Below are 88,807 nucleotides of genomic sequence, written 5' to 3'. Positions count from 1 at the left end.
CGGGGCATTTGGGGGAGGTGGATCGGGCGCGGATGGCGCGGGTGGGTATCGCGTCGATGTCCGACGAGACCGGTCTCGCCCTCTTCGACACCGCTGTCACCAGGCCCGAACCGCTGCTGGTCACCGCACCGATCGACCTGCCGGCCCTGCGGGCCGCCGCCAAGTCCGGCACCGTCCCCCCGCTGCTGCGCGGGCTCGCGCCCAGGGTGCGGCGCCGCGCCGGTGCCCAGGGCTCGCTGTCCGATGGTTCCTTTGCCGAGCGGTTGGTGGGGTTGTCGGTGGCGGAGCAGGAGGGGCTGCTGCTGGAGTTGGTGGTGGGTCAGGTGGCGGTGGTGCTCGGTCATGCGGATGGTTCGCGGTTGGACGCGGGTCGGGCGTTCAAGGATCTGGGTTTTGATTCGCTGACTGCGGTGGAGTTGCGCAACCGCTTGCAGGCGGCGGTGGGGGTGCGGTTGCCGGCGACGGTGGTGTTCGACCACCCGAGTCCGTTGGCGCTGGCGGTGCGGTTGCGTGAGGAGGTGCTGGGTTCGGCGCCGTCGGCCCCTGCGCTCCCGGCGGTTGTGTCGGTTCCGGTGGATGAGCCGGTGGCGATTGTGGGGATGGCGTGCCGGTTCCCGGGTGGGGTGCGTTCGCCGGAGGATCTGTGGCGGCTGGTCGCGGAGGGCACTGATGCGATCGGTGGTTTCCCGGAGGACCGGGGGTGGGATCTGGAGGGGTTGTTCGATCCGGATCCGGAGGCGCGGGGCAAGTCGTACACGCGTCATGGCGGGTTCTTGTACGACGCGGCGGAGTTCGATGCGGAGTTCTTCGAGATCTCGCCGCGTGAGGCGTTGGCGACGGATCCGCAGCAGCGGTTGTTGCTGGAGCTGGCGTGGGAGGTGGTGGAGCGGGCCGGGATCGATCCGGTGACGTTGCGCGAATCGCAGACCGGCGTGTTCACGGGCGTCATGTACAACGACTACAGCTCCCGACTGGACCGGACCCCCGACGGCATGGAGGGGTACCTGGCGATCGGAAACTCGTCGAGCGTCGCCTCCGGCCGGGTGGCTTATCAGCTGGGTCTGCAGGGTCCGGCGGTCACCGTCGATACGGCTTGCTCGTCCTCGCTGGTCGCGCTGCACCTGGCGGCCCAGTCCCTGCGCCGCGGCGAGTGCGATCTCGCCCTCGCGGGTGGGGTGACCTTGATGTCCACCCCGTCGATGTTCGTGGAGTTCAGTCGGCAGCGGGGGTTGGCGGCGGATGGTCGGTGCAAGCCGTTCGCGCAGGCGGCGGACGGGACGGGGTGGAGTGAGGGTGCGGGGCTGCTGCTGGTGGAGCGGTTGTCGGACGCGCGGCGGCTGGGGCACCGGGTGCTGGCGGTGGTGCGTGGTTCGGCGGTCAATCAGGACGGGGCGAGCAATGGTCTGACCGCGCCGAACGGTCCGGCTCAGCAGCGGGTGATCGCTGCCGCGCTGGCGGCGGGCGGGCTGGTGCCGGCGGAGGTCGATGCGGTGGAGGCGCACGGCACCGGAACCAGGCTGGGTGACCCGATCGAGGCACAGGCGCTGATCGCGGCCTACGGGCGGGGCCGGGAGGAGGGTCGGCCGCTGTGGTTGGGGTCGGTGAAGTCGAACATCGGTCACACGCAGGCGGCGGCGGGTGTCGCGGGTGTGATCAAGATGGTGAAGGCGATGGAGCACGGGGTGCTGCCGCAGTCGCTGCACGTGGAGGCGCCGAGCGGGCATGTGCAGTGGGAGGGCGGCGGGGTCGAGCTGCTGGCCGAGCAGGTGGTGTGGCCGGAGGTCCGGCGTCCGCGCCGGTCCGCGGTGTCGGCGTTCGGGATCAGCGGGACCAACGCGCATGTCGTCCTCGAACAGCCCGAGGCCCAGCCCACCACCGTGGAGACGCTCCCGGTGGGTCCGGTGCCGTGGATCCTGTCCGCGCGGAACGAGGCCGCCCTGCGTGCGCAGGCCGTCAACCTCGCGGCCGCCGTCCGGGACGGCGGGAGCATCGACGCGGTGGACGTGGCCCGGGCCCTGGCCACCACCCGCACCCGCTGGAACCACCGCGCGGCGGTGGTCGGCGGCGACCTGGACGGCTACCTCGCGGGCCTGGACGTGCTGGCCGAGGGCGGCGTCGCGCCGGAGGCGGTCAGCGCCGTCGCGGGCACCGGCGCGGTGGCGTTCATGTTCACCGGGCAGGGCAGCCAACGGCTAGGAATGGGGCGGGAGTTGTACGCGTCCCAGCCGGTGTTCGCGGCTGCCCTGGACGAGCTGTTCGCCGCCCTCGACCCGCACCTGGACCGGCCGCTCGCCGAGGTGGTGTTCGCCGAACCGGGCAGCCCCGAGGCGGCGCTGCTGGACAGCACCGGGTACACGCAGCCGGCCCTGTTCGCGCTCGAGGTGGCGCTGTTCCGGCTGCTCGAACACTGGGGAGTGCGTCCGGACGTGCTGCTCGGGCACTCGGTCGGCGAGATCGCGGCGGCGCACGTGGCGGGCGTGTTCGGGCTCGGGGACGCGGCGAAGCTGGTCGCCGCGCGGGGCCGGCTGATGCAGGCGCTGCCGCCGGGCGGGGCGATGCTCGCGGTGGAGGCCGGCGAGGAGCAGGTGCGGGCATTGATCGAGCAGCGGGGATCCGGGGTGGACCTGGCCGCGGTGAACGGACCGATGGCGGTGGTGGTCGCCGGCGACGAGGACGCCGTCACCGCGCTCGCCGGGGAGCTCGCCGAGGCGGGCCGGCGGACCAAGCGCCTGACGGTCAGCCACGCCTTCCACTCGGCGCACATGGACGCGATGCTGACCGAGTTCCGTGCCGTTGCCGAGACACTCGACTACCGTCCGGCCACCGTCCCGGTGATCTCGGCGCTGACCGGCCGCCCGGCCGGGGACACCGAGCTGGGCTCGGCCGAGTACTGGGTGCGGCACGCCCGTGGCACGGTCCGGTTCGCCGACGCGGTGCTGCGGGCCCAGGAGGCGGGCGTCGAGGTGCTGGTGGAGCTCGGCCCCGGCGCGGTGCTGGCGCCGATGGCGCTGGACAGCTGGCCGGTCGACGCCGAACGGCCCGCCGCGGTGCCGGTGCTGCGGGCCGACCGCCCGGAAGGGCTGGGCGTCGCCACCGCGCTGGCCCGGCTGCACGTGCACGGGGTGGGGATCGACTGGCCCGCGCTGCTCGGCGCCGGGAGCGGCGGGTTCGCCGTGCCGAGCTACCCGTTCCAGCGCCGCCGTTACTGGCTGGAGCCGGCCCCCGGGCCGCAGCCGGTCGCGGCGGCCGGGCTCGGCGAGGCGGGCCACCCGCTGCTCGGCGCGGTGATCGACGACCCCGAGTCGGCGGCGCTCGCTCTCACCGGCCGGATCGCGGCGGCCACCCATCCGTGGCTGGCCGACCACACCGTCGCCGGGGCCGTGCTGCTGCCCGGCACCGCGGTGGTGGATCTGCTGCTGCACGCCGCCGACCGGGTCGGCGCGGACGGGGTCCGCGACCTGCTGCTGGAGTCCCCGGTGGTCCTGCCCACGGGCCGGGCGCTCCAGCTGCGGCTGGTCCTCGGCGCGCCCGCCGAGGACGGCGAGCGCACCGCGGTGCTGTACGCCAGGCCCGAGGACGAGGACCCGGCCACGGGCTGGACCAAGCACGCCACCGCCCGGCTCGGCGGCGTCGCCCCCGGGCCGGACGGCGCCGACCAGGACGGCGGCCAGTGGCCGCCCGCCGGAGCCGTCGCGCTGCCCGTCGACGACCTCTACCCGGACCTCGCCGAGCGCGGCCTCGGCTACGGACCGCTGTTCCGCGGCCTGCGCGCCGCCTGGCGCGACGGCGACACCGTCCTGGTGGAGGCCGAGCTGCCGCAGGGCACCGCCACCGACGGTTTCGTGCTGCACCCCGCGCTGCTCGACTCCGCGCTGCACGGTTTCCTGCTGCTGCGCGACGACCCGGCGCCCGTGCTGCCGTTCGCCTGGAGCGGGATCCGCGCGGCCGCCCGCCCCGTCACCGCGCTGCGGGCCCGGATCACCCCGCTCGCGGCCGACCGGCTGCGCTTCGAGGCCCGGGACCTGGACGGGCGGCTCCTCGTCCGGATCGACTCGCTCACCACCCGCCCGCTGCCCGCCGGGACCCTCGGCGGGGACCGGGGCGGACTGTACGCGACCGAGTGGGTGCAGGCGCCGCTGCCGCCCGTCCCCGCCGCAGGGTGGGCACTGCTCGGCGGCACGGACGCCGCGACGGCCGCTCTCGCCCTGCCCGCCGGAACGCGGCGCCACCTTGACGTCGCCGCGCTCGCCGCGGCGGAAGGCGGGGTGCCCGGCGTGGTGGTGGCGCCCTGCCCGGCCTTCGCCCCCGCCGCGGCCGACCCGGCCGAGGCGGTCCGGGCGGAGACCGCGGGCTTCCTCGCCCTGCTGCGGTCCTGGCTGGCCGAGGAACGGCTGTCCGGCAGCCGCCTGGTGGTCCTCACCCGTGGCGACGGCCTCGCCGCCGCCGCGGTGCGCGGACTCCTGCGGGCCGCGCAGCGCGAGCACCCCGGCCGGTTCGCCCTGATCGACACCGACGAGCGGAGCACCGCCGACCTGCTGCTCGCCGCCTGCGCCGGTGACGAGCCCGAACTGGTCCTGCGGGACGGCACCGCCCTGGCCCCTCGGCTGGCCGCCGTGCCCGAGGAGGCGACCACCGCGGAGCCGGTGCTGGACCCCGACGGCACCGTGCTGATCACCGGCGCCACCGGCGCGCTCGGCCGACAGCTCGCCCGGCACCTGGTCCGGCGGCACGGCGTGCGCCGGCTGCTGCTGGTCAGCCGCGGCGGCCCGGACGCCGAACTCGCGGCCGAACTCGCCGCAGCCGGAGCGGACGCCGGCTTCGCCGCCTGCGACGTCGCCGACCGGGCCGCGCTGGCCGAGGTCCTGGCCGCGGTGCCGGCCGCGCATCCGCTCACCGGGGTGTTCCACGCCGCCGGCGTGGTCGCCGACGGGGTGCTGGAGTCACTGACCGCCGCCGACCTGGACACCGTGCTGCGGCCCAAGACCGACGCCGCCCTGCACCTGCACGAACTGACCCTGGACGCCGACCTCGGCGCGTTCGTCCTGTTCTCCTCGGTCGCCGGGGTGCTCGGCTCCGCCGGGCAGGCGAACTACGCCGCCGCCAACGCCGCCCTGGACGCCCTCGCCGGGCAGCGCCGCGCCCGCGGCCTGCCGGCCGTCTCGCTGGCCTGGGGCAGTTGGGGGGCCGAAGGGGACGGCCGTGGCATGACCGGGGCCCTCGACGGCGCCGAACGGGCCCGGCTGCGCCGCACCGGCGTGGTGCCGCTGACCGCGCAGGACGGACTCGCCCTGCTCGACCGGGGTCTGACGGCGGACCGGCCCGCCCTGGTGGCCGCCCGGTTCGACCCGGGGGCGCTGCTCGCGCAGGACACCGAGGGCACCCTCCCGGCGGTGCTGCGCGGCCTGCTGCCCGCCCGGCGCCGGCCCGCGCCGACCGCGGCGCCCACCCGGCCGGACCCGCTGCGGACCCGGCTGGCGGCGCTGGCCGGGCCGGAACGCGGCCGGCTGCTGCTGGACACCGTGCGTCAGCGGGCCGCCGCGGCGCTCGGACACCCCGGCGCGGACGCCGTTCCGGCCGGCCGCGGCTTCCTCGACCTCGGGTTCAACTCGCTCACCGCGGTCGAGTTCCGCAACGACCTGGAGCGGCTCACCGGACTGCGCCTGGCCGCCACCGTGATGTTCGACCACCCCACCCCGGACGCGCTGGCCCGGCACCTGCTGGAGCTGGCCGGGCCGACCGACCCGGCGCCGGCCGCCGCCCCCGCGTTCACCGGACTGGAGGAGTTCGCCGGCACCCTCGCCGGACTCGAAGCCGATGCCCGGGCCAGGGCGGCCGTGCGGCTGCGCGAACTGCTGCAGGAACTCGACGGAACGGCCGCCGCGGCCACGGACGGCTTCGACGACGTCAGCGACGACGACATCTTCGACTTCATCGACCGGGAACTCGGGGCCTCCTGATGGGCCGCCAACCGTCCCCGCAGACCCCGAGAGGACAGCTGAACGTGACGACCGAACAGAAACTGCGCGACTACCTCAAGCGGGTCACCGGCCAGCTCGCGCAGGCCAACCGCCGCCTGCGCGAGGCCGACGAGGCCCGGACCGAACCGATCGCGATCGTCGCGATGAGCTGCCGCTACCCGGGCGGGGTCCACACCCCCGAGGACCTGTGGCAGCTGGTCGCCGACGGCCGCGACGCCACCGGCGAGTTCCCCGCCGACCGGGGCTGGGACACCGCAGGGCTGTACGACCCCGACCCGGAGTCCACCGGCCGCACCTGCACCACCCGCGGCGGCTTCCTCTACGACGCCGACCGCTTCGACCCCGAGTTCTTCGGAATCAACCCGCGCGAGGCCCTCGCCACCGACCCGCAGCAGCGGCTGCTGCTGGAACTCGCCTGGGAGGTCTTCGAACGGGCCGGCATCCGTCCGCAGGACGTCCGCGGCAGCGCCACCGGGGTGTTCACCGGAGTCATGTACAACGACTACGGGGCGCGGCTGCGGCCGATGCCCGGCGCCTTCGAGGGCTACCTGGGCAGCGGCAGCGCGGGCAGCGTCGCCTCCGGCCGGGTCTCCCACACCTTCGACCTCGGCGGCCCCGCGATCACCGTGGACACCGCCTGCTCGTCCTCGCTGGTCGCCATCCACCTCGCCGCCGAGTCGCTGCGCCGCGGCGAGTCCGTGCTCGCGCTGGCCGGCGGCGTCACCGTGATGGCGACCCCCGACACCTTCGTGGAGTTCAGCCGCCAGCGCGGCCTCGCCCCCGACGGCCGCTGCAAGCCGTTCTCCGCGCACGCCGACGGCACCGGCTGGGGCGAGGGCGGCGGGCTGCTGCTGCTGGAACGGCTCTCCGACGCCCGGCGCAACGGCCATCCGGTGCTCGCCCTGGTCCGCTCCAGCGCCGTCAACCAGGACGGCACCAGCAGCCAGCTCACCGCCCCCAACGGCCCCGCGCAGCAGCGCGTCCTGCGGCAGGCGCTGGCCAACGGCGGACTCCTGCCCGGTGACGTGGACGCCGTCGAGGCGCACGGCACCGGCACCACCCTGGGCGACCCGATCGAGGCGGGCGCGCTGATCGGGGTCTACGGCGCCGACCGGTCCCCGGACGCGCCGCTGCGACTCGGCTCGGTCAAGTCCAACCTCGGCCACACCCAGGCCGCGGCCGGCGTGGCCGGCGTGATCAAGATGGTGATGGCGCTGCGCCACCGGACGCTGCCCCGCACCCTGCACGCCGAACAGCCCTCGCCGCACGTCGACTGGGCGGGCGGCCACCTCGCCCTGCTCACCCAGCCGGTGGCCTGGCCGCCCCGCGAGCGGCCCCGCCGGGCCGGTGTCTCCTCGTTCGGCATCAGCGGCACCAACGCCCACGTGATCATCGAGGAGGAGCCGGCCGCCGAACCCGCCGAACCCGCCGAGCCCGCTGCCGAGCCCGCCGCCGAACCCGTCGTCAGCGCGCCGACCCCGCCCTGGGTGCTGTCCGCCCGCACCGACGGGGCGCTGCGCGCCCAGGCGGGCCGGCTCCGGAGCTGGCTCGGCGACGCCCGCACCGGCGACGCCGAACTCGCCGCCGCGCTGGCCGGGCACCGCACCCTGTTCGAGCACCGTGCGGTACTGCTCGGCGGCGACCGCGACCGGCAGCTCGCCGCCCTCGACGCGCTCGCCGCCGGCCGCCCGTCCCTCGACCTGGTCGAGGGACGGGCCGAGACGGCCGGCCGCACCGTCCTGGTCTTCCCCGGGCAGGGCACCCAGTGGGCCGGCATGGCCGGCGACCTGCTCGAACGCTCCCCCGTCTTCCGGCGCGCCCTGGAGGACTGCGCCGACGCGCTCCGCCCGCACACCGACTGGTCACTGCTGGACGTGGTGCGCGCCGGCGGCGACGGCGACCTGCTGGCCCGCGTCGACGTGGTGCAGCCCGCGCTGTTCGCCATGATGGTGTCGCTGGCCCGGCTGTGGCGCTCCGTCGGTGTGGTCCCCGACGCCGTCGTCGGCCACTCCCAGGGCGAGATCGCCGCCGCCCACGTGGCCGGCGCCCTCGACCTCGACGACGCCGCCCGCGCGGTCGCCCTGCGCAGCCGCGCCCTGACCCGGCTGGCCGGCAGCGGCGCGATGGCCTCGGTCGCGCTCGGCGCCGAACAGGTCGCCCGGACCCTCGCCGACGGCCGGCCCGGCGTGCACATCGCCGCCGTCAACGGGCCCGGCGCCACCGTCGTCGCGGGCGACCCCGACGCCGTCCGGGTGCTGCTCGACGAGTACCGGGCCGCCGGAGTGAAGGTCCGGCTGCTCCCGGTCGACTACGCCTCGCACTCCCCGCACGTCGAAGCCATCGAAACCGAGATCCTCGACGCGCTGGCCGGCCTGAAGCCGCGCACCGCCGACACCGCCTTCTACTCGACCGTCACCGCCGGCCCGATCGACACCGCCACCCTCGACGCCGCCTACTGGTACCGCAACCTGCGCCGACCGGTCCGCTTCGACGAAGCCACCCGGCGGCTCGCGGCCGACGGCCACCGGCTGTTCGTCGAGGCCAGCCCGCACCCCGTGCTGACCGCCGCCGTCGAGGAGACCGTCGAACAGGCCGGCGCCACCGTCACCGCGATCGGGACCCTGCGCCGCGCCGAACCCGCCGCCGACCGCTTCCTGCGCTCCGCCGCCGAACTGCACACCCAGGCCGCCGACCTCGACTGGACCGCTCTGCGCAGCGCCGCACCGTCCCGCGACGCCGTCCCGCCGACCTACGCCTTCCAGCGCCGCCGGCTGTGGATCGACACCCCCGCCGGGGCCGCCGACGCCGCCGGCCTCGGCCTCGACCCGGCCGGACACCCGCTGCTCGACGCGGCACTCGCCACCGCCGAACCCGGCACCCTGCTGCTGACCGGCCGGATCTCCCGGCGCACCCACCCCTGGCTGACCGGCCACGCCGTCGCCGGCAGCGTGCTGGTCCCCGGCACCGCGCTGCTCGAACTCGCCCTGCACGCCGCAGGCCGGGCCGGCGCCGGCGCGGTCGAGGAACTCACCCTGGAAGCACCGCTGCCACTGCCCGAGGACGAGCCGGTGCAGCTCCAGGTCGCCGTCGTCGCCGACGGGCCGGGCCGGCACCGGGTCACCGTGCACTCCCGGACCGCCGCCACCCCCGGCGAGTGGACCCGGCACGCCGCCGGCACCCTCGCCGCACCGTCACCCGCCGCACCCGCGCCCGACACCGACACCGCCGCGGCCTGGCCGCCGCCCGGCGCCCGGCCCGTCCCGCTCGACGGCGCGTACGAACGGCTCGCCGCCCTCGGCTACCACTACACCGGCGCGTTCCGCGGCCTGCGGGCCCTCTGGCAGGACGGCACGGACCTGTACGCCGAAGTGGAACTGCCTGCCTCCGACACCGACAGCACCGGCCACGCCGTCCACCCGGCGCTGCTCGACGCCTGCCTGCACGGCCTGCTCGCCGCCGACCCGCCCACGGACGAACTCCTCCTGCCCTTCCACTGGAGCGGCGTGCGCCTGCACGCCACCGGCGCCCGCACCCTACGGGTCCGGCTGCGCCGCACCGGCGAGCAGACCCTGGCACTCGCCGCGGCCGACCCCCACGGCCGTCCCGTGCTCGACGCGGACGCCCTCACCCTGCGCCCGATCGACCCGGCCCGCCTCGCCGCAGGCGGCCGCAACGCCCGCGACGCCCTGTACCACCTCGGCTGGCGGCCGCAGGCCCCGGCCACCGGGACCGTCCCCGCGACCGGTCCGCTGACGCTGCTCGCCGCACCCGTCCCCGGCGGTCCGGAGATCGCCGAGGACGCCGCCCGCCGGCTGGCCGACCGCCACGGCCGGCCCGCCTGCCACCCGGACCTCGGCGCGCTGCGGGCCGCGGGCGCCCCCCGGCCCGCCGAGGTGCTGGTCCTCGTACCACCGCAGGGCGGCGCGGACGTCCCCGGCGACACCCACCGGCTGACCGCCGGACTGCTCGGCCTGCTCCAGGACTGGCTCGCGGACGAGGCGTTCGCCGACACCCGGCTCGTCCTGGTCACCCGCCGGGCCGTCGTCACCGCCGCCGACGAACCCGGGCCCGACCTGGCCGGTGCGGCCGTGTGGGGCCTGGTCGGCGCGGCGATGGCCGAGAGCCCAGACCGGTTCGGCCTCGCCGACCTCGACGAACACTCCCTCGACTCGCTGCCCGCCGCCCTCGCCACCGGCGAATCCAGGCTCGCGGTGCGGGCCGGGACGGTGCTGCTGCCCCGGCTCGCCCGCTCCGGCGGACCGCACCCCGACCTGGCGGTCCCCGACCGACCGGCCTGGCGGCTCGACCTCACCGAGCGCGGCAGCCTGGAGAACGTCGTCCTCGCCGACTGCCCGGAACTCGCCGCCGCACTCGAACCCGGCCAGGTCCGGGTGGCACTGCGGGCGGCCGGCCTGAACTTCCGGGACGTGCTGATCGGCCTCGGCATGTACCCGGGCGACGGCCGGATGGGCGGCGAGGGCGCGGGCGTGGTCCTGGAGACCGGGCCGGGCGTCACCACGCTGCGCCCCGGCGACCGCGTCATGGGCCTGATCACCCACGGCACCGGGCCCGTCGCGGTCACCGACCACCGGATGCTGACGGCGATCCCGGACGGCTGGTCCTACGCCCAGGCCGCCACCGTCCCGATCGTCTTCCTCACCGCCTACTACGGGCTGCAGGACCTGGCCGGCGCCCGCCGCGGCGAACGCCTGCTGCTGCACGCCGCCACCGGCGGCGTCGGCATGGCCACCCTGCAACTGGCCCGCCACTGGGGCCTGGAGGTGCTCGCGACCGCCAGCCCCGCCAAGTGGCCGGTGCTGCGCGCCCTCGGCGTGCCCGCCGAACGCATCGCCTCCTCGCGCGAACTCGGCTTCGAGGCGATGGTCGCCGAGCAGACCGGCGGGGCAGGCGCCGACATCGTGCTCAACTCGCTCGCCAAGGAGTTCGTCGACGCCTCGCTGCGGGCGCTGCGACCCGGCGGACGGTTCGTCGAAATGGGCAAGACCGACATTCGCGACGCCGACACGATCGCCCGCGAGCACCACGGCGTCCGCTACCGGGCGTTCGACCTGCTCGACGCCGGGCCCGAACGGATCGCCGAGATGCTCGCCGACCTGGCCCGGCTGTTCGCCGAGGGCACGCTCGCACCCCTGCCCGTGCACAGCCGGGACGTCCGGCAGGCCAAGGAGGCGCTGCGGTTCCTCTCCCAGGCCCGCCACACCGGCAAGCTGGCGCTCACCCTGCCCGTTCCGCGCGACCCCGACGGCACCGTGCTGCTCACCGGCGGCACCGGCACCCTCGGCGCGATGGTCGCCCGCCACCTGGTCCGTGATCGCGGTGCCACCCGCCTGCTGCTGATCGGCCGGCGCGGCCCCGAGGCGCCCGGGGCGGAAGAACTCGCCAAGGAACTGACCGCGCTCGGCGCGCACGTCGACATCGTCGCCTGCGACGCCGCCGACCGGCAGCAGCTCGCCGACCTGCTGGCCGAGGTCCCCGCCGAGCACCCGCTGACCGCGGTGCTGCACCTCGCCGGGGTGCTCGACGACGCCACCGTCCCCAACCTCACCGCAGAACAGCTGCACACCGTGCTGCGGGCCAAGGTCGACGCCGCCTGGAACCTGCACCGGCTCACCCTGGACCTCGACCTGTCCGACTTCGTGCTGTTCTCCTCACTGGCCTCCACCGTCGGCGCCCCCGGCCAGGCCAACTACGCCGCCGCCAACGCCTTCCTGGACGCCCTCGCCCGGCACCGGCAGGCCCACGGCCTGCCCGCCACCTCGCTCGCCTGGGGACTGTGGGCGCAGGCCAGCGGCATGACCGACCACCTCGACCGCGACGACCTGGCCCGGCTGCGCCGCAGCGGCGTGCTGCCGATGGACGAGGAACTCGCCCTCGGGCTGCTCGACCTCGCCCTGGACAGCAGCCACCCGGCCGTGGTGCCCGCCCTGTTCGACCCGGCGGCGCTGCGCCGGCAGGCCGAGGCCGACCTGCTGCACCCCGTCCTGCACGACCTGGCGCGCCGCCCCGCCGGACGGGACGACCCCGCCGCGCCCGCGCAGCCCGCCGTCCTGCAACTGGCCGACCGGGACCCGGAGGAGCGGGCCCGGGCCGTGCGGGAACTGGTCCGCAGCAACGCCGCCCTGGTGCTCGGCCACGACTCGCCCGACGGCGTCCCGCTGGACCGGCCGTTCAAGGACATCGGCTTCGATTCGCTCACCGCCGTCGAACTGCGCAACCGCCTCAACCGGGCCACCGGCCTCCGGCTGCCCGCCACCGTGATCTTCGCCCACCCCACTGCCGGGCAACTCGCCGAGCACCTGCTCACCGCCCTCGCCCCGGCCGGACCCACCCTGCTCGCCGAACTCGGCGAACTGGAGGCCCGGCTCACCGCCGAGGCCCCCGATGACGCCCTGCGCGAGGAACTGCTGACCCGCCTGGAGGCGATGGCGCGGCGCCTGCGGCCCGCCGAACCGGAGCCCGGGGCGCCCTCCGAGGCCGGCATCGACGCCGCCAGCACCGAGGAGATCTTCGCACTCATCGACCGGGAGCTGGGCCGATGAGCGGCGCACCGGCGCCCCGCACCGCCGCCCACCCCCATCGACCGCACCCCACCGGAGAGGCCGGGCCAGCCGTGACCGAGGAAGCCAAACTCGCCGACTACCTGAAACGGGTCACCGCCGACCTGCTGAAGACCCGCCGCCGCCTGCAGGAGGTGGAGGCCGAGCAGACCGAGCCGATCGCCGTGGTCGGCATGGCCTGCCGCTACCCGGGCGGCGTGCGGAGCCCCGAGGACCTGTGGGACCTGGTCGCCACCGGCACCGACGCGATCACCCGGTTCCCCGACGACCGCGGCTGGGACCTCGACGCCATCCACCACCCCGACCCCGAGCACCGCGGCACCAGCTACGTCGACCGCGGCGGATTCCTGCCCGAGGCGGGCTGGTTCGACGCCGCGTTCTTCGGGATGAGCCCCCGCGAGGCCCAGGCCACCGACCCGCAGCAGCGGCTGCTGCTGGAGATCGTCTGGGAGGCCGTCGAACGGGCCGGCATCGACCCGGCCTCACTGCGCGGCAGCGACACCGGCGTCTACGCGGGCGTCATCGCACAGGACTACGGCCCGGTCGGCGCGCACGGCGTCCCCGCCGACATCGAGGGCTTCGCGATCGGCAACCAGACCAGCGTCGCCTCCGGCCGGGTCTCCTACACGCTCGGCCTGAACGGGCCCGCGATCACCCTGGACACCGCCTGCTCCTCCTCGCTGGTGGCGATCCACCTGGCCGCCCGCGCACTGCGCGACGGCAGCTGCTCGCTGGCCCTGGCCGGCGGCGTCACCGTGCTGCCCAGCCCGCGCGGCTTCATCGAGTTCAGCCGCCAGCGCGGCCTGGCCCCCGACGGCCGGTGCAAGCCGTTCGCCGCCGCCGCCGACGGCACCGCCTGGGCGGAGGGCGCCGGGGTACTGCTGCTCGAACGGCTCTCCGACGCCCGCCGGGCCGGCCGCCGGGTGCACGCGGTGATCACCGGCACCGCCGTCAACCAGGACGGTGCCAGCAACGGACTGACCGCGCCCAGCGGCCCCGCCCAGGAACGGGTGGTCCGCCGGGCGCTCGACGCGGCCCGCCTGCTCGCCGCCGACATCGACGCCGTCGAGGCGCACGGCACCGGAACCCCGCTCGGTGACCCGATCGAAGCGCAGGCCCTGATCGCCACCTACGGGCAGGGCCGACCCGCCGACCGGCCGCTGTGGCTCGGCTCGGTCAAGTCGAACCTCGGCCACACCCAGGCCGCCGCCGGGGTGTGCGGGGTGATCAAGACGATCGAGGCGATCCGGCACGGGCGGCTGCCGCGCACCCTGCACGTCGACGCGCCGTCGCCGCACGTCGACTGGTCGGCGGGCGCCGTCCGGCTGCTCACCGAGGACATACCGTGGCCCGCCGTGGACCGGCCGCGGCGCGCCGCGGTCTCCTCGTTCGGGATCAGCGGCACCAACGCCCATGTCATCGTCGAACAGTGCCCCGAGCCACAGCCGCAGCCGGAGCCCGACGCCGCGCCGCCGGCCGAGGCCGGGTCGTCCGACCCCGCCCCGTCCGACCCCGCCCCGGCCGGCCCGCGCCCCTGGGTGCTCACCGCCCGCACCCCGACCGCGCTGGCCGCGACCGCCCGCCGCCTGCTGCACCGGCTGCGCACCTCGCCCGACACCGACGAGGCGGTCGGCCGGGCACTGGCCACCACCCGCACCCGGTTCGAGCACCGAGCCGTGCTGCTGGGCGGCGACCGCGACGGGTTCGCCGAGACCCTGCACGCGCTGGGGGAGGGACGCACCTCGCCGCGGCTGCTGACCGGCCGGGCGGCGGCCCCGCTCCGGGTGGCGTTCATGTTCTCCGGCCAGGGCAGCCAGCGGCCCGGCATGGGCACCGGCCTGTACCGTGCCCACCCGGCCTTCGCCGCCGCGTACGACGCCGCCTGCGCGGCCCTCGACCCGCACCTGCCGAGGCCGCTGCGCGAGATCGTCAACGCCGCGCCCGGCAGCCCCGAGGCCGCGCTGCTGGACCGCACCGAATACGCGCAGCCCGCCCTGTTCGCCCTCCAGGTGGCGCAGTTCCGGCTGGTCGAGGCGTTCGGCGTCCGGCCCGACGCGCTGATCGGACACTCGGTCGGCGAGTTCGCCGTCGCGCACTGCGCGGGCATGCTGTCGCTCGCCGACGCGGCCGGCCTGGTGGCGGCCCGCGGCCGGCTGATGGGCGAGCTCCCCGGCGGTGGCGCGATGATCGCCGTCGAAGCCACCGAGACCGAACTCCGCGACGCCCTGGACGGCCTGCACGAGCGGCTCGGCATCGCCGCCGTCAACGGCCCCCGGGCGGTGGTGCTGTCCGGCGCGGCCGAGGAGGCGGAGCAGGTTGCCGAAGCGTTCCGCCGGCAGGGCCGCCGGGTCCGCCGGCTCACCGTCAGCCACGCCTTCCACTCGCCGCTGATGGAACCGATGCTCGGCGCCCTCGGCGAAGCGGCCGCCGCAGTCCGCTTCGCGCCGCCCCGCGTCCGGGTGGTCTGCGGCGCCACCGGCGACAGCGCCGACCAGTGGCTCACCACCCCCGACTACTGGGTCCAGCAGGCCCGCGGCACGGTCCGTTTCCACGACGGGCTGCGCAGCCTGCAGGACTCCGGGATCAACGCCTACCTCGAACTCGGACCGGACAGCGTGCTGGCCGCGCTCGCCCAGCGCCCCCCGGCCGCCGGGGACGGCGCCGAGCCCGCCGCGCCCCGCGTGGTCGTCCCGCTGCTTCGGCGCGACCGCCCCGAACCCGAGTCGGTGCTCGCCGCCCTCGGCGAGCTCTACGTCGAGGGCGGCGCGGTGGACTGGCACGCCGCCTACCCGCCCTCGCCCACCACCGCCGCGGCACAGCTGCCCACCTACCCCTTCGAACGCGACCACCACTGGCTGACCCCCAGCACGCCGCCCCGCGCCGGAACCGAACGGCTCCGGGCCGCCCTCGACCGCGCCGACACCGCTGAACTCGCCCGGCTGACCGGCCTGCCCGACGACCGCCCCACCACCCTCGCCGACCTGGTCGCCGCCCTCGGTACCCCGGCCGGCCCCGGCCAGGACCGGTCCGAGGACGGCACCGCCCACCGCGCCGTCTGGCGACGCGTCCCCGCCCCGGACGTCCCGCTGCTCTCCGGCCGCTGGCTCGCCGTCCTCCCGGCCGACGGCGCCGGCGACCCGTTCTCCGACGCGGTCCTCGCCGCCCTGAGGGCCGGCGGCGCCGAGGCCGTCCCCGTCCTTGCGGGCCCCGGCCTCCCCGCCGCCCTCCGCACCGTGGCCGCCGGCCCGCCGCCGGTCGGCGTCCTGTCGCTGCCGGCCCGCCGCACCCCGTCCGGGGGCGTGGACGGGGACGCCGAACCGGCCGCCACCGAACGCCTCTCCGCCGCCCTGCTGGAGGCCGGGCTGGACGCGCCGCTGTGGTGCCTGACCCGGGCCGCCGTCGATCCCGACGCGGCGGAGAGCGGGACGGCCGCCGGGCGGCTGTGGTCGCTCGCCGACGCCCGCCGGACCGCCCCCGTCCCGTGGTACGGGCTGGTGGACCTGCCCGAGGAGCCCACCGCGCGCACCCTGTCCTGGCTGGTCGCGCTGCTCGCCGACCCGGCCGGACCCGAGCACGCCGCCATCCGGCCGGCCGGCGTGCAGGTGCGCCGACTGGAGCGGAGCGGGCCCGGCCCGGAACCGACGGGCCGCCCGGGCGGCACGGTCCTGATCACCGCCGGTCCGGCCGCCCTGACCGACGCCGCGCTCCGCTGGGCCGCCGAACGGGGCGCCGCGCACGTCCTGCTGCTGACCGGCCCGGAACAGCCCGCCGGGCAGCTCGGCCGGCAGCCCGGCCAGGAGCCCGGCCAGGAGCCGACGGCCGGGGGAGCGGCCGTTCCGTCCCCCGGCGGTGGGCGCCCCTGCGAGGTGACGGTGCGGCCGTGCGACCCGGCCGACCGGGCCGCGCTGGCCGCAGTGCTCGGCGCCGTCCCGGCCGACCACCCGCTGACCGACGTGCTGCACCTGTCCGCCCTTGCCGACGCCGACGTCGATGCCGACGGCGCGGCCGCGTCGGCGCTGCACGAGGCGACCGCCGGGCTGCCGCTGGCCCGGTTCGCGCTGTTCGCCCCGCTCGCCGCGCCGCTGACCGGGGACGCCCCGGACGGCTCGGCGGCGCTGCGGGCCGGACACGCCGCGGTGGCGGGTGCGCGGCGGGCGGCCGGAGCGTCCGGCCGGAGCGTGGCGTGGGCCGGGCCCGCCGACGCGGTGGCCGGGATCCGGGAGGCGCTGAGCGGCCCGGACGCGGACCTGCTGGTCGCCGACCTGCCGCTGACCGGTCTGCTCACCGCGTTCGCCGGCCATCCGGTACCGCCCCCGCTGCGCGACCTGCTCGGCCGGACCCGGACCACCGACGACCCCGCGGCCCCCGACGGGTCCGGCACCCGGCTGGCCGCGCACCTCGCCGGTCTGCCCGCGGCGGAGCGGCGGGAGGCGCTGCTGTCGCTGGTGCGCCGGAGCACGGCGTTCGTGCTCGGGCACTCCGCGCACGACGCGGTGCCGGTGGACACCGCGTTCGCCGAACTCGGCCTCACCTCGTTCACGGCGTTCGAGCTGCGCCGCCGCGTGGTGGACGCCACCGGCGTCGACCTGCCGCTGGCGCGGATATTCGAGCACCCCACCCCGTCCGCGCTGGCCGAGCACCTGCACACGGTGCTGCCGGCCGCCGCCCGCTGAGGAAGGAAGTGCAGTCGTGAACGCCGATGTCTGTTCCGAGGCGGACGTGGTCGTGGTCGGGGGCGGCCCGGTCGGCCTGTTCCTGGCGGCCGAGCTCGGCCTGGCCGGCGCGTCCGTGCTGGTGGTCGAGCGGCTCGACCGGGCGGCCCGCACCGACAGCCCCGCGCTGCGCGGGGTCACCACCCGGACGATGCGCACGCTGGCGCTGCGCGGACTGGACGGGCCGGTCGTGGCGGCCGCCGAGCAGGCGCTGCGCACCCTGATCGGCACCGCCGCCACGCTCGCCCCGGCCGGTCCGCGGCCGGTCGCGGCGGGCGGTCAGGTCGCCTCCACCCAGCTCGGCAGCGGCGGCGCGACCAAGGGGCACATCGGGATGGTGCCGCTGACCGACCCACTCGGGGAACACACCGACGTGTCGCTGCTCCCGGTGCCGTACACCGTCCTGCGCGAGGTGTTCGCGGCCCGGGCCCGGCAGCACGGCGCCGGGCTGCTGCACGGGCGTTCGGTGGTGGCGGTCGAACCGGGGCCGGACGGGGTGGTGGCCCGGCTGGACGACGGCCGGACCATCCGGGCGGGCTACCTGGTGGGCGCGGACGGGGGCCGGAGCGCGGTGCGCCGGCTCGCCGGGTTCGACTTCCCGGGCACCGGTCCGACCCTGTTCGCGGTCGGCGGGGAGGACGTCGCGCTGCTCGACGCGGAGAAGCTGCCGCGTGGCTTCACCCGCACCCCGGCCGGCGCGCTGATGGTCGACGTGGTGCCGGGCCAGGTGGTGGCGCTGGAGTTCGACCGCCCGCCGGCCGACCGGCGCGCCCCCGTGACCGCGGCGGAACTGCAGGCGGCGCTGCGCCGGGTGGGCGGGGCCGACGTGACGGTCGCCCGGGTGGGTTCCCCGTTCCGGTACAACGACAACGCCCGGCAGGCCACGAGCTACCGCTTCGGCCGCGTCCTGCTGGCCGGCGACGCGGCCCACGTCCACTCGCCGTTCGGCGGGCAGGGCGTCAACCTCGGCATCCAGGACGCCGCCAACCTCGGCTGGAAGCTGGCCCGGGTGGTGCGCGGCTCGGCCCCCGAGGACCTCCTCGACAGCTACACGGCCGAACGGCACGCCCCCGCCGCCCGCGTCCTGCGCAACTCCCGGGCCCAGGCCGCGCTGCTGCGCCACGGCCCTCAGGTGGACGCGGTGCGGGACTTGATCGCCGACCTGGTCGAAGTGCCCCAGGCCAAACGGATGCTGATCGAGATGCTGCACGCGCTGGACGTCACCTACGACCACCCCGACCGCAGCGCCGGCCACCCGCTGGTGGGACGGTTCGCTCCCGACCTGCTGCCGGTGGACGGCCTCGACGACGGGCTGGCGGTGCTGCTCGACGCCACACCCGCCGGCGAGCACCGCGCGGCCGTCGCCGGCCGTCCCGGTCTGCGCTGGAGCCGGGCGGAGTTCCCCGGTCACCCCGGCCTCGGCGCGGTGCTGGTCCGGCCGGACGGCTACCTGGCCTGGGCCTGCGACCGCGTGGACCCCCGTCCTGGACCGGCCGGGGCGCTGAACCGCTGGTTCGGCCCGGCCACCGCCTGACATGCGGTGGCACCTGGCGGCCCGGACCGCGGCGATCTCGCTGTGCTGCCGCCTCGGCCGGGCACTGATCGGCTTCGGCACCTGCTGGTTCCCCGGCCCGCCCGCGCCGGTGCCGCACGAGCAGGACCCCGGCCCGGGGCACCCCGAGCGGCTCTGCCCCGAACTGCCGCCCAGCGCCACCGAACTGGCGCTGTGGCGCCAGCTCGGACACCGGGGCCGGGCCTGACCGGCCGGCCTGCCGCTCCGGCCCGGCACTGCTGGCGTTGGGGTCGGCAGCGGCCTCGTCACCACCATCCGGCACTCGCCCCGGGCGCCCCTGCTCGGGGTGGCGGGACGGTAACAGACTTTAGGCCAGGCCCCGATCGTGCCCCGGAACCCGGGGTCTTGACGGTACATGCAACCCTTGCGGGGGCAGAGGCCCGGCGGAACCCGGGCCGGTCGACGTGAACAGGAATGAGGCAGCCGTGCGACTCACCGACGAATTCGGCGTGGTGCTCGAGGTGACGATCCCCGCCCCGCCGCAGCGGGTCTGGGAGCTGGTGGCGGACATCTCCACCTCCCCCCGCTTCAGCCCGGAACTCCAGCGCACCGAATGGCTCCAGGACGCGGAGGGGCCCGCCGTGGGCGCCCACTTCGCGGGCCACAACGCCCGGCCGGACGGGCAGCAGTGGCAGACCGTCAACCGGATCACCGAACTCACCCCGAACGAGCGCTTCGGCTGGTCGGTCCTGCCGGACATCGCCACCGCCCAGGGCGACGCCTTCGCCAACTGGTACTACGAGTTGACCCCCGAGGGCACCGGCACCCGCCTGCGCCACGGCATGCGCCTGGGCAACCTGCGTACTCCCCTGCACAAGTACGTCGAAGCCAACCCGGACCAGGAGGAGATGCTCGTGGACGCCCGCCTCGCCAGCCTCCACGACGGCATCGAGGCGGTCCTGAAGGGCATCGCCACCGAGGCCACCCGCTCCTGACCGGGCGGTCAGCGGGGGTTGTCCTCGCCGGCCGCGCGGAGGTGGTGGACGACGTCGGGGCTCCAGTGCGGGATTTCGGGCCAGTCACCGTTGTCGTCCTCCACCGGGAGGGACTTGAGGACGGCCGCCAGGCGCGGAGGCAGGCGCGGGGACATGCCCTGCTTGCAGCGGGCGAGTATCTCGGCACGGACGCTGCGAGGCACCAGCGGGCGGTCCTGGGAAGTCAACTGCCAGGCCGGTTGCGGGAGTTCGGCCAGGGATTCGGCCTGGAGGCGCCAGAAGTTCGCGTCCCTGGGCTCGCCGCGCGACTGGTGCAGGAACCACAGGCAGGAGGCGGCGAGGTGGCTGCCGCCGCCGGCCGCGAACTCCCACCAGAAGCGGGCGCCCTCCTCGTAGTCGGCGAGGTTCAGCAGTACGCCCAGGACCAGGGCGCCGTCCGGACGTTCGACCTCGCTGTCGACGAGCTTGGCCAGCGAGCTCGCCGCCGCCGGGTTGGCGAGGATCAGCGAGCACAGCATGGCCAGTTCGTGCCGGGCCTGACGGTGTGCCAGGCGCAGCGGCGCCGGCGCGGCTCCCCGGCTGCGCTCCAGCATCACTTCGGTTGCCGTGGATCTGCCACTCACGCGTTCCTCCGGGCGAGCTTCTCCTTGAGGCGGTCCTCGGCGTGGCGGGCGTTGGAGCGCACCGTCCCCACGGTCGAGCCCAGGTACTCGGCGACCGTCTCGTCCCGCAGGTCGAGAGCGTAGCGGAGGATGATCACGTCCTGCTGGCGTTCGGGCAGGGAGAGGATCGCCTCGTAGGTGCCGTTCAGGTCCGGGGTGAACTCCATCCGCATGCGGTGCATGGCAGTTCGGATCGCCACCCGCCACTGGTCGTGGGGCCAGTGCTCGCCGTCGGTGTCCGCCGCCGTCAGGCCCGCCTTGGCGATCTCGTCCTTCAGCACCTTCCAGGCGGAGGCCGCGGGGGCCGGCTCGCGCAGCAGCATCTGCCAGTCGCCCCACAGCCAGTCGCGCACCGCGTCGACCACCGCGTGGGCCTGTTCGTCGGACAGCCGGCAGGCCCGGGCGGCGCCGAGCCAGGCCTGCTCGTGGGTCTCGCAGAACGCGTCGAAGGTCAGCTGATCGCGCCGCTGCGGTACCGCCAATCCGAACTCCGGGTCCACTGTCACCCCTCCCAGCGGGAGAGCCTCTCCCGCGCCGATCGGATCGCGGCCCGCGCCCCCTCCGCGCCGGACGCCGATGCCTTGACGAGGGGATTGTCACCCCCCTCACACCACCATTTCAGCGTATCGGGATCCCTGTGGTGAAAACGGAACTCCGCGAACATCCGGGGCACAGAAGTGAAAGCCGGACGGCCAGTTGGGGCTTGAGAGGGGTTGGACCCGGTCGATGGGCCCCGGCGGGGGTTGGCCCGGGCCGGGGCGGGCATGCAGTCGGCAGGGCGCGACCCGGCCGGTTGCCCGGCTGTTCCGCGGGCATGATCTCATGAGTTCCGCGCAAGGGGGTGCGCCATGCCGCGCGCCACCGAAGCGTTGACGAGGACTCAGCGACCAGGGGGGACGCGCGATGGCTGACGACACCGCTCAGCAGACGCCGGAGATCGGCATCAACCTGAACATCCACCAGGCCCATTCGGCCCGGATGTACGACTACTACCTCGGCGGCGTGACCAACTTCCCCGCCGACCGGGAGGCCGCCGGCCGCGCGCTGGACGCCTTCCCCAACGCCCGGCTCGCCGCGCACGCCAACCGGGCGTTCATGCGCCGTGCCACCAGGACCATCGCCGAACTCGGCATCGACCAGTTCCTGGACATCGGCACCGGCATTCCCACCTCGCCCAACCTGCACGAGGTCGCCCAGGGCGTCAACGCGGCCGCGCGCGTGGTCTATGCGGACAACGACCCGATCGTCCTGACGCACGCCGAGGCGCTGCTGGAGGGCACCCCCGAGGGGCGCACCTCGTACGTGCAGGGCGACGTCCGCGATGCCGAGGCGATCCTCGACGCCGCCGCAGGCACGCTGGACCTGGAGCGCCCCGTCGCGCTCAGCATGGTCGCGCTGCTGCACTTCGTCGCCGACCGCCCCGGCGAGAGCGCGGCCGATGTCGTCGAGGCGTTCATCTCGCGTCTCGCGCGGGGGAGTTACCTGGTCATCAGCCACTTCACCGCCGACTTCGACCCCGAGGCCACCGCCCGGATGGAGCAGGTCTACCGCAGCTCCGGCACCGACCTCCAGGCGCGCACCCGGGCGGAGATCACCGGGCTCTTCCAGGACTGGCGCCTGCTCACGCCCGGCGTCGTCGCCAGCCCCCGGTGGCGGCCCGACACCGGGGTTGCCCCCGTCACTGACGCGCAGGCGGGCTGCTACGGCGGGGTCGCGCAACTCGGGTGACGCGGGCGGCAGTTGAGGTGGGCGGCCGGTGGGTGCGGCGTCGTCGTTGTGGCCGCCCCCCGGCACGGCTCCCGGTACCGGAGGCGGCCCGGCCGGCGCCTTCGTGGCCCTGCTGGTGGCCCTGACCGGCACCGTCCTGTGCGCACCGGAGTCGAACCGCTCCCGCCGGGCGGGCCGAATCCCGTCGACGGACCGTCAGGGCTCGGGCAGACTGGGCACGATGACTGAGCGAACCGATACGCCTCCCAGCTGGGACGAGCGCACGCAGCTGACCACCTTCCTCGACTACGCCCGGGCCACCGCGAAGGCCAAGTGCGAGGGCATCTCCGCGGAGGACGCCCGGCGTTCGCCGCTTCCCGGCTCCCCGTTGATGACGGTGTGCGGGCTGATCAGCCACCTGCGATGGGTGGAGTACTGGTGGCTCCACGCGGTGTTCCTCGGCGAGGAGGACACGGGGCCGCTGGCCGGGGCCACCGCGGAGGACCCCGACCCCGAGATGCGGACGGCGGTCGACGTGCCGCTGGAGCAGCTGCTCGCGGAGTACGAGGAACAGTCCGTCCGGTTCCGGAAGCTGGTCGCCGAGCACGACCTGGACGAGAGGGCCGTCCGCCCGATGCGCGGCGGGGTGCACATGGACCTGCGGTGGATCCTGCTGCACCTGATCGAGGAGATCGCCCGGCACAACGGGCACCTCGACATCGTCCGCGAACTGCTGGACGGCCGGACCGGAATCTAGGGCCTGCCTTCCGGGCCGGCGCCGCGGTCGGAGGCCGTCCACGGGTGGAGCTTCTCCGGGTTGCGGACGCCCCAGATGTGGGTGATCCGGTCGTCGACGATCCGGAACGCGAACACCGTCACGGTGACACCGTCGAGTTGGGCGATCAGGCCCGGCTGGCCGTTGACGGTGCGTTCCAGGAAGGTCATGGCGGGGATCAGGTGGGCCATCCTGAGGTAGCCGCGGACGATGTTGTCCCGGCCGGTGAGCGGCTCCAGCAGGGCGCCGACCAGGCCGCCGCCGTCGGCGATCACCGTGGCGTCCGGGTCGAGCAGATCCATCAGCGACCTGACGTCCTGGCTCTCCCAGGCCCGCTTGAAGTTCCGCACGATGCCCGCCTGCGCGCCGGCCGGGGTGGCGGGCACCGGTGCGGAGCGGATACGGCGGCGGGCCGAGGTGGCCAACTGGCGGCAGGCGGCCGGGGAACGCCCGAGGACCTCCGCCACCTCGGTGAACGGGTACTGGAACACGTCGTGCAGCACGAACGCGACCCGCTCCGCCGGGGTCATGGACTCCAACACGACCAGGAACGCCATGTGGACCGACTCGTCGAGGGTGATCCGGTCCGCCGGGTCGGCCGCCGCCCCGCCCGCCCCCTCCCGGTGGGCGGGCAGCGGCTCGGGGATCCACTGGCCCACGTAGCGCTCCCGGCGGGCCCGCGCCGAGCCCAGCAGATTGAGACAGATCCGGCCCGCCACCGTCGTCAACCACCCGCCGGGTGACTCGATCGCGGCCCGCTGCCGCTCCGACTGCGCGTACCAGCGGGCGTACGTCTCCTGCACGACATCCTCGGCGTCGGCCAGCGAACCGAGCAGCCGGTACGCCAGATTGGTCAGCCGGCGGCGCTCGCCCATGATCGCGTCCAGCTCGTCGTCCGGTCGCTGGTCCACGGTGTTCGGCACGGGTCCGTCTCCTTGTCGGTGGTGGTCATCCCTTCCCAGTAGGACCGGACAGGGCGCCGGAATGTGACGTCGCGCCGCCCCGTCACATTCCGGGCGGTTGCTTTGTCGTACTGGGCAGGAAGACGAACGGAGAATCCGATGACCACCTTTCAGGCGATCGCCGATCGCGTCGAGATCCAGGCGCTGCAGGCCGAGTTCACCGACGCGGTGACGATGCGCGACCGTGCCCGCCTCGCCGCGCTGTTCACCGCGGACGGCGTGCTGCGGATGCCCAACATCCCGATCGAGCTCACCGGCCCCGAGGAGATCCGCCTCGGCGGCGAGAAGCTCCAGGAACAGTGGGTGTTCTTCGTGCAGAACACCCACCCCGGCGCGATCACCATCGACGGCGACACCGCCACCGGCCGCGCCCACATGCACGAGATCGCCCGCACCCGCAACGGCCTGGAGGGCCTCAACTACGCCATCTACCACGACCGTTACCGGCGCACCCCGAACGGCTGGCGATTCACCGAACGGGTCTACGAACTTCGCTACCTGGACACCAGCCCGCTCACCGGATCCGCCCCCGAGCAGGCCACCGAGGCACCTGCGGCCCGCTGGACCGAACCGGTCGGCGCGGACCGCCTGGAGCGGGCGGCCGACGCACTCGCCGCGCGCGGCTTCGCCGTCGAGATCCTGCCGGACGCCGAAGCCGCCCGCGCCCGGGTCCGGGAACTCGTCCCGGAGAAGTCCGGCGTGTTCACCACGGCCAGCGAGACGCTCCGGCTGTCCGGCATCGACGAGGACCTCAACAGCGACCGGTACCCCCGGGCCGTCAAGCCGCGCGTCCTGACCATGGACCGGGAGAGCGAGGCCGAGGAGATCCGGCACCTGCTCGCCACCCCCGACGTGGTCATCGGCAGCGTCGCCGCGCTCACCGAGACCGGCTCCCTGGTCGTCGCCTCCGGCAGCGGCAGCCAACTGCCCGCCTACACCGGCGGCGCCGGCCGCGCCATCTGGATCATCGGCGCCCAGAAGATCGTCCCCGACCTGCCCACCGCGCTGCGCCGCCTGGAGGAGCACGCCCTCCCGTTGGAGAGCGCCCGTACCGAGGCCGCCTACGGGATGCCCAGCGCCGTCAACCAGCTGGTGGTGTTCAACGCCCCGACCCGGTTCACCGAGGGCATCGTGCTGCTGGTCCAGGAGGCCATCGGCTACTGATCGCCGGCCGGTCGGGGGCGGCGGGTGGCCAGCAGGGTGGCGAGGTCCGGGGCGAGCCGGACCTCGGTGGTGAGCAGGGACGGGTGGCCGTACCAGGCGGTGCGGCCGGTGTCCGGGCGGCCCTGGTGGGTCGGCGGCCAGGCGGTGAGCGGCGTCAGGTCGTCGACCACCAGGGTGCCCGCCGGGGTCAGCAGGAGATCCGGGTCGGCGGGCTGGGACTGCTTGCCGTTGCCGCCCCCGTCCAGGACCAGCAGGTCGAACGGGCCGTGCGGCGCGATGGCCGTCCAATCACCGTGCACGATCTCCAGGTCGGGCACGCCGGCGAACAACTCCCGTACCGCCACCACGCGTTCGGCCTCCCGCTCCACGCTCACCACCCGCACCCCCGGCCGCCGCCCGGCCAGCAGCCAGCCCAGACCGACACCGCAGCCGGTCCCCGTCTCGCCGATCCGGCCCGCCGCACCGGCGGCCAGCGCCTGGAGCAGCCGCCCCTGCTCCGGGCGGCAGGACTGTGCGAAGCCCAGCCGCTCGGCCAACTCGACGGCCCGGAGCACAGGTTCGGGGAGAGCGGCGCGGTCGGTGTACGCGGTCGTTCCGAGAGGTGACATGGCGTCAGCCTAGGACTCGCGGTGGGGCTGCCTCAGGTCGTCGCAGCGACGTGCTGCTGTTGGGCCCGGCAACTCCCGGACGTGGCTGCATCGTTGGCGTGCCCGGCGCCTTCTCGCAGACCGGCGGCGCGGCGACCCGCCGGGACTCCGCGCGCGGCTGCGGTACCAGCGTGGCTGCGGTACCTACGTGGCTGCGGCACCCGCGTGGCTGTGGTACCCGCGTGGCCGCGCACGTCGGCGTGCCGTCAGCCCGCGCGGCGCAGCAGGATGCCGCGACTGCCCGGGGCCGGGCGGCGGGTGGCGGCGCGCGGGGCCGCGAGATCGATCTCCTCGACCAGCAGCCAGCCCTGCTGGGCGGAGATCCAGGGGCGCAAGCAGACATCGAGGGCCGACGGGGCGAGCGCGACGAACAGCAGGTCGGTGGGCAGGGCGTGCAGCAACTCCAGGTCCTCGCCTGCCTGTAAGGCCTCGATCAGCAGCACGGCCCCGAAACGGCGGCGCACCGGCGGCGGGGCGGCGAGATCGGCTGCGCTCAGGCGCAGGCGGGTGCGGCGACCGAACGCGGACAGCAGGCGCTGGCGCAGTGCCGGGTCGGGTTCGGCGGCGTGCACGGTGTAGCCCGCCCTGAGCAGGCGGCCGGTCAGCGCGCCGTCGCGGGCGCCGAGTTCGGCCAGCGCCCCGCTGCCGGGCGGGCGGTGCCGGGCGACCCAGGCGGCGGTCGCGTCGAGCCGGTCGGCTTCGTAGCGGGCGCCGTCGGCGTCGGGTGCCGCCAGAGTGTCGGTCACGGACATGTCCCGTCGCAGGTCTGAGGGTGCGGGCCGGAATCGACCCTAGCCACCGGCTTCGTTCGTGGTCCACACCACCAAGGGGAAAAGTTTACCGTTCACGGTCAATTCAAGGGAAGTGGCACGGAGGAAACACCAGGGGAGGGGAAGTGGAAGCGGAGGGGTGCTTGGGGTGGGGGTGGCGCGGGGGAAGTGCGGGGGGCGTGGGGAGCGGAGGGGCGCTTGGGGTGGGGGTGGCGCGGGCGAGAGGCGTGGGGCGGTGGGGCCTGGCCGGGCGTCAATGGCCGTTGGCGGCATGCCGAAGGCCCCGGCGCGGGCGGTGGCCCGGGCCGGGGCCCTTGGGGTGGTGCGGGGTTAGACGGGGTCGCTGAACTCGGTGAAGTCCGGGAGGTCGGAGAGGTCGGCGTCGAAGTCGTCGTCGTAGCGGTCGTCGCGCTCGGCGCGTTCCTCGGTGGGCTCCTTGCGGACCGGGGCGACGCGGCCGAGTTGCAGGGAGGAGTGCATGCCCGCAGCGGCCGCGCTCGGGTCGGCGATGACGCCGTCGGCGGGGTTCTCGCCGTTCGCGCCGCCACCGCCGGCGCTGTCGCTGCTGACCTGGCCGGTGCGGCGCTGGGCGCCGCGAATGCCGCTGCCGCCGCCGACCGGGCCGTAGCCGCCGGCCATGGGCATGCCCATCATGCCGCCGGCCATCGGGCGGCCGGCCAGGCCTGCGGTGCTGGTGCCGGTGCCGCCGCTGCCGCCCGAGCCGCTGCCGCTGACGTGGGACGGGCCGTCGTGGCCGTTGTCCAGGCCTGTGCCCAGGCGCATGTTGCCGTTCTTGGAGCCGGAGGCGCCGGGGATGTTGAGCCGGGTGGCGAAGCCGCCCGCCACGCCCCCGGAGGAACCCGCGGAGCCGGCACCGCCGGCGCCGCCGCCCGCTCCGCCCGCACCGCCACCGTGGCCGCCGGAGCCGATGGCGCCCAGGTTCGGCCCCTTCAGGCCCAGCATGTCGAGCCCGCTGCCGCCGCTGCCGCCGCGCGAGCTCCCGCTGCCGACCGGGCCGAGCTTGGGCATCAGCGAGGTGAACGCGGCGAGCCCGGCGTCGGACGAGCCGCCGCCCCCGCCGATCCGCGAGCCGCCGACCGAGTTGATCCCGGTGCCGACCGCGGAGTTGGGGCTGAGCGGGTTCGCCACCAGGGAGGCGATGCTGTTCAGCGAGGTCTGGTTGCTCTCCTCGTTCTCACTGAGGTTGCCCGCCAGCTTGTCCATCTTGCCCGCGGTGTCGCGGAACGAGGCGAGGATCCGCTTGAGCACGTCCTCGGCGATGGTCTGCAGGATCTTCTCGGCGACCTGGATCACGAGCCGGCCGAACGGGTCGCCGGACTCGCCCATCTTCAGGCCCGAGACGATCCGCTTGAAGTCCAGGCCGTGCGACTCGATGTCGTCCGCGCCGCGGCGCAGATCGGCCGCGCAGGTGGCGACCTGGGCCAGGTCGATGTTGAAGCCCTGGCCGTTGGAGTTGTGGGCCGGGGTCGGAACGATCTGCTGCCCCGCCTTGACGATCATGTCCTCGATCGGGCGCAGCAGGGTCTGGCCGAGCCGGGCGACCGCCTCGGACAGCAGCCGGTTCATCAGTTCGCGGCCGAGCCGCAGGATCGCCGCGGTGCTCCACGGCCCGGTCGAGGAGGCCGCGGCCAAGCTCGCCTGGATGGAGAAGAGTTGGACGATCGACTGGGTCTTCGCCACCTCGATCACCACGGCGGCCGCATGCAGCACCTTGGCTATCGTCTGGCAGGCCTCGACGATGACCTTCGAGTACTTGGTGATGGTGCTCCACAGTTCCGACAGCTTGTCGGCGGAGGCGCCCTTGTACACCTCGTGAAGCATTGTCAGCGCCTTGTCGGCCGCCATCTGGGCGGAGTCCAGAGCACTGGCGAACTTCTCCAACTGGTTCGCCAGTCGGTTGAGTTCGTCTTCATTGGCACCTGGGAAACGCACGCCCAGCATGCCGACTACGGCGTTGAGTCCCGGTGGTAGTTGCACAGCCATTGCCCGCCCCCAGCTGCTGCCCGCGTATGTCCCTGATAGCGCATTGCGACGATACACATACCGCACGCCTCGGACCACCTGCCAAACCCCGGTGTTTCCCGCATTGTCGGCGAACCGGTACCTGGCCGCGATGCGCGCCCCGGGCGGCGATCATGGTGGCGCGGCCGGTCGGGGACCCTTCCGGATGCGGCGGGGGGAAGTGGTGAACGGCCTTTGCCGCAGGTCGGGTTGGGTATGACGGTGGACGAACTGTCGCCGCCGCGCGGCAAGATGGGATCGGCCGAGGGCGGGAAACGAGCCCGGGCCCCGCCGTTCGGGAGGCCCGGCGCCGGGGCTCGGAAAGCCGTACCATGCGCATGCACACCATACGTACCCGCACCATCTCGGCCGGGTGGACTTCGACTTGGGAGAGCCCCCACCGGCCCGGAGGCCGCCGGGGCTCCACTCGGTCCGCCGTGCGCTGCGGCCGGGGCGACAGGTTCAGGGTTGCCGCGCCGGTCCGGTTTCGCTCACACCCGGGTGGATGCGACCTGCTCCGGAGCCGGACCGGAGCGGCCGTTCAGGGCGTCGGCGATGTCCTCGGCCATCCGGGCGGCCAGGGCCGCCGGATGGTCGAACAGGTAGAAGTGGCCGCCCGGCCACCGGTGCAGGCGCAGCGCAGCGTCGGTGAACGCCTCCCACCCGCGCAGCTCCGCCACCGGGGCGGTGGCGTCCTCCGCACCGCCGAACACGCTGATCGGGGAGGCGAGTTGGGCGGCCGGGGCGGTGCAGTCGGCCAGCGTGAGGAGGTCGGCGTGGAGCAGCGTCACCGCGTACTCCAGCAGCTCGCGGTTCTCGAACACGGCCTCCGGCGTACCGCCGAGCTGCCGGAGCAGGCCGATGATCCGCCCACGGTCGAGGTGCGGGGAGGCGGGACGGTCGGGGGCGGCGCTCGCGCGGCGCGGCCCGGCACCCGACAGGCCGAGCCACACCGGCCGCTGCCCGGCAGGCGTTCCCGCGGCGACACCGTGGGCGATCGCCGCACCCATGCTGTGGCCGAAGAAGACCCGGGGGCCGTCGGTCACCGAGACCACCCGGGGGACCAACTGCGCCACCACCTCGGCCATTCGGGTCAGCGGCTTCGCCCGGCCGTTGTGACCGCGGCCGGGGAGATCGACGAACACCACGTCCCACTCGGCCGGCAGCCGATCGGTGATCGGGCGGTAGGGGGCCGACGACCCGCCCGCGTGGTGGAAGACGAAGACCGTGGCGGCGGGGTCGTCCGACTTCTTCTGGAGCCTCAGCCAGTCGTCGATACGGATCGTGGGGCGCATGGTCAGGAGGTCCTCACGTTACCGGGGCCGATGACATGTCTTTTATGACCGGGCGCCGTGCCCGGCGACGCCGCCCGCCGCCGCGTAGCGCCAAGTGCCGCCCGGGGCCGGGTGGTTGGGCAGCCAGGCAACCAGCACCTGGGCGGACGGGTAGAACATCGGCTCGGGGAGCGCGTCCACCGGGAAGCGCTCCCAACCGGCGCACGCGTGCGGCTCGGTGACCAGCGCCTCCGCGAGGCTCGGCGGGGCCAGCACCGCCGCCGTCACCCGGGTGCGGCCCAGCTCGTGGTCGAGCAGCACCGCCAGCACCCGCATCTGCTCGGCGGGCAGCACAATGCCGGTCTCCTCGGCCAACTCCCGTGCCGCGGCCTGCTCGAACGACTCGCCGGGATGGTCGACCTTGCCGCCCGGCAGGCTCCAGGTCGGCGGCTCGCCGGCCGTGGTGCGCCGCCCGATCAGCACCCGCCCGTCCCCGGTCGGCACGATCACGCCCGCGCCCACCAGCGGCGGCAACGGGTGCGGGCCGAGGGGGAGTTCGACGCCGGGCAGCTGAACGTCCGTCACCACTTGCCCTTCTGGTAGTCCTTCAGGAAGCAACCGTACAGGTCCTCGCCCAGCTCGCCGCGGACGATCGGGTCGTACACCCGGGCCGCGCCGTCCACCAGGTCGAGCGGGGCGTGGAAGCCCTCCTCGTGCAGGCGCATCTTGTCCGGGTGCGGGCGCTCGTCGGTGATCCAGCCGGTGTCCACCGCGGTCATCAGGATGCCGTCGGTCTCGAACATCTCCTGCGCGCTGGTGCGGGTCAGCATGTTCAGCGCGGCCTTCGCCATGTTGGTGTGCGGGTGACCGGCACCCTTGTAACCGCGGTCGAACACGCCCTCCATCGCGGACACGTTCACCACGTACTTGCGGCGCGCCTTGGACGCGGCCATCGCCGGGCGCAGCTGGCTGATCAGGATGAACGGGGCGGTGGAGTTGCACAGTTGCACCTCCAGCAGCTCGATCGGGCCGACCTCGGAGACGGTCTGCACCCAGCTGTTGGTGTCCGCCAGGTCCGGCACCAGGCCGCCCGCGTCGATCGCGGTGCCCGCCGCGATCCGCTCCGGCGAGGCCGAACCCGTCACCAGCGCCAGCGAGGTGACCTCCTCGGCGCTCACCGCGGGCTGCTCGGTGCGGCTCTGCCCGGGCAGCGCCGGCACGTCCACCGCGCCCGAACCGTACCGGCCGATCACCGTGGAAGCGGGCAGCGCACCGGCGGGGAGCGGCGCCGACTCCGCGGCGATCAGCTCCCGGTACGCGGCGGGGGAGCGGCGCACGGTCTGCGCGGCGTTGTTGATCAGGATGTCCAGCGGGCCGTCCGCGGCGACCTCGTCGGCCAGCGCCATCACCTGCGCCGGGTCGCGCAGGTCGATGCCGATCACCTTCAGGCGGTGGATCCACTCGGCGCTGTCCGGCATCGCCGAGAAGCGGCGGATCGCGTCGTTCGGGAAGCGGGTGGTGATGGTGGTGTGCGCGCCGTCGCGCAGCAGGCACAGCGCGATGTACATGCCGATCTTGGCGCGGCCGCCGGTGAGCAGCGCGCGCTTGCCGGTCAGGTCGGCGCGCGCCGTCCGCCGCTGCCGGCTGAGGGCGGCGCAGTTGCGGCACAGCTGGTGGTAGAAGGCGTCCACCTCGGTGTACCGCTGCTTGCACATGTAGCAGGAGCGGGCCCGCTCCAGGATGCCCGCCAGCTCGGTGGTGGTCTCGGTGCTCAGACCGAACACGCCCGCCGTCTCGTCGTCGATCCGGCCGGGCGCGCCGGTCGCGGTCCTGGACGTCACCGCACGGTCGTTGGCGGTCTTGCGGGCCCGGGTCTCCTGGCGGCGGCGCTGCTTCAGGGTGCGGAAGATCCCGCCGACGGCCATCCGGACCCGGATCGCGTCCGGGTGGTCCACGTGGATCTCGTCCAGCTCGGCGATCACGCTCAGGCACAGCTCAAGGCGCTCAGGGTCGATGCCCTTGCCGTAGTCGATGTCGTCCTCGACCGGGGTGCTGCCCGGCTCGGTCTGCGCGTTCGTCACTGCGGATGCTTCCTCAATCTCCCCATGGGTACCGGCGAACTCTACGTGAGCGGGCCCGGCCGGGGCGAAGCCTGTGACCTGCCGCACAGCCGGCCGAACCTCAACGCCCGCCCAGCGCCCAGGCGATGCCCGACAGCGTGAACATCGACAGCACCGTGGACACCAGTACAGAGGAACGCGCCAGCACCGGCGCCGCCCCGTACAGCCGCGCGTACACGTACACGTTCTGCGCGGTCGGCAGCGCCGACAGCAGCACCACCGCCAGCAGCTGCGGCCCCGACAGGTGCAGCAGCAGCGCGCCCACCGCCAGCGCGGCCAGCGGCTGGCCGACAGTCTTCAGCAGCACCGTGACGGCCAGCTCGGCGCGGTCCGGGCGCTGCGCCGCCGCGCCGGGCGGGGTGTACAGGGACAGGCCGAGGGTGACCAGCGCCGCAGGGACGGCCGCGCCGCCCAGCAGCTCCGCCGAGTGCGCCAGCGGGCCCGGCAGCCGCCAGTGGGCCGCCGAGAACACCGCGCCCAGCCCCGCACCGAGGATCACCGGGTTGCGCAGCGGCAGCAGCGCCAGGCGCCGCAGCCGCTCGGCCAGGTGGGCGGCGGATCCGGTGGCGGAGTCCAGCAGGGCCAGCATGACGGGCGTCACCAGCAGCACCTGGAACAGCAGCACCGGTGCGACGAAGGACGCGTCGCCGAGCACCTGCGCGGCCACCGGGATGCCGAGGTTGCCGGAGTTCACGTAGCCCGCCGCCATCACCGCCACGGTCCGCTCGGCGGGCGTGCGCTCGAACAGCCGGCGGCCCGCGAGCAGGCCGAGCAGCGAGGCGGCCAGCGTTCCGGCGGCGAACGCCAGCATCGAGGTGTTGGCGAACCCCGCCAGATCGGTGCGGGCGACCACGGTGAACAGCGCGGCCGGCATCGCCACGTGGAACACGAACCGGCCGAGCACCGCCTCGGCGTCCGCGCCCAGCAGCCCGGTCCGTCCGGCCAGCCAGCCGACCGCCGTCAGCACCCAGATCGGCGCGAACGCCGCGACCAACGCCTCCACTCGACCTCCCGCCGCAGTCAACCAGGCATGCCCGAACGGTCGTTCGCCGGGGTCGGCGGTGGCCCCCGTCACAGCCGGCGGCGGGGGTTCGGCGGGGCTGGGGGGTCTGGGCCACAGTCCGGCGGCGGGGGTTCGCCGGGGTCGGCGGTGGCCCCCGTCACAGCCGGCGGCGGGGGTTCGGTGGGGTCGGGGGGTCTGGGCCACAGTCCGGCGGCGGGGGTTCGGTGGGGTCGGCGGTGGCCCCCGTCACAGCCGGCGGCGGGGGTTCGGTGGGGTCGGGTGGTCTGGGCCACAGTCAGGCGCGGGAGTTGGGCGGGGTCGGGTGGTCTGGGCCACAGTCAGGCGCGGGGGTTCGGTGGGGTCGGGTGGTCTGGGCCACAGTCAGGCGCGGGTGTTGGGCGGGGCTGTCGGTGGCCCGCGTCACAGCCCGGGCGCGCCGGGTGGCGGGGCGGCTGCGGTGGGTGTGCGGGGAGAGAGCCGGGTCACAGCGGACGGGCGGTGGCCGGGGTCACAGGGGCCGGCCGGTCCGGGCGGGTGAGGGGTGGCCCAGCGGTGGCGCGGAGCCCTTGGCGCGACTGGGCTCCGGCCCAAATTCCGTGGCGCGGGGCGGGGTTGGCGCTTCCTGGGAGCCGCCTGTGAGGCTCCTCATAGGAAGCTGGGAAAACCGGCCTCGACAGGGTGCCAATTCCCTTGGCGCACAAGGGAAGCAGGCCGGTCGGCAGGCCAGGGATGTCCCATTTCGGCCTGTTTGCCGCCGGGTTGGGCGCTCGGGCAAGGTCGTGGTTGTGCCCCGAGCCGATCCGACGCTCACGGGGCTTCATGGCGCAGCAGACCGCGATCCACGCGGCGCAGCGTCCCCGGTGAGCACGAGCCGCCGGGCCGGCCGTCCCGGGCCGAGGAACCCCGCAGTGCTGCGGAGGTCCCCCCTTGTCCGAACCGGGTGCGGCGTGACCTGGAACACGACTCTCGGAGGTACTCGACATGCGACGCATCAAGAACAACCTGGGCCGACTCCCGCAGATCCGCCAGATCCGGATGGGCCACCACCGGATGCCCGACGCCTTCCTCGGCGTTGGCCTGGCCGGCGCCATCGCCGTCGGCGCCCTGCTGCCCGCGACCCAGGCGTTCGCCGACCCGTCGCCCGCCCGCGCCGAGACCGCCGCGGTCGCCACCGACGGCCAGAACGCCCAGCAGCAGCCGCAGGACCAGCAGCCGCAGCAGCAGCCCGCCGAGCAGCAGCAGCCGGCCGCGCAGCCGCAGCCGCAGCCGCAGGATCAGCAGCAGCCGGCCGCTCAGCCGCAGGACCAGCAGCCGGCCGCGCAGCCGCAGCCCGAGCCCGCCCCCGCGCCGCAGCCCGAGCCCGCCCCGGCCCCGGCTCCCGCCCCGGCCCCGGCTCCCGCCCCGGCCCCGGCCCCCGCGCCGGAGCCCGCGCCCGCCCCCGCGCCGGCCAAGCCGACCTACGCGAACAACCTGGACGGCTGGATCGCCGAGGCCCGCGACGTGCTGGCCGCCGCCGGCAAGCCCGTCCCGTCCGCGAAGGCGATGCACGCCGCGGCGATCGCCGAGTCCTCCGGCAACCCGAACGCCGTCAACAACTGGGACATCAACGCCAAGAAGGGCACCCCTTCGATCGGCCTGACCCAGATGATCGAGCCGACCTTCCGTGCCTACGCACTGCCCGGCCACACCGACATCCGGAACCCCGTCGACAACCTGATCGCCAGCTCGCGCTACTGCGACGCCCGCTACGGCAGCATGGACAACATGGCCGCCGCCCGTGGCTACGGCGCCTACTGGCGGGGCTACTAATTCAGCCTCCCTTTTGCTCTTCGGCCCCCTGTGGATTCGTTCCGCAGGGGGCCGCGGCATGTCCGGGGCATTTCGGGGGTTTCCGGGTGCGGAAACCCGTAACCGGAGTGGGTGGGAAACCGCGTACCGCCGCTGAGCTGCGGATTCCAGGATGAGTGGCGATCCCGGGCGAACGGCCCGTGGACCCACTCGCCCCTGAGGAGAACCCGGCCATGCAGCTCATATCCCTGGCGACCGCCTCCTTGGCGACCGCCTCCCTGGCGACCGCTTCCCCGGCGACCGAGCAGGCACCCACCGAGGGCGTCGCGGGCTGGGCGGCCGGTCTGGTCGACACGCTCGGCGGGCCCGGCGCCGGACTCGCCATCGCCCTGGAGAACCTGTTCCCGCCACTGCCCAGCGAGGTGATCCTCCCGCTCACCGGCTTCGCGGCCGGTCGCGGCACCCTCAGCCTGCTGTCCGCCCTCGGCTGGACCACGGCCGGTTCGGTGGCCGGCGCGCTCGCCCTGTACCTGCTGGGCGCGGTCTTCGGCCGTGACCGGATGCACGCCATCTGGGCCCGGCTGCCCCTGGTCAAGGTCTCCGACCTGGAGCGCACCGAGGCCTGGTTCGCCCGGCACGGCACCAAGGCGGTGCTGTTCGGCCGGATGGTCCCGATCTTCCGCAGCCTGATCTCGGTGCCCGCCGGTGTCGAACGGATGGCCCTGGCCCGCTTCACCGCTCTCACCGCCATCGGCAGCCTCGCCTGGAACAGTGTGCTGATCCTGGCCGGCTACCTGCTCGGCGACCGCTGGGACGTGGTCGAGGGCTACGTCGGCATCTTCTCCAAGGTCGTGCTGGTGCTCGCCCTGATCGCGACAGCCGGCTACCTGGGCCTGCGCCTGCGCGGCCGCGACGCCCGCCACCGCCGGGCCCGCTGACGCCTGCGGCGGTCGGCGGGGCATGGGGCCCATGGGGGCCTGTCGGGATGGGGTGATCATGGTGGACAGTAGGCTCTCGTCCATGGGGGAGGGACCGATCGTGGCGGGGGACACCACCGCGCCGCCCTGGCCGCGCCGCGCTCTCGGTGGGCTGCTGGGTGCGCTGACCGCGCCGCCCGCCGCGTTGTACCTGGTGCTGGCGGGTGCGCTGCTGGGTCCGCTGCTGCCCTGGCCGGGCACCGGGCCGCGGGCGCGGGCCGCGTTGCAGGCGGGGGCTGCCCGGCTGGCGGCCGTCGAACGGGCTCGCCGGGCCGTCTGGTTCGGTGACCGGTTCCCCGCTCACTACCGGGCCGGCGACCGCGAACTGCTGCGGTACCTGGCCCGTCGCACCGGTGTCGGGCTGGTCGCGGGGCTGGTGCTCGGGCTGATCGGGTTCGGCGCCGTCCTGGTGGTGCTGCTCGCGGCGGGCGCGCTGCGCGGCACCCTGAGCGTGGCCGACCTGCTGGGCCAGGTGCTGCTCGGTGGCGTCCTGCTGTTCCTCGCCGTTCAGGGCCTGGCCTCGCTGGCCGACCTGGACGCCCGGCTGGCCCGGGACTGCTTCGGCCCGTCCGAGGCCGAGCTGCTGCGCCACCGGATCGCCGAACTCGCCGACAGCCGGGCCGCCGTGCTGCACGCCGTGGACGCCGAGCGCCGCAGGATCGAACGCGACCTGCACGACGGCGTCCAGCAGCGGCTGGTCGCGCTGCGGCTGCTGCTCGGCCGGGCCCGGCGCGGAGCCGACCCGCAGCGCACCGACGAACTGCTGCGCCAGGCGCACCGGGAGGCCGCCGAGGTGCTCACCGAACTGCGCGAGGTCGCCTGGCGGGTCTACCCGTCCGCGCTGGACAGCCTCGGCCTGGACGAGGCGCTGGCCGGCCTCGCCGAGCGCTGCCCGATCCCGCTGCGGGTGCACTGCCTGGCGGCCGGCGCGCTGCCCCAACCGGTGCTCACCGCCGCGTACTTCGTGGTCAGCGAGTGCGTCACCAACGCCGCCAAGCACTCCGCCGCCGACACCGTCGAGGTTCTGGTCGAGCGGGACGGCGCGCGGCTCACCGTCCGGGTCGAGGACGACGGGCGGGGCGGCGCGGACCCGGCGGGCGGCGGCCTGTCGGGGCTGCGCGGCCGGCTCGCCGCGCTCGACGGGACCCTGTCCGTCCACAGCCCCGCCGGGGGCCCCACCGTCGTCACTGCGGAGCTGCCATGCGGGTGATCGTCGCCGAGGATTCGACCCTGCTGCGGGAGGGCCTGGTCCGCCTGCTCGCCGAGGAGGGCCATCGGGTGCTGGCCGCCGTCGGCGACGCCGAGGCCCTGCTCGCCGCGGTGGACGCGGACCCGCCGGACGTCGTGGTGGTCGACATCCGGATGCCGCCCACCCACACCGACGAAGGGGTGCGGGCCGCGGTGCGGATCCGCGAGAGCCGGCCCGAGGTCGGTGTGCTGGTGCTCTCCCAGCACATCGAACGCGGTTACGCCGCCCAGCTGTTGGCGTCCGGCGCGGAACGGGTCGGCTACCTGCTCAAGGACCGGGTGGCCGAGGTGGACGAGTTCCTCGACGCCCTCACCCGGGTCGGCTCGGGCGGCACGGTGATCGACCCCGAGGTGGTGCGCCGCCTGGTGGTCCGCACCGAACACGCCGACCCCCTGGCCCGCCTCACCCCCCGTGAACGCACCGTTCTGGAGGCCCTCGCCGAGGGCCACACCAACACCGCGATCGCCGCCCGCCTGCATCTCTCGCTGAGCGCCGTCGAGAAGCACCTGAACGCCCTCTTCGACAAGCTCGACCTCCCCCGCACCGCCGGTTACAGCCGCCGCGTCCTGGCCGTCCTGCGCTATCTGGGAGCCTGAGCGGCACCTGCCGCCGTCGCCACCGGGGCCGGCAGCGCCTGCCGTCGTCGCCCCTGGCCCCGGTCGGGCTCGAGCGCGAGGATGGCGGTATGGACGCGCAGCGGTTCGCCGAGGCCCGCACCGCACTGCACGCGGTGGCCGAGCACCTGCTGGCCGGCCCGCAGTACCGGGCCGCGGGGACGGTGCGCCTGCGTGCCTATCCGGGCGGGTTCGCCACCCGGTTCGAGCCCAGGTTGCGGGTCAGTGGTGCTCAACTGCTCAGTGCCGGGCGGGCGTTGGACATTCCCGGGCGGAGCTGCGCGGAGCTCGGGGCGGCCGTCGGGATTGTGCCGGGCCGTCCGGAGGGCCTGTACCGGGACGGCTCGGGGGTGGCCCTCGACCAGCGGCTGGAGTTGGACGCGGCGGGTGCGGAGGCCGTCGCCGCCTGCTTCGCGCACGGCGACGCCGCGTTGCGGGCGCTGTTCGCGCAGGCCGACCCGGTGTTGTGGCCGGAGCACTTCGATCTGGCGGTGACGGTGGACGAGGTGAACTACGGCCTCTCGCCCGGAGACGATTTCCTGGCCGAGCCGTACGCGTACGTCGGCCTGCCGACGCCCCGCAGCGGCGCGTTCTGGAACGCCCCGTTCGGTGCCGCCCGCACCCTCGCCGACCTGGGCGATCTGTCGGCGACCACGGCTTTCCTGGCGGAGGGCCGCCGGCTCGCCGCCACGCTCTTGTAGCTTCCTCCAAGCCGCTTGTGGAACGGTGGCCGTCCGCTTGTGCCGATCTTCAGGATTCCCGTGTGAGCTGGCCCCCGACCGGGGAATCAGTGAGGATTGAACGCTGGGTGCGGCGCGCCCGGTGCGTTTGACGGCACAGCTCCATCGCGCCCCTGCTGAAACGTTCCTCCCCAGCCAGAGAGCCCCTTCATGCGCTTCCTGAATGACCTCAAGCCCGCGTACGACCTGACGTACGACGACGTCTTCATGGTCCCCAGCCGTTCCGCCGTGGGCTCCCGGCAGGGTGTCGACCTCTCCTCCCACGACGGCACCGGCACCACCATCCCGCTGGTGGTCGCCAACATGACCGCGATCGCCGGACGCCGGATGGCCGAGACCGTCGCCCGCCGCGGCGGACTGGTCGCCATCCCGCAGGACGTCCCGATCGAGGTCGTCGCCGAGGTGATCGGCTGGGTCAAGCAGCGTCACCTGGTGCACGACACCGCGCTCGCCCTCGCCCCCGGCGACACCGTCGCCGACGCCCTGGCGCTGATGCCCAAGCGCGCGCACGGCGCGGTGGTCGTGGTCGAGGGCGGCCGGCCCGTCGGCGTGGTCACCGAGGGCGACTGCCAGGGCGTGGACCGGTTCACCAGCCTGTCCGAGGTGATGTCCCGCGACCTGCTGCTGCTCGACCGGGACATCGACCCGCGTGCCGCCTTCGACCACCTCAACGAGGCGCACCGCAAGCTCGCCCCCGTGGTCGCCCCCGACGGCACCCTGGTCGGCATACTCACCCGCAAGAACGCGCTGCGCGCCACCCTCTACACCCCCGCCGTGGACGCCTCCGGCCGCCTGCGGATCGCCGCCACCGTCGGCATCAACGGCGACGTCGCCGGCCGCGCCAAGGCCCTGCTGGAAGCCGGCGCCGACGTGCTGGTGGTGGACACCGCGCACGGGCACCAGGAATCGATGATCAACGCGCTGCGCGCCGTGCGGGCACTCGACCCGCAGGTCCCGATCGTGGCCGGCAACGTGGTCTCCGCGGCCGGCGTGCGCGACCTGGTCGAGGCCGGCGCGGACATCCTCAAGGTCGGTGTCGGCCCCGGCGCGATGTGCACCACCCGGATGATGACCGGCGTCGGCCGGCCGCAGTTCTCCGCCGTCCTGGAGTGCGCCGAGGAGGCGCGCCGGCTCGGCAAGCACGTCTGGGCCGACGGCGGCGTCCGGCACCCGCGCGACGTGGCGATGGCGCTGGCCGCCGGCGCGTCCAATGTGATGATCGGCTCCTGGTTCGCGGGCACCATGGAGTCCCCCGGCGACCTGCAGACCACCCCCGACGGCCGCCAGTACAAGGAGAGCTTCGGCATGGCCTCGGCCCGCGCCGTGCGCAACCGCACCGCCGACGACTCCGCCTACGACCGCGCCCGCAAGGCGCTCTTCGAGGAGGGCATCTCGCACTCCCGGATGTTCATCGACCCCACCCGCCCCGGCGTCGAGGACCTCATCGACGCGATCGTGTCCGGCGTCCGCTCCTCCTGCACCTACGCCGGCGCGGCCGACCTCGAGGAGTTCCACCGGAACGCGATCGTCGGCGTGCAGAGCGCTGCGGGCTACGCCGAGGGCAAGCCGCTGCACTCCAGCTGGGCCTGACACTCCGCCGCTTCCGGGCGGGCTCCCTTTTACGGGGGGTCCGCCCGGTTTTCGCGTCGGGGGAGCTTCAGTCGTGGGAGATTCAGCCGTGGGAGCGTCAGTCGTGGGAGCGTCAGTTGGGCGACAGCGGGGTGAGCAGCGCCCGGCCGACCATGCCGACCGACCCCGACAGCGCGTCGGCGACCAGCCGGTACGCGGGCGGCAGCCGGTGCAGCTCCCAGAGCGCCAGCACGGACGCCCAGGCGGCGTCGCGGGCCCGGTCGATGCTCCACACGCCGAGGACGTGCAGCAGCGGGTCACCGGCCGGGAGCGGCAGCAGCGTGGCGCGGACCTGGGCCTCCACCTCGGCGAGCAGGGTGTTGATCCGCAGGTAGTCGGCGTGCAGCTGCTCCGGCCGGTGCCCGGTCGTTCGGCAGGTGTCGAGGACGGCGAGCGGCAGGTCGTTCTCGATGTGGGCGTTCATCCCGGCCAGCGCGAACTGCAGCGGGTGAACGTTCGGCGCCGCGCGCAGCTCGAACAACGGCCGCCAGCAGGCCGCCGGCCGCCGCCCCGCCCGGTCGTCATCGACCGCGGCCAGGTAGCGGGCGGCGAACACGGCGTCGAGCTCCGCCATGGTGGACGGGTCGTCGAAGTACGCGACAGCGAGACGGTCACGGACCAGGCGGGTCACGGTCAGGTACATCGCGTTGAACACCGCGACCCCGTCCGCGGCGGGCAGTTCTGCCGAGATCTCCGTCATCCGGCCGACCACCTGGTCCACCGTCAGCACCGGTGCAGTCATGGGCATCCATCCTTCGGTGACGAACCGACAAGCAGATGATGCGCCCACGATGGCAGGGGTCCGGGAGCCTGCCAAGACACGACGCGCGGCGGGCGGGAGACGGCCTCAGGCGGGGCATTCCGTGGGGGTGGTGATCCGGAGGCGGCGGGTGACCAGGGAAAAAGGAGGTGCGGGCGGGGGTGCGGATAGGGCAGGATGGGGGCTGCGGTGGAGCCGAGGGGCTGCTGCCGCTTCCTGTTCCCGGAGGTTTCGCGTGGTGAAGCGATATTAGAGGCGGTCCCCACCGCCCTCCGGCCTGCCTGAAGTGACGGCGGCCGGGCCTCCGGATTTCTTGGACGACCTGTAGCGAATGCCTGCCCGGCTGCCTGCGTGTGCGCGTGTGTGCGCTTGTGCGTGGGTGCGGGTGCTTTCGCGGTCGTCGTTTGGTGGTGCCGTGTGTGCGGGGCGGGTGTGTCCGTCTGTTGTTCCTGTACCCCGAGAGGATGGCCATGGCCGCCACCGCATTCGACCGCAGCGTTGCGCTGATGAGTGAACTGATCGAGAAGGCAGAGGAGTTGAGGGAGGGCCCGGCGCTCGGGCAGCTGCTGGAGGTGTTGGCGGAGCGGCAGCGGGCGGACCTCTCGCAGCTGGAGTCGCAGCGGCAGGCCATGCTGCTGGGCGCGCGGGCGGCCGCGGTACTGCCGGGGGCGCAGCAGTTGGCCGAACTGCTCGGTCAGGGGCGGGTGTTGACGGTGAAGTACGGCATCGACCCGACCGGCGCGGAGGTGCATCTCGGGCACGCGGTGCCGATGATCCTGGCCAGCCGGTTGCAGCGGATGGGGCACCGGGTGGTGTTCCTGGTGGGGGACATCACGGCCCGGATCGGCGACCCGTCCGGCCGGAGTGCGGAGCGGCCGCCGTTGACCGCCGAGGACGTGACGCGCAATGTCGCGACCTACCGTCAGCAGGTCGGTCCGTTCTTCGATTTCGAGCAGGCCGAATTCCGGTTCAACAGCGAGTGGTTGGGGCCGCTGACGCTGCCGGACTTCCTCTCGGTGCTGTCCCGGCTGCCCGCCTCGGCGGCGTTGCAGCGGGAGGACTTCCGGACCAGGCTCGCCGAGGGCAGCGGGCTGACGCTGGCCGAGCTGGTGTACTCCGTGGTGATGGCGCTGGACTCGGTGGAACTCGTCGCCGACATCGAACTCGGCGGCCTGGACCAGCTGTTGAACCTCCAGATGTGCCGCCGGGTGCAGACCTCGGCCGGTCAGCAGCCGGAGGTGGTGCTGGCGACCGGACTGATCGAGGGCACCGACGGCACCGGCGCCAAGATGAGCAAGTCGAAGAACAACTACGTCGGACTCGCCTTCCCCGCCGGGGAGATGTTCGGCCGCCTGATGGCCTGCGCGGACCGGCTGCTGCCGGACTACCTCCGGCTTCTCACCGAACTCGTGGACGAGGAAGTCGAGTTGCTGCTCGCCCAGGCCACCGACGGCCGCCGCCACCCGATGGCGGTGAAGACCCTGCTGGCCGCCGCCGTCACCGCCACCGTGCACGGGGTCCCGGCCGCACTCGCCGCCCGCGACGCCTTCCGGGCCCGCTTCTCCCAGCGCCGCTTCTCCGACGCCGGCCCGCTGCCCGCCGTGGACGCGGCCCGGCACGGCGCGGCGACCCTCGGCGAACTCCTGGTGAAGGTCAGCGGCGAACTCCCGAGCCTCAACCAGGTCCGCCGCGTCGCCGAGGCGGGCGGCCTGCGCCTGGTGATCGAGAGCCCCGACGGCGGCCGGCGGACGGTACCGCTCTCCCGCGCCGACACCGACGAGCGCCTGCTGGTGATCCTCGGCACCCACGACCTGACGCGAGCGAGCGCACAGCGCCGGGTGTTCCTGCGCTGCGGGCGGAAGGTGCTGGAGCTGAGCTGAGCTGAGCTGACAGAGTCAGGGCTCGCGTCAGCCGTATCAGGTGCGACCAGCTCAACGGACAGCCGGTGGGGCTCTGCTGATTACCTCGCAATGTCGGAATCGGCAATGTCGGAATCGGTAAGAACCTTCCCGCCAAGCGTGAGCCCTGACTCCTCGATCGCCAACTTGGCCGCAGCTACGTCACCAGCGAACACGACGACTGCCAGGGACTCGACCGCGCGTGACACGCACACATGGAGGAGCTGCCCAATGGCGGCGACTGTGATCCCCTCCTGCGGGCACATCGGCCGGGCTGTGCACGACGCTCACTGCTCGTAGGCCCAGGCCTGACCGGTCTGGCGGTATTGCTCGACAGGGATGGGGGTGAGACCGGCAGCCATGCGTGCGGTGTAGAGCAGGCCGTCGAGGTGGTCGATCTCATGCTGGATCAGGCGGGCGAGTCCGCGTTCGTATGCGGTGGTCACCAGTTCGCCGTTCAGGGTGGTGGTCTCCACGGTGATCCGCAGCGGTCGGGGGACCACGCCGCGTACGTCGAAGAAGGACAGGCAGCCTTCGAACTGCTCGTCCGTCTCGGTGGAGCGGTCGGTGATGCGGGGGTTCAGTAGGACGATTGCCGGCGCTCCGGGCTCGGCCGGCTGGACGATGGCGGCGGCCCGGCCGATGCCGATCTGGGGTGCCGCGATGCCCATGCCTTTGGCGAAGGGGTGGACCTGGCCGATGCGCTCCATCGCGGTGAACAGCTTCCCGATGACCTGCTCGGCGGTGTCGCGCTCGCTGGGCAGGTCGAAGGGACGGGCGGGCTCGGCGAGGATCGGGGCGCCCTCCTGGACGACTCCGAGGTCACGCATCTGCTCGCTGGGCCGCACCTGGGTCACCTGAACTCCCCTTGGGTCGTGTGGCGTTCGGGCCGGGCCCGGAATCGCCATTCCAGACGGTACCGGGCGTGGAGCGCGGGCGTGGACGTGCTCCAGGAGAAGACGCGCATTCCGCCCTCCTCGCGCCGGATCGGGGCGGTCCGCAGCGGTGCCGCCTCGGCGGTCATCGACGTCTCGGTGCCCCAGACCGCCGGGTCGAGCTCAGCGGGGAAGGCGAGTTCGACTTCCAGGTACTCGGTGGGGAGTCGGACGGCGCGCTGGAACCAACGGCCCCACTTCTCTTCGCCGACCGAGTAGGCGTACTCGATCCACACCGACTCGCCGGGGTACAGCGGGAAGCGGCCGTGCCCGTTCTCGAACAGCAGCCACACTTCCTTGAACGCGTCGCGGTCGTGCTTGGCCTGCCAGCGCATCTCCTCGCCTCGGCAGGTGGCGGTGAGCGCGAGTTCACCCCAGGTCAGCGGGTGCCCGCGGTAGTGCGCGTTGGAGCGTTCCGGTTCGCCGGGGTAGCGGTCGACGCTGATGCGGATCAGGTAGCGGGTGATCGGCTCGCTGCCGGTGTTTCGCAGTAACCGACGCATCGTCAGCCGGTACTGGTCACCGTCGTAGTCCAGGCGGGCGGCATCGTGCTCGACGACGATCGCTGAGCCCGTCGCGTACGGCTGCTCGGCCCTGCGCGGGGCAGGCGGGGCCGCCGCCGGGGCGGTGCGGTTCTTGGCCGCCTCGTAGTCCAGCCAGCGCTTCCAGATGCCTTTGCCCGCGTTCAAGGTCTCCTCGGAACGACGGGCGAAGTCCTCGGTCGGCTTGTGCCGGCCGGACTCGACATGGCTCACGTACGACGGGTCGAAGCCCATCCTGCGGGCCAGGTCCCGCTTGGAGAGTCCGCGCACCTCGCGCCAGTAGGCGACCTCCGCCGCGAACGCCTCGGCGGCCTGCTCGACCGTTGAGGCGTCGCCTCGCGTGTTCATCAGAGCCCCCGCCCTGGCCGCTGGATGAGAATGAGTGAACCGTGAGTGATCTCGGTTCATCATTCTGTCACGTCTCGGGGAACCAGTTTCCTTCTTTCACCGGCCCAGGGCGACCCCGGGCCCCAAGAAGGAAGGCCCTGGCGATGCGCCTGCTGTACTTGCTCAACGTCTCCAACTCCAGCCGCCTGACCGCTGACTCCGGCTTCACCTTCGCCGACCTGCTCGCCCCCGCCCTGGCGGATGCCGGAGTGGAGGTGACCGTGGCCTCCCCGGTCCCGACCGGCGACGAGCGCGTGCACTTCACTCGGACCACGTCGCCGTCCACCAAGTACCGGGCCCGCTTCAACCCGGGCATGGGCACCCTGGTGCGGCTGTTCCGCCGTCACCAGCCCGAGGTCGTGGTAGCCAACCAGATCGAGGCCGCACCCGCGATCCGCGCCGCGCTCCTGGAAGCCGGTGTGGACGCGCTGATCGCCGGCTACTGCCATTACCTGCCGTTCTCCTTCACCGAAACCGGCCAGTTGGAGTTGGACCCGGCAATGAACGGCGGCGGGCTCGGCCGCAGTGTGCTGCTGGCCTTCGCCGCCGGCCTGGCGGCCTGCGACCGCGTCCTGGTCCACTCCGGCACCGCCGCGTCGTGGACCGCCGCTGTCGCCGCCCGCACGGGAGTTGAGCTCGCCGAGAAACTGCACGTGGTCCCCGCACCGAGGGACGAGCGCCTGGTGCGCGACCCGGCCGAGATCGTCCCGCCTCAGGGCCGCGCCACCGGTGTCTACAACCACCGCCTGTACGCCCACTACGGCACCGCCCGCTTCACTCAGCTCGCCCGCCGCCTCGTCGCCGAGGCTCCGGTGCGGCTCACTGTGATGGACCTGTTCGGCACACGCAGCCCCGAGCGGATCCGCCTGGACCCCAGCCCCGAGCGGCACTTGGAGGAGCTCGCTTCCGTGGACGGCGTCGCGATCGCCTCCGACCGCGGTGACCGCATCCGCTACCGCAACCTGCTGGCCGGCGCCGACTTCGGCATGGCGCCCTTCCGGCCCGGATGCCCCTGGTCCATGTCGGTGATCGACTGCCAGGCGATGGGCCTGCCCGTCATCGGCCCGCGTAGCGGCCGGCTGGCCGAGCACATCGACCCTGAGCTGCATTTCGACACCGATGACCAGGCCGTCCGGATCGCCGAACGCCTCGTCACCGACCCCGAGTTCTATCTGGTACACGCCGGGCGCGCGCACGCCTCCACCACCGAGCTCACGCCCGCCGCAGTGGCCGCCGACTACCTGGAGGCGATCAAGTGACCGGCTTCGACGCCGTCCAACTGTCCTACGACGAGCCACTGGCCGACTTCCTTCACACCCGCCTCACCGGGGTACTCGGTGGCAATGTCAAGCGCCTGCATGGCGTGCGCGGGATGCGACGCGCCTACCGGCTCACCGCCGAACTGGTCGACACCGACCAGTTCTTCCTGGCCGACGGCGACTTCGCCATCGACCCCGAGTTTCCCACCGCCACGGTGGAGCCGCTGACCGACGGAGTGTCGATGCGGGTCTGGCAGGCCGTCAACCCGGTCAATGGCCTCACCTACGGCTACGGTGGACTCAAGCTCATCCGCACCAGCGCGCTGCGGGAGATGGGTCAGGCCGTCGATGTGCTGGCCGCGTTGCCCGGACGCGTCGAGTTCAGCCGGGTCACCGCCGGGACCACGCTGTTCAACCAGACCCCGTTCCACGCCTGGAAGGCGGGCTTTCGCGAGTGCGCGATGCTCGCCCGCGGCAGCGAGTACGGCATGACCGGCGCCTCCGCCCGCGAGCGCATCGACGCCTGGGCGGCCAGCACGGACGGCGACTTCGCCGACTTCGCGGCGGCCGGCGCCCGCGACGGCCTCGACTTCGCCCACATGGCGGCCCGCGACCCGAAGCAGTTCGAGACGCTCAACGACCCGCCCTGGCTGTACCAGCACTTCATCGCGCTGCACGGCGCGCAGGCGGTCGCCGGGTGAGCGCCCGTTCCGGGCCGTTGGTCCTGATCGAGCCGTACGCCCACCGAGGCGGTGGGCACCACCAGCGCTCGCTGACCGCGCTCGCCGCCGCTTACCCGGGTGCCCTGGTCATCGCCCTGGAGGGGATCGCTGGCGGCCCGGGTCCGCTGGTGCGGGCCGGCGCGTGCGTTGCTGCCGGGCCGACTGGTTCGGCGGCGAAGGCCTTGCTGGCCGCGGCGCGAGCGGCGGCTCGCTTCTCGGTCACCGGTCAGCAGGTCTTCGACTCACGAAGCTGGTCGGTGAAGGTCCGTCGGCTTCCGCACCAGTTCACTCTGATCGCCCGGTGCCTGACCGAAGCCGCCTGCCTTCGAACCGCTCGCCGCTTCGCCCCGCGCCCGGCAGCGGTGGTGATCCTCAGCGCGAGCGAGGCCCTGCACGGTGCCGCCGCCCTGCTCGGCGGCACCCCGCACCTGCGGTTCATCCACGAGCTGGTCACCGCCGAGGACCTGCCCGTCCGGCTGCTCGGCCGGCTCGCCCGCCGATGGGAGAGGCGCACGGTCGCGCTGTACCCGACCGCCGCTGTCCGCGACCAGCTCGCGTCGGCCTTCCCCCGTCTGCGCGGCCAGGTGCGGAGCTTCGCGGTCGATGACGGCCGACGGCTGACCGAGGCCGAACGCGAGGGTGCCCGCGCCGCCTTCGCCATTTCCGCCGACGCGACGGCGGTGTGCCTGGTCGGTGGCTGGTGGCCGTACAAGGACATCGCCACCATCGACGGTGCCCTCGCCCGCCTCACCCGGCCGCTGCACGTCCTGGTGTGCGGCACCCCGCTGGACGAGAACCTGCTTGCCCGGTGGCGCCAACTGCGCCAGGTGACCCTCCACATCGTGCCTGGCCCGGTTGACGAGCAGGTGCTGCGGCTGGTGTACGCCGCTGCCAACGCCGCTGTGGTGGATCGGTGCCCCGGCGTGGGCAAGGAGTCCGGACTGGTCATGGACGCTGCCCGGCTCGGGGTCCCGTTGATCCTCTCCGACCACGACCCGGACCTGACCGAGCAGTTGGCCGACCAGCGGTGGGCCCGGCTCTTCCCGGTCAGCGACCCGGAAGCCCTCGCCGATGTGTTGGACCGGCTTGTCACCGAGGCTCTCGACCGGCCAGGACCGCAGGCATCCGGAGCGCTGGACATGCCTACGGCCGCCGAGCAGACCGCCTACCGCACCGACACCTACGACCACCTGACGAAGGAGTGCCGATGACGCCCGCCCTGGTCGCGGTGATCGGAGCGGTCGAACCGGCCCTCCTGACCGCCTGGACCGCCCACTACCGCCGGCTCGGCATCGAGAGCTTCCACCTCGCCTTCCACTTCCCCGACCACGTCCCCGACGCTTGGCGCCGCCAACTGCTGGCCACCGCTCGGGAACTCGACCTCCCCAGCCCTCAGGTCAGCACGGGCCCGTGGCACGAGCACACCAACACCGAACTGCGCGACGCGCTGCGCGAACAGGCCGGCCCCGGCTGGCACCTGATCGCCGACTCCGACGAGTTCCACACCTACCCGGCCCCGCTCAGCGAGGTGACCACGATGGCGGAGGAGAACGGTCGAGCGGTGGTGGGCGGGCTGATGCTCGACCGCGTGAGTGCCGATGGCCGCCTCGGCCTCTGGCGCCCTGAGATCGGGCTCGACCGTGCCTTCCCGATCGGCGGACACCTCACCCACCGCCTCCTGCGCGGAGACCCCCGCAAGATCGTCCTTGCCCTCTCGGACGTCGCCCTCGCCTCAGGCAACCACCGCGCCCCCGGCCGCAGGCCCGACCCGCACGCACTCGCGTGTGTGCACCACTTCAAGTGGCGCGCCGGTGTCCTGGATGACCTGCGCCGTCGCGTCGAGCGATTCACCTCCGGCATCTGGACCGAGCACACCCCAGCCGTACGGACCGAGGCCGCCCGGCTGCTACAGCACATCGACCGGCACCACGGCCGCATCGACGTCTCCGACCCCCGCCTTGCCTTCCGGCATGCCACCCTCGACCGCCTGCCGGACGGCTGGGCCGCCGAAGCCGCTCGGATCACCACCACCTGGCGCCCGCCGGGTCAGAGCCGGCCCGGCTTGACGATCTCCTCGCCCTCGCCGTGAGGCGCCTCGAAGCGGGCGAAGAAGTCGTCGAGGGCCTGCGGCGTCACGATCAGCGCGTTCGCGTCGCCTCGTTGGTTGCGCTCGGCCAGCCTGCGCAGCAGCTCCTCTCGCGCGACCGGGAAGTACAGTAGCCGCCACCGCCCGCCGGCCGACTCCACCAACTGCTTCATCGCGTCGCGGTCCTTGCGCGGCCACAGTCCGTGGTCCCACACCACGTCCCGGCCCTCGCCGACCAGCTCGACCAGCCGGTCGTGCAGCTCGGCGACGACTGGGGCTTCCTTGTCGAAGTAGGCGTGCTCCGGGTAGTCGACACCGTACCGACCGTGCCGCTCGTGGACGACCTCGTCCACCGACAGACGCACCGCTCCCCGCGGCTCCAGCTCCCGCTGGGCATAGGTGGTCTTCCCCGAACCGGTGAGCCCCACCAGCAGGAACACCACCGGACCGCGCTCGCTCACTGTCAACTCTCCTCACCACCACCAGCGTTCACCGGCCAGTCTGCCACCACCGGCCCGCCCGTGACCGCCGCCAGCCAAGGAGTCCCGGCACGCCGGCCCTGTACCTGGAGGACCCCACCAACCTCGGCCACACCACTGCCGTCCGCCCCCGCCACGTCCACGCCGCCTTCCAAACGCCGACCGCGCCGCTGGCCGGGCTGGTGAGCCAGACCGAACTCGCCACCACCCGGGTCAGAGAAACAGCTACTGAGCCGTGCCGTGCTGACGCGGGGCGCGGCAGGCGTGATGGCCTTTGTGTGGTCAGGCCCGGCTCTGCGCTGCTTCGTGGAGCCGGGTCGGCAGAGCAATCAGTCGGGTTCGCTCGTTCGGAGGTTGGGTGCGGTGCGTCAAGAGATGTGCAGCACAATCGGGTTGGTGAGTGCTGCCATCGGCCCCCAGGGCAGGTCGGGGCCCAGGGAGTTGCCCTTGCCCGGGGTGCCGTCGGGTTTGGGGTGGCGGACTTCGGCGCGGACGTAGGTGGCCAGGGAGGCGGTGGTACGCCAGGTGACGGTGCCGGTGCCGGTGGTGGGGAGGGATTCCTGGTGGAGCTGGCCCTCGTCGGTGATCAGGCGGACGGTGCCGTTGGGGACGCCGGTGACGGTGAGGCGGATGTCCACGGGGGCGTCGGCGGGGACGGTGAGGCGTTCGCCGATGGTGGCCTGGCGGCCGTGGCCGGTGGCGGTGAACTCCAGGGTGACGGCGGCGGATTCGGCGAGCCAGCTGTGGCCGGCGCGGAGGGCGGCGAGGACGGCGGTGCGGTGGAGGTCGTCGGCGAGGACGACGTTGTGCGGGGTGCCGATGGGTTGTGGGGCGCTGTGGGCGTCGCTGTTGCCGAGGGCGGGTAGCCAGTCGCGGCCTTGGCGCAGGGCGGTGGCGAGGTTGGCGTCCCAGGTGTCGAGGGCGGATTCGTCGTCGTACGTCCAGGGGCCGTTCCACACCTCGACGGCGTCGGTGTCCTGGTAGCCGAACTTCCACTGGCAGGCGACGTAGGGGCAGTAAGGGTGGGCGGCGACGACGAGGCCGCCGGAGCGGTGGACCTGGCGGGCGAAGCGGGGGAACTGGTCGTCGCGGGCCCGGTAGCGCCAGTCGACGAACTGGCCGGGTGCCAGGCCGAGGGCCAGCCAGTGGCCGTTGCGGGTGGTGACCTCCTCGCCGGGGAGGATCAGCAGGTCGGGGCCGGCCAGTGGGCCCCAACTTCCGTGTGAGGAGGAGGTGTTGTGGTCGGTGGAGACGATGAAGTCGAGGCCGGCGACGCGCGCCCCGGCGGCGACCTCGGCGGGCAGTCGGCGGCCGTCGGAGTGCACCGTGTGCAGGTGGCAGTCGCCCCGGTACCAGGCCCGGCCGCGGCCGCGGGCCCGCTCCGGCGGGTAGGCGGGGACGAAGGCCGGGCCGGGGGTGCCGAACCGGAGGGTGACCTGCACGGTGCAGGTCAGTCCGGCGGGGGCGATCTGGTAGGGGCCGAGCACGATGTGCCAGGTGCCGGGATTGATCGGCCCGGGCAGGTAGCCGGGGGTGGCGGTCTCGCGGGACAGACTGAACTCGGTGCGGAAGCCGCCCGACCATCCCCGGAAGCCCTCGCCGCCGAGGGAGGTGCCGCGTTCGTCGAAGATGCCGATGTCGCAGGAGTTGCCGGGCGTGCCGGGCGGGACGGGGGGCCGGTCGTAGCGGTAGGAGACCTTGATCTCCCGTACTCCACGCGGGACTTCGAACGGCAGGTGGACGAAGTCCGGTGATCCGGTGGGTAGTTGGGCGGTCAGGGTGATCACCTGGTCCGGGGCGGCGGCCGAGGCCTCGACGGCCTGACCGATGGTTCCCGGAAGCGGGGCCGCGGTGGCCAGGCCGGCGCGCAGCAGCGTGCGACGGGCCGTCAATTGGTGCTTACTGGGCGGTACATGAGGCACGATGATCTCCGCTGGGCAGGACGATCGAGGGTCGCCCGGCTGCCTACCCCGCGGGGTGAACGGGCGGTGAGGTGCGGCCCGCCGGCAGGTGAGTGTGCGGCATGAATATGACGAACTGATCATCCGTCAGTAATATGGCGATCACGGCTCGTTCCTCCTCGACGGGGGTGCGGGCCGCGTCGTTGTCACCGCCGAGCGCGGCCCTAGCAGCATCCGGGGCGTGGCGGTGAAGGATCGCCGCGACTGCCGCTCGTCCGGGTGAATCCGGGGTGGGAGGCTGCCGCGGGGTGCCTGGTGCGACAAGCCTAAGAGCCCCGGCGAGGGGCGCACGAACCGTTCCGCGGGGTGTGCGACACCCGCCGCCAGCAGGACAACTCTGCTGGTGGAAAGGGATGCTGACGAACCATCAGCACGGTCGGACACCGGCTATGCTGCTTCGCGCCCGGGCCCCGCCGCACCGCCCGGACTCGCGTTTCCATCCCTTTGACCGTATGAGGACACCGATGCTTCGACCCGGATCGTCGCCAGGAAACCGGCTGCCCGCAGCCGTACTCGTCGGCCTGCTGCCCGCGGTCGTGATCGGCGCGACGGCGGCTCTCGCCGCGACCGCCGGGCCCGGGCAGGCGATCTCGGGGATCCTGCTGTGCGGTCTGGTGGGCGCCGCGGCCGTGGCGGCGGCCGGCCTCGAAGCGGTGCGCCGGGGACGGGCGTTGGAGCAGGCCCGCGCGGACAGCGCCCGGCAGGAGGAGGAGGTGCTCCAGCGGCTGGCCCGCCAGCAGGCCGGCATGATCCACCTGGCCAAACACGAGCTGCCCGAGGCGATCGACCGGCTCCAGCGCGGCGAGTTCATCACCGACGTGCTCCGCTCCTACGAGCAGCGCCACCTGGCCAACGTCGGCGAGGACTTCCACGAGGCCCGGCACGCCGTGGTGCGCTCCGTCCTCAACGCCGTCGACAACGAGGAGGCGATGCGCGAGTCCGCCCAGCGCGCGTTCGTGAACATCGCCCGCCGCGTGCAGGCGATCGTCCACCGGCAGGCCGTCGACATGCGGGAGATGGAGATGCGGCACGGCGACCTGCCCGCCGTCTTCAACGACCTGCTGGTCCTCGACCACGGCAACGCGCTGATCGGCCGCCTCGCCGACTCGATCGCCGTGCTCGGCGGCGCCCGCCCCGGCCGCCAGTGGAGCCGGCCCGTCCCGCTGTACAGCGTGCTGCGCGGCGGCATGTCCCGGATCCTCGACTTCCGCCGGGTCGAACTGCACCCGGTCTCCGAGGTCGCCATCGTCGGCCCCGCCGTCGAACCGCTGATCCACGCGCTGGCCGAACTGCTCGACAACGCCACCCGCTACTCGCCGCCGCAGACCAACGTCCACCTCACCGCGGTCGAGGTGCAGACCGGCATCGCGATCGAGATCGAGGACGGCGGCCTCAGCCTCGGCGAGGAGGGCCGCGCCCGGGCCGAACGGATGCTGGAGAAGGCCCAGTCCGGCATCGACCTCAACGACCTCGGCGAGACCCCGCGACTCGGCCTCGCGGTGGTCGGCCGACTCTCCCGCGCCTACGGCTTCCAGGTCTCGCTGCGCCCGTCCGCGTACGGCGGCGTGCGCGCCGTGCTGATCGTCCCGCAGCGCTACATCACCACCGCGCCCGCGCCCAGCCGCGCCCACGGCATCGGCCGGATGGCCACCGGTCACCCGATGGCGGACCGCAGGGCCGCCAGGCAATCGGAGAACCCGGTGTGGAGCCCGCCCGCCGAGGAGCCGGCCGCCGGTCACAGCCCGGCAGCGGCCCCCGTCCCGTCCGCCCCGACCCACACCCCGTCCGGCGGATTCGCCGCCGCCTCGGCCTTCCCGTCCGCCGGAAGCCGGCCGTGGATGTCCGCGCCGTCCCCGGGCGAGGACGACTACCCGGTGGTGACCGAGCGCACCGCCAACGGTCTGCCGCAGCGCCGCCGCCACCCCACGCAGCTGCGCGGCCCGGGCGCCCGCCGGCTGCGGCAGGCCCCCGTGCCCGCACCCGCACCCGCACCCGCACCCGCCGCCGAGCCGGTCCAGCCCGGCCTGTGGCTGGCCGCGTTCACCGAAGGGATCAACGGCACCACGACCGGCGGCCCGGCGGACGGCCAGCACGCCAGTGAACAGTCAGCAGGGAAAGGCGAGAAGTGATTCAGCAACGGACCAACATGGACTGGATGCTCAGGGACCTCGCGGAGAGTGTCCCGTACGCGCGGCACGCCATCGTCCTGTCGGCCGACGGCCTGCGGCTGGCCCAGTACGGCACCGACCCGGACACCGCCGACCGGCTGGCCGCGGCCTGCGCCGGACTGCAGAGCCTGGCGCACGCGGTGGGCAACGAGTTCCCGCACGGCGACGGGCGGATGCGGCTGGTGGTGATCGAGGTCGGCGGCGGATTCTTCTACCTGATGGCGGCCGGATCCCGGGCGTTCCTCGCGGTGCTCGCCGACGAGGGCGTGGACGCCGGACTGGTCGGCCAGCGCATGCGCGACCTGGTCGCGCGGATCGGCGAGCACCTCACCACACCGGCCCGCACCGGCGAACAGCTCGCGTGAGTCGGGGCCCCCGATGAGCAACCAGGACTGGGAACAGAGCGGCCCCGAGCGGTTCTTCGTGATCAGCGGGGGCCTCGACGGTCAGCACAGCACGGACTTCGACCTGGTCACGCTGATCATCGCCCGTTCCCGGCCCGAGCCCACCATGCAGCCCGAGCACGCGGCGATCCTGCGGATCTGCGGCTCGCCGCTCTCGGTGGCCGAGGTCTCCGCGTACCTGCGGCTGCCGAACAGCCTGGTCATCGTCATGCTGGCCGACCTGTTCGCCGCGCACCGGATCGAGGCCCGTGCCCCCATCCCGCCGGCCGCCCTTCCCGACCTTTCCCTGTTGGAGGCAGTGATCCATGGACTTCAGCGGCTCTGAGCCGGTGCGCGGGCCGCGCGAGGCCGAACTGCTCCCGGCCACCGTGGCCACCGCCGTCAAGATCGTCATCGTCGGCGGCTTCGGAGTCGGCAAGACCACCCTGGTCGGTTCGGTCAGCGAGATCCGCCCGCTGACCACCGAGGAGACCATGACCGAGGCCGGCGTCGGCATCGACGACCTGGCCGGGGTGGAACGCAAGAGCTCCACCACCGTGGCGATGGACTTCGGCCGGATCACCATCAGCGACCAACTGGTGCTGTACGTCTTCGGCACCCCCGGCCAGGAACGCTTCTGGTTCCTGTGGAACGGCCTGTTCGAAGGCGCGCTCGGCGCGGTCGTGCTGGTCGACACCCGACGCCTGGAGGTCAGCTTCGACGTCCTGGGCCGGCTGGAGGACCGCGGCGTGCCGTTCGTCGTCGCCGTCAACTCCTTCCCCGAATCCCCGGCCTACCCGCTCGACGAACTGCGCGGCGCGCTCGACCTGCCGCCGCACGTGCCGATCGTCGAGTGCGACGCCCGCTCCCGGGAGTCCAGCCGCGATGTGCTGATGGCGCTGATGCGCTACCTGTACGAACTCGCCGCCCAGCCCGTCGGCTGACGCCCCCCACGCCGGCCGCCGTCCAGCCCGTCGGCCGACGCCCCCGCACGCCCCGATCTCCTGGAGAGCTCCCGTGATCCCCGAAGAGCGCACGTACAACGGCGCCGTCCCCCCGCCCGGCTGCCCGGCCCACGGCGCCACGCCGCTCCACCAGGACGAGCTGCGGCGGCTGTTCGGGCCGGAGGCCGAGGCCGACCCGTCCGGCCTGTACGAGAAGCTGCGCGCCGAGCACGGCGACGTCGCGCCCGTCCTGCTGCACGGCGACCTGCCGGCCTGGCTGGTGCTCGGCTACTCCGCCAACCTCACCGCGATGCGCACCCCGTCCCGGTTCTCCCGCGACTCCCGCCGCTGGACCGAGTTCCAGGAGGGTCGGGTCGCCCCCGACTCGCCGGTGCTGCCGGTCATCGCCTGGCAGCCGACCTGCTCGTTCGTGGACGGCGAGGAGCACCGCCGGCTGCGCACCGCCGTCACCGACGGCCTCAACGGCTTCGACCGGCGCGGCATGCGGCGCTACGTCACCCGCTTCGCCGATCAGCTGATCGCCGACTTCGGCACCGGCGGGCAGGCCGAATTGGTCTCCCAGTTCGCCGAGCACCTGCCGATGCTGGTGATGACCCAACTCGTCGGCATGCCCGAGGAGTACGGCCCGCGGCTGGTCGAGGCCGCCCGCGACCTGGTGCGCGGCACCGAGACGGCCGTCGCCTCCAACGAGTACGTGGTCGAATGCCTGCGCCGCACCATGGACCGCAAGCGCTCCGACCCCGGGGCCGACCTGGTCACCCGGCTGATGCGGCACGAGTCCGCGCTGAGCGAGGACGAGGTGCTTCAGCACCTGCGTTCGGTGCTGCTGGCCGCCAACGAGACCACCATCAACCTGATCGCCGAGACGCTGAAGATGGTCCTCACCGACGGCCGCTTCCGCGCCCACCTGTCCGGCGGCCAGATGACCCTGCCGGACGCGCTCGACCAAGTCCTGTGGGACGCCCCGCCGTTCATGCTGGTCCCGGGCCGCTGGGCGACCGGCGACACCGAGCTCGGCGGCCGCAGGATCAAGGCGGGGGACATGCTGCTGATCGGCCTGGCCGCCGGAAACGCCGACCCGGCGGTGCGGCCCGACCTGAACAAGCCGCTGTTCGGCAACCGTTCGCACCTGGCGTTCGGCAGCGGACCGCACGAGTGCCCCGGCCAGGAGATCGGCCGGGCGATCGCCGAGACCGGCATCGACATCCTGCTCACCCGGCTGCCCGATCTCCAACTCGCGGTCGAGGAGGATGAGTTGGTGTGGCGCGGCAACTGGATGTCGCGGCACCTGACCACGCTGCCGGTCAGCTTCACCCCGCGCACCGCGCTCCAGCCGCAGGACCCGACCACCACCGCCAGCGCCCCGGTGATCTCCACCCCCGCGCCCGCTCCGCACACCCCGCCCGCCGGGTACGCCCCGCTTGCCGAACCCGTGCGCGCCGTGCCGGAGCAGCGCCAGGGCTGGTGGGCCAAGCTGGCGGCCAAGCTACGGGGCTGATCGCTCGGACGGCCGCCCGGAGACCCTCCCCCACAGGGGGTCGCCGGGCGGCCGTGTCGTTCCGGGGAGGCTACTTGCAGGCCCCGAGATCCTCCCAGACACCCCACTGGCCGGTGGAGCCGGGCTGTTCGCCCTGGGTCCACCACTTGGCACGCCAGGTGTGGTTGCCGTAGGAGACGCTGTCGCCGCCGTTGTAGACCCGGGCCGGATCCCAGCCGGCGGCGGTGCAACTTCCGTTGCCGCCACCGGGGTTGCCGCCGCCGGTGCCGCCGATGTTGACGTCGATGCAGGAGTAGAACGCGTTGGCGGTGTCCGAGACGTTCCACACCGCGAGGACCTTCTGCCGGCCGGTGCGGCCGCCGAAGTTCACCTGGTGGCTGACGTCCGCCGGGGGCTGGGCGTTGTTGCCGGAGAACTGGGCGATCAGTTGGCTGCCGATGAAGTACTGCCAGTTCGCGGTGGCGTGACGGGCCGTCAGGTGCCAGCTGAAGGTCTGGGTGGAGGACACGTTGGTGACCTGCCAGCCCTTGGAGTCGTCGTCCAGCTCGGCGTACTCGGAGTGGCCGCCGCTGCAGCTGAACAGGCCCTTCGGGCCCTCGACGCTCTGCGGTTCGTACTTGATCTGCCCGCAGACCACGACCTCGTTGGCGCACTGCGCCTGCCGACTGGCCGGGTCGGTGACCCAGCCGTGGGCGTTGGCGGTGCCGGCCGACATGGTCAGCCCGAGCAGCGGGGCGACCAGCGCACCGATCGCGGCGGTCACCTTCCTGTTTGCCTTCATCTCCGTACCTTCCTGATGTGGGGTCAGGGCGCTTCTTCCGGAGGCCGGTCGGGGCGGGGCCGGGAGAGCGGTCATTGGTCTGGACCGGATGCGCCGAGGGAGACGATAGCGGCGCCCGGCGCGAGGTCAAGAGCTTGCGCCGGACGGGCCTTCCGGACGCCCGGGGAGGTGCAGCTGCCAGACCCGGGCCGGAGGGAGGTTCGCCAGCACCGTACGGCTGCCGGTCGCCCCCGCCCGCAGATGGACGGCCACGGCGCGTTCCACCGCCGCGTGCCGGTGGGCCTCGGCGCGCGTGGCGAACAGTGCCCGGGCGCGACGGGTGCCGAGGTAGGCGAACCAGGTCAACGTCCCGCCAGGGTGCAGCAGTTCGAGGTAGCGGGCCATGATGCGGTCGGCCTGCGCGGGCGTGAAGTTGGTCAGCGGCAGGCCGGAGACGATCACGTCGTAGCGCCGGTCGGTGGCCAGTTCCTCCACGTACGCCTGGTGCACCGCCACCCGGGCGGCGCTCTGCCCGGCCACCAGCTCGCGCAGCCGGGCGGCGAACCGCGGATTGGCCTCCACCACGTCCAGCCGTGCGCCGCGCGGCAGTTGGGGCAGCAGTACGCGGGTGACGGCGCCGGTGCCCGCGCCGGCCTCCAGGACGTCGATCGGGTGCGGGGCGCGGGCCCGCACCGGGGCGGACAGGGCCCGGGCGAGAGCCCGGCTGCTGGGGGCGACCGCGCCGGTGGTGCGCAGGTCGCGAACGGCTTCGCGGAGGAACGCCCAGCCGTCGGCCCGGGGCCGCGGCGGCGGAGTGGTCTGCTCGGTCATGGCTTCGACGCTAGGAACGCGCCGCGCCCCGCCGATCCGCCGTCGGGCGGCCGTCCCTATCGACGAAAGTCGGTGGTGCGCACGGCCGTTCGGCGATCCCACCGACCGGGAACACTGCCTAGCATGGACGCCGTGACGTGGTGGAGAAGCCCACTGTGGGCGACCGCCGGACGGGCGGCGGTGCTGGCATTCCTGGTGGTGACGATCAACCACAACAGCGCCCAACTCGGCGACGAGAGCGAGCGGTTGACGATCACCGTGGCCGCGGCGAGCTGCGCCGCGATTCTGACGGTTCCTCAATTACGCCTGTCAGCCGCTCCGTTGGTGTCCGTGGTGATGACGGCGCGCTGGGGCTGGCTGGTCGATCTGCTGCTCGCCGTGGTGATGTTCGACCTGGCGGTGGCCCGGCGCACCAGGCTCGCGCTGCTCTGCGCGGCGATCGCGCCGGCGGGAAACCTGGCCGGGCTCCGGGCCGCCTCGGTGTGGGTCGGGCAGCGGTGGCTGTCCACGCTGACGGTGCTGCTGTTCGGGCTGGTGCTCGGCCTGTGGCAGGGCAACCGGCGCCGCCTGGTGCAGACCCTGGCCGGGCAGGTCGAACAGCTGCGGGTGGAGACCCGGCTGCGCGAGGACGCGGCGCGCGCCGCCGAACGGTCCCGGATCGCCGCCGAGATGCACGACGTCCTCGCCCACCGGCTCAGCCTGATCGCCCTGCACACCGGCGTCCTCGCCACCCGCGGCGCCGCGCTGCCCGGCCCGGTCGCCGACCGGCTGGCCGTCCTGCGCACCGCCTCCGTCGAAGCACTCACCGACCTGCGCGAGGTGCTCGGCGCGCTCCACGACCCGCACGCCGCACCCGCCGACGCACCCGCCGTCCGTGAGGTCGCCGCGCTGGTCGAGGACGCCCGCGCCGCCGGGCAGCAGATCGCGCTGACCGTCACCGGACGGGCGCCGGACGCGCCGACCACGCACCGGCTGGCCGCCTACCGGATCGTCCAGGAGGCGCTGACCAACGCCCGCAAGCACGCCGACGGGGCGCGGGTGGAGGTCCGGGTCGACTACCGGCCGCCCGCCACCCTGGTCGAGGTCAGCAACGGCGCGGGCACCGCCGCGTCCACCGCCGTGGACTCCGGCTACGGCCTGGTGGGCCTGCGCGAACGCGTCACCGCGCTCGGCGGCCGGCTCGACGCCGGCCCGGCCGGCACCGGCTCCTGGCGGCTGTCCGCCCGCCTCCCGCACCCCGCTCCGAAGGACGGCCCCGCATGATCCGCACGCTGGTCGTCGACGACGACGCACTGGTCCGTCTCGGCCTGACCGATCTGCTCGACGGCGACCCCGGCATCGAGGTGGCCGCGCAGGCCGCCGACGGCCTCCAGGCGCTGGAGCGGGCCACCGCCCACCGGATCGACGTCGCGCTGGTCGACATCCGGATGCCCCGGATGGACGGCATCACCGCCACCGCCCGGCTGCGCGCCCTGCCGGCCGCGCCGAGGGTGATCGTGCTGACCACCTTCGACCTCGACCGGTACGTCTACGACGCGCTGGCCGCCGGCGCGGACGGGTTCCTGCTGAAGGACACCGACCCCGCCGAGATCCTGCGCGCCGTCCACCTGGTCGCGGCGGGCTCCGCGATGCTCCACCCGGCCGCGGCGCGCCGCGTCATCGACCGCTACCACGCGAGCGGCCGCACCGCCGCGACCGCCGCCCGGGCCCGCCTGGAGCGGCTCACCCCGCGCGAGCGCGAGGTGCTGGCGCTGCTCGCCGAGGGCCTCGCCAACGCCGACATCGCCGGGCGCCTCGCGATGCGCGAGAGCACCGTCAAGGCACACGTCAGCCGGATCCTCACCGCGCTCGGTGTCAGCAACCGCGTCCAGGCGGCGCTGCTGGCCCGGGACGCAGGCGGTTGACGGACCGCGGGTCGGGATGCGGGCGGTTGACGGACCGCCGGCCGGGATGCGGGCGGTTGACGGACCGCCGGCCGGGATGCGGGCGGTTGACGGACCGCCGGCCGGGACGCCGAACCCCGCCGACCGGCATGGTGCGGTCGGCGGGGTTCAACGGGCCCGGGCGCTCCGGCAGTTGCGCGGAGGATCAGCTCTCCGGGCGGTTGTCGTCGTCGTAGGCGCTGGTGCCCTCGTCGAGCAGCGGGCCGTTGGCCGGCGTCGGGTGCTTGAGGTGGGCCGGGGCCATCGCGCGCAGGACGTGGTAGCCGGTCAGGACGATCAGGGTGCCCAGGGCGATGCCGCCGAGCTCGAAGTTGTTGGTGATCTTCAGGTTGACGTTGCCGATGCCGACGATCACGCCCGCCGCGATCGGGACCAGGTTCAGCGGGTTGGTCAGGTCCACCTTGTTGTGGATCCAGATCTGCGCGCCGAGCAGGCCGATCATGCCGTACAGCACCACCGTGATGCCGCCGAGCACACCGCCCGGGATCGCCGCGATCACCGCGCCGAACTTCGGGCACAGGCCGAACAGGATCGCGAAGCCGGCCGCGCACCAGTACGCCGCCGTCGAGTACACCCGGGTCGCCGCCATCACGCCGATGTTCTCCGCGTACGTGGTGGTCGCCGGGCCGCCGACCGCCGTGGACAGCACGGTGGCCGCGCCGTCCGCCATGATCGCGGTGCCCATCTTGTCGTCCAGCGGGTCACCGGTCATCTCGGAGACCGCCTTCACATGGCCGGCGTTCTCGGCGATCAGCGCGACCACCACGGGCAGCGCCACCAGGATCGCGGACAGCGAGAAGCTCGGGGCGTGCAGCGAGGGCAGGCCGATCCAGTCCGCCTTGCCGACACCGGAGAAGTCGAGGCGCCAGTGGTCGACGGCCGCGCCGCCACCGACCGCGGAGTGGATCTGCCCGAAGATCCGGTCGAACAGCCAGGACACCACGTAGCCGAACACCAGACCCAGGAAGATCGCGATCCGCGACCAGAACCCCCGCAGCACCACCAGGGCAAGCCCCGTGAAGAACATCGTCAGCAGCGCCACCCACTGGTCCTGCGGCCAGTACACGCCCGCCGCGACCGGCGCCAGGTTGAAACCGATCAGCATGACCACCGCACCGGTCACGATCGGCGGCAGCACCGTGTGGATCACCTTCGCGCCGAAGCCCTGCACCACCGCGCCGCACGCCGCCAGCACCGCACCGACCACCAGCAGCGAACCGGTCAGCGTCGCCGCATCCCCGCCCTGCGCCTTGATCACGGCCGCCACACCCACGAACGACAGGCTGGAGCCCAGGTAGGACGGGATCCGGCCGCTCGTCACCAGCAGGAAGAAGATCGTCGCGACACCGGAGACCATCACCGCCAGGTTCGGGTCCAGCCCCATCAGCACCGGGGCGACGAAGGTGGCGCCGAACATCGCCACCACATGCTGCGCGCCCAGCCCGATCGTGCGCCCCCACGACAGCCGCTCGTCCGGCTTCACCACCGCCCCGGGCTGCGGGGCGCGGCCATCCCCGTGCAGCTTCCACCCGAACGCGACCTTCATGTCCCTGCCTCGTCTCTGTGCTCTACCGTGCGAAACCCTGGTGGGCGACCATGCAACCGGTCGCGACATGATCTCCTATCGCTCCCACCGCCCTGACCTCGGGGGATCACCCGACCGGCGGTATCGCAGAACTCGCCATCCCCGGTTACCCACCGTCGCTGAAGGCGGCAGGAAGAGTGGGGGTCGGCATCGACGACGAATACGACCGTGTCGACTGAACCGCGCGGTACACGCGTGGAACTTGACGTGGGTGCAGTCGCTCGCGGACGAGTGCCAGCGTTGCGACGTGGCGTCCCTGGCCGGCCTGGACTCGTCCGTCTTTCACCGCGACTACCACCAGCGCATGGTCCAGGAGATGCAAGAAGCCCTGCGGAAGGTCTCGCGCCAACGAGGCCATCCAGCTGCGGCTGGACTGCATCGGCCGTTACGGCGGGCTGCCTGTGCTCTGGCACGACCAGACCAAGGTCGGAAACCTGAACGCGGCCATCCGCATCCCCGACCGGCTCATGGAGCGGCTTGAGGCACGCCGCCGCAAGACCCTGGCCCACTTCGCCGTCCGCCACACCGGCCGCGCGCCCGCCCCCGCCGAGCGTGCTCACCTGGCCCTGTTCCCCACCGACATGCTCAACCCAGACGGCCGTCGCGCCCTCCTACACCTGGTTCCATACCGGCCTGCGTAACTGGATCACCGACCTGGGCGGCCACTACGTCGCCCACCAAGCCCGGCACACGCTGGCGACCCGGCTGCTGAGGGCCGGGGCGAGTCTGACCCACATCCGCCGCTATATGGGGCAGGTCAGCGATCGAATGGCGGAGCATTATGTCCACCCTGACCCAGTCCGACCTCGACGACGTCCTCCAACGCGTCTGGGTCGCCGGCCCCGGCACCGCCAACCCCGGCAAACTCCTCACCGAGACCGCCACCCCACTCACCCGAGAGCAGGCCCAGGCCCTCGCGATCGACCTGTCCCGACGCAGCACCCCGGCCGAGGGCGGGTTCTGCACCTTCCAGCCCGTCGTCGACGGTGGCGCCTGCCTCTGGAACCTGGACTGCCACAACTGCGACAAGTTCGTCCTGTCCGGTGCCGACCTCATCTACTGGCGGCGCAAACGTGAGCAGTGGCGGCTGCTGGTCGAAGGCGCCCCCGACGACGCCACCGCCGACTACCTTCACCGCTACTTCGAACACACCGCCCGCGCCATTCACGGCCTGGAGAGCGCGCTGGTCGGACTCGGCCTCCTCGACGACGCCCTCGCCCTCGACCTGCGTAAACCCCAGGACTACTTCCACGGCGTCTTGTCCACCGCCTTCCGTGCCGCCGACCTCGCCGAGCAGGACCAGGCCGGCGATACCTCCGACGAACAGGAGCGATGCGCGTGACCACCACCGTCCCCGATCCGCGCACGGCGCCCCTTTGCCGCCCGCCACCGCACCACCGACGCCGCCCTCGGACGGGTCCGCGACGCCATCACCCGGCTCCGCGCGCGAGAAGACCCAGGTCAGCGTTGCTGCCGTCGCCCGCCGCGCGAACGTGTCCCGAACCTTCCTCTACGATCACCCCGACGCCAGAGCCGCTGTCGCCACAGCGATGGCCGAAGCCGACGAACGCCGGACCCAGATGGTCGCCGATCAGGACGAGGAGCGCGAGGCGACCTGGCGCGAGCGGGCTCTGAACGCCGAGGACGCCCTCAAATCCGCCCACGCCGAGATCCTTACCCAGCGCTCCCGCATTGGCGAACTTCATGGCCAAGTCCGCGACTTGGAAGCTGAATGGACTCAGGAGGCGCTCCGAAGGATCACTGCCGAGAACACCATCCTCAAGCAACGCGTCCGCGTGGCGCGCACTCGGCCCTGTATGACGCTCAGCCCCTTGGCGCTCCGGGCAGCGCTGGCGTCTCGGGATGCGCCCTGCGAACGAACGATGCAGGGTCGAGTAGGGGGATGGTGTCCATCGAGAGGAAGCAGCCAGAGCAGCACCACGTTCGGATTGCATGTCGACCTAGAGGCGCCGTGGGAACGCAATGTCAGACGTGTTGAAGAAGAGTGCTGCGAATGCCGCGATGAGTGCGGTGAGCGCCAGGCCGGCCGAGAGATGGCTTGGATGTCTTGCGAACAAGTAGTAGGCCGCGAGTGTGGAAACGGCGATGGCAGCAATTGCGAGCAGGCTGATGAAGCGGTTGTTCACCAGTCCGACGGATGCCGCCGCGACCATGGTGATGCCCGCGCTCAGCCCGGAGATCTTCAGGTCGCTAGTGTTTGCCGCCATCAGCCCCAGCAGAACCATGAGTGCGATGAACCCGATCAGCTTTAGCACTTCCGTCAGATCGAGGTCAAGGTCAAGGTCGACCTTGGATAGCGATACCGAAAACATGGGCTTGTTCTGAGGAGATGCCATGATTAACATGTTCGCCATGGGTAAAGATTTCCGCAAGACGGATTAGGCCAAGCGCATGAGTAATGACCAGTGGTGCCCTACGGTGCCGCCCACTCCTGCGGACTTAACGCTTGATGAGGCGGCCGTCGCGCTTCTCGGCAACCCGAAGGCCTGGCGGCTTCGCGCTGTTGAAAGGATCGAGCTTTCCAGTGCGCTCTGGTCGGAGCGCACCCGGGAAATTCATGTCAAACCTCTCAGAGAGGCCATCTCCGGGAGTTTCGGTGCGATCGACGGCTGCAGGCAGGGCTGCGAGGAAGATCCGGTCCGGCATCTGAGAAGCATCCTCAGCTTCCCCTTGGATCGTAGATTTCGGCCAACTCCCGACAGTGCTTCTATAATTCTTCCGATTGCTGACATGCCGTCGATCCCGCTCCTCGATCTCCATATCAGCATCGACGGAAAGGAGCAGTACAGGATCCCGCTTGATGAGAGCGCGAGAATCCAGGCCAAATACGTTGCCCATTTGGCATGCAAGGCCGGTCTCTGCGAGAGAAAAGAATTTGACGGGAATGAATCCAACCCAGGACTCCTCGATCTCCTGACTGCCATCTTCTATTTCCCGACAAGCTCCTACGAGGAGCTTTGGAACAGGCGACGCCACCCTTCGCCCAGAAGTTTGATCTTCTGGGACCGGCAGGAGGAGTCTGATGTGACGAGGGAGTACCTCCTCTCCAGTTTCGAAGAACCCTCAATTTCCGAAGAGCCGACGTCGGACGTCGTAGAGTCATACAAAGAACTGACGTCGTACATCATGGAGTCCTACGACGACTGGCGGACCGTGGCGAATAAGATTGCGGACCTCTCCAAGGGTTATGTAATTTCCGAATATGTCAGCGGTGCCGAACACCCTTTGATCTCGCTCCCCTATCTCTTCCGGGAGCTCCCATGCCGCTACAATTATCTCCAAAACTACAAGCTACCCACGGGTAAGGAGATCTGCGGAATACTTATTAGGCTGCACAAAATCTTGAAGCGCGCACAGCGCAAAGGCGACAAGAATTCCAGAGCCTTCATTTCTGCCTACTTCGGCTACGGGCTTCGCTGGACGGCTTTTGCTCGCTGTACCGTTCCGACGGACAGGCCGTTCATCATCAAAATGAGCCAAAAGCGGGCCGTTTATTTCACGAAGGCTCGGGACGAGGCGGCCGTTCCTTTGCGTGACGGTCTACGTAAGACGGCCTACACAATGATTGCTTTTGCGGACGCGGAGACGAACCATGTCAGCGTGCGCGTCGGCGACACTGCTGTCCGCCTGCATCGGCCGGAGGCCAGGGACATCCTGGGTCAGCGGATCGAAGGCCCTAAGGTCGATGAAGAGGTGAGGACGTCCGAGCTCTACCTGAGGCAGGACTCGATGCGTGAGCGCGATGATCGCATCTGGATCAAGCTTCCTCTGCGGCTGACCAGGCTTCACTCTTTCATGCTCTGGTTCACCATGCTGATCACCGCATTTGCCATATCCTTGCTCTGTTTCCGTGGCATTGCCGAGCTGAATTCAGTGACGGCCAAAGGACCCGACGGCTCAAACCAGCAGGGACTCAGTGCGAAAGATGCCGCGGTGATTCTTGTTCCAGTGGCCTTCGCCGCCACTCTCCTGTTGAGTAGGGACAGTTCAACGTTGAGCGCGCGGTTGCGGCGGATTCGCCAATTCATTCTCACGGTCGAGCTCTTCACCCTGCTTGGCCTGGCCTTCACCCTGTTCGTGGCCCACTTCATTCGCCTTGGCTGAGCCCCATCACAGAGAACCGCTGCGGCGGCCGCTGAAATCCGTCCTTTACCACTGAACTTGATTGAGCGATTTCGGAGTCGTTCGCCTGACAGCGGTTGGCGGGCTCCAGTAGTCCTTGATTCGTGAGATACGCGCAGGGCGGCGGGCTGACCGACGCCGAGAGGGCCGCGCGGGAGCGGATCCGGCTGCAGGCCGTGGAACGCTTCGAGGGCGGGGAGAAGAACAGGGAGATCGCTGTCGCGCTCCGAGTGAGCGAGCGGTCGGTCGAGCGGTGGCGCAGGGCCTGGCGCGAGAGCGGAGAGGCCGGCGTCCAGTCGAAGGGATCACCGGGTCGCCCGAGACTCGGTGAGGCCCAGATCGCCAGGCTGGAACGAGAGTTGGAACGCGGACCGCTCGCCCACGGCTGGGCGGACCAGCGGTGGACGCTCGCGCGGATCAAGACGCTGATCGGCCGGCTGTTCCACGTCTCCTACACGGTCGAGGGCACATGGTAGCTGCTCAAGCGGCACGGCTGGTCGTGGCAGCAGCCCGCCCGCCGGGCGATCGAGCGCGACGACGCGGCGGTCGAGGTCCGGAAGAAGGAGACCTGGCTGCGGGTAAGCGCACCGCGGCGGCGTGCAACAGCTGGGTTGTCTTTGAGGACGAAGCCGGGCAGTCGATGACGCCGCCGCGCGCGAGGAGCTGGGGCAAGCGATCGACGGCCTGCTGGCCATACCGGCCTTCGCCGACGAGGTGCCCCGCCCGTGGGCCCGGGCGGGGACCGCGTTGCGGCGGTGCAGACGTGGAAGGACAGCGGCCCCGCCGTCAAGCGCGCAGCCGAGGCCGCCCTGGCAGGCTCCGACTCGGATGTGGCCGCGTTCCTCGCCTCAAGCCGGACAGTCGCGTCCGAGGCGGACCTGCGCGCCAGCTATTTTTCTGACTGCCTATCGGTTCGGTTGTTTGGGAAAAGCGGGTGGCCTGCACCTCGAGGTTCAGGACACCCGCCTCAAATTCGATCATCGAAAGGGCCGGTCAAGCGATATTCTCCCGAAATGGAAGGTTTTGACTACACTTTGTAAAGTGATTCTGGATGGCGTTTTCCGTCATAGTCCCCGGTCACCCGGCCGATGCACGTAGGGCGTTCGCCGGTGCCGGATGTGCAGTATTCCTCGACTGCGGCTCTGACCTGCGTCAGGGGCAGGGCGAGAACGTGCCCACATGACGCTCGTACTCAGGCGGCGAAGAGCCCGACCACCGTCACCTCGTTCGCGACCACCGGCGCGCACCTGACGTCGAGGTGGAAGCCGCTGGTCGTCCCGAGCTTCAAGTGGCTGACCGGGATCATCTCAGTCCGCTGACCCGGGGCACGGCGCACCATCGCCTCCCGCCGGCCTCCCGCCCCGCCGGCGGGCGGGACGCCGGTTGGCATCCGAATAGGCGTACACGCGCAGCCGCCTGCACCGCGCCGTGGTGATGATGGGCCTTGTGACGCCGCCGACGTGCGGGTCCCAGCGGGCCGCCCCGGTCGAACCGGTCGTACGGGCCCTTCCCCCTCATCCCACGGAGGTCATCATGACCATGCTGCTGATCCAGGGCTCCTTCGACGAGGCGTGAGGGAGCCCGCCATGAGCGACGCCACCGACTTCCTGGCGCTGTCCGAGTTGCTGACCGGCGAGGCCTCCTTGGACGCCACGCGCTCCGACGAGTACCTCCAACGGCTCACCGCCGCCTTCCCAGCGGACGTGCCGCGCCTGCTCGACGCCTACCGCACCGCCGCCGACCAGCCCGACCCGGCCACCGCCTTGGTCGACGCCGTCAACGCCGACCCCGCTCTCGCCCGGATCACCCGGGAGACCGTCACCGTCTGGTACCTCGCCCAGTTCAGCCGGCCGGACGGCAAGCTCGACGCCCCCGCCACGGCCGCGCAGTACCAGGACGGCTTGCTCTGGCGGGTGATCAAGGCCAGGGCGCCAGGCACCACGCCCCAGCCGCCCAGCCCGGACGGCTACGGCTATTGGACCAAGCAACCGTGAGGCGAGGAGCCCGTCCGTCATGAACCCCCAGTACGACGTCGTGATCGTCGGCGGCGGAGTGGCCGGAGCCCTCGCCGCCTGCCGGATCAAGACCACCAAGCCGAACACCCGGATCCTGATCATCGACGCCGGGAAGAACGGCGTGGCCGGGCCCGACCGGGACGCCTTCGTCGACGCCTACCGGACCGCCGGGAACAAGAACGTCCCTTCCCCCTATGCCAAGCTTGACAACAACCGGCTCGGCTACGCCCCCTCCTCTGACGGCACCCCGGACCCGGTGGCGATGAACCGCTACTACGTCGAGACCGGCCCGGACCTGTACGAGAGCGGCTTCCAGCGGATGCTCGGCGGCAGCACCTGGGCCTGGCGCGGCAACAACACACCCCGCTTCCTGCAGAACGACTTCAAGCTCAACACCCTGTACAAGGTCGGCGTCGACTGGCCTATCACCTACGAGGACATCGAGCCGTACTACGTCCAGGCCGAACGGGAGCTCGGGGTCTCCGGCAACGACGCCGAGTGGACGGACCTCACCCCGCGTAGCGCCCCCTACCCGATGCCCGGCATGGCGCCCAGCTACGGCGACGAGCTGGTCCGCGCCGCCCTGTCGACCATCAGGCCGATCGACGACGTCCCGGTCACCGTGCTCACCACCCCGCAGGCCCGGCTCTCCCAGGACTACGACGGCCGTCCGGCCTGCCAGGGCAACAGCAGCTGCCTGCCCATCTGCCCCTCCGGGGCCAAGTACGACGGCGGGGTCCACATCGCCAAGGCCCTCGGCCTCGGGGTCGAGATCCGCACCGCCTGCGTCGTCACCCGGCTCGCCAAGCGGCCCGGCGACCTCGCACCGACGGTGGTCTTCAAGGACTGGAGCACCGCCGACAAGGCCGAGCAGCAGGTCGACGCCCAGCACGTCGTGCTGGCCGTCAACGGCATCGAGACGCCGAAGCTGTGGCTGCTGTCCAACCTCGACAACACCAGCGACCAGGTCGGCCGCAATCTGATGGACCACCTGGCCAATGAGGTCGTCGGCCTGTTCGGCCAGCCCCTCTACCCCTTCCGCGGCCCGCAGTCCGCCCTCGGCATCGACACCTTCCGCGACGGCAAGTTCCGCGGCAACAACGGCGCCTTCCGGATGACCATCGGCAACGACGGCTGGGGCCGCAGCGAGCCGGTGGGCCTCGCACTCGACCACGCGCTGTGGGACTCGGACAACAAGAAGATCAAGAACATCGGCCAGCCCCTCCAGCAGGCCGTCCAGGACCGCATCACCCACCAGCTGCGGTTCAGCTACTCCACCGAGCAGCTGCCGGACCCGAACAACCGCGTCACCCTTTCCGACGAGCGCGACGCCCTGGACGTCCCCCGCCCCAAGATCACCTACCGGATCGACGACTACTCCAAGCGGGCCCTCGCCTACGGCCACAGCGTCGCCCGCCGGATGTGGCAGCACCTGCAGGACACCGCCCTTGCCACCGCAGTCGAGCCCCTGCAGGCCGACCTGCGCTTCCTCGGCGCCGGCCACCTCATGGGCACCATGCGCATGGGCGCCGACAAGAGCACCTCGGTGGTGGACGCCACCGGCCGGTCCCACGACCACCCGGGCGTCTGGGTCGTCGGCTCCTCCGTCTTCCCGACGGCCGGGACCGCCAACCCCACCCTCACCCTCGCCGCCCTCACCCTCCGCACCGCGGACGCCCTCGCCAACACCCTGTGACCGGGAGGTACACATGTCCATGCTGCTCATCACCGGCACCTACCGGATCACCGGTGACTCCCCCGACGGCGACACCGTCCGCTTCTACCCGGACGACGCGGCGTTCTGGTGCGACGTCCCCGGCATGCACAAGGTCAAGCGGAACGAGCACGGCGGGGTCTCGATCCGGCTGGACGGGATCGACGCCCTCGAAACCCATTACCCGGGCGTCGGCGACTTCGTGCACCAGCCGCTCGGGCTCGGTGCGCACGCCGCCCGGAACGAACTGCTGACGTGGCTGGGCTTCACCGAGGTCGTGCGCGACGACAAGAAGGAGGAGGAGCGAGTCGACTCCTCGAAGCCCGGGGCCGTGCCGGGCTACATCCTCACCAGCGGCGCCGACGTCTACAACCGCTGCATCGCACTGGTCGGCCGGGGCGACGCGCCCAAGATCGGCACCGACCCGGATCCCGCGCGCAGCGGCACCCACCTCGACGTCACGGTCGACATGCTGCGCGCCACCGCCAACCACCACCTGCTCTCCCTCGGGTTGGTCTACCCGACCTTCTACAAGAACCTCCCCGCCGACCTGCGGCTGGACATGACCGCCACCGCGCAGCAGGCCCGGAAGGACAAGGCCCCCGACAGCGTCTGGCTGAACGACAAGACCACCAGCGGCGCGAAGATCGAGAACCTCGAATCGCTCACCGACGACCTGGTCATGCTGCCCAAGCTCTTCCGCCACCTCGTCGACTACGTCCGCGTCTTCGGCCCGGACCTGGGCGGCGTACCCGCCTTCCTGGCGGGCAAAGCGGACGAGTACACCCTCCCCGAGGACCGCAGCAAGAGGATCTTCGGCCTCCAGCACGTGGTCCAAGTGACCGACGGCACCCTCTACATGACCCACCCCATCGAGGACCTCATCTTCGCCGAGAAGTAGCACCGGCAAACACCCGGCGTCCGCGAGCCACCCCGGCCCGCGGACGCGCCGGCCGCCTCCGTGGCGGCGGTAGGGGCACGGCGCGGGCTCGCGGACTGCCGCGCCAGCCGCCGCCCGCACCCGTCGGCCAGCGCGGCCCTGCTGCCGCGGCTGCTCCAGCCATCGGGGGAGCGGCGCGCTGACCACCGTGCGTCCGGTCACTTGATCCGCTGCCAAGTGTCCTCGCCGATGATCTTCCGGGCGATGCCCAGGAGCATCGCACGCACTCCGTTGACCAGGTTTGCTCCCGAACCTCTTCAGCTACGTGTACGACTGCTTCGGAAGGTGATGTAGGGCGGCGGCAGCCTGATCGGCCTTCTCCGGGGTGTCGGACGCGTGGCAGCCTCGCATCCCACCCACTCGACGCCACAGCGGACGTACGGGCCGTCCTTACCGGCGTAGGGAGCAGCCCCAGGCAGTTGGCACCCAGATGCCCATGTCGGGACCATCCCTGAGGCGAATCTCGGCCCAGTCCTCCACGCGGATCACCCTCTCTTTCTCCTGACCTCCAAGCGTCGAAGCCAGGATGATCAAGAGATCGCCAAGCGGCCCGCGTTTGATCCGCCGTCCGTGGCCGTCGTTTTATTGCTGACATGGTGCGGATCGCCTGCTTCCCGCGCCCGCGGGGATGATCCCACGCCGGACGGAGAACGGCCCGAGGGGGCACCCTGCTTCCCGCGCCCGCAGGTTTGCAGCGTCGTCGCACCTGACCCGATCTGCGTTAAGTGCCTGGTCATCATCAGCTCTGGGGCTCGCAATTGATCGGGTGCCGCACTGGGCGCCTCGTTCGCCGACGTCTACTTCACCGACAGCCTTCTCGACCTTGCCCGCGCCACCGCTCTCGCGTCGCTGTTGAACCGCGCCGACCGCGAACGGGCCGCGACGCCGTCGGTCGGTACGGCGGGCGAAGCGCGTGCGGCGTTCGTCGCCCGCACCACCGGGGCCACCGGACCCGCTGGCCCCTGCCGGAGCGTCAGCGGGCTCCGCAGATCACCAGCGATCCGTGAGGGCGGAGAAGCTGTTCGCGGCCTTGCCGGGCGCGGCCCGCGACCTCTCGCGCCGCCTGGGAACGGTAAGGCGGCGAGTTACTGTCGGACTTCGGTCTCATCATGTTTTGGCTGGGGCGACGAAGGTGGCGCCGAACATCGCCACCACGTGCTGCGCGCCCAGCCCGATCGTGCGCCCCCACGACAGCCGCTCGTATCTCCTATCGCGTCCACCGCCCTGACCTCGGGGGATCCACCCGGCCGGCCGTGTCGCACAGCGTGCCCGGAGCACTCCGCAGGGGAGCGCTCCGGGGCGTTGCCGAGGCTGTTCGGTTATCGCGCGGGGTGGCTCTTCCGGGGCTTCCAGTCCTCCGCGAGGAGGCCCAGGACGGCCTGGTCCGCGTAGGCGCCGTACGCCCAGGCGGCGCGGCGCAGCGTTCCTTCCAGGGTGAACCCGGCGCGGGCGGCGGCGGCGAGCATGGGGGTGTTGTCGGTGAGGGTTTCGAGTTGCAGGCGCTGGAACCCGCGGACGAGGAAGCCGTACTCGCACAGGGCGTGCACGACGTCGACGGCGAGGCCGCGGCCGCGGAACGCGGGACGCAGGGCGAGGCCGAGATGAGCGGTGCGGCTGTGCGGGTCGATGCCCCAGAGCAGGGCCTCGCCGACCAGTTCCTCCGACTCCAGTTCCACGACGGAGAAACAGGCTGCCTCGTCCGACGGCCCGGCCACCACGAACGGCGAGTGGCCGGACCCTGCGGCGATGGGCTGCCACGGGCGGGAGTCGGCGCGTGAGCGGGTGGCCACGTCGTCGTAGAGCTCGGAGTGGAGAACCGGGATGTCGCAGTCGTGTCGGGCTCGCAGCCCGATCAATTCGCCATGAATCACGGGGTATTGCTACCGGCAGCGGCGGCAGTCGATCAACCGGATTTCCGCCGCTGCTATGGCGGCCATGCGACCGGGCTCGCGGTCAGCGCTCGCTGTCGAGCTGGGCCATGAACGGGGCGGCGTAGCGGCTGCCGGCGGCGGAGTCGGCGGGGACGGCCTGTTCGACGGCGGCGAGGTCGGCGGCGGTCAGGTCGAGGTTTCCGGCGGCGAGGGCCTCGGCGAGGCGGTCGCGCCGGCGGGCGCCGACCAGCGGGACGACGTCCTTGCCCTGGGCGGCGACCCAGGCGATGGCGACCTGGGCGACGGTGGCGCCCCTGGAGTCGGCGACGGCGCGCAGGGCCTCCACCAGGGCCAGGTTGTGGTCGAGGTTCTCGCCCTGGAAACGCGGGCTGAAGCCGCGGAAGTCGCGCTTGCCGAGCTCGCGCTGCCTACTCCAGTGGCCGGAGAGCAGGCTGCGGGAGAGCACGCCGTAGGCGGTGATGCCGATGCCGAGCTCGCGGGCGGTCGGCAGGATCTCGGCCTCGATGCCGCGGGACAGCAGCGAGTACTCGATCTGCAGGTCGGCGATCGGGTGCACGGCGTGGGCGCGGCGCAGTGTCTCGGCGCCGACCTCGGACAGGCCGATGTGCCGGACCAGGGCCGCCGACCCCCGCGAGCGCATCCTCGCCGCCGCCGCCGAACTCCTCGCCGAGGGCGGCAGCGAGGCCATGTCCACCCGCGCCGTCGGGGCGGCCGCCGGGGTGCAGGCGCCCACGCTCTACCGGCTGTTCGGCGACAAGCAGGGCCTGATCGACGCCGTGGTGAACTACGGCTTCGAGCGCTACCTCGCCGAGAAGACCTCCCGCACGCCCGGCCCGGACCCGGTCGAGGACCTGCGCCGCGGCTGGGACCTGCACGTCGGGTTCGGTCTGAGCCACCCGTCCTTCTACGCCCTGATGTACAGCGCCGCCCGCCCGGGCGAGGCCGTCGCGGCCGCCGAACGGGCCGGCCGGGTGCTCACCACGATGCTGGAGCGCGTCGCCCGCGAGGGCCGGCTGCGCCTGCCGGTGCCGATGGCCGCGCAGATGATCCGGGCCGCCGCCCTCGGCGTCACCCTCACCCTGATCGCCGAACCGCCCGCCACCCGCGACCTCGCGCTGTCCGTCCGCACCCGCGAGACCGTCCTCGCCGCCATCACCTGCGCCCCGGCCCCCGCCCCCGAGAACCTCACCCCGGCCGCGCTCGCCATCGCCCTGGACGCCACCCTGCCCGATCGGCCGCACCGCTTCACCGCCGCCGAGACGGCCCTGCTGCGCGAGTGGCTGCGCCGCCTGATGGACGAACCGAACTGACCGGACTTCAGCCTGGCGGGCCGGGGTTGAGGGCCAGCATGATCAGGGCGGTGAGTTCCTGGCGGCGGCTCACCCCGGTCTTGGTGAAGACCGACTTGAGGTGGTCCTGGACGGTGTACGGCGTCATGGCCAGCCGCTGGGCGACCTCCCGGGTGTCGGCGCCGCGGATCAGCAGCAGGGCCACCTCCTGCTCGCGCGCGGTGAGGCCGTATGCGGCCAGGTGCAGCGGGATGACGTGCGCGGGGGAGGCGGGGGTGGCGACCACGGTGACTTCGTCGGCTTCACCGGCGGCCGGGCCGCCGGACCGGGCGTCGCGCGCCGGTGCGGCGTGCAGCAGGTACCAGTGGCCGTCGTGGGTGCGGATCCGGACCGGGATGTGCGGCGTGGGCAGGCCGTGTGCGGCGCGGCGCGCGTGCTCGGCGGCCATCGCGATCGCGGTCGGCACGTCGAGCGAGGTGGGCGAGGGGTCGGCGACGCGGGAGAGCAGCTCCTCCGCCGGGCCGGACAGCGTGCGCGGGCGGTTGTGCCGGTCGAGCAGCAGCACGGCGGGGGTGGGGTCGGCGTCCGCCGGGTCGGTCGGCGGGAGGTGGCTGGCCCGTAACATCCGGCCGAGCAACTTGGCTGCGGTGTCGGCGAGTTCACGCTGGCGCGCCGGGAAGGGCCCGCGGTCGGCGGCCCGCATGAACGCGGCGCAGCCCCACATCCCGCCCGCCGCGTCGAACACGGCCCGCAGCTCGTCGCCGAAGCCGTGCCGGGAGATCTGCTCCCGGAAGCGGATGCTGTTCTGCGGGGCGCCCCGGCTGGCCCGGCTGAGCGTCTCGGCCTGCACCCCGCTGTGCCGGATCTTCGGGAAGGTGGCCAGGTCGTCCGCCCACACCTCCAGGTGCACCGCGTCCTGGAACCGGCCGAGGTTGAGGTCGTCGCTCTGCACCGAGTTGACCAGCCCCGTGGCCGGGTCGTTGGTGTGCCAGCAGACCGCGTCGAACTCCAGTGCGGGGCGCAGGAGTTCATCGGCGCGGCGGAACAGCTGACTGGTGGTGAGGCGCTGTGCGGAGAGCTCCCGCAGGCCTTCGATCGCTGCGCGCGCGGCGGCGCGCTGGGGTCCGCGTAATCCCATGGGCGGACGCTAGCACCTGTGTTCGCCCGGTGGCGACGGTGTGTGCGCGGCCGGTCACCGCGCGACGGCGACGAGCAGGGAGCCGGCGGTGAACAGCGCGCCGGCGGTGGAGGGCGGTCTGCCCCCGCCGGTGCGCCCTCGGGCCGCGGGCCGCCGGCTCACCCCACCGGTGCGCCCCGGGCCGCGGGCCGCCGGCTCACCCCGCCGGGGCGTCGAGGGTGAACAGCAGGTCGGCGCGGGGTGCGAGGACCTGATCGAGCGCCAGCAGGACACCGGCCGAGCCGCTCCACAGCTCGGTGCTGTACCGCAGCAGGCCCGTCCCGAGGAAGCGCACCGAACCGCCGTGCGGCACCGCGTGCTGGTACAGCCTGCGGGCGGCCCGGACGGCTCCGGCGCGGGAGGACTCCTTGCCGGTGAGCAGGGCGTGCTCGGCGAGGACGAACGCGAACCCGGCGGCGCCGCTGAAGAGCGCGGGCAGCGCGGTGTGGCTGCCGTGCAGCGGCGCGAGCAGGCGCGGCACGGCGGCGGCCAGCCGTTCGTCGGCGACGGTCCGCAGGTACCGGGTGGCGACGTGGACCAGGCCCGCCGAGCCGCAGTACAGGTGGGGCATGGCGCGCCGGTCCCCGGTGGAGACTGGGAACAGCAGGCCCGGCGCGTCCGGCTCGGTGGCCCGGTCGAGTTCGGCGTGCAGCAGTGCCACGCCCCTGGGCAGCAGCGAGGTGTCGCCGGTGACCTGGGCGAACTGCTGGTGGGCGAGGGCCAGTCCGGCGCGCCCGTGCAGCAGGCCGGTGGCGTCGTCGCGGCCGAGCCGGGGCACCAGGTCCGCGCCGTCCGGCTGGGCGGCCAGCAGGGTGTGCGCGCGCTCGGCGTGGTGGGCGTCGCCGGTGCGGCGGTACAGCGCGAGGTGACCCATCGCCAGGCCTGCCGCCCCGCCGAACAGGGTGGCGCTCCGCCCGGTCAGCGGGTGCGCGTCGGCGGTGTCCAGCAGGCTGCGGGCCTCCTCCGGCAGGCCGTGCTCGGCCAGCACCCAGGCGATCCCGGCCAGGCCGACGTGCAGGCCGGGCGCGAGCTCCCCGGCGGCGGCCAGGGCGTCGCGGCGCAGCCGCTCCAGCGCGCCCTCGGGCGCTGCGATGCCGCAGCGGTGCAGCGCGTGCAGCACCCCGGCCGCGCCCCAGGCCACGCACAGGGTGTTGCTGGTGTACCCCTGCGGGACGGTCGGGAAGGTCCGCAGCGGGTGCTCCGGGTCGGCCGCGCCGAGCAGCCCCGCCGCCACGGCCCCGCGCAACTCGGCGAGGTGACGCAGCGGATCGGCGGCGACCTCCTGCGGCGACGGCAGCACCGGGTGCTCGCTCGGCGGGTGGTAGCGGGTGGCGCGCTTCCACAGCACCTCGCCGATCGGGGCGTGCTCGGTCAGCGAGTGGTGGAAGTGGGTGAGCGAGTCCGGCGTGCGGCCGGGGGTGTGCGGCAGACAGCCCGCCAGCGTCAGTGCCAGGGCGCTGACGCCGAAGTCGTCGTGGGCGGTGCGGCCGTCACGGTCCACGACCTGCGGCGGGGGAGCGTACCCGGGTGTGCCCATCCGGCCGGGGGTGTCGTCGGGGCCGCAGGCGGTCTCGAAGTCGATCAGCCTGATGCCGTCGCCGGGCGTCACCAGCACGTTGGACGGGCTGACGTCCACGAACGTCCAGCCGAGGGCGTGCAGACGCTCCATGGCGGCCTCGATCGCGGCGAGAACGCGCTCGCAGCGCGCGTAGTAGGCGGCGAAGTCGTCGGGAGTGCTGTCGGTCCTCAGCAGCGGATGGCCGGCCGGGGGGATCCGGTGCAGCGCCCTGCCCTCGACGAACTCGGTGACCATGAACTCGTGGCCGCCCGCCCGGAATTGAGCGATCGGCTCCGGGGCCAGGCCCGGCGCGAGCTGGTGCAGGGTGGTCAGCGTCCGCCACTCCCGGTGCAGCCGGGAGACCGCGTCCTGCTCGCCGTCGCCCAGGCCGTGGAACGGGCGGGCCTCCTTGATGAACACCTTCCGGCCGGTGGCGGCCTCCAGCCCCTGGTAGGTGCCGCCGCCGCTGGAGTGGGCGATCGCGCCCCCGACCGAGAAGCCGCGCAGCACGACCGGCCCCTCGGGACGCGCCGCGAGCGGGGCCGGCGCGAACGGGTCGGTGAGGCCCTCCGGCAACCGGAACGAGGCGCCCCGCAGGTCCGGTACCGCCAGGCCGTCGGCACCGCGGGTCAGCAGGGTGCGGGTGCCGTCCGCGTCCAGCCGCTCGCGCGTCCGGTACGCCCCGTACCGGTACTGGACGCACTCGCTGCCCGGGAACCGGCGGTCGGTCAGGATCAGCGGGCCCCGCTCGCCGTCCAGCGCCTCCCGCAGCGCCTCCATCAGGCGGCGGGAGGCGTCGGCGTCCGCCGGGTACGCGGCGAGGAACTTGCCGCTCTGCGGCCGGGACGCGTGCTTGCGGTGCACCCACCAGTACCAGTGGTCGGTGGCGAGGTGCTTGAACGCGACGTCCTGCGCGAAGCAGACCTCCGCCACGGCATCCAGCACAGCGGCCGCGCGCGAGCGGCGCGCGGAGACGTGCACCTTCCAGCCGTCCTCGGGCAGCGCGGGCATCCCCTCCCGGTGCCACATCGTCCAGAGCCCGCTCGCCACCCCGAGCCAGCCCTCGGCGGGCCGGCCCGGCGCGAACGGGTCGCCCTTCGGCGCGGCGGTGTCCAGCGGCTCGTAGTACTCCCGGTCCGCGACGGTGAACTCCGCCGGCCCCTCGGCCATGAACGTCTCCTGTCGGGTGGTGGTGGGGGAAGCGGGCCAGGGCCTAGAACACCATCTCGGTGGTCGGCGGCCAGCAGTTGTGGCAGGCGGTGTCGTGGGCCTCGACGTCGTCGTCGGTGTCGGCGGTGGTGGTCTCCTGGAGGGAGAGGACGCTCTCGGTCTCGGCGGCTTCGTTGTCCGGGCTGCGGTCGGTGCTCATCGCGGTCTCCTGGGTGCGGATCGGGGCGGTCAGCCGGTGGCCTCGGTGACGATGATGGTGTTGCAGGCCGCGCTGAGGACGCTGAAGACGTGGCCCTCGACGTCGTCGGCCTCGGCGGCAGGCGCCTGCTGGAGGGAACGGACGGCTTCGGCCTCGGCGGCGTCGTCCTCGGGGGTGCGGTCGGTGCTCATGCCGGTCTCCGGGGCTAGGCGACCGTGATGGTCATGGTCTCGGGGGAGCAGAAGACGCTCTGCTGGTCCATGCCGTGGGCCTGGACATCGTCACCGCCCCCGGCTTCCTGGAGGGAGAGGACGGCCTCGGACTCGGTGGCGCTGTCCTCGGGGATCCGGTCGGTGCTCATCGCGGTCTCCTTGTCTCGACGGCTCAACTACCGTGCACATCAAGCTAGTTGATGCCGCTTCAAGGGCGGTTCAGGGCCGGTACAGGCCGGCGGCCGTCACCACTCGCCGTGGTCGCCGATCAGCCGCTGCACCTCGGCGAGCAGCCGCACCGCCCGGTCGCGGTCGCCCGGGGCGAGCCCGGGACCCGAGCCGTCGACGGCGACCCGCAGGGCCACCGCGGCCTGACGGGCGAACAGGGCCAGCAGGTCGAGTTCCGGGAGGCAGGCCCGGCTCGGGCCGGGGGCCGGGTCCAGGACCTCCAGAACCCCCAGGACGCGATCACCGTGAATGAGCGGGGCGGCCATCAGGGCGTTGGGCACGAAGCCCGTGGACTCGGCGGTCTCCTGGTCGAAGGACGCGCTGCGGCGCAGGTCGTCCACGATCATCGGCTCGCCCGAGCCGGCCACCCAGCCCGCGATGCCCTGCCCGGCGGGGAAGCGGCGGCCGATCAGGAACTCCTGCCCCTGGCCGGACACCGCCTGGAAGACCAGCTCGAAGGACTGGTGGTCGAGCAGCATGATCGAACCGGCCTGGGCGCCGAAGATGGCGCGGGCCACATCGACCACCGACTGCAGGAGCTCCGCCACCACCGGATCGGTCGACGGCGCGGCGGGGGCGGTTGACTGGGTCATCTCGACCACGGTCCCTTTCTCACGACGTGCGGCCCGGCGCTCACCGGGTGCCGCCGACATGGACGTTCGCTGCGGACAGGTACAGGGCGTGCTTCAGCTGGAACGGCGTCAGCCGGGGCCGCTCGGACAGGATCCGGGCGCACAGGCCCGCGACGAACGGCGTCGCGAAACTGTTGCCGCTGCTGCGCAAGGTGGCGCCGCCGAGCCAGGCCACCTCGACGTTGACGCCGGGGCCGAAGAACTCCACCGGCGGCTCGGGGTTGTACAGGTGCAGACCGGGATCGTCCTCCCGGTGGCTGCCCACCGAGATCACCGACGAGAACCGCCACGGGAAGCTCTCCACCCGGGCGTTGTGCGCCGAGGCGACGATCGTGCTGCGCCCGAAGTACGCCTCGTCGGCCAGCACGTGCAGGTCCTCCAGGTACCGGGTACGGGTGGTCGACAGGCTCAGGTTGATCACGTCGAAGCCCTGCCGGATCGCCCAGCGCAGCCCCGCCAGCAGCACCTCGCCGCTGCCGGTGAACCGCTCGCCGAGCACCCGGACGCTGTGGATCTCGCAGTCCGGCGCGGCCCGCCGGACGATGCTCGCGCAGGCCGTGCCGTGACCGGAGACGTCGCCCGGGTCGTCCGCGCCGAGCTCCTCGACCCGGATCGTCCCGTCCTCGTCCTTGCGCACCACGTGCGCGCCCGCCACCCGCCCGACCAGCGGATGGGTCCCGTCCACGCCGGAATCGACCACGCAGACCCGCACCCCCCGCCCGGAACCCCCGACGAGTGCGCCCGGCGCGGGCCGCTCGGGCAGCGTGTCCGCCTCCGTCCGGACGTCCTCGGGGGTCCGGTCGAGCAGGCGCCAGGTCAGGCCGCGCGGGGGCACGGCACGGGGCACGGTCGTCATCACGAAACTGCCTCTCTGCGGGGATGGTGGCCGGCCAGGGTCTCGGCGAGCCGCGCGCCCGGACCGTGGCCCTTGGCCGCGAATCGGCCGCCGGCCGCGGTGGCGGCCGACCGGCGCTCCTGCTCCAGGCCGAGCAGCGCGGCGGTGCGGGCCAGGTCGGCGGCGGCCAGGCCCTGCAGGATCGGCGAGTCCGTCCGGCCGGCCTCCGCGACCGCGCCGCGGGCCAGACGCAGCGCAGCCACCCGCTCGCCGTCGGCGGCGGCCAGCCGGGCCCGCAGGCCGTCGCGTTCCACCAGCGTCGCGAACGACAGCCGGCCGCCGGTGCGGGCCCGCTCCTCCTCCAGCGCGGCCAGCGCGGCCGCGGCGGCCGGGCGCTCGCCCAGGTCCAGCCGCAGGCGCGCCGTGTCGAGCAGCGCACCGCTCAGCAGGGCGCCCCCGCCCAGCTCCCGGGCCGCCCCGGCCGCCGCCGCCAGCAGCTCCAGCGCCTCCCGGGACCGCCCGCCGAGCGCCGCCACCGTCGCGCCGAACAGCGGCAGGAACGCCGCCGCCTCCGCGTACCCCAGGCGCTCGGCGTGCTGCCCGGCCTCCGCCAGGCAGGCCGCCGCCCCGTCCTGGTCGTCGCCGAGCGCCAGCAGCACCGCCAGCGGACAGTTCAGCGTCACCCGCACCGCGCGCCGCCCCCGGCCCTGCACGGCCAGCAACTCCCGGCAGCGCCCCACCGCGGCGGCCACCGGAACCGGACCGCGCCACAGCGACACACCGATCGCGCCCAGCGCCGACGCCCGCTCCTGCTCGCCGTCCGAACGCCCGGCGTGCCGCAGCGCCCGCGCCAGCAGCCGCACCGCCGCCGCGTGCCGCCCGTCGGTCTGCTCCTGCTGGGCCAGCCGCAGGCACGCCCGGGCCTGGCCCAACTGGTCGCCCGCCCGCTCGAACACCGGCAGGGTCTCCCGGGCCACCGGAGCGGGCGCCTGCTGCTGGCCGACGGCGGCCAGGCTGAGCCGGGCGTGCGCCGCCTCGACCGGGTCGGCCGCGCCCGCGCCGACCTCGGCGAGCAGCGCCCGGCCCGGCTCGATCCGGCCCAGCGCGAGCAGCGCCTCGCCGAGCCGCCGGGCCGCCGGGAGCCGGCCGTCCTCGCCCGGGTGCAGCAGCGCGGTGGCCCTGGTCAGCAGCTCCACCGCCCAACCGGGGTCGGTCCGGGCCGCCGCCCGGGCACCCGCCTCGGCCAGCGAGGCCGCGGCGGACCGCCGCAGCGCGTCGGTGCGCTCGCCGTGCAGACCCAGCTCGGCCCGGTAACGGTGGGCGCGCTCCAGGTGGCCGCCGACCGCCGCCGGGCCGCCCGCGCGCACCGAACGCAGCGCCGCGGCCCGTTCGTGCCGCTCGGCCCGGCCCTGCTTGGACAGACACTCGTACGCGACCTCCTGCACCACGCCGCTGGCGAACCGGAACGACGCCCCGTCCGCCACCACCAGCCGGAGCCGGCCGAGCCGCCGCAGCGCCGCCGACAGGTCAGGACCGGCCGTGTCCAGGGCCGCCAGCTCGTCGGCCGCGAACTCGCGGCCCAGCACGCACGCCAGATCGACCGCCCGCCGCTCGGCCGGGTCCAGCGCGTCCAGCCGGGCCCCGATCAGCGTCTGCAAGGTCAGCGGCACCCCGTCGCCGCCCGCGCCCGCCGGGGCCGCGAGCAACTGCTCCAGATGCAGCGGATTGCCGCCGGCCCGCTCCAGCAGATGCGCGGGCGCCGCCCCGCCCAGCGCCCCGGCCAAGCGGCGCGCCTCCCGGTCGGACAGCGCGCCGAGCGGCAGCACCCGGTGCGGGCCGGCCGGGCCGGCCTCCAGCAGCTCGGGCCGGCCCAGCACCACCACCAGCACGGGCGCGTCGGCCAGCGCCGCCACCACCCGGTCCAGCAGGTCGAGCAGCAGCGCGGCCGCCCAGTGCGCGTCGTCGATCACCAGCACCAGCGGCGCCGCACCGGCCAGCGCGCCCAGCACCTCGACCAGCGCCGCGCAGGTGTCCTCCGGCGACGGCGTCGGCGTGCCGTCCGCGAGCAGACCCTGCGCCAGCACCTCCAGACCGGGCAGGGCCGGCCGGTCCGGGGCCTTGACCAGCAGCGCGGTGACGGCGTCCGCCAACGGCTGAAGACCCGCCTGCTCGCCGGGCGGGCGGCACCGGCCCGCGCCGAACCGGCCGCCGCGGCCCGGGAGTTCGAGCCAGTGCCGGAGCAACCTGGTCTTGCCCTGCCCCGGCTCACCGCCCAGCACCAGCAGACGGGCCGAACATTGCCTGGCGGCGCGCCCGAACTCCGCGTCGAGCACCGCCAGTTCGGCTTCACGGCCGACGAACGGCAGGTCGGTGCGGCCTGCGGGCGGGCCGCTGTGCAGACCGAGCAACCGGTGCGCGGTCACCTCCTGCGCCTTGCCCTTGAGCCGGAGCGGCCCGACCTCCACCGCCCGCACGCCCGCACCGGCGGCCCGCAGGGTGTCCGGGCCGATCAGCACCTCGCCCGGGCCGGCGTTCTGCTCCAGCCGGGCCGCGACGTTCACCACCTCGCCGGAGACCAGCGCCTGCCGCACCGAGGCGTCCGAACCGGTCACCACCCGGCCCGTGTTGACGCCGATCCTGACCGTCAGCCGAAGGCCCAACCCGGCGTGCAACTCCTCGTTGAGCGCCCGCAGCGCCGCCAGCATGCCGAGCGCCGCCGCCAAGGCTCGCCGGGCATCGTCCTCGCGGACCGACGGCACCCCGAACACCGCCATCACGGCATCCCCGATGAACTTCTCCACCGTGCCGCCGTGCTCCTCGATCGCCCCCCGCATCGCGTCGAAGTACCGCAGGGTCACCCCGCGCAGCGCCTCCGGATCGAGCGACCCCGACAGCGCCGTCGAGCCGACCAGGTCGCAGAACAGCACCGTGACGATCTTCCGGCCCGCGGTGGCCGGACCCCGGGGGTCGGCGCGCGGGGTGCCGCAGGACGCGCAGAACCGGGCGTCCTGCGGCAGCGGACGGTGACAGCCCGGGCAGCGCCCACCCGCCGGATCCGGGCCGAACACGTCAGAAGAGAGCACCGCCCGCCACCTCCGCATGCCCTTGGACCTCCGGCCCCGCCTCCTCCAGCCGCCCCCTCAGGTCGGTCAGCAGAGCCAGCTCCTGATCGGTCAGCGCACGCAGCACGGCATGCTGCTCCTCGGTGAGAGCGCTCAGGTCGAACCCGGCGGCGGCCAGGGCGTCCAGGGCGGGATCGGGGCCGTTGCCGGGGCGGGTGCGGCCGGTGTGGTCGCTGCGGCCGGTGTGGCCGGTGTGGCCGGTGCGGTCGGTGTGGCCGGTGCGGCCGGTGTGGTCGGTCATGGCTGTTCTCCTGGGTCCGCGGCAAGCTGGTGGAAGAGCCGGGCGAGGATGCCCGCGGTGTGCAGGGCGCTGACGGCGACCTCGGTCTGCTGAGGGCCCGTCAACGGAAGCCGGTCGAGCTGACGCCGGACCTCGGCGAGATGCCCCGCGTCCAGGTCCGCGTGCTCACGCACCGTGCGGAACGCGGCCTCCGGCAGCCCCGTGCGGGCGGCGAGCACCCCCGCCAGGGCGGGCGACGGGGCGTGGCCCTCCAGCACGGCGAGGTAGCCGAGCAGCGCGGCCGGATGACGGTGTTCGATCCGGTAGTACTGCGCGCCCGCCAACTCCACCACCAGTGGGGGCGGCAGCGGCTGTATCCGGGCCCGCTCCCCGGCGGCGGCCAGATCCGCCAACAGCCAGGCGTCATGGCCCCGTTCCTCCTCCGCGTGGCCCGCGAAGTACGCGGCCAGCCGCGGCGCCCAGTCCTCGTCCAGCCGGGCACAGGCGCTTGCGGCGCGCTCCAGCAGGGGGACGGAGGCGACGGTCAGGGCGTGCATCGCCCACAGGTAGCCGGTGTAGCGGACCGTCAAATCTCCTTCTGCCCGCCAGAGTTGGGCGCTCGCCCGGTGCAGGATGGGTGAGGCCAGGGCGAGTCGGGCGTCCAGCGCGCGGGAGAACGGGATGCTCGTGGGCCGGTTCCGCACGCGGCCGGCCGGGTGCCGGGGGTGGGCCGGCGGTTGGGCGTTCGGGGCCGCGTCGTGCGGGAGCCGGGGGTGCGGCCGTGGCGGCGCAGCGGGGCGGTCGGGCCCCGGGTGTGCGGTCGGGGCGTCGGGGCGGTTCAGCGGGCGGGTGTTCGGCGCGGGGGAGGGCGGGACGCTCATGCCCGTCCCCCGGGCTGCACCAGATGTGCGTACGGGGCGCAGCCGTGCCGGCGCAGCAGGGCGGCCGGGCCCTGGGCGCGCAGGCGGGCGGCGGAGAGCTGGTCCAGCAGGCGGCCGGCGGCGCCCGCGGCGGCGGCGTCGTCCGGGCCCGGCTGTGGCGGGAGGGTGCGGCAGCCGGCGCAGTAGCCGCCCTCGGCGGGGGCCGTGCCGGTGCGGGCGCGGAGCAGGTCCGGCCCGAGGGCGCGGATCAGTCGCAGCCGTGGTGAGTCCAGGGTGCGGCGGCGGACGGTCGGCCAGTCGTCCTCCGCGATGTGACCGAGTGTCAGGTGCGGCGGGGCGGGGCGCCGGTCCACGGTCTGCTGATTGCAGCAGGCGAGCACCGTCCCGTCCGGGGCGACGGTGGGCCACGCCGCCATCGCGCACGGCCCGCCCGGCCCGCCCGGCCCGCGCGGACTGGTCGGCTTGGTGGCTGTCCTGCCGGTGGTGGCGCGGCCGACGGGGCGCACCTCGTTGACCAGCATCGGCACCCGGTTGCCGAACTCCCCGAGCACCGCGGCCGTTGCCTCCGCCAGGTACGGGTCGTCCGGGCCGGTGCCGGTCAGGTGCAGGCTGACGGGCACCCCCGCGTCCAGCACCCGGGTCAGCACCCGGAAGACCGCCGGGCGCGGCACCTCGCGCTCGTGCGGGGCGTCCAGGCTGGCCGAGAAGTGGTCGAGCGCGGTGATCGCCCGCAGGATCGGCGCCGGGATCCGCCCGCCGTCGCGCGCGAAGAACAACCCGCTCAGCAACGAGACCCGCGCCCCGGCGCCCTGCGCGGCCCGCGTCAGCTCGTGTGCCAGACCGGGCAGCAGCAGCGGCTCACCGCCGGTCAGCAGAACCACCTCGGGGCGCTGCTCGGGCGTGAACGACCTTACGAACCGCAGCAGTTGGGCGCGGCGCCCGCCGTCCGGGTGGTCGGGGGAGTCCATCGAGGAGGCCGTGGAACAGTGCGCACAGCTCAGCGGGCACCGCCGGGTCAGCGCGACCAGCAGCCCGGCGGCCGGCTCGGGGCGCAGACCGAGGATCTCCGACAGCTCCACGTTCGTCCCTCCTCCCGTCCGACCGAGTGCCAACAGGACTGTGGGGGGCGGCGCTTGCGGGCCGGTACAGGAGCGCACAAGCGGCGGTACAACGAATCCGCGGAGAGCCGGAACAGGGGCACGCGCGCCCGCTGCCCCCACCTCCGTCCGCACCACCTGCGCGGGGTCCTGCCACCAGGTGCGGGTGTGGGCGATGGTGGCGGGATCGCGGGTCTCCCAGGCGAGTTGGGCGATGGCCAGGACCAGGCTCGCGCGGGTCGTCGGGTCGGTCTCGGTGGCGAAGCGGGTGTGCAGGGCGCCGGTGATCCGCTCGCGGGCGGGGAGAGCGGCGGCTGCGAGGGCGTAGGCGGTGGCGGTGCGGACGGCCGGGACGGTGTGGTCGAGCAGGGGCAGGGGCAGGGGCAGGGGCAGGGGCATGGGCAGGGGCATGGGCAGGGGCATGGGCAGGTCCGTGTCCGAGGTGAGGGCCTGCTGGGCGGGCTGGACGGACCGGTTGGCGATGAGCGATCGTGCGTGCGGGTGACCCCGGTGCGGATCCCGCACCGCGCTGTTCGTGGCGGGGAACGGTTTCGACCCATTCCCCTTCCCCTCGTACTCGAAGGCGGTTCTTCATGCGTCGTATCGGCATGCTCATCGCGACAACCCTCGGCGTGGCCGTCCTGGCCGCAGGCACGGCCGCGTCGGCGGACATCCCTCAGCAGCCCGATCGGGCCCCGGCTGCGGCCGGGCCGAAGGCGGGGGCGGACGAGGCGAAGAGTTGTGTCAAGGCCGACACATCGCCTTTCGCCGTCACCAACAACACCGACGGGGTCGCCCTCGTCTTCGACGAGCCCGACTGCACCGGACACATGCTCGGCGCCATGTTGCCCGGCGAGACCAAGGACCTCGAACTCGGCCAGAGCGTTTACTTCGTCCAGTAACGACCCGGACCACCGGCCGATCGGCGCCGGCCACCGCGACGGTGGCCGGCGCTTTTGGGGTTCGGCAGGCTTATTCCCACCTCAGCTCGATACGGACGCCGCCCGCCCGTTCAGACCTTGACCACCGTTGCCCCGTTGCCGCCTCCCGGTCTCGCAGGACGGCCTTGGCGAGCCCCTCGCTGTCCAGCACCAGGGTGCCTCCTGGCGCGGCGGCGTCCCGGGTCACGCGGCGCTCGGGGCGGAGGCGTGCTGCTCGTCGCGCGTGCGGCGCAGCAGGTCGCGACGCTGTTGGATCTCTTCGTCGGTGATCGGGCCGTGTTCGGCCTCCGCGACGGCGATGAGCTCGTTGAGGTTGTCCCGTGCAGAGCGGGCCGGTGGCGGGCCGTCAGGCGGGTTGTTGGAGGTGGGCGTGGAGGTGGGTGAGGCGAGGGAGGGTGTAGTGGGCGGTGTGGGCGGAGACCTCTTCGGTGGGGCAGAGGAGGATGCCGGCCAGGATGAGGTGTTCGAGGGCGTCGAGGGCGGGGGCGGGGGGCAGGGCGAGGGCGTGGCGGGCGTGGGTGAGGTCGAAGGTGGGGGTCCAGGGGTGGCGGGTCAGGCGGGAGAGGGTGTGGCGCTGGGGGGCGTCGAGGGCGTGCCACTGGGTGTCGAGGCGGTCGCGCAGGCGGGTCTCGCCGACGGCGAGCTCGTCGAGGGCGCGGTGCGGGTCGGCGAGGCGGTCGGCGAACTCGCCGAGGGGCAGGTGGCGGAGGGCGGCGAGTTTGTAGCCGGCCAGACGGACGGCGGCGGGCAGCAGGCCGCACCCGGTGACGATGCGTTCGGCGGCGGCGGGGGCGCCGTCCACCCGGTGGGCACCGACCAGCAGTGAGAGCAGGGCGAGGGCCTCGGGGACGGTGAACGGGGCGAGGTCGGTGCGGTGGGCGGCGCCGAGGCCGGCGAGCGGGGTGCGGCCGGTGACCAGGGCGACGGCCGGGCCGGCCGGGGGGAGCAGGGAGCGGACGGCACGTTCGTCAGTGGCGCCGTCCAGAACGATCAGCGCCCGGTGGTCGGCCAGCCACTCGCGCCACCGGGCCGGTGTGTGGACAGGATCGGCGTCGGCGGGGTCGGTGGCCAGCAGCCGGGCCAGGTCGGTGGCGACGGCCTGCGGTTCGCGGGCCCGGCCGGTGGCGTCCCGCAGGCGGACGAACAGGCGGCCGTCGGGGAAGTCCGCGCGCAGCGCGTGGGCGGCGCGGATCGCCAGCGCGGTCTTGCCGACGCCGATCGGCCCGGTCAGTACCACCGGCCGCTCGGCCCGGCGCACCGCGCGGACCAGTTCGGCGACCTCCTGCTCCCGGCCGGTGAAGGCGGTGGTGTCCGGCGGCAGGACGGTGCGGCCCGGGCGTGCGGCGGTACGTGGCGGCGGTGCCGGGCGGTCGGCGAGCAGTTCGCGGTGGCAGGCCTCCAGTTCGGGGCCGGGCGACAGGCCCAGTTCCCGGGAGAGTTGCTGGCGCAGTTGCGCGAACGCGGCCAGTGCTTCGGCGCGCCGCCCGGCCCGGTGCAGGGCGAGCAGGTGGACGGCCTGGAGGCGTTCGCGCAGCGGGTGACGGTCGGTCAGGTCGGCGAGCGCGCCCGCGACCCGGCCGGCGTGGCCGAGCCGGAGTTCCACCTCCGCCCAGTCCTCGACGGCCGCCAGGTAGCGGGCCGTCAGCCGCTCGGCGACGGCCCGCAGCGCGGAGGAGTGCCGCAGCTCCGGCAGCGGCGGGCCGTCCCACAGCCGCACCGCCTCGCCGAGCAGCCGGCCCGCCTGTTCGTCCTCCTGCCGGGCCGCCGCCTCCCGGCCGGCCCGGACCAGGGCGGTGAACCGCAGGGTGTCCAACTCCTCCTCGGCGACGCGCAGTTCGTAGCCGCCGGGGCGGTGCACCAGGCGGGCGGCGCCGAGCGCCCCGCGCAGGCCGGAGACGTACACCTGAAGGTTCTTCCGGGCGGACCGGGGCGGTTCGTCCTCCCAGACCGCCTCGGTCAGCAGGTCGGTGGACAGCAGGGTGTTGGGGTGGCCGAGCAGGGCGGCCAGGACGGCCCGCTGTTTGAGCGAGCCGAGGGCGAGCGGGCCGCGGTCGGTTTCGGCGGCGAGCTGGCCCAGCAGGCGGAACCGCAGCGGCGGGCGCTCGGGGCTCACGGCGGCGGCGTGCTCTGTCAGCCCGGTGGCCACGAAACCTCCTCCCCCGCACGGAGCACCGTTGCTGCGCGCGTCCATGACAGGTCAGCCTGTCAGAGCGGTGCGGGCCCGGGGTATCCCAGGTTTCTGGGATGCGCGCGGTCGGGCGGCCAGGCCAGCGCGAGCAGCGCCGCGTCGTCGTCGGCGCCGCCGGTGGCGAAGGCCCGGGAGTCACGGTGCAGCCACTCCAGCAGGGCGGCGGGGCCGGGGCCGTCGGGGTGCGACTCCAGGTGGGCGGTCAGGCGGGGCAGCAGCGGGTAGAAGGTGCCGTCGGCGGCGCGGGCCTCGGTGAGCCCGTCGGTGTACAGCAGCAGGGTGTCGCCCGGGTGCAGCCGGACGGCCGGGGCGGCGGGTTGCGGGTCGTCCACCTCACCGAGGCCGCTCAGGCCGCTCAGGCCGCTCAGGCCGAGCGGCGGTCGCGGCGAGACCGGGAGTTCGGCGACGACGGTGCCCCGCAGGATCAGCGGCGGCGGGTGCCCGCAGGACAGGCCGTGGGCGGTTCCGTCGGCGGCGATCTCGACCAGGAAGGCCGTGGCGAACGCCTCCGAGTCGTTCAGGTGGCGCCGCAGACTGGTGTCCATCCGGTCCGCGAGGTCGTTCAGCCGCGCGTGGTCCTGGGCGGCCTCGTGGAACGAGCCGAGGATCACGGCGGCGGTGGCGACGGCGTCCAGGCCCTTGCCGCGGACGTCGCCGATCAGGGCGCGGACGCCGAACGCGGTTTCGGCCACCGCGTACAGGTCGCCGCCGACACGGGCGTACTGCGCGGCGGCCCGGTACGCGGCGGCGGTGCGGAACGGGCCGACCACGGGCGGCGGCGGCCGCAGGATCGCCCGCTGCGCGGCCTCGGCGACCGAATTGATCTCCACCAGGTGCGCGGCCGCCTGCTCGCGGCGGTGCACCAGGTAGACGCCCAGCGCGGCGATGATGGCGATCACCGCGCTGGTGCCGATCGCGGCGCCGACCCGGCCCGGTTCGCCCGGCACGAAGGCCCAGCGGGTGCCGATCGCGAGCACCGCAGAGGCCACGATCATCGGCGGCGGAAAGGCCATCGACACCAGGGCCGGCACCGCGACCACCACCGACGGCGTCTGCCAGCCGTCCGGCGCGAACTGGAGGCCGACCATCACGCAGTACATCAGGACGGCGGTCCCCAACGACACCGCCCGCCCCACCCTGCCGACCCCGTAGCCCGCGCCGTCCTCACTGCGGTCGGTCCACACCCCGTTCTCCTCCCACCCGCCCGCACACCGCTGCGCGCACGACCCCCAAGCTTCCCGTGCGAGCAGGCCACCCGGCGTGTCGCCACACCGTGAGACGGCCGCCGGTCGGGCAGGGCACGCCACACCGCA

The 88,807-nt window shown here is 73.5% G+C and carries 71 protein-coding genes and 7 pseudogenes; 39 read left to right on the top strand and 39 right to left on the bottom strand.

Annotation, left to right across the window (positions count from 1 at the left end; all coding sequences use genetic code 11):
- The first annotated feature begins 41 nt into the window (after positions 1–41).
- The 6 genes from ACZ6R9_RS18080 to ACZ6R9_RS18055 all read left to right on the top strand — a co-directional run bounded on the left by ACZ6R9_RS18080 (position 42) and on the right by ACZ6R9_RS18055 (position 19,776).
- Positions 42–5,957, top strand: a complete 5,916-nt coding sequence (locus ACZ6R9_RS18080; RefSeq protein WP_465538846.1) for a type I polyketide synthase — start codon at positions 42–44, stop codon at positions 5,955–5,957.
- A gap of 44 nt (positions 5,958–6,001) precedes the next feature.
- The gene (locus tag ACZ6R9_RS18075; RefSeq protein ID WP_465538845.1) at positions 6,002–12,538 is read left to right on the top strand and encodes an SDR family NAD(P)-dependent oxidoreductase; all 6,537 of its coding nucleotides are present in this window, start codon (positions 6,002–6,004) and stop codon (positions 12,536–12,538) included.
- Positions 12,535–17,229, top strand: a complete 4,695-nt coding sequence (locus ACZ6R9_RS18070) for a type I polyketide synthase (protein ID WP_465538844.1) — start codon at positions 12,535–12,537, stop codon at positions 17,227–17,229. The genes ACZ6R9_RS18075 and ACZ6R9_RS18070 overlap by 4 nt, the downstream gene beginning before the upstream one ends.
- A gap of 16 nt (positions 17,230–17,245) precedes the next feature.
- Positions 17,246–18,802, top strand: coding sequence for an FAD-dependent monooxygenase (locus tag ACZ6R9_RS18065; RefSeq protein WP_465538843.1), 1,557 nt, complete (start codon positions 17,246–17,248; stop codon positions 18,800–18,802).
- Between the two features lies 1 nt (position 18,803).
- Complete coding sequence (locus ACZ6R9_RS18060) at positions 18,804–19,028, top strand: DUF6059 family protein (protein WP_380485391.1); 225 nt, start codon at positions 18,804–18,806, stop codon at positions 19,026–19,028.
- 238 nt (positions 19,029–19,266) lie between these two features.
- Complete coding sequence (locus ACZ6R9_RS18055; RefSeq protein ID WP_465538842.1) at positions 19,267–19,776, top strand: SRPBCC family protein; 510 nt, start codon at positions 19,267–19,269, stop codon at positions 19,774–19,776.
- An 8-nt stretch (positions 19,777–19,784) separates the two neighbouring features.
- On the opposite strand, the gene ACZ6R9_RS18050 is transcribed toward ACZ6R9_RS18055, so the two are convergent.
- Positions 19,785–20,399, bottom strand: a complete 615-nt coding sequence (locus tag ACZ6R9_RS18050) for a hypothetical protein (protein WP_465538841.1) — start codon at positions 20,397–20,399, stop codon at positions 19,785–19,787.
- A complete protein-coding gene (locus ACZ6R9_RS18045) occupies positions 20,396–20,920 on the bottom strand; it encodes an RNA polymerase sigma factor (RefSeq protein WP_380485385.1) in 525 nt (174 codons plus the stop codon). Before ACZ6R9_RS18045 ends, ACZ6R9_RS18050 begins: the two co-directional genes overlap by 4 nt.
- A gap of 421 nt (positions 20,921–21,341) precedes the next feature.
- On the opposite strand from ACZ6R9_RS18045, the gene ACZ6R9_RS18040 reads away from it, so the two are divergent.
- The 3 genes and pseudogenes from ACZ6R9_RS18040 to ACZ6R9_RS18030 all read left to right on the top strand — a co-directional run bounded on the left by ACZ6R9_RS18040 (position 21,342) and on the right by ACZ6R9_RS18030 (position 22,902).
- Complete coding sequence (locus ACZ6R9_RS18040; protein WP_380485383.1) at positions 21,342–22,166, top strand: SAM-dependent methyltransferase; 825 nt, start codon at positions 21,342–21,344, stop codon at positions 22,164–22,166.
- Positions 22,167–22,194: 28 nt separating this feature from the next.
- Positions 22,195–22,326 (top strand): annotated as a pseudogene (locus tag ACZ6R9_RS18035) (hypothetical protein); the annotation flags it as partial.
- 60 nt (positions 22,327–22,386) lie between these two features.
- Positions 22,387–22,902, top strand: coding sequence for a DinB family protein (locus ACZ6R9_RS18030; RefSeq protein WP_380485401.1), 516 nt, complete (start codon positions 22,387–22,389; stop codon positions 22,900–22,902).
- On the opposite strand, the gene sigJ is transcribed toward ACZ6R9_RS18030, so the two are convergent.
- Positions 22,899–23,795: an RNA polymerase sigma factor SigJ gene (sigJ, locus tag ACZ6R9_RS18025; protein WP_380485399.1), complete on the bottom strand. Its 897-nt coding sequence runs from the start codon at positions 23,793–23,795 to the stop codon at positions 22,899–22,901. The genes ACZ6R9_RS18030 and sigJ overlap by 4 nt on opposite strands.
- Before the next feature lie 186 nt (positions 23,796–23,981).
- Between sigJ and ACZ6R9_RS18020 the strand changes: the two genes are divergently transcribed.
- Positions 23,982–25,046, top strand: a complete 1,065-nt coding sequence (locus tag ACZ6R9_RS18020; protein WP_465538840.1) for an LUD domain-containing protein — start codon at positions 23,982–23,984, stop codon at positions 25,044–25,046.
- Here ACZ6R9_RS18020 and ACZ6R9_RS18015 read toward each other — a convergent pair.
- The 7 genes from ACZ6R9_RS18015 to ACZ6R9_RS17985 form a co-directional block, all read right to left on the bottom strand.
- Positions 25,040–25,654 carry an O-methyltransferase gene (locus ACZ6R9_RS18015; protein WP_380485379.1) on the bottom strand — a complete coding sequence of 205 codons (615 nt, stop codon included), beginning with the start codon at positions 25,652–25,654 and terminating at the stop codon, positions 25,040–25,042. The two genes, ACZ6R9_RS18020 and ACZ6R9_RS18015, sit on opposite strands and share 7 nt — an antisense overlap.
- Positions 25,655–25,899: 245 nt before the next feature.
- Positions 25,900–26,439, bottom strand: coding sequence for a methyltransferase domain-containing protein (locus tag ACZ6R9_RS18010; protein ID WP_380485378.1), 540 nt, complete (start codon positions 26,437–26,439; stop codon positions 25,900–25,902).
- 354 nt (positions 26,440–26,793) lie between these two features.
- Positions 26,794–28,467, bottom strand: coding sequence for a WXG100-like domain-containing protein (locus ACZ6R9_RS18005; protein ID WP_465538839.1), 1,674 nt, complete (start codon positions 28,465–28,467; stop codon positions 26,794–26,796).
- Between the two features lie 509 nt (positions 28,468–28,976).
- Positions 28,977–29,780: a thioesterase II family protein gene (locus ACZ6R9_RS18000; protein ID WP_380485374.1), complete on the bottom strand. Its 804-nt coding sequence runs from the start codon at positions 29,778–29,780 to the stop codon at positions 28,977–28,979.
- Positions 29,781–29,822: 42 nt separating this feature from the next.
- Positions 29,823–30,344, bottom strand: a complete 522-nt coding sequence (locus ACZ6R9_RS17995; protein WP_465538838.1) for a nucleotide triphosphate diphosphatase NUDT15 — start codon at positions 30,342–30,344, stop codon at positions 29,823–29,825.
- Entirely contained in the window at positions 30,341–31,840 is a 1,500-nt protein-coding gene (locus ACZ6R9_RS17990) for an SDR family NAD(P)-dependent oxidoreductase (RefSeq protein WP_380485371.1), read from the bottom strand. Before ACZ6R9_RS17990 ends, ACZ6R9_RS17995 begins: the two co-directional genes overlap by 4 nt.
- A 100-nt stretch (positions 31,841–31,940) precedes the next feature.
- On the bottom strand, positions 31,941–32,882 hold the full coding sequence (locus ACZ6R9_RS17985; RefSeq protein WP_380485369.1) for an AEC family transporter: 942 nt from the start codon (positions 32,880–32,882) through the stop codon (positions 31,941–31,943).
- A 981-nt stretch (positions 32,883–33,863) separates the two neighbouring features.
- Between ACZ6R9_RS17985 and ACZ6R9_RS17980 the strand changes: the two genes are divergently transcribed.
- The 6 genes from ACZ6R9_RS17980 (at position 33,864) to ACZ6R9_RS17955 (ending at position 39,840) form a co-directional block, all read left to right on the top strand.
- A complete protein-coding gene (locus ACZ6R9_RS17980) occupies positions 33,864–34,691 on the top strand; it encodes a lytic transglycosylase domain-containing protein (RefSeq protein WP_465538837.1) in 828 nt (275 codons plus the stop codon).
- Between the two features lie 212 nt (positions 34,692–34,903).
- Positions 34,904–35,608, top strand: a complete 705-nt coding sequence (locus ACZ6R9_RS17975; RefSeq protein ID WP_380485365.1) for a DedA family protein — start codon at positions 34,904–34,906, stop codon at positions 35,606–35,608.
- Positions 35,609–35,690: 82 nt separating this feature from the next.
- Positions 35,691–36,857, top strand: coding sequence for a sensor histidine kinase (locus ACZ6R9_RS17970; protein WP_465538836.1), 1,167 nt, complete (start codon positions 35,691–35,693; stop codon positions 36,855–36,857).
- The gene (locus tag ACZ6R9_RS17965; protein ID WP_380485361.1) at positions 36,848–37,492 is read left to right on the top strand and encodes a response regulator transcription factor; all 645 of its coding nucleotides are present in this window, start codon (positions 36,848–36,850) and stop codon (positions 37,490–37,492) included. Before ACZ6R9_RS17970 ends, ACZ6R9_RS17965 begins: the two co-directional genes overlap by 10 nt.
- Positions 37,493–37,581: 89 nt before the next feature.
- Positions 37,582–38,211, top strand: a complete 630-nt coding sequence (locus tag ACZ6R9_RS17960; RefSeq protein ID WP_380485359.1) for a hypothetical protein — start codon at positions 37,582–37,584, stop codon at positions 38,209–38,211.
- 189 nt (positions 38,212–38,400) lie between these two features.
- Positions 38,401–39,840, top strand: coding sequence for a GuaB1 family IMP dehydrogenase-related protein (locus tag ACZ6R9_RS17955; protein WP_465538835.1), 1,440 nt, complete (start codon positions 38,401–38,403; stop codon positions 39,838–39,840).
- A 112-nt stretch (positions 39,841–39,952) separates the two neighbouring features.
- On the opposite strand, the gene ACZ6R9_RS17950 is transcribed toward ACZ6R9_RS17955, so the two are convergent.
- Positions 39,953–40,621, bottom strand: a complete 669-nt coding sequence (locus ACZ6R9_RS17950; RefSeq protein ID WP_465538834.1) for a DUF5995 family protein — start codon at positions 40,619–40,621, stop codon at positions 39,953–39,955.
- Positions 40,622–41,109: 488 nt separating this feature from the next.
- On the opposite strand from ACZ6R9_RS17950, the gene tyrS reads away from it, so the two are divergent.
- Positions 41,110–42,519 carry a tyrosine--tRNA ligase gene (gene tyrS, locus ACZ6R9_RS17945; protein WP_465538833.1) on the top strand — a complete coding sequence of 470 codons (1,410 nt, stop codon included), beginning with the start codon at positions 41,110–41,112 and terminating at the stop codon, positions 42,517–42,519.
- 305 nt (positions 42,520–42,824) lie between these two features.
- Here the strand turns inward: tyrS and ACZ6R9_RS17940 are convergent, their stop codons facing one another.
- Both ACZ6R9_RS17940 and ACZ6R9_RS17935 read right to left on the bottom strand, forming a co-directional pair.
- Complete coding sequence (locus ACZ6R9_RS17940) at positions 42,825–43,394, bottom strand: peptide deformylase (RefSeq protein WP_465538832.1); 570 nt, start codon at positions 43,392–43,394, stop codon at positions 42,825–42,827.
- Positions 43,391–44,362 (bottom strand): helix-turn-helix domain-containing protein, encoded by a 972-nt coding sequence (locus tag ACZ6R9_RS17935; RefSeq protein ID WP_465538831.1) that lies wholly within the window; start codon positions 44,360–44,362, stop codon positions 43,391–43,393. The genes ACZ6R9_RS17940 and ACZ6R9_RS17935 overlap by 4 nt, the downstream gene beginning before the upstream one ends.
- 143 nt (positions 44,363–44,505) lie before the next feature.
- Between ACZ6R9_RS17935 and ACZ6R9_RS17930 the strand changes: the two genes are divergently transcribed.
- The 4 genes from ACZ6R9_RS17930 to ACZ6R9_RS17915 are packed head-to-tail and all read left to right on the top strand — an operon-like array spanning position 44,506 to position 48,471.
- Complete coding sequence (locus ACZ6R9_RS17930) at positions 44,506–45,660, top strand: glycosyltransferase (RefSeq protein WP_465538830.1); 1,155 nt, start codon at positions 44,506–44,508, stop codon at positions 45,658–45,660.
- Positions 45,657–46,361 (top strand): hypothetical protein, encoded by a 705-nt coding sequence (locus ACZ6R9_RS17925; RefSeq protein WP_465538829.1) that lies wholly within the window; start codon positions 45,657–45,659, stop codon positions 46,359–46,361. Before ACZ6R9_RS17930 ends, ACZ6R9_RS17925 begins: the two co-directional genes overlap by 4 nt.
- Positions 46,358–47,593, top strand: a complete 1,236-nt coding sequence (locus tag ACZ6R9_RS17920) for a glycosyltransferase (RefSeq protein ID WP_465538828.1) — start codon at positions 46,358–46,360, stop codon at positions 47,591–47,593. Before ACZ6R9_RS17925 ends, ACZ6R9_RS17920 begins: the two co-directional genes overlap by 4 nt.
- A complete protein-coding gene (locus tag ACZ6R9_RS17915; RefSeq protein WP_465538827.1) occupies positions 47,590–48,471 on the top strand; it encodes a glycosyltransferase family protein in 882 nt (293 codons plus the stop codon). Before ACZ6R9_RS17920 ends, ACZ6R9_RS17915 begins: the two co-directional genes overlap by 4 nt.
- On the opposite strand, the gene ACZ6R9_RS17910 is transcribed toward ACZ6R9_RS17915, so the two are convergent.
- Both ACZ6R9_RS17910 and ACZ6R9_RS17905 read right to left on the bottom strand, forming a co-directional pair.
- Positions 48,429–48,929: a P-loop nucleotide/nucleoside kinase family protein gene (locus ACZ6R9_RS17910; RefSeq protein WP_380485337.1), complete on the bottom strand. Its 501-nt coding sequence runs from the start codon at positions 48,927–48,929 to the stop codon at positions 48,429–48,431. The genes ACZ6R9_RS17915 and ACZ6R9_RS17910 overlap by 43 nt on opposite strands.
- Before the next feature lie 386 nt (positions 48,930–49,315).
- Complete coding sequence (locus ACZ6R9_RS17905) at positions 49,316–50,839, bottom strand: CehA/McbA family metallohydrolase (RefSeq protein WP_465538826.1); 1,524 nt, start codon at positions 50,837–50,839, stop codon at positions 49,316–49,318.
- A 533-nt stretch (positions 50,840–51,372) separates the two neighbouring features.
- Here ACZ6R9_RS17905 and ACZ6R9_RS17900 point away from each other — a divergent pair.
- From ACZ6R9_RS17900 to ACZ6R9_RS17880, 5 genes are all read left to right on the top strand, one after another.
- Positions 51,373–53,037, top strand: coding sequence for an ATP-binding protein (locus ACZ6R9_RS17900; RefSeq protein WP_380485333.1), 1,665 nt, complete (start codon positions 51,373–51,375; stop codon positions 53,035–53,037).
- Positions 53,034–53,441, top strand: coding sequence for a roadblock/LC7 domain-containing protein (locus tag ACZ6R9_RS17895; RefSeq protein WP_380485331.1), 408 nt, complete (start codon positions 53,034–53,036; stop codon positions 53,439–53,441). The genes ACZ6R9_RS17900 and ACZ6R9_RS17895 overlap by 4 nt, the downstream gene beginning before the upstream one ends.
- Positions 53,442–53,454: 13 nt before the next feature.
- Complete coding sequence (locus tag ACZ6R9_RS17890) at positions 53,455–53,805, top strand: DUF742 domain-containing protein (RefSeq protein ID WP_380485328.1); 351 nt, start codon at positions 53,455–53,457, stop codon at positions 53,803–53,805.
- A complete protein-coding gene (locus ACZ6R9_RS17885) occupies positions 53,786–54,403 on the top strand; it encodes a GTP-binding protein (RefSeq protein ID WP_380485326.1) in 618 nt (205 codons plus the stop codon). The genes ACZ6R9_RS17890 and ACZ6R9_RS17885 overlap by 20 nt, the downstream gene beginning before the upstream one ends.
- A gap of 73 nt (positions 54,404–54,476) precedes the next feature.
- Entirely contained in the window at positions 54,477–55,922 is a 1,446-nt protein-coding gene (locus ACZ6R9_RS17880; RefSeq protein ID WP_380485324.1) for a cytochrome P450, read from the top strand.
- 70 nt (positions 55,923–55,992) lie between these two features.
- Here ACZ6R9_RS17880 and ACZ6R9_RS17875 read toward each other — a convergent pair whose 3' ends face one another.
- Both ACZ6R9_RS17875 and ACZ6R9_RS17870 read right to left on the bottom strand, forming a co-directional pair.
- Complete coding sequence (locus ACZ6R9_RS17875) at positions 55,993–56,703, bottom strand: lytic polysaccharide monooxygenase (RefSeq protein WP_465538825.1); 711 nt, start codon at positions 56,701–56,703, stop codon at positions 55,993–55,995.
- Positions 56,704–56,829: 126 nt separating this feature from the next.
- Positions 56,830–57,513, bottom strand: coding sequence for a class I SAM-dependent methyltransferase (locus tag ACZ6R9_RS17870; protein WP_465538824.1), 684 nt, complete (start codon positions 57,511–57,513; stop codon positions 56,830–56,832).
- 123 nt (positions 57,514–57,636) lie between these two features.
- On the opposite strand from ACZ6R9_RS17870, the gene ACZ6R9_RS17865 reads away from it, so the two are divergent.
- Both ACZ6R9_RS17865 and ACZ6R9_RS17860 read left to right on the top strand, forming a co-directional pair.
- Positions 57,637–58,776, top strand: coding sequence for a sensor histidine kinase (locus tag ACZ6R9_RS17865; protein ID WP_465538823.1), 1,140 nt, complete (start codon positions 57,637–57,639; stop codon positions 58,774–58,776).
- A complete protein-coding gene (locus tag ACZ6R9_RS17860) occupies positions 58,773–59,417 on the top strand; it encodes a response regulator (protein ID WP_380485316.1) in 645 nt (214 codons plus the stop codon). Before ACZ6R9_RS17865 ends, ACZ6R9_RS17860 begins: the two co-directional genes overlap by 4 nt.
- Positions 59,418–59,601: 184 nt before the next feature.
- Here ACZ6R9_RS17860 and ACZ6R9_RS17855 read toward each other — a convergent pair whose 3' ends face one another.
- Complete coding sequence (locus tag ACZ6R9_RS17855) at positions 59,602–61,002, bottom strand: uracil-xanthine permease family protein (RefSeq protein WP_465538822.1); 1,401 nt, start codon at positions 61,000–61,002, stop codon at positions 59,602–59,604.
- A 440-nt stretch (positions 61,003–61,442) separates the two neighbouring features.
- Here ACZ6R9_RS17855 and ACZ6R9_RS17850 point away from each other — a divergent pair, with 440 nt between their 5' ends.
- The 3 genes and pseudogenes from ACZ6R9_RS17850 to ACZ6R9_RS17840 all read left to right on the top strand — a co-directional run bounded on the left by ACZ6R9_RS17850 (position 61,443) and on the right by ACZ6R9_RS17840 (position 62,383).
- The gene (locus tag ACZ6R9_RS17850; protein ID WP_465538821.1) at positions 61,443–61,682 is read left to right on the top strand and encodes a hypothetical protein; all 240 of its coding nucleotides are present in this window, start codon (positions 61,443–61,445) and stop codon (positions 61,680–61,682) included.
- Positions 61,594–61,776, top strand: a pseudogene (locus ACZ6R9_RS17845) (hypothetical protein); the annotation flags it as partial. The gene ACZ6R9_RS17850 and the pseudogene ACZ6R9_RS17845, both read left to right, overlap by 89 nt.
- Positions 61,777–61,822: 46 nt before the next feature.
- A complete protein-coding gene (locus tag ACZ6R9_RS17840; protein WP_465538820.1) occupies positions 61,823–62,383 on the top strand; it encodes a hypothetical protein in 561 nt (186 codons plus the stop codon).
- 88 nt (positions 62,384–62,471) lie between these two features.
- Here ACZ6R9_RS17840 and ACZ6R9_RS17835 read toward each other — a convergent pair whose 3' ends face one another.
- Positions 62,472–62,747: a hypothetical protein gene (locus tag ACZ6R9_RS17835; protein WP_465538819.1), complete on the bottom strand. Its 276-nt coding sequence runs from the start codon at positions 62,745–62,747 to the stop codon at positions 62,472–62,474.
- A 255-nt stretch (positions 62,748–63,002) separates the two neighbouring features.
- The gene (locus ACZ6R9_RS17830) at positions 63,003–63,398 is read right to left on the bottom strand and encodes a hypothetical protein (protein WP_465538818.1); all 396 of its coding nucleotides are present in this window, start codon (positions 63,396–63,398) and stop codon (positions 63,003–63,005) included.
- A gap of 55 nt (positions 63,399–63,453) precedes the next feature.
- Between ACZ6R9_RS17830 and ACZ6R9_RS17825 the strand changes: the two genes are divergently transcribed.
- From ACZ6R9_RS17825 to ACZ6R9_RS17815, 3 genes and pseudogenes are all read left to right on the top strand, one after another.
- Positions 63,454–65,166: a hypothetical protein gene (locus ACZ6R9_RS17825; protein ID WP_465538817.1), complete on the top strand. Its 1,713-nt coding sequence runs from the start codon at positions 63,454–63,456 to the stop codon at positions 65,164–65,166.
- 122 nt (positions 65,167–65,288) lie between these two features.
- A pseudogene (locus tag ACZ6R9_RS17820) lies at positions 65,289–65,938 on the top strand (winged helix-turn-helix domain-containing protein); the annotation flags it as partial.
- A complete protein-coding gene (locus ACZ6R9_RS17815) occupies positions 65,910–66,224 on the top strand; it encodes an ALF repeat-containing protein (protein ID WP_465538816.1) in 315 nt (104 codons plus the stop codon). The pseudogene ACZ6R9_RS17820 and the gene ACZ6R9_RS17815, both read left to right, overlap by 29 nt.
- Here ACZ6R9_RS17815 and ACZ6R9_RS17810 read toward each other — a convergent pair.
- Positions 66,212–66,340, bottom strand: coding sequence for a hypothetical protein (locus tag ACZ6R9_RS17810; protein ID WP_465538858.1), 129 nt, complete (start codon positions 66,338–66,340; stop codon positions 66,212–66,214). The two genes, ACZ6R9_RS17815 and ACZ6R9_RS17810, sit on opposite strands and share 13 nt — an antisense overlap.
- Positions 66,341–66,770: 430 nt before the next feature.
- Here ACZ6R9_RS17810 and ACZ6R9_RS17805 point away from each other — a divergent pair, with 430 nt between their 5' ends.
- Genes ACZ6R9_RS17805 through ACZ6R9_RS17795 form a run of 3 tightly spaced genes read left to right on the top strand, consistent with a single transcriptional unit; the run spans position 66,771 to position 69,814 of the window.
- On the top strand, positions 66,771–67,178 hold the full coding sequence (locus tag ACZ6R9_RS17805; protein WP_465538815.1) for a sugar dehydrogenase complex small subunit: 408 nt from the start codon (positions 66,771–66,773) through the stop codon (positions 67,176–67,178).
- Positions 67,179–67,197: 19 nt separating this feature from the next.
- Complete coding sequence (locus ACZ6R9_RS17800; RefSeq protein WP_465538814.1) at positions 67,198–68,895, top strand: GMC family oxidoreductase; 1,698 nt, start codon at positions 67,198–67,200, stop codon at positions 68,893–68,895.
- Positions 68,896–68,908: 13 nt separating this feature from the next.
- Positions 68,909–69,814: a nuclease gene (locus ACZ6R9_RS17795; protein ID WP_465538813.1), complete on the top strand. Its 906-nt coding sequence runs from the start codon at positions 68,909–68,911 to the stop codon at positions 69,812–69,814.
- A 1,158-nt stretch (positions 69,815–70,972) separates the two neighbouring features.
- On the opposite strand, the pseudogene ACZ6R9_RS17790 reads toward ACZ6R9_RS17795, so the two are convergent.
- The 3 genes and pseudogenes from ACZ6R9_RS17790 to ACZ6R9_RS17780 all read right to left on the bottom strand — a co-directional run.
- A pseudogene (locus ACZ6R9_RS17790) lies at positions 70,973–71,131 on the bottom strand (nitrate reductase); the annotation flags it as partial.
- Between the two features lie 41 nt (positions 71,132–71,172).
- On the bottom strand, positions 71,173–71,724 hold the full coding sequence (locus ACZ6R9_RS17785) for a GNAT family N-acetyltransferase (protein ID WP_380485312.1): 552 nt from the start codon (positions 71,722–71,724) through the stop codon (positions 71,173–71,175).
- A gap of 82 nt (positions 71,725–71,806) precedes the next feature.
- Positions 71,807–72,367 (bottom strand): annotated as a pseudogene (locus tag ACZ6R9_RS17780) (aldo/keto reductase); the annotation flags it as partial.
- On the opposite strand from ACZ6R9_RS17780, the gene ACZ6R9_RS17775 reads away from it, so the two are divergent.
- Entirely contained in the window at positions 72,348–73,055 is a 708-nt protein-coding gene (locus ACZ6R9_RS17775) for a TetR/AcrR family transcriptional regulator (RefSeq protein ID WP_465538812.1), read from the top strand. The pseudogene ACZ6R9_RS17780 and the gene ACZ6R9_RS17775 overlap by 20 nt on opposite strands.
- A 7-nt stretch (positions 73,056–73,062) precedes the next feature.
- On the opposite strand, the gene ACZ6R9_RS17770 is transcribed toward ACZ6R9_RS17775, so the two are convergent.
- From ACZ6R9_RS17770 to ACZ6R9_RS17720, 11 genes are all read right to left on the bottom strand, one after another.
- On the bottom strand, positions 73,063–74,172 hold the full coding sequence (locus ACZ6R9_RS17770) for a helix-turn-helix transcriptional regulator (protein ID WP_380485308.1): 1,110 nt from the start codon (positions 74,170–74,172) through the stop codon (positions 73,063–73,065).
- 196 nt (positions 74,173–74,368) lie between these two features.
- Complete coding sequence (gene lanKC / locus ACZ6R9_RS17765) at positions 74,369–76,939, bottom strand: class III lanthionine synthetase LanKC (RefSeq protein ID WP_465538811.1); 2,571 nt, start codon at positions 76,937–76,939, stop codon at positions 74,369–74,371.
- A 43-nt stretch (positions 76,940–76,982) separates the two neighbouring features.
- Positions 76,983–77,138, bottom strand: a complete 156-nt coding sequence (locus ACZ6R9_RS17760) for a hypothetical protein (protein ID WP_380485305.1) — start codon at positions 77,136–77,138, stop codon at positions 76,983–76,985.
- A gap of 29 nt (positions 77,139–77,167) precedes the next feature.
- Positions 77,168–77,329, bottom strand: a complete 162-nt coding sequence (locus tag ACZ6R9_RS17755) for a hypothetical protein (RefSeq protein ID WP_465538810.1) — start codon at positions 77,327–77,329, stop codon at positions 77,168–77,170.
- A gap of 14 nt (positions 77,330–77,343) precedes the next feature.
- Positions 77,344–77,499 (bottom strand): hypothetical protein, encoded by a 156-nt coding sequence (locus ACZ6R9_RS17750; RefSeq protein WP_465538809.1) that lies wholly within the window; start codon positions 77,497–77,499, stop codon positions 77,344–77,346.
- A 96-nt stretch (positions 77,500–77,595) separates the two neighbouring features.
- Complete coding sequence (locus tag ACZ6R9_RS17745; protein ID WP_380485299.1) at positions 77,596–78,171, bottom strand: GAF domain-containing protein; 576 nt, start codon at positions 78,169–78,171, stop codon at positions 77,596–77,598.
- A 40-nt stretch (positions 78,172–78,211) separates the two neighbouring features.
- A complete protein-coding gene (locus tag ACZ6R9_RS17740; RefSeq protein ID WP_380485298.1) occupies positions 78,212–79,066 on the bottom strand; it encodes a S8 family peptidase in 855 nt (284 codons plus the stop codon).
- Entirely contained in the window at positions 79,066–82,128 is a 3,063-nt protein-coding gene (locus ACZ6R9_RS17735; RefSeq protein WP_465538808.1) for an adenylate/guanylate cyclase domain-containing protein, read from the bottom strand. The genes ACZ6R9_RS17740 and ACZ6R9_RS17735 overlap by 1 nt, the downstream gene beginning before the upstream one ends.
- A complete protein-coding gene (locus tag ACZ6R9_RS17730; protein ID WP_465538807.1) occupies positions 82,115–82,408 on the bottom strand; it encodes an aroma-sacti cluster domain-containing protein in 294 nt (97 codons plus the stop codon). The genes ACZ6R9_RS17735 and ACZ6R9_RS17730 overlap by 14 nt, the downstream gene beginning before the upstream one ends.
- Positions 82,405–83,268: an iron-containing redox enzyme family protein gene (locus tag ACZ6R9_RS17725; RefSeq protein ID WP_465538806.1), complete on the bottom strand. Its 864-nt coding sequence runs from the start codon at positions 83,266–83,268 to the stop codon at positions 82,405–82,407. Before ACZ6R9_RS17725 ends, ACZ6R9_RS17730 begins: the two co-directional genes overlap by 4 nt.
- Positions 83,265–84,764 carry a radical SAM protein gene (locus tag ACZ6R9_RS17720; RefSeq protein WP_465538805.1) on the bottom strand — a complete coding sequence of 500 codons (1,500 nt, stop codon included), beginning with the start codon at positions 84,762–84,764 and terminating at the stop codon, positions 83,265–83,267. The genes ACZ6R9_RS17725 and ACZ6R9_RS17720 overlap by 4 nt, the downstream gene beginning before the upstream one ends.
- A 194-nt stretch (positions 84,765–84,958) precedes the next feature.
- Between ACZ6R9_RS17720 and ACZ6R9_RS17715 the strand changes: the two genes are divergently transcribed.
- Positions 84,959–85,267 (top strand): hypothetical protein, encoded by a 309-nt coding sequence (locus ACZ6R9_RS17715; RefSeq protein WP_380485288.1) that lies wholly within the window; start codon positions 84,959–84,961, stop codon positions 85,265–85,267.
- Between the two features lie 88 nt (positions 85,268–85,355).
- Here the strand turns inward: ACZ6R9_RS17715 and ACZ6R9_RS17710 are convergent.
- The 4 genes and pseudogenes from ACZ6R9_RS17710 to ACZ6R9_RS17695 form a co-directional block, all read right to left on the bottom strand.
- Positions 85,356–85,493, bottom strand: a pseudogene (locus tag ACZ6R9_RS17710) (DNA-binding protein); the annotation flags it as partial.
- Positions 85,490–85,627 (bottom strand): annotated as a pseudogene (locus ACZ6R9_RS17705) (CopG family transcriptional regulator); the annotation flags it as partial. The pseudogenes ACZ6R9_RS17710 and ACZ6R9_RS17705, both read right to left, overlap by 4 nt.
- Before the next feature lie 25 nt (positions 85,628–85,652).
- Entirely contained in the window at positions 85,653–87,452 is a 1,800-nt protein-coding gene (locus ACZ6R9_RS17700; RefSeq protein ID WP_465538804.1) for an AfsR/SARP family transcriptional regulator, read from the bottom strand.
- Between the two features lie 59 nt (positions 87,453–87,511).
- A complete protein-coding gene (locus ACZ6R9_RS17695) occupies positions 87,512–88,678 on the bottom strand; it encodes a PP2C family protein-serine/threonine phosphatase (RefSeq protein ID WP_465538803.1) in 1,167 nt (388 codons plus the stop codon).
- Positions 88,679–88,807 lie beyond the last annotated feature (129 nt).

This window comes from Kitasatospora sp. NPDC048662, from assembly GCF_055587065.1.
This window is presented reverse-complemented; position numbering and strand designations above follow the sequence as displayed.

What these genes read in the sequence shown, in the direction of transcription:
- ACZ6R9_RS18070 (WP_465538844.1), top strand. Translation starts at nt 12,535, where the DNA reads ATGAGCGGCGCACCGGCGCCCCGCACCGCCGCCCACCCCCATCGACCG.
- ACZ6R9_RS18060 (WP_380485391.1), top strand. Translation starts at nt 18,804, where the DNA reads ATGCGGTGGCACCTGGCGGCCCGGACCGCGGCGATCTCGCTGTGCTGC.
- ACZ6R9_RS18040 (WP_380485383.1), top strand. Translation starts at nt 21,342, where the DNA reads ATGGCTGACGACACCGCTCAGCAGACGCCGGAGATCGGCATCAACCTG.
- ACZ6R9_RS18030 (WP_380485401.1), top strand. Translation starts at nt 22,387, where the DNA reads ATGACTGAGCGAACCGATACGCCTCCCAGCTGGGACGAGCGCACGCAG.
- sigJ (WP_380485399.1), bottom strand. Translation starts at nt 23,795, where the DNA reads ATGGGCGAGCGCCGCCGGCTGACCAATCTGGCGTACCGGCTGCTCGGT.
- ACZ6R9_RS18020 (WP_465538840.1), top strand. Translation starts at nt 23,982, where the DNA reads ATGACCACCTTTCAGGCGATCGCCGATCGCGTCGAGATCCAGGCGCTG.
- ACZ6R9_RS18015 (WP_380485379.1), bottom strand. Translation starts at nt 25,654, where the DNA reads ATGTCACCTCTCGGAACGACCGCGTACACCGACCGCGCCGCTCTCCCC.
- ACZ6R9_RS18005 (WP_465538839.1), bottom strand. Translation starts at nt 28,467, where the DNA reads ATGGCTGTGCAACTACCACCGGGACTCAACGCCGTAGTCGGCATGCTG.
- ACZ6R9_RS18000 (WP_380485374.1), bottom strand. Translation starts at nt 29,780, where the DNA reads ATGCGCCCCACGATCCGTATCGACGACTGGCTGAGGCTCCAGAAGAAG.
- ACZ6R9_RS17980 (WP_465538837.1), top strand. Translation starts at nt 33,864, where the DNA reads ATGCGACGCATCAAGAACAACCTGGGCCGACTCCCGCAGATCCGCCAG.
- ACZ6R9_RS17975 (WP_380485365.1), top strand. Translation starts at nt 34,904, where the DNA reads ATGCAGCTCATATCCCTGGCGACCGCCTCCTTGGCGACCGCCTCCCTG.
- ACZ6R9_RS17970 (WP_465538836.1), top strand. Translation starts at nt 35,691, where the DNA reads ATGGGGGAGGGACCGATCGTGGCGGGGGACACCACCGCGCCGCCCTGG.
- ACZ6R9_RS17965 (WP_380485361.1), top strand. Translation starts at nt 36,848, where the DNA reads ATGCGGGTGATCGTCGCCGAGGATTCGACCCTGCTGCGGGAGGGCCTG.
- ACZ6R9_RS17960 (WP_380485359.1), top strand. Translation starts at nt 37,582, where the DNA reads ATGGACGCGCAGCGGTTCGCCGAGGCCCGCACCGCACTGCACGCGGTG.
- ACZ6R9_RS17955 (WP_465538835.1), top strand. Translation starts at nt 38,401, where the DNA reads ATGCGCTTCCTGAATGACCTCAAGCCCGCGTACGACCTGACGTACGAC.
- ACZ6R9_RS17950 (WP_465538834.1), bottom strand. Translation starts at nt 40,621, where the DNA reads ATGACTGCACCGGTGCTGACGGTGGACCAGGTGGTCGGCCGGATGACG.
- tyrS (WP_465538833.1), top strand. Translation starts at nt 41,110, where the DNA reads ATGGCCGCCACCGCATTCGACCGCAGCGTTGCGCTGATGAGTGAACTG.
- ACZ6R9_RS17935 (WP_465538831.1), bottom strand. Translation starts at nt 44,362, where the DNA reads ATGAACACGCGAGGCGACGCCTCAACGGTCGAGCAGGCCGCCGAGGCG.
- ACZ6R9_RS17930 (WP_465538830.1), top strand. Translation starts at nt 44,506, where the DNA reads ATGCGCCTGCTGTACTTGCTCAACGTCTCCAACTCCAGCCGCCTGACC.
- ACZ6R9_RS17915 (WP_465538827.1), top strand. Translation starts at nt 47,590, where the DNA reads ATGACGCCCGCCCTGGTCGCGGTGATCGGAGCGGTCGAACCGGCCCTC.
- ACZ6R9_RS17900 (WP_380485333.1), top strand. Translation starts at nt 51,373, where the DNA reads ATGCTTCGACCCGGATCGTCGCCAGGAAACCGGCTGCCCGCAGCCGTA.
- ACZ6R9_RS17890 (WP_380485328.1), top strand. Translation starts at nt 53,455, where the DNA reads ATGAGCAACCAGGACTGGGAACAGAGCGGCCCCGAGCGGTTCTTCGTG.
- ACZ6R9_RS17885 (WP_380485326.1), top strand. Translation starts at nt 53,786, where the DNA reads ATGGACTTCAGCGGCTCTGAGCCGGTGCGCGGGCCGCGCGAGGCCGAA.
- ACZ6R9_RS17875 (WP_465538825.1), bottom strand. Translation starts at nt 56,703, where the DNA reads ATGAAGGCAAACAGGAAGGTGACCGCCGCGATCGGTGCGCTGGTCGCC.
- ACZ6R9_RS17870 (WP_465538824.1), bottom strand. Translation starts at nt 57,513, where the DNA reads ATGACCGAGCAGACCACTCCGCCGCCGCGGCCCCGGGCCGACGGCTGG.
- ACZ6R9_RS17865 (WP_465538823.1), top strand. Translation starts at nt 57,637, where the DNA reads ATGGACGCCGTGACGTGGTGGAGAAGCCCACTGTGGGCGACCGCCGGA.
- ACZ6R9_RS17860 (WP_380485316.1), top strand. Translation starts at nt 58,773, where the DNA reads ATGATCCGCACGCTGGTCGTCGACGACGACGCACTGGTCCGTCTCGGC.
- ACZ6R9_RS17855 (WP_465538822.1), bottom strand. Translation starts at nt 61,002, where the DNA reads ATGAAGGTCGCGTTCGGGTGGAAGCTGCACGGGGATGGCCGCGCCCCG.
- ACZ6R9_RS17840 (WP_465538820.1), top strand. Translation starts at nt 61,823, where the DNA reads ATGTCCACCCTGACCCAGTCCGACCTCGACGACGTCCTCCAACGCGTC.
- ACZ6R9_RS17835 (WP_465538819.1), bottom strand. Translation starts at nt 62,747, where the DNA reads ATGAAGTTCGCCAATGCGGGAGCGCTGGGTAAGGATCTCGGCGTGGGC.
- ACZ6R9_RS17830 (WP_465538818.1), bottom strand. Translation starts at nt 63,398, where the DNA reads ATGGCATCTCCTCAGAACAAGCCCATGTTTTCGGTATCGCTATCCAAG.
- ACZ6R9_RS17825 (WP_465538817.1), top strand. Translation starts at nt 63,454, where the DNA reads ATGAGTAATGACCAGTGGTGCCCTACGGTGCCGCCCACTCCTGCGGAC.
- ACZ6R9_RS17805 (WP_465538815.1), top strand. Translation starts at nt 66,771, where the DNA reads ATGAGCGACGCCACCGACTTCCTGGCGCTGTCCGAGTTGCTGACCGGC.
- ACZ6R9_RS17800 (WP_465538814.1), top strand. Translation starts at nt 67,198, where the DNA reads ATGAACCCCCAGTACGACGTCGTGATCGTCGGCGGCGGAGTGGCCGGA.
- ACZ6R9_RS17795 (WP_465538813.1), top strand. Translation starts at nt 68,909, where the DNA reads ATGTCCATGCTGCTCATCACCGGCACCTACCGGATCACCGGTGACTCC.
- ACZ6R9_RS17775 (WP_465538812.1), top strand. Translation starts at nt 72,348, where the DNA reads ATGTGCCGGACCAGGGCCGCCGACCCCCGCGAGCGCATCCTCGCCGCC.
- ACZ6R9_RS17770 (WP_380485308.1), bottom strand. Translation starts at nt 74,172, where the DNA reads ATGGGATTACGCGGACCCCAGCGCGCCGCCGCGCGCGCAGCGATCGAA.
- lanKC (WP_465538811.1), bottom strand. Translation starts at nt 76,939, where the DNA reads ATGGCCGAGGGGCCGGCGGAGTTCACCGTCGCGGACCGGGAGTACTAC.
- ACZ6R9_RS17760 (WP_380485305.1), bottom strand. Translation starts at nt 77,138, where the DNA reads ATGAGCACCGACCGCAGCCCGGACAACGAAGCCGCCGAGACCGAGAGC.
- ACZ6R9_RS17755 (WP_465538810.1), bottom strand. Translation starts at nt 77,329, where the DNA reads ATGAGCACCGACCGCACCCCCGAGGACGACGCCGCCGAGGCCGAAGCC.
- ACZ6R9_RS17750 (WP_465538809.1), bottom strand. Translation starts at nt 77,499, where the DNA reads ATGAGCACCGACCGGATCCCCGAGGACAGCGCCACCGAGTCCGAGGCC.
- ACZ6R9_RS17745 (WP_380485299.1), bottom strand. Translation starts at nt 78,171, where the DNA reads ATGACCCAGTCAACCGCCCCCGCCGCGCCGTCGACCGATCCGGTGGTG.
- ACZ6R9_RS17740 (WP_380485298.1), bottom strand. Translation starts at nt 79,066, where the DNA reads ATGACGACCGTGCCCCGTGCCGTGCCCCCGCGCGGCCTGACCTGGCGC.
- ACZ6R9_RS17730 (WP_465538807.1), bottom strand. Translation starts at nt 82,408, where the DNA reads ATGACCGACCACACCGGCCGCACCGGCCACACCGACCGCACCGGCCAC.
- ACZ6R9_RS17725 (WP_465538806.1), bottom strand. Translation starts at nt 83,268, where the DNA reads ATGAGCGTCCCGCCCTCCCCCGCGCCGAACACCCGCCCGCTGAACCGC.
- ACZ6R9_RS17720 (WP_465538805.1), bottom strand. Translation starts at nt 84,764, where the DNA reads ATGCCCCTGCCCCTGCCCCTGCCCCTGCCCCTGCTCGACCACACCGTC.
- ACZ6R9_RS17715 (WP_380485288.1), top strand. Translation starts at nt 84,959, where the DNA reads ATGCGTCGTATCGGCATGCTCATCGCGACAACCCTCGGCGTGGCCGTC.